Origin of the sequence: Sphingobium sp. SJ10-10 (assembly GCF_036038995.2) — a bacterium.
Classification (GTDB): domain Bacteria; phylum Pseudomonadota; class Alphaproteobacteria; order Sphingomonadales; family Sphingomonadaceae; genus Sphingobium.
Genome location: NZ_CP158133.1, coordinates 612,226 through 727,568 on the forward strand (window position 1 = coordinate 612,226; position 115,343 = coordinate 727,568).

The 115,343-nt window shown below is 63.5% G+C and carries 90 protein-coding genes and 2 pseudogenes (1 of these 92 running past the window's edge); 56 read left to right on the forward strand and 36 right to left on the reverse strand.

Going from position 1 to position 115,343, the window contains the following annotated elements; all coding sequences use genetic code 11:
* On the reverse strand, positions 1-492 hold the 5' portion of the coding sequence (locus tag VVT58_RS18395; RefSeq protein ID WP_327752379.1) for a 2OG-Fe(II) oxygenase. The gene continues 69 nt to the left of window position 1, outside the view; 492 of the gene's 561 nt are visible here — the first part of the coding sequence; it begins with the start codon at positions 490-492; its stop codon lies beyond the left edge, outside the window.
* Between the two features lie 48 nt (positions 493-540).
* Positions 541-2,208 carry a ShlB/FhaC/HecB family hemolysin secretion/activation protein gene (locus VVT58_RS18400; protein WP_405053755.1) on the reverse strand — a complete coding sequence of 556 codons (1,668 nt, stop codon included), beginning with the start codon at positions 2,206-2,208 and terminating at the stop codon, positions 541-543.
* Positions 2,209-2,681: 473 nt separating this feature from the next.
* Between VVT58_RS18400 and VVT58_RS18405 the strand changes: the two genes are divergently transcribed.
* From VVT58_RS18405 to VVT58_RS18415, 3 genes are all read left to right on the forward strand, one after another.
* Entirely contained in the window at positions 2,682-2,957 is a 276-nt protein-coding gene (locus VVT58_RS18405; protein WP_013849042.1) for an HU family DNA-binding protein, read from the forward strand.
* 764 nt (positions 2,958-3,721) lie between these two features.
* Positions 3,722-4,549, forward strand: a complete 828-nt coding sequence (locus VVT58_RS18410; RefSeq protein ID WP_327752384.1) for a MucR family transcriptional regulator — start codon at positions 3,722-3,724, stop codon at positions 4,547-4,549.
* A gap of 1,398 nt (positions 4,550-5,947) precedes the next feature.
* Positions 5,948-6,877, forward strand: coding sequence for a hypothetical protein (locus tag VVT58_RS18415; protein ID WP_327752385.1), 930 nt, complete (start codon positions 5,948-5,950; stop codon positions 6,875-6,877).
* Between the two features lie 636 nt (positions 6,878-7,513).
* On the opposite strand, the gene VVT58_RS18420 is transcribed toward VVT58_RS18415, so the two are convergent.
* From VVT58_RS18420 to VVT58_RS18430, 3 genes are all read right to left on the reverse strand, one after another.
* The gene (locus tag VVT58_RS18420; RefSeq protein ID WP_327752387.1) at positions 7,514-8,719 is read right to left on the reverse strand and encodes a replication initiator protein A; all 1,206 of its coding nucleotides are present in this window, start codon (positions 8,717-8,719) and stop codon (positions 7,514-7,516) included.
* Positions 8,720-9,086: 367 nt separating this feature from the next.
* Positions 9,087-10,178, reverse strand: coding sequence for a ParB/RepB/Spo0J family partition protein (locus tag VVT58_RS18425; RefSeq protein ID WP_327752389.1), 1,092 nt, complete (start codon positions 10,176-10,178; stop codon positions 9,087-9,089).
* A gap of 59 nt (positions 10,179-10,237) precedes the next feature.
* Entirely contained in the window at positions 10,238-11,434 is a 1,197-nt protein-coding gene (locus tag VVT58_RS18430) for an AAA family ATPase (protein WP_066563674.1), read from the reverse strand.
* Between the two features lie 201 nt (positions 11,435-11,635).
* Here VVT58_RS18430 and VVT58_RS18435 point away from each other — a divergent pair, with 201 nt between their 5' ends.
* A complete protein-coding gene (locus tag VVT58_RS18435) occupies positions 11,636-12,976 on the forward strand; it encodes an anti-phage deoxyguanosine triphosphatase (protein ID WP_087576096.1) in 1,341 nt (446 codons plus the stop codon).
* An 81-nt stretch (positions 12,977-13,057) separates the two neighbouring features.
* Here the strand turns inward: VVT58_RS18435 and VVT58_RS18440 are convergent, their stop codons facing one another.
* A complete protein-coding gene (locus VVT58_RS18440) occupies positions 13,058-13,531 on the reverse strand; it encodes an Lrp/AsnC family transcriptional regulator (protein ID WP_087576095.1) in 474 nt (157 codons plus the stop codon).
* Positions 13,532-13,657: 126 nt separating this feature from the next.
* Between VVT58_RS18440 and VVT58_RS18445 the strand changes: the two genes are divergently transcribed.
* Complete coding sequence (locus VVT58_RS18445; protein ID WP_327752390.1) at positions 13,658-16,000, forward strand: transketolase; 2,343 nt, start codon at positions 13,658-13,660, stop codon at positions 15,998-16,000.
* Between the two features lies 1 nt (position 16,001).
* Positions 16,002-17,297: a dihydrolipoamide acetyltransferase family protein gene (locus VVT58_RS18450; RefSeq protein WP_327752391.1), complete on the forward strand. Its 1,296-nt coding sequence runs from the start codon at positions 16,002-16,004 to the stop codon at positions 17,295-17,297.
* A gap of 114 nt (positions 17,298-17,411) precedes the next feature.
* Here VVT58_RS18450 and VVT58_RS18455 read toward each other — a convergent pair whose 3' ends face one another.
* From VVT58_RS18455 to VVT58_RS18475, 5 genes are all read right to left on the reverse strand, one after another.
* Complete coding sequence (locus VVT58_RS18455) at positions 17,412-18,623, reverse strand: hypothetical protein (RefSeq protein ID WP_327752392.1); 1,212 nt, start codon at positions 18,621-18,623, stop codon at positions 17,412-17,414.
* Positions 18,624-18,711: 88 nt separating this feature from the next.
* Entirely contained in the window at positions 18,712-19,395 is a 684-nt protein-coding gene (locus VVT58_RS18460; RefSeq protein ID WP_327752394.1) for a TorF family putative porin, read from the reverse strand.
* A 43-nt stretch (positions 19,396-19,438) separates the two neighbouring features.
* A complete protein-coding gene (locus tag VVT58_RS18465) occupies positions 19,439-20,668 on the reverse strand; it encodes a S8 family serine peptidase (protein WP_327752396.1) in 1,230 nt (409 codons plus the stop codon).
* Complete coding sequence (locus VVT58_RS18470; protein ID WP_327752398.1) at positions 20,665-21,282, reverse strand: zf-HC2 domain-containing protein; 618 nt, start codon at positions 21,280-21,282, stop codon at positions 20,665-20,667. Before VVT58_RS18470 ends, VVT58_RS18465 begins: the two co-directional genes overlap by 4 nt.
* A 6-nt stretch (positions 21,283-21,288) precedes the next feature.
* Positions 21,289-21,885 carry a sigma-70 family RNA polymerase sigma factor gene (locus VVT58_RS18475; protein ID WP_327752400.1) on the reverse strand — a complete coding sequence of 199 codons (597 nt, stop codon included), beginning with the start codon at positions 21,883-21,885 and terminating at the stop codon, positions 21,289-21,291.
* A gap of 125 nt (positions 21,886-22,010) precedes the next feature.
* On the opposite strand from VVT58_RS18475, the gene VVT58_RS18480 reads away from it, so the two are divergent.
* The 8 genes from VVT58_RS18480 (at position 22,011) to VVT58_RS18515 (ending at position 29,208) form a co-directional block, all read left to right on the forward strand.
* Positions 22,011-22,433: a cupredoxin domain-containing protein gene (locus tag VVT58_RS18480; RefSeq protein ID WP_327752402.1), complete on the forward strand. Its 423-nt coding sequence runs from the start codon at positions 22,011-22,013 to the stop codon at positions 22,431-22,433.
* A complete protein-coding gene (locus VVT58_RS18485) occupies positions 22,430-23,158 on the forward strand; it encodes a ferritin-like domain-containing protein (protein ID WP_327752403.1) in 729 nt (242 codons plus the stop codon). Before VVT58_RS18480 ends, VVT58_RS18485 begins: the two co-directional genes overlap by 4 nt.
* A complete protein-coding gene (locus tag VVT58_RS18490; RefSeq protein ID WP_327752415.1) occupies positions 23,158-24,927 on the forward strand; it encodes a carbamoyltransferase N-terminal domain-containing protein in 1,770 nt (589 codons plus the stop codon). Before VVT58_RS18485 ends, VVT58_RS18490 begins: the two co-directional genes overlap by 1 nt.
* Positions 24,924-25,136: a DUF5989 family protein gene (locus tag VVT58_RS18495; RefSeq protein ID WP_066563640.1), complete on the forward strand. Its 213-nt coding sequence runs from the start codon at positions 24,924-24,926 to the stop codon at positions 25,134-25,136. The genes VVT58_RS18490 and VVT58_RS18495 overlap by 4 nt, the downstream gene beginning before the upstream one ends.
* A 2-nt stretch (positions 25,137-25,138) precedes the next feature.
* Positions 25,139-26,101 carry a methyltransferase domain-containing protein gene (locus tag VVT58_RS18500; protein WP_327752406.1) on the forward strand — a complete coding sequence of 321 codons (963 nt, stop codon included), beginning with the start codon at positions 25,139-25,141 and terminating at the stop codon, positions 26,099-26,101.
* Positions 26,102-26,236: 135 nt separating this feature from the next.
* On the forward strand, positions 26,237-26,779 hold the full coding sequence (locus VVT58_RS18505; RefSeq protein ID WP_087575730.1) for a phosphatase PAP2 family protein: 543 nt from the start codon (positions 26,237-26,239) through the stop codon (positions 26,777-26,779).
* Positions 26,780-27,014: 235 nt separating this feature from the next.
* Positions 27,015-28,331 carry an NRAMP family divalent metal transporter gene (locus tag VVT58_RS18510; protein ID WP_082749175.1) on the forward strand — a complete coding sequence of 439 codons (1,317 nt, stop codon included), beginning with the start codon at positions 27,015-27,017 and terminating at the stop codon, positions 28,329-28,331.
* A 116-nt stretch (positions 28,332-28,447) separates the two neighbouring features.
* Positions 28,448-29,208, forward strand: a protein-coding gene (locus VVT58_RS18515; protein WP_351999964.1) for an IS5 family transposase whose coding sequence is annotated in 2 segments (ribosomal slippage) — positions 28,448-28,775 and positions 28,775-29,208 — 762 coding nt in all. Because the reading frame shifts where the segments join, the coding sequence is not laid out codon by codon here.
* Between the two features lie 156 nt (positions 29,209-29,364).
* Here VVT58_RS18515 and VVT58_RS18520 read toward each other — a convergent pair.
* Positions 29,365-30,045: an SDR family NAD(P)-dependent oxidoreductase gene (locus VVT58_RS18520; protein ID WP_327754531.1), complete on the reverse strand. Its 681-nt coding sequence runs from the start codon at positions 30,043-30,045 to the stop codon at positions 29,365-29,367.
* Between the two features lie 179 nt (positions 30,046-30,224).
* A complete protein-coding gene (locus VVT58_RS18525; RefSeq protein WP_327754530.1) occupies positions 30,225-31,061 on the reverse strand; it encodes a TIGR00266 family protein in 837 nt (278 codons plus the stop codon).
* Positions 31,062-31,234: 173 nt separating this feature from the next.
* Here VVT58_RS18525 and adh point away from each other — a divergent pair, with 173 nt between their 5' ends.
* The 4 genes from adh to VVT58_RS18545 all read left to right on the forward strand — a co-directional run bounded on the left by adh (position 31,235) and on the right by VVT58_RS18545 (position 36,807).
* Complete coding sequence (gene adh, locus VVT58_RS18530; RefSeq protein WP_066564003.1) at positions 31,235-32,755, forward strand: aldehyde dehydrogenase; 1,521 nt, start codon at positions 31,235-31,237, stop codon at positions 32,753-32,755.
* Positions 32,756-33,026: 271 nt separating this feature from the next.
* Positions 33,027-33,416 (forward strand): DUF779 domain-containing protein, encoded by a 390-nt coding sequence (locus tag VVT58_RS18535; protein WP_327754529.1) that lies wholly within the window; start codon positions 33,027-33,029, stop codon positions 33,414-33,416.
* Positions 33,417-33,457: 41 nt separating this feature from the next.
* Positions 33,458-34,615, forward strand: a complete 1,158-nt coding sequence (locus tag VVT58_RS18540) for an FIST N-terminal domain-containing protein (RefSeq protein ID WP_327754528.1) — start codon at positions 33,458-33,460, stop codon at positions 34,613-34,615.
* A complete protein-coding gene (locus tag VVT58_RS18545) occupies positions 34,612-36,807 on the forward strand; it encodes a NahK/ErcS family hybrid sensor histidine kinase/response regulator (RefSeq protein ID WP_327754527.1) in 2,196 nt (731 codons plus the stop codon). The genes VVT58_RS18540 and VVT58_RS18545 overlap by 4 nt, the downstream gene beginning before the upstream one ends.
* Before the next feature lie 54 nt (positions 36,808-36,861).
* Here the strand turns inward: VVT58_RS18545 and VVT58_RS18550 are convergent, their stop codons facing one another.
* The 11 genes from VVT58_RS18550 to pedF form a co-directional block, all read right to left on the reverse strand.
* Positions 36,862-37,017 (reverse strand): hypothetical protein, encoded by a 156-nt coding sequence (locus VVT58_RS18550; protein WP_169575627.1) that lies wholly within the window; start codon positions 37,015-37,017, stop codon positions 36,862-36,864.
* A gap of 121 nt (positions 37,018-37,138) precedes the next feature.
* A complete protein-coding gene (gene katG, locus VVT58_RS18555; protein ID WP_327754526.1) occupies positions 37,139-39,361 on the reverse strand; it encodes a catalase/peroxidase HPI in 2,223 nt (740 codons plus the stop codon).
* Between the two features lie 163 nt (positions 39,362-39,524).
* On the reverse strand, positions 39,525-39,989 hold the full coding sequence (locus VVT58_RS18560) for an aminoacyl-tRNA deacylase (protein WP_066564000.1): 465 nt from the start codon (positions 39,987-39,989) through the stop codon (positions 39,525-39,527).
* A gap of 439 nt (positions 39,990-40,428) precedes the next feature.
* A complete protein-coding gene (locus VVT58_RS18565; protein ID WP_327754525.1) occupies positions 40,429-46,596 on the reverse strand; it encodes an Ig-like domain-containing protein in 6,168 nt (2,055 codons plus the stop codon).
* Positions 46,597-46,635: 39 nt separating this feature from the next.
* Entirely contained in the window at positions 46,636-47,823 is a 1,188-nt protein-coding gene (locus VVT58_RS18570) for an HlyD family type I secretion periplasmic adaptor subunit (RefSeq protein ID WP_327754524.1), read from the reverse strand.
* Positions 47,820-49,898, reverse strand: coding sequence for a type I secretion system permease/ATPase (locus VVT58_RS18575; protein WP_327754523.1), 2,079 nt, complete (start codon positions 49,896-49,898; stop codon positions 47,820-47,822). The genes VVT58_RS18570 and VVT58_RS18575 overlap by 4 nt, the downstream gene beginning before the upstream one ends.
* Positions 49,895-51,187, reverse strand: a complete 1,293-nt coding sequence (locus tag VVT58_RS18580; protein ID WP_327754522.1) for a TolC family protein — start codon at positions 51,185-51,187, stop codon at positions 49,895-49,897. Before VVT58_RS18580 ends, VVT58_RS18575 begins: the two co-directional genes overlap by 4 nt.
* Positions 51,188-51,478: 291 nt before the next feature.
* Entirely contained in the window at positions 51,479-52,255 is a 777-nt protein-coding gene (locus VVT58_RS18585) for a response regulator transcription factor (RefSeq protein WP_066563608.1), read from the reverse strand.
* A gap of 11 nt (positions 52,256-52,266) precedes the next feature.
* Positions 52,267-54,006, reverse strand: coding sequence for a methanol/ethanol family PQQ-dependent dehydrogenase (locus VVT58_RS18590; protein ID WP_066563602.1), 1,740 nt, complete (start codon positions 54,004-54,006; stop codon positions 52,267-52,269).
* A 139-nt stretch (positions 54,007-54,145) separates the two neighbouring features.
* Positions 54,146-55,003 (reverse strand): transporter substrate-binding domain-containing protein, encoded by an 858-nt coding sequence (locus VVT58_RS18595; protein ID WP_327754521.1) that lies wholly within the window; start codon positions 55,001-55,003, stop codon positions 54,146-54,148.
* 4 nt (positions 55,004-55,007) lie between these two features.
* Positions 55,008-55,433, reverse strand: coding sequence for a cytochrome c-550 PedF (gene pedF / locus VVT58_RS18600; protein WP_327754520.1), 426 nt, complete (start codon positions 55,431-55,433; stop codon positions 55,008-55,010).
* A gap of 142 nt (positions 55,434-55,575) precedes the next feature.
* On the opposite strand from pedF, the gene VVT58_RS18605 reads away from it, so the two are divergent.
* The 6 genes from VVT58_RS18605 (at position 55,576) to VVT58_RS18630 (ending at position 65,224) form a co-directional block, all read left to right on the forward strand.
* Positions 55,576-56,532 (forward strand): PQQ-dependent catabolism-associated beta-propeller protein, encoded by a 957-nt coding sequence (locus tag VVT58_RS18605; RefSeq protein ID WP_327754519.1) that lies wholly within the window; start codon positions 55,576-55,578, stop codon positions 56,530-56,532.
* 264 nt (positions 56,533-56,796) lie between these two features.
* Positions 56,797-58,185, forward strand: coding sequence for a porin (locus VVT58_RS18610; RefSeq protein WP_327754518.1), 1,389 nt, complete (start codon positions 56,797-56,799; stop codon positions 58,183-58,185).
* A 229-nt stretch (positions 58,186-58,414) separates the two neighbouring features.
* Positions 58,415-60,703 carry a TonB-dependent receptor domain-containing protein gene (locus VVT58_RS18615; RefSeq protein ID WP_327754517.1) on the forward strand — a complete coding sequence of 763 codons (2,289 nt, stop codon included), beginning with the start codon at positions 58,415-58,417 and terminating at the stop codon, positions 60,701-60,703.
* Positions 60,704-60,923: 220 nt separating this feature from the next.
* Complete coding sequence (locus VVT58_RS18620) at positions 60,924-61,376, forward strand: pseudoazurin (RefSeq protein ID WP_066563589.1); 453 nt, start codon at positions 60,924-60,926, stop codon at positions 61,374-61,376.
* Positions 61,377-61,384: 8 nt separating this feature from the next.
* Positions 61,385-63,349, forward strand: coding sequence for an acetate--CoA ligase (acs, locus tag VVT58_RS18625; protein WP_327754516.1), 1,965 nt, complete (start codon positions 61,385-61,387; stop codon positions 63,347-63,349).
* Positions 63,350-63,514: 165 nt separating this feature from the next.
* A complete protein-coding gene (locus VVT58_RS18630) occupies positions 63,515-65,224 on the forward strand; it encodes an ATP-binding protein (protein ID WP_327754515.1) in 1,710 nt (569 codons plus the stop codon).
* Positions 65,225-65,309: 85 nt separating this feature from the next.
* On the opposite strand, the gene VVT58_RS18635 is transcribed toward VVT58_RS18630, so the two are convergent.
* Positions 65,310-65,963: a CoA transferase subunit B gene (locus tag VVT58_RS18635; protein ID WP_327754514.1), complete on the reverse strand. Its 654-nt coding sequence runs from the start codon at positions 65,961-65,963 to the stop codon at positions 65,310-65,312.
* A complete protein-coding gene (locus VVT58_RS18640) occupies positions 65,963-66,673 on the reverse strand; it encodes a CoA transferase subunit A (protein ID WP_066563577.1) in 711 nt (236 codons plus the stop codon). The genes VVT58_RS18635 and VVT58_RS18640 overlap by 1 nt, the downstream gene beginning before the upstream one ends.
* 84 nt (positions 66,674-66,757) lie before the next feature.
* Between VVT58_RS18640 and VVT58_RS18645 the strand changes: the two genes are divergently transcribed.
* A complete protein-coding gene (locus VVT58_RS18645) occupies positions 66,758-67,678 on the forward strand; it encodes a LysR family transcriptional regulator (RefSeq protein ID WP_066563575.1) in 921 nt (306 codons plus the stop codon).
* On the opposite strand, the gene VVT58_RS18650 is transcribed toward VVT58_RS18645, so the two are convergent.
* The 6 genes from VVT58_RS18650 to VVT58_RS18675 form a co-directional block, all read right to left on the reverse strand.
* Positions 67,660-68,277 carry a hypothetical protein gene (locus tag VVT58_RS18650; RefSeq protein ID WP_066563574.1) on the reverse strand — a complete coding sequence of 206 codons (618 nt, stop codon included), beginning with the start codon at positions 68,275-68,277 and terminating at the stop codon, positions 67,660-67,662. The genes VVT58_RS18645 and VVT58_RS18650 overlap by 19 nt on opposite strands.
* Before the next feature lie 126 nt (positions 68,278-68,403).
* A complete protein-coding gene (locus VVT58_RS18655; RefSeq protein WP_327754513.1) occupies positions 68,404-70,164 on the reverse strand; it encodes a fatty acyl-AMP ligase in 1,761 nt (586 codons plus the stop codon).
* Between the two features lie 25 nt (positions 70,165-70,189).
* Positions 70,190-71,056 (reverse strand): cyclopropane-fatty-acyl-phospholipid synthase family protein, encoded by an 867-nt coding sequence (locus tag VVT58_RS18660; protein ID WP_327754512.1) that lies wholly within the window; start codon positions 71,054-71,056, stop codon positions 70,190-70,192.
* Positions 71,053-71,361, reverse strand: coding sequence for an acyl carrier protein (locus VVT58_RS18665; RefSeq protein WP_327754511.1), 309 nt, complete (start codon positions 71,359-71,361; stop codon positions 71,053-71,055). The genes VVT58_RS18660 and VVT58_RS18665 overlap by 4 nt, the downstream gene beginning before the upstream one ends.
* On the reverse strand, positions 71,361-72,152 hold the full coding sequence (locus VVT58_RS18670; RefSeq protein ID WP_327754510.1) for an acyl-homoserine-lactone synthase: 792 nt from the start codon (positions 72,150-72,152) through the stop codon (positions 71,361-71,363). The genes VVT58_RS18665 and VVT58_RS18670 overlap by 1 nt, the downstream gene beginning before the upstream one ends.
* Positions 72,153-72,271: 119 nt before the next feature.
* Positions 72,272-72,820 carry a hypothetical protein gene (locus VVT58_RS18675; RefSeq protein WP_066563557.1) on the reverse strand — a complete coding sequence of 183 codons (549 nt, stop codon included), beginning with the start codon at positions 72,818-72,820 and terminating at the stop codon, positions 72,272-72,274.
* 192 nt (positions 72,821-73,012) lie between these two features.
* Between VVT58_RS18675 and VVT58_RS18680 the strand changes: the two genes are divergently transcribed.
* From VVT58_RS18680 to VVT58_RS18690, 3 genes are all read left to right on the forward strand, one after another.
* Positions 73,013-74,305 (forward strand): cytochrome P450, encoded by a 1,293-nt coding sequence (locus VVT58_RS18680; protein ID WP_066563554.1) that lies wholly within the window; start codon positions 73,013-73,015, stop codon positions 74,303-74,305.
* Between the two features lie 113 nt (positions 74,306-74,418).
* Positions 74,419-76,602 carry a TonB-dependent receptor gene (locus VVT58_RS18685; RefSeq protein WP_066563552.1) on the forward strand — a complete coding sequence of 728 codons (2,184 nt, stop codon included), beginning with the start codon at positions 74,419-74,421 and terminating at the stop codon, positions 76,600-76,602.
* A gap of 102 nt (positions 76,603-76,704) precedes the next feature.
* Entirely contained in the window at positions 76,705-78,879 is a 2,175-nt protein-coding gene (locus VVT58_RS18690) for a bifunctional diguanylate cyclase/phosphodiesterase (RefSeq protein WP_237230117.1), read from the forward strand.
* Positions 78,880-79,010: 131 nt separating this feature from the next.
* Here the strand turns inward: VVT58_RS18690 and VVT58_RS18695 are convergent.
* Positions 79,011-79,470 (reverse strand): annotated as a pseudogene (locus VVT58_RS18695) (SDR family NAD(P)-dependent oxidoreductase); the annotation flags it as partial.
* A 34-nt stretch (positions 79,471-79,504) separates the two neighbouring features.
* On the opposite strand from VVT58_RS18695, the gene VVT58_RS18700 reads away from it, so the two are divergent.
* Positions 79,505-79,642, forward strand: a complete 138-nt coding sequence (locus VVT58_RS18700) for a hypothetical protein (RefSeq protein ID WP_327754509.1) — start codon at positions 79,505-79,507, stop codon at positions 79,640-79,642.
* 14 nt (positions 79,643-79,656) lie between these two features.
* A pseudogene (locus VVT58_RS18705) lies at positions 79,657-79,800 on the forward strand (GlxA family transcriptional regulator); the annotation flags it as partial.
* Between the two features lie 54 nt (positions 79,801-79,854).
* On the opposite strand, the gene VVT58_RS18710 reads toward VVT58_RS18705, so the two are convergent.
* The gene (locus tag VVT58_RS18710; protein ID WP_158511786.1) at positions 79,855-80,661 is read right to left on the reverse strand and encodes an SDR family oxidoreductase; all 807 of its coding nucleotides are present in this window, start codon (positions 80,659-80,661) and stop codon (positions 79,855-79,857) included.
* A 385-nt stretch (positions 80,662-81,046) separates the two neighbouring features.
* Between VVT58_RS18710 and VVT58_RS18715 the strand changes: the two genes are divergently transcribed.
* The 7 genes from VVT58_RS18715 to VVT58_RS18745 all read left to right on the forward strand — a co-directional run bounded on the left by VVT58_RS18715 (position 81,047) and on the right by VVT58_RS18745 (position 88,524).
* A complete protein-coding gene (locus tag VVT58_RS18715; protein ID WP_327754508.1) occupies positions 81,047-82,840 on the forward strand; it encodes an acyl-CoA dehydrogenase in 1,794 nt (597 codons plus the stop codon).
* Between the two features lie 48 nt (positions 82,841-82,888).
* On the forward strand, positions 82,889-83,701 hold the full coding sequence (locus tag VVT58_RS18720; RefSeq protein ID WP_327754507.1) for an enoyl-CoA hydratase-related protein: 813 nt from the start codon (positions 82,889-82,891) through the stop codon (positions 83,699-83,701).
* Position 83,702: 1 nt separating this feature from the next.
* Positions 83,703-84,860 carry an alpha/beta hydrolase gene (locus tag VVT58_RS18725; protein ID WP_352000091.1) on the forward strand — a complete coding sequence of 386 codons (1,158 nt, stop codon included), beginning with the start codon at positions 83,703-83,705 and terminating at the stop codon, positions 84,858-84,860.
* Between the two features lie 98 nt (positions 84,861-84,958).
* A complete protein-coding gene (locus VVT58_RS18730; protein ID WP_352000093.1) occupies positions 84,959-86,122 on the forward strand; it encodes an alpha/beta hydrolase in 1,164 nt (387 codons plus the stop codon).
* A gap of 66 nt (positions 86,123-86,188) precedes the next feature.
* Positions 86,189-86,986 (forward strand): class II aldolase/adducin family protein, encoded by a 798-nt coding sequence (locus VVT58_RS18735; RefSeq protein ID WP_066563537.1) that lies wholly within the window; start codon positions 86,189-86,191, stop codon positions 86,984-86,986.
* A 66-nt stretch (positions 86,987-87,052) separates the two neighbouring features.
* Entirely contained in the window at positions 87,053-87,652 is a 600-nt protein-coding gene (locus VVT58_RS18740; protein WP_066563534.1) for an HD domain-containing protein, read from the forward strand.
* Positions 87,653-87,672: 20 nt separating this feature from the next.
* On the forward strand, positions 87,673-88,524 hold the full coding sequence (locus tag VVT58_RS18745; RefSeq protein ID WP_327754505.1) for an alpha/beta hydrolase: 852 nt from the start codon (positions 87,673-87,675) through the stop codon (positions 88,522-88,524).
* A 155-nt stretch (positions 88,525-88,679) separates the two neighbouring features.
* Here VVT58_RS18745 and VVT58_RS18750 read toward each other — a convergent pair whose 3' ends face one another.
* The gene (locus VVT58_RS18750; RefSeq protein WP_158511785.1) at positions 88,680-89,804 is read right to left on the reverse strand and encodes a helix-turn-helix domain-containing protein; all 1,125 of its coding nucleotides are present in this window, start codon (positions 89,802-89,804) and stop codon (positions 88,680-88,682) included.
* Positions 89,805-89,889: 85 nt separating this feature from the next.
* Between VVT58_RS18750 and VVT58_RS18755 the strand changes: the two genes are divergently transcribed.
* The 19 genes from VVT58_RS18755 to VVT58_RS18845 all read left to right on the forward strand — a co-directional run bounded on the left by VVT58_RS18755 (position 89,890) and on the right by VVT58_RS18845 (position 113,447).
* Complete coding sequence (locus VVT58_RS18755; protein WP_327754503.1) at positions 89,890-91,206, forward strand: TetR family transcriptional regulator; 1,317 nt, start codon at positions 89,890-89,892, stop codon at positions 91,204-91,206.
* A gap of 292 nt (positions 91,207-91,498) precedes the next feature.
* Positions 91,499-93,724: a TonB-dependent receptor gene (locus tag VVT58_RS18760; protein ID WP_066563522.1), complete on the forward strand. Its 2,226-nt coding sequence runs from the start codon at positions 91,499-91,501 to the stop codon at positions 93,722-93,724.
* Positions 93,725-93,825: 101 nt separating this feature from the next.
* Entirely contained in the window at positions 93,826-94,722 is an 897-nt protein-coding gene (locus tag VVT58_RS18765) for an alpha/beta hydrolase (RefSeq protein WP_158511783.1), read from the forward strand.
* The gene (locus tag VVT58_RS18770; RefSeq protein ID WP_327754502.1) at positions 94,715-96,430 is read left to right on the forward strand and encodes an AMP-binding protein; all 1,716 of its coding nucleotides are present in this window, start codon (positions 94,715-94,717) and stop codon (positions 96,428-96,430) included. The genes VVT58_RS18765 and VVT58_RS18770 overlap by 8 nt, the downstream gene beginning before the upstream one ends.
* Positions 96,431-96,468: 38 nt before the next feature.
* A complete protein-coding gene (locus tag VVT58_RS18775; RefSeq protein WP_327754501.1) occupies positions 96,469-97,752 on the forward strand; it encodes an acyl-CoA dehydrogenase family protein in 1,284 nt (427 codons plus the stop codon).
* A 51-nt stretch (positions 97,753-97,803) separates the two neighbouring features.
* The gene (locus VVT58_RS18780; protein ID WP_327754500.1) at positions 97,804-98,850 is read left to right on the forward strand and encodes a phosphotransferase family protein; all 1,047 of its coding nucleotides are present in this window, start codon (positions 97,804-97,806) and stop codon (positions 98,848-98,850) included.
* A gap of 15 nt (positions 98,851-98,865) precedes the next feature.
* Positions 98,866-99,648: an SDR family oxidoreductase gene (locus tag VVT58_RS18785; RefSeq protein WP_327754499.1), complete on the forward strand. Its 783-nt coding sequence runs from the start codon at positions 98,866-98,868 to the stop codon at positions 99,646-99,648.
* 67 nt (positions 99,649-99,715) lie between these two features.
* Entirely contained in the window at positions 99,716-100,495 is a 780-nt protein-coding gene (locus VVT58_RS18790; protein WP_327754498.1) for an SDR family oxidoreductase, read from the forward strand.
* A gap of 13 nt (positions 100,496-100,508) precedes the next feature.
* Positions 100,509-101,306 carry an SDR family NAD(P)-dependent oxidoreductase gene (locus VVT58_RS18795; RefSeq protein WP_352000146.1) on the forward strand — a complete coding sequence of 266 codons (798 nt, stop codon included), beginning with the start codon at positions 100,509-100,511 and terminating at the stop codon, positions 101,304-101,306.
* A gap of 10 nt (positions 101,307-101,316) precedes the next feature.
* The gene (locus tag VVT58_RS18800) at positions 101,317-103,359 is read left to right on the forward strand and encodes a 3-hydroxyacyl-CoA dehydrogenase NAD-binding domain-containing protein (RefSeq protein WP_327754496.1); all 2,043 of its coding nucleotides are present in this window, start codon (positions 101,317-101,319) and stop codon (positions 103,357-103,359) included.
* Complete coding sequence (locus VVT58_RS18805) at positions 103,356-103,808, forward strand: MaoC family dehydratase (protein ID WP_066563484.1); 453 nt, start codon at positions 103,356-103,358, stop codon at positions 103,806-103,808. The genes VVT58_RS18800 and VVT58_RS18805 overlap by 4 nt, the downstream gene beginning before the upstream one ends.
* A 28-nt stretch (positions 103,809-103,836) precedes the next feature.
* Positions 103,837-105,009: an acetyl-CoA C-acyltransferase gene (locus VVT58_RS18810; protein WP_327754495.1), complete on the forward strand. Its 1,173-nt coding sequence runs from the start codon at positions 103,837-103,839 to the stop codon at positions 105,007-105,009.
* Positions 105,009-106,016: an NADPH:quinone oxidoreductase family protein gene (locus VVT58_RS18815; protein ID WP_066563480.1), complete on the forward strand. Its 1,008-nt coding sequence runs from the start codon at positions 105,009-105,011 to the stop codon at positions 106,014-106,016. Before VVT58_RS18810 ends, VVT58_RS18815 begins: the two co-directional genes overlap by 1 nt.
* The gene (locus VVT58_RS18820; RefSeq protein ID WP_327754494.1) at positions 106,013-107,203 is read left to right on the forward strand and encodes an MFS transporter; all 1,191 of its coding nucleotides are present in this window, start codon (positions 106,013-106,015) and stop codon (positions 107,201-107,203) included. Before VVT58_RS18815 ends, VVT58_RS18820 begins: the two co-directional genes overlap by 4 nt.
* Positions 107,200-108,225: an NADP-dependent oxidoreductase gene (locus VVT58_RS18825; RefSeq protein ID WP_327754493.1), complete on the forward strand. Its 1,026-nt coding sequence runs from the start codon at positions 107,200-107,202 to the stop codon at positions 108,223-108,225. Before VVT58_RS18820 ends, VVT58_RS18825 begins: the two co-directional genes overlap by 4 nt.
* 59 nt (positions 108,226-108,284) lie before the next feature.
* Positions 108,285-109,175: an SDR family NAD(P)-dependent oxidoreductase gene (locus VVT58_RS18830; protein WP_327754492.1), complete on the forward strand. Its 891-nt coding sequence runs from the start codon at positions 108,285-108,287 to the stop codon at positions 109,173-109,175.
* Positions 109,176-109,213: 38 nt separating this feature from the next.
* Complete coding sequence (locus VVT58_RS18835; protein WP_327754491.1) at positions 109,214-111,670, forward strand: CoA transferase; 2,457 nt, start codon at positions 109,214-109,216, stop codon at positions 111,668-111,670.
* A 41-nt stretch (positions 111,671-111,711) separates the two neighbouring features.
* Positions 111,712-112,341: a glutathione S-transferase family protein gene (locus tag VVT58_RS18840; protein WP_327754490.1), complete on the forward strand. Its 630-nt coding sequence runs from the start codon at positions 111,712-111,714 to the stop codon at positions 112,339-112,341.
* A 134-nt stretch (positions 112,342-112,475) separates the two neighbouring features.
* The gene (locus VVT58_RS18845; RefSeq protein WP_066563473.1) at positions 112,476-113,447 is read left to right on the forward strand and encodes a nitronate monooxygenase family protein; all 972 of its coding nucleotides are present in this window, start codon (positions 112,476-112,478) and stop codon (positions 113,445-113,447) included.
* Positions 113,448-113,495: 48 nt separating this feature from the next.
* Here the strand turns inward: VVT58_RS18845 and VVT58_RS18850 are convergent, their stop codons facing one another.
* Positions 113,496-115,280 carry a CocE/NonD family hydrolase gene (locus tag VVT58_RS18850; protein WP_327754489.1) on the reverse strand — a complete coding sequence of 595 codons (1,785 nt, stop codon included), beginning with the start codon at positions 115,278-115,280 and terminating at the stop codon, positions 113,496-113,498.
* Positions 115,281-115,343: the final 63 nt, after the last annotated feature.

Below are 115,343 nucleotides of genomic sequence, written 5' to 3' on the forward strand. Positions count from 1 at the left end.
GCGATGCTGGAGGAAGGAGGGGAAGATCAACATGCTGCCCCGCGGCGCGAAATTCACGCCTGGCTGCTGAAGACCGAAAAATTCGAAGGCTCCACCCTCATAGTCCTCCGGATCGGACAATTGCACCACCACCGACAGCTTGCGGTCGAAGGGACGGGAGGATTCCAGCCAGACATCCTGATGCCAGTCATATTTGCCCTGCGCCCGGCCATGATATTCGGTATATTGCAGGTCATACGGCCCTGCGATATCGATCCCGAAATTGGTGCGGTTGGACGAATGAATGAACTGCATCAGGCGGTCGACGATATCCTTGTCGCGGTGAACATCCAGCCAGCTTATGGTGGAGGACCGATAGGCATGGTCGCTACGCGCGCCCTGCGCGAAGCCAACAGTCGCGCTTTCCGGCGTATAAAGCGCCGCTCGCTTGACGATCGCGTCGCATTCCGCTCCGGTCAGCGCTGACGGCCAAACCTCCCACACATTGTTCATCGTCTTACTTCCTGCGCATGTGTTTTTGCGTATTCGCAAAAAGGCGGATCAAAACGCCCGCCCTACCCCGAAGAAAAAACGTGCCTTGCGGCTATAGGCCGGATCGGGGCGCTTCACCGGCACGGCCACCTCCGCGCTGACGCGCCATTTCGGCCCGAGGCCCAGCCGTACCCCACCCCCGGCCGATGCGAGACTATAGTCCTGCGCCGCGAGACGATAGACGGGCCGCGCCGTGCTGCGCGCCAGCGCGCCGTCGACGGCAATGAACAGCGCGCTCGCCTTCAGCAACGGCGATCGGGCGGGCAGCGACCATGTGAGTTCCGCGCTGCCCGCGACCGCCTGTTCCGCCGTCAGCGTTCCGGTGCGGAAGGCCATGCCCGCGCCCCGGCCGCCAAGCGGGAAGCGTTCCGTTACTGGCAGATCGTCTTTCGAATATTGTCCTTTGATCGAAGTCCTGAGGCTGAGTTTCCGGCTGATCCCCTTCACTGCGATGGCCTGAACATTGATCTTGGTGAAGCCTGTTTCGGAAAAGCCGGCAAAGGGTCTGGCGCCCAGCGCATTCAGCCCTTGGCTGACCACCGCCGAAAGCGCATAACCGCTCGTCGCATCGGCGTGGGACCAGGATGCGCCCAGACGCAACGCCCTCGATCGGTAATCGCCAAAGCGGATGTCGAGAAAATAATTGTCGCTGTCGATGCCGTCGACTGACGCCGTGACCGATAGATTGGACTTGGCCGACCGCAAGATGGGATAGCTTAACGTCAGCCCGGCCAGTGTCGCTTCGCCCTTCGTCCTGCTGTTGCGTGATCGGGTCTGCACATGGGCGGCCTGCGCGCTCAACGTCAGGCCATTGCTGCCGATCGGCGTGCTGTGGCTGAGCGAATAATATTGATAACGGTCGGGATAGAAGGGCAGATAACCGGACATTCGTGTGCTGTCGCCTTCCCGCGCCATGCCGTTGACCGTGACGGACATCTGCGCCTGCACGCCATCCACGACATTGCTGACGCCGCTATTGTCGATCGTCAGCCCGACCTGCACTTGCTTGCGCTTGACGATCAGGTCGATCAGAAGGTCGCCCGACGCGCCCGACTGCCGAAGCCGGGCATCGACTGTCTGCCCCGGAATGTCGCGCAGCAGAGACAGCGTCCGTTCCAGCCTGCTCTTGCGCAGCGGCGCATCGCGCATCAGACGGCGCATATGCGCGGCGATCAGGCCGGCCGGCATGCTGGGCGACATGCCCGCCAGCCGATAATCCCTCACCTGACCCTCCACTAGCCGGATGGTCAGGACGCCGCCGATGGGCACCTGCGGGGGGATGGAGACGGAATAGAAGGCAATGTCGCTCTTTGCGTAAACGGCACTGATCGCATTGGCGATCGCCTGCAACGTCTCGCCGCTCAGGGGCTGGCCAATATAGGATGCCGTGACGGCATCCAGCCGCGCGGAGGGCAGCGTCGTCCCGCTATAATGGAGCCGGGTCAGCACGGCGAAGCTGGCGGACGCCCCTGCAGGCGCGCCCTCGATCGACGGCGCCGGACGGGGTGCAGCGGCAGGCGGGGGCGCGATTTGCGGCTCCAGCCGATCCGTGCGGTCACGCTCGATGATCGGCGCCGTGCCCGTTTGCCCCGGCCCATCCTGCGCCAGCGCCGGGGCCGCCAGCATCAGGCCCAGGCCAATCGCAATCCCCCGCGCAGCGCGCTTGCGCAGCGTCATCCCCGCCATGATCTGCTGCCACATCGTCCCATGCCACCTTGGACGCCAAAGCGGCCGCCCTGAAGGAAGGATGGGAGAAAATGGCGCGGCCTTCACCTGCAACCGGGACCGGATCGGTGATATTCGCAAGCTTTCGTAAAAGACGAAAACGGGCATTTGCCGGTCACCGGGCAACCGGACGGCGGCAGGCCGTCGCGACAATTGCGCCCATTTTGGCGAAACCGGAGCAACACCCCCCGGCCGGGGTTCTAAGAGGACGAAAACAGCCCTTTGCCTGGACCGCTCAAATCAGGCGACAGAGTCGCGATCCGGGAGGGAAAGCGCCCGAACGACGCCGACCGCGCCCGATTCAGGGCCAAAAAGCCGGAATGACGCGATTTTAACGCTGATTTTCGCTGATATCCGGTCGCAAAGGGACTAGTTGAGCGCGAAGAGACAGGTTAAGACCATCCGTCCACGAAAGGGAGATCATCATGAACAATACTGAACTCGCCGAAGCACTGGCCGCCGATCATGGCCTGACCAAGGCCGACGCGCGCAAATATGTCGACGGCGTTTTCGCCGCGATCGCCGGTGCCGCCGCGAAGGGCGACGAAGTTTCGCTGAACGGATTTGGCAAGTTCAAGGTCAAGGACCAGCCCGCTCGCGAAGGCCGCAATCCTTCGACGGGCGCCGTGATCCAGATCGCCGCTTCCAAGAAGCTGACCTTCACCCCGGCGAAGGCCGTGAAGGACCAGTTGAACGGCTAAGCCGGTCTTCGGCGGCGACGATCGGCCGCCGATGAAAAGATCGGAAGGATCGGCCAGGACGACCAGGCGAGATCCTTTCTTGATCGAATGGCGCGCCCCTGCCGCTTGGGCGGGGCGCGCGCCATCACGGCAGGATGGAGCCTGCCCCTCCCCTCCTCCAAAAGCCCCTGATCTTTGCCGCCGCGACAGACTGGGTGAAGCCCGGCGTCATGTGTGGAGCCATGCCAAGTCGCCGAGAAGGCTGCGCTCTCGCGGTGCCGCAATGGCGCACGATGCCGGCTGAATGCACCGGATTGCATCGGACGCAATCACATCACCGCGCTTCGTATTTGCCATAATGGGCTCGGACCGCCATTTGGCGGGTGCCTTTCAGGCATCCTCTCCTAAACTCAATAGGCCGGTCGAAAGATCGGCCTTTTTTTCGCCCGAACGGATGCGTTCGACAGGAATAGATCTCATGGCATCAAAATATCCGCATGTTCGTTTTCAGCATTGTCATGCTGAAAACGAATATAGTCCACAGCCCGCATTTCCCCGCGCAAACCATCGCGTCAGCGGGCCGGAACTGTCGAAATTCGGCCGGAAAGTCGACGACTGGTAGAGGCAAGTTTGGTGGCCAGCCTGTGTGCCATCTCGAAACAACAAGGTTGTTTGTTCCTTTACAAAAGCACTGAATAGCGCTGTTTCAATCGTTTCGGATTTACATTTCACGCAAAACCGCGCAAAAGGCCGTTTCTATTACTCAAAGATGGGAAGCGGGGCCAATGTCTGAAAACAACCAGCCTGACATCACGACGCTCACTGTTCAGCTGGTGAGCGCCTTTGTCTCCAACAATAATGTCGGGAGCGAAGGTCTTGCCGACCTCATTCGAACCACGCGCCTGGCCTTGACTGATGATCTGGCTGCGAAGCCCGCCGAGGCATCGGCGCCGACTTACACGCCGGCCGTTTCCGTGCGCAAAAGCTTGTCCTCGCCCGATCATATTCTGAGCATGATCGACGGCAAGCCGTACAAGACGTTGAAGCGCCATCTCGCCAGCCATGGCCTGACGCCCAATGATTATCGCGAACGCTATGGCCTGCCGAAATCCTATCCGCTGGTCGCGCCCAACTATTCGGAAGCGCGGCGCGCAGTCGCCACCAAGCTGGGTCTTGGCCGCAAGCCGGTGAACGCCAAGAAGGCGCCCGAGCCAGCTGCCGCGCCGGCAGCTCCGAAGACTGCCGTGACCAAGCCGGCGCCTGCTGGGAAACCCGCTGCAGCAAAAGCGCCTGCCAAGGCCGCCGACACGAAGGCCACAGCAGCAAAAGCAAAACAGGCCGAAGCGAAGGCTCCTGCCGCGAAGCCCGTAGAGGCCAAGGCTCCTGCTGCCAAAACCGTTCCTGCCAAGGCTCCGGCAGCAAAGGCAGCAGCGTCGCGCAAGCGCCTGTCGATCGCCACGCCGGCCACTCCTAAAAAGGATGCAGCTCCGGCAGGGGTTAAGCCTGCCGACAAGTCAGCGGCTGGTGACAAGCCAGCAACGCCTGCCAAGGCCGCCAAGAAAAAACCGGCTGCAAAGCCTGCCCCCAAAGCGGCTACGCCTCAAACGGCCTGATTATCGAGCCTCTTAAAGCGCCGATCAAGATCACGCCCCAACCAGCTATTGCTGGTTGGGGCGTTTTTCTGTCCCGGAGCATGGCTATCAACAGTGGCTTTAAACTTGGTTTGGATCACCGCCTTGTATGAGATTGCCCCCTGTTCAACTCCGCACTTTTAAACGGCAATAACGACACCTCTCCATGATCGAGGTCACTCTGGTTAAGCCTGTAAAGTAATGCCCTGCTTATATTGCCGGTGTCCAAGATTGTCGAAACCCTCCGATCCGAGATGCATAGAGACGATGCTTGGACCACAAGACAAGGTCGTTCCCTCAGAGCAGTTCTGCGGATGCGAAACACTGTGGTATAAAATACGAATATTGTATTCATCTCGTTCAAAAATTTAATTGCCTGTTATCCCCGGCATATTGATCCAGTCGCGGCTTGATCACTTCCAGCCAAAGAGGCGGATAAGCATCCGGTGAAATCACCTCATCTTGCTTGCTCGGCGTTAGCCCTGTTCCCGGAGAAGCTATAAGACCTCAATCCGGGGCCAATATATCTAACGAATACAAACCGACAAACTGGTGGATGGATAATTCTCACAGACCTACAAATACGACTTCGTCTAGAGGAGTGCTGACGCAGCGATCGCTCGCCGCCTGACACAATGGGACATTTGAAACTCGCGTTGCCGCATATTCCAGAAGCTGCCAGGAACCCCGCGAATTAAGCCCTTAAAGACATATGGCAGCATACGGGCGAATGGATCTTGGTGTGAATGTTTAACGCAGCCGCCGAAGTCGAACTGAGTGGAGAATCGACAGAGATATGCCATAGCCTTGCCATTTATCGGTTCATGAGTGGCTGTTTTCTGCGGACGGCGATGCTTGGCCTCGATCGAACATTCAACCCTTGGGTTCTGATGTCTGCGCCATAGCATAATATTCTAAATTCGAATCTGGTCTGCCTAAAAATTAGGCGGCGCCAGAGGCTTCCTGAGAAGGAAAAGGAAAGGTTTCCATAGCAGCATGCCAAAAGCGCCCTGTCGATGCCTGACGAGCCTCCTAGGAGCAAATTGGCAATTCCTCGTTTCTCCTTCCATGACCGGGCGCAGATAGTTCTTCTCGCCCTTCCCCGCCTTTGTTGCCAACAGAGGAGGCTCTTCACGGCGCGATCACTGGATCTCGACCGGTCCTTTTAGCAAAGAACCGCAGTCGCCCTGTCCGTGCGCCTGATCTAGCGTTAATTGAAAGGCTGGCGGTGACGGAGTTATTATGGCATGGAGATATCCGCTTGCCGGACGCCGCCAAGGCATAGTTCCCATGCTCCTCCCTTTCCCCTCCGATAGACTCATAGTCAATACAACCAACCATGCTCTTTAGTTGTAGGGCTTCTTGCACTATGCCTAGAAAATGCAGGATTTTTCTTCTTCACCGGATCACGCCCTGCTTCTCCTCGGTCGACTCGACGGACGGCTCTGCAACAGCCCGGCAGCGGACATTTGGCTAGCCAGGGCTAGATTGAAGGGGGCGGCGGCCCTGGCCAGTTTTGCGGGCGTTCCCATTGGGGTTACCGACCTTCAAAACTGGATTTGCGGACGAACGCCGCCGCCCCGGCATAGCGAGGGGCTGAACGATCCTTTATCGATCGCGGCTTTGTTCCATTTCGCCCTTTCCGCGACGGATGGGGATGATCCGATCGTTCGGGCGACGCTCAATATATCCCGAACCCTGCTCGACGACCGGAAGGAAGCCGATCTATGGGCGGCCGAGGACTTGGTGCGCTTCGGCCCTGCCTGGCGCATGGCCCAGATGCTGTTGGAGGCGCCCTACCCTACAGTTTCCTTTCACGCGATCGCTCAGCGCCTGATCGACGCTCGAGCGAGCCTCGACACGCCAGTCACCGAAGGCCAGCTGGTGACCACCGTGGACGGGCGACAATGGCGTATCGAGCCGCGGCGGTTCGACATGGGATGGATTCTCGCTTGCCATCTTCCTGGCGCGTTTGCGGCGACCGGGCTGAGCTTGCGCCGCTTGCCCTCGTTGGTCGCCTTGCCGCGGTTCCTGCCGGATGATGTTGATCTATTGACGGGGCAGATCGCTGCCATGGTCGCTCGCCAGGCGGGACAGGGGTTGACTGAACTGGACCGGCTGGAGGCGAAGCTGGCGCGTCTGCCAGCCGAATTGACGGTGACGCGGCGGAGCAAGGCGCCTTTACTTATGCGTCTGGAATTGGCCTATCCGGGCCTCCGCAAGACGGCGGTCGCCCGGTTGCTGGGGATCTCCCACCAGGGTGCGACGAAGCTGGTGGCGCAGGTCGAAAAGCTGACGAAGGCCGGTTAGAGTGAATGGGCCTTTGAGAGCCTATCCAACTCAATTCCAGAACATATATCTCCCTGTAGTTATAAGGTTTCTAGTTAAGTTAAAGAGTTAGAGGTCGCGCTATCCCGCGCGAATCGCAGCAATCGCACGAGTCGGGTTCCAGGGTGCGTTCCCATAAGGTCGATGGTTCGTTCCCGAAATGTCGGAGATGCCGTTCCCGAAATGTCGGGAAAACGTTCCTGATGGAGCGACCCTTGTTCCTGGAATGTCGAAGGACGCTGTTTTGCGCCGGCGGGGTTCTGGAGATTGAATCATATTCGCCAAGGGTGCCGGAAAGGAGGTTCAAAATCAGCGGCAGGCGGAGTGAGTGGAGAGCGGCTGGACCATGGGCTGGCTTTGCTATCGGTATAACCCGACACTTCGGGAACGCTTCTTGCCTACCGCTTCGTCGAGCGGGTTTGAAGGCGCGGATCGGCCATGGATTTGTAGGCGGAGCGCTGATGAATAGCCGAAACGGAGGTCTGTCTGAATCTCAAGCATGAGAACGCATATCGATCGTTCCAGCGATGCCGTAATGCCGTAATGCCGGAGTGTTTCAGGAAAACCCGACTTGATCTTTGGGAACCGCTATTCAGCGAAGAGCAAAGTGTTTACGGCCTAGAGGCGGTGCCGGTTCTTTTCGTGGAAGCGGCGAACGAAGCCGATGAACGCCTTTTGATAATTGACTGGCGTGCGGGTGGGATCGGCGTCCAGCCAGTCGCGGAATTCCTGATGGAGCGTCTGATAATCCCAGCCGGGATATTCGGCGCGCAGGGTTGCCAGCGTCGCATTTGTGAGTTCCCCGGCACTGGCTTTGGCGGAAAGCCCGGCCAAGGTCCGGCGGATCATGTCGCCGGCATCGACGAGGGGCTCTTTGCCGGCGGGAGCGGGGGAAGAGGCTGATATAGCCGTCGACCTGCGGTTGTTCACGGATCGCGTCTCTGCGGTTGTCCGCGGAGCCGATGTGGCGTTGGGCAGGGGATCGGCCAGCGGGCGACGGCGCATGCGCAGCGACGGCTCGCGCTTGCCGTCGGCCTGTTCCAGTTCGACCGTATAGCCCGGCAGGGGGTCGCGTTCGGCTATCTTGGCGATCTCGAACTTGAAGCGGCGATAGGCGCCTTCGGCCCCGGACTTTTCGAACAGGGTCGGCATCGAGATGGCGAAACCCCCCTCCCCTGCCCCGCCCGCATGTTTACGCGCCACCTTGTAGAGCCAGCGTTCGCGGCCGCCGGTCAGGTCGAAATAAGCGCGGTCGATGCTGAGCACGCCGCCCTGCATCAGCACGCCTTCGTAGAACCAGTTGCTGAGTTCGATGGTCATGCCCCGCGAGCGCTCTGTGCGTTCGTCGACCAACTGGGTCCAGCCGTCGAGCCAGCTAAAGGTGGCTTCGCGGCGGTTTTCGGCGCGGATATTGGTCTTGATCGTGGTGGAGACGAGGCGATCGAGCGACTGGCCGAGCAGTTCATAGGCGCGGCCTGTGGTCGGGCGATGGATAGCGCGCAGCAGGTCATAGGGCATGAGATGCAGCTTGCGCGGAATGTCGTTGAGCCCGCGGCGCGCCATGTCCGCCAGGACCGAGGCGCAATAAATCAATATGTCGGCATCCCAGATGGTCGCCATGCCATAGTCCGGATTGGCCGAGACATGGACCCAGGCCTTGCCGTCAGGGGAGGTATAGTCGATCGGCTTGACCCGCTTCGACTTGGCGAGGCTGAAGAAGGGGCGCTCCATCATCTCGCGCTGGTCGCGCAGCGGCATGTCCGCAATATAGGGGAGGAAGAGTTCGAACTGGTCGGTGACCTCGGTCTTGGCGGCGCGGGTCATGGGCGGATCCTGAAGATGAGCGGCAGCCCATGGAATGGGGTGGAGGCAAGCGGAGCGGTGTCGGCGGGGCGATACCGTGAACGAGTTGGTGGGGTGGAAAGGAAGTGGGAAGGGCAGGGGCTTTGCGCCGGGGCGGGCGGGTTCCGCCGCGCTGGTGGCGCGATGATCGGCCGCCGTGCCATTTTTGTGGAGGGGGCGGTTTTGTTTGGCAGAGCGATCGAGCGGGGGCGGGTGTTTCCCCGGGGAAACGGGGGAGAGGTTTCCTGGGGGGAGAGGCAGGCGTGGGGGAGCTGTTTCCCCGGGGAAACAAAGGGCAGGGGAAATGCAGCCAGCTCGACCGGCCCTCTATCCTTCCCCCCGCTTTCCATCAGCGCTGAAGTCCTATGCCCTGGCGTTCGAGATGTTCGAGCGTGTCGCGCAAGGCGGTCGCCAGCGTCTCCATATCCGCGCCCGACCCTGCATGAAGGCGGATGGTGATGCCCTGGCGGTTGACCGACTGCACCGTCAGCGCCGGGCGGCCATAGCGGGTGTTCCAGGTGAAGGGCTCGTCCTTGGGCGCGGATTGCGCGACGCGTGGGGCGTCGAGCAGACGCTTGAGCACTTCCGCCGCCGGGATCGTGGACGCGCCCGCAGCCCGCAAGGCGCGCTGCTCGGAGGCGAGGCGTCCTGCCTCGGCATTGATGGCAGGCGCCGCCTTCTGATCGTCCAGAGCCTGGGCCAGCGCATAGGCCGGCTTCAACTGCACGTCGGCTGGCGAGGCGAAGGCGTCGATGACCGCGTCCTCTATGCCCGCCACCTTGATCATCTTGCTGAGCCACCCCTTGGAAAGCTTCAACCGCTCGGCCATGCGGGTCAGGTGGCTGCCATAATGGGCCTTGAGCGCCTCGGCATAGTTGCGCGCGCGTTCCAGGTCCGACACGTCCTTGCGCGCGCGGTTTTCGAGGTCGGCAAGGCGGAAGGCCGCTTCATCGTCCAGTTGCGCGACCTGCGCCACGAACATCATGTCCGAATAGCTGTTGGCGCGCAGCCAACTGATCGACCAGTGGCGGCGGGTGCCAGCGATTACTTCATAATCATGATCCGGGTCATCCTCGATCCGGCGGACCACGGCGGGCACCTTCTGCCCGCCTTCCGCGATGATCGAATCGATCAGTTCGCGGCAATTTTCCTCATTGAGATGCGCGTAAAGACGGGCATTGCCGCGCCAGATGCGCACCCTCGCTGGGTCGAGCAGCAATTGCGTGACCTGGCGCACTTCGCCGGAGGCGAGGCGGGCGAGGGCGGATTCGCGGCCGAGCAAGGTCGTGCCACGAGCGCGGTCCTGGCGGGGTGCAGCCGGGGCAGGGGAGGGGGGCGGCACGGGCGTCTGCGCCGTTTCCGGTTCGGCGGGCGCGGGCGTGGCCGCCTCCGGCTCGTCCGACAGAAGCGCCGCCAGATAATCGGATTGTTTACGCGCCATGACATTCCCCTTTCCCGAATCGGGAACATATGGTGAACATATGCGTGTAGGACAGACTTTTATGCCGCATTGACAATGTCCTCCTCCCGCGCTGGGGCGACGCGGCCCCAACCCTGGCGCACCAGCGCCTCGATCTGGCCCATGGCTTCGTCCAGATTGGCGCGGCAGCGCTTGTGCGTGCGCGGCGTGCCGATCGGCTTTTCCAGCTCATAGACCGTCATCATGCGCAGCGCCGCATGGCTGATCTCCGCGCTGTCGAGGATCGGGATGGGAAGGAGGGCAGGGCCGAAGCTCTGTTCCATGATGGCGCGGACCATAGAATGGCTGGGATCGTTGCTGTCGAATTTCGAGCAGAGCAGGCGGACGAAATGATAGTCGACCTCGATCCCCGCCTGCTGGAGCTGGCCGATCACCTGATCCATCATCGAGAGGAACTGGACGGTCGAGCAGAAATCGGGCGTGGTCGCCGCCAGCGGCACCAGCAGGGCGTTCGCCGCCTGCATCACCGCCAGGCTGATCGTGCCGAGCGCTGGCGGCGGGTCGAGCAGCACCACGTCATAATGGCGGGCGAGGTCCATGAGCCCCTGTTTCAGCTTGCGGAAGCGCGCCGCCAGCACGGAGCCGCCGTCGCTGCCCGCCGCCGCCAGCTCATATTCCACGTCGAACAGTTCCAGGTTGGACGGGATCAGGTCGACATTGGGCCAGGCGGTATGCTTGACCGCATAGAGCAGGTCGACCTGCGTCGGGTCGATCGACAGATAGGGGTAGAGCGTCTCTTCCCGCTGGATGTTGAAATGCGGGTTGAAGCCGAACAGGGTGGTGGTCGTCGCCTGGCTGTCGCAGTCGACCACCAGCACGCGATAGCCCTGGACCGCGAAATAATGGGCGAGGTGGGTGGTGACGGTCGACTTGCCGACGCCGCCCTTGAAATTCTGGACCGCGATGATCGCGGGCACGTCCATCGGGGCGCGTTCGGGCGAAGCGCCCAGCACCTGCCGCATGTTCAGCAGCTCTTCCACCTTGTAGCCGGGGCGGCGTCCATTTTCGGTCGGCGGGGCAGGGGGCAGGCGGCCATCCTCCTCCGCCATGCGAATCCGATTCGTCGAGCAGCCAAGCAGTTGCGCCGCCTCGGCAATGCCGAAGCGGATATTGAGTTCCTTGCGGCTATCCGGCAGAAAAGCCTTGCGGCGCAGGCGTTCGACCATCTTTTCGCCGGCCTCCGCCAGATCCCCGATCTGGGTTACCACTGCGTTCATTTGTGCCCTCACGCGCGAAGTTGAAGCTTGTTCCGGATTGATGTGCCATAAATCCTTCAAATTGGCAAATGAGGGGGATTTGAGATGCGGATCGGGGCCGAGGGTGGATAATGAAGCCATTTTCTGCCAGCGAACCGGGACAAGGGGCCGCGTTCGGGCTATGCGTGACCGGCAGACGGATTCGTCGGAGAACGACACCATATGAGCTGGTACGATCGGCAGGAAAATTGGAAGGCGCAGAGCGAGGATGCCCGCAACGAAGCGGACATCGATTATGCGCGGGTCATTCATTCCGCATCCTTCCGCCGATTGCAGGGCAAGACCCAGATCCTCAACCTGGGGGACAGCGATTTCTACCGGACGCGGCTGACCCATTCGCTGGAGGTCGCCCAGATCGCGGGCGGGATCGCCCGGCAGTTCCGGCAGGATTTCGCGGACCATCCGGCCATTCCTCACCTGCCCGACCATAGTTTGATCCAGGTGATCGGCATCACCCATGATCTGGGCCATCCGCCCTTCGGCCATGGCGGCGAGGTCGCGCTCAATTACTGCATGCGGCAGGCGGGCGGGTTCGAGGGCAACGGCCAGACCCTGCGCATCCTTTCGCGCCTGGAGAAATTCTCCGCCGGGGCAGGGGCCAATCTCATGCGGCGGACGCTGCTGGGGGTTCTCAAATATCCCGTTCCCTTCTCGCAGGCCTATAATCCCGCCTGCGCGCCACGGCTCAACGACAAGCCCACCGCCATCCGCATCATCGACCGCGCCGCATCGAAGCCGCCCAAATGCTATCTCGATAGCGAGAGGCAAGTGGTGCAATGGATATTGGCGCCCCTGTCGAGCGCCGACCGGGAGGCGTTCACGGCGTTGCGGCCGCAGACCGGCCAGCATCACAAGGCCATCCATAAATCCTTCGATTGCAGCATCATGGATGTGGCCGACGATATCGGTTTCGGCGTCCATGACCTGGAGGATGCGCTGGCGCTGCGCCTGATCAGCGAAGAGGCCTTCCGCTCGCTGGTGCCGGAGGAGGAATGCGCCTCCTTCCTCGTCCATCTGAAGCAGAAATATCCCGGCGAGTCCGAGAATAATGTCTATGAGAAGCTGGTCGGGACGCTCTTTGGCGAGGGCGGCGAACGCAAGCGCTGCATCAGCCGGATGGTCCACCATCTGATCACCCATTGCCGCATCGAAACGCTGGAGGAATTTGAGGAACCGCTGATCCGCTATCGGGCCGGGATGCTGGAAGGGCCGGCGCGGTTCCTGGGCGCGCTCAAGAACGCGGTCTATCGGGCCGTGATCCAGAGCGCGGGGGTGCAGCAACTGGAGTTCAAGGGGCAGAAAATGGTCGTCTCGGTCTTCGAGGCCTTGGCGTCGGAGCCGGAGACGTTGCTGCCCGCCGAACAACTGGCGCTGGTCCGGGCGGGGGAGGATGTGCCCAGGGTCATTTGCGACTATATTGCGGGCATGACCGACGGCGCCTTGCTCAAAGCCTATGACCGGCTTTTCAGTCCGCGCATGGGGTCGATTTTCGACCAGTTCTGATGGCGCGACGGCTGCCGGAGCCGGGTATGCCATGTGCGAACAGGATCTTGTATCGGGTGATGTTCCGACCCAAAGAGACTGTTAAACCTGCGCCGGCAATTCCGTTCGATAAACCACCTGGCGCAAGCCAAAGCTTGTCTTGACTTCGGCCACACCCGCGATCTTGGTAAGCTTGGCCCTGAGGAATGTTTCGAACTCGCTCAAAGATCCTACCAATACGCGCAGATGATAATCGGCGTCTCCGGACATCAGGTAACATTCCATGACTTCCGGAAAACCCGAGACCATATTCTCGAAAATTTCGAGGTGCTTGTCATCTTGCCGGTCGAGGCGAACGCGGACGAACGCCGTGACCGACAAACCAACGGCAGCGGGATCCACCAGTGCAACATAGCGCGAAATGACACCCCGATCCTCCAGGTGCCGAAGCCGCCGCAAGCAAGGGGAGGGGGAAAGGCCCACCTTTTCCGACAGCTCCTGATTCGACATGCGACCGTTGGCCTGGAGTTCGGCGAGAATTCGGAAATCGAGCGCGTCCATTTCCACATAGGGCATATTCTGTCTCCAAAAATCTAAAAACAAGCATAATCAGCTAAAGTGAATTCGGATACAGCAATTCTTCGCAAGGACATGCCCCGTTTTCCTACGCTATGCCTTTTCTCTCACATCGGGGCACAGCATATGGATTCGACAATTTCCCATTCACGGCATGACACGGTCAGCGCTCTGGAGCATTTGGAGACGCGCCTTCTCTGGCTGTCGTCCTGGATGATCCACAATGCCAATCACATCCGCCCCAAGCGCGACGGATTGAAGGTAGGCGGCCATCAGGCGAGCTGTTCGTCGCTGACCGCGGTCATGACGGCGCTCTATTTTTATGCGCTGCGTCCGCAGGATAAGGTTGCAGTCAAGCCGCATGCCGGTCCGGTCCTGCACGCCATCCACTATCTGCTCGGCAATCAGACCCTTGAGCGCATGCAGAAATTTCGTGGGCTTAATGGTGTCCAAAGTTATCCTTCCCGCACCAAGGACAAGATCCCCGTCGATTTCTCGACCGGATCGGTTGGTCTCGGCGTTGCCGTGACCGCCTTCTCCAGCCTGGTTCAGGATTATCTGATCGCGCATGGGCAGGTGAAGGAGGAGAATGCCGGGCGGATGATCGCCCTCATGGGCGATGCTGAGCTTGACGAGGGCAATATCTATGAATGCCTGATCGAGGGGTATAAGCACGATCTTCGCAATTGCTGGTGGATCGTCGACTATAATCGCCAGTCGCTCGACGCCACGACGGCGGACCGCATGTTCCGCCGCTTCGATGATATTTTCGAGACCTGCGGCTGGCGGGTCGTCACGCTCAAATATGGCAAGATGCAGCAGGCGGCTTTTGCCCGTCCCGGTGGCAGGGCGCTCGAGGAATGGATCGACAATTGCCCCAATGCCGAGTTCGCGGCGCTGACCTATCAGGGCGGCGCGGCCTGGCGCGAGCGGTTGACCGCCGACATCGGCAAGAAGCCGAACGTCAGGAAGCTGCTCGACAGTTTCGACGATGAGGCGCTGGCCCGGCTGATGACGAACCTTGGCGGGCATTGCATCGAGACGCTGATCGATGCGTTCGACGGCGCCCAGGACGACAGGCCGACGCTTTTCATCGCCTATACGGTCAAGGGCCATGGGCTGCCGCTGGCGGGCCATAAGGACAATCATAGCGGGATGATGAACCCGTCGCAGATGGATCAATTCCGCGCCAGCCTGGGCATAAAGGAAGGCGAGGAATGGGCGCCGTGGGGCGGCCTTGGCGACAATGCGGCAGCCGAACTCAAGGCGTTCGTGGCCGGAAGTCCGGTCGCGAAGGTGAAGCCGGAGCCGGTCGCGCCTGCCGTTCCTGTTCCCGCGCGCCTGCCGACGCCCGAGGGCGCCGACCAGTCGACGCAGGCGGCGTTTGGCCGCATCCTCCTCGATCTCGCCAAGTCCGGCGAGGAACTGGCGGACCGCATCGTGACCACTGCGCCTGACGTCACCCAGACGACCAATCTGGGCGCCTTCGTCAATCAACGGGGATTGTTCCGCCGCCAGGAACTGGCCGATGTATTTCACAAGGCGAAGATTCCCTCCGCGCAGAAATGGACGCAGCATGCCGCCGGCCAGCACATCGAACTGGGCATAGCGGAGAATAATTTCTTCATCATGCTCGCCTCGCTGGGGCTGGCCGCGCCACATTTTGGCACACGGCTGCTGCCGGTCGGCACCGTCTATGATCCGTTCATCGCGCGCGGCCTCGATGCGCTCAACTATGGTTGTTATTCGGACTCGCGCTTTCTGCTGGTCGGCACGCCGTCCGGGCTCTCGCTGGCGGCCGAGGGGGGCGCGCACCAGTCGATCAACACGCCGCTCATCGGCATGGGCCAGCCCAATCTGACCTATTTCGAACCGGCTTTCGCGGACGAACTGGCGGCGATGATGCGCTGGGCCTTCGATCATATGCAGCGGCCCGACGGCAGTTCCGTCTATCTGCGCCTTTCGACCCGGTCGATCCCGCAGATCGCGCGTCACGATGATGGCTGGGAAGTCGATGCGCTGAAGGGCGGCTACTGGCTGCGACGGCCCGCCGAGGGCGCGGAGGCCGCTGTCGTCTTCACCGGGGTGGTCGCGCCAGAGGCGATGGCGGCGTGGGAGCAACTCGCCGAGGACATCCCCGGCATAGGCCTGCTCAACGTCACCTCGCCCGACCTGCTGCATCGTGGTTGGTCGGCACGCCGTGCGGCGCGCTGGTCGGGAGGGGCGGTAACGCCTTGCCATGCCGAAATGCTCCTTTCCGCGCTCGCGCCGGGGGCTGGGCTTGTGACGGTCCTGGACGGATCGCCCGGCGCCCTTTCTTGGCTAGGCGGCGTCAAGGGGATGCGGGTCAGCCCGCTCGGCACGGATAGCTTTGGCCAGACCGGCGACTTGCCGGACCTCTATCATGCCTATCGGTTGGACAGCGACGCCATCGTCGAAGCTGCTGCCGAACTCTTTCTGGGGAACTGACATGCCGATCGAACTCAAGATGCCGGCGCTGTCGCCGACGATGGAAAAAGGCACGCTCGCAAGATGGCTGGTGGCCGAAGGCGACATGGTGAAGCCCGGCGATCCTGTCGCCGAAGTCGAAACCGACAAGGCGACGATGGAGATTGAGGCAGCCGATGGAGGTTGCATCGCAAGTCTCGTCATCGCCGAAGGCACAGACGACGTCGCGGTCGGGACGGTCATAGCCTTGATCGCCGAATCCGGCGACGCCGTTCCGGAGCCCGTGCTCAAGCAGGCGGTTCCGGTTCCTGCCGCTGCCGGGCCCGTCGAGGCCACCCCGGTGGCGTCCATGCCCGCTCAAGCCCCTGTCCAGCCCAGGCATGCGCCGGAAGTGGCCGCGCCGCGTGCCCGCCTGTCGCCTGCCGAACGGGTCAAGGTCAGCCCGCTTGCCCTTCGCATCGCCGGGGCCAAGGGAATCAACCTTGACGGCATTAGCGGGACGGGGCCCAATGGCCGCATTGTTCGAGCGGACCTTGGCATCGGGTCACTCGTTACGTCACGACCCGACGCCGTTCCCCAGGCGATCGCCGTTCAACCGGCGCCCGCGATCGCGAGCCCCCCTGCAGGCGTCCCGGCGCAATCGGTCAAGCTCAGCTCGATGCGCAAGACGATCGCGCGGCGGCTCACCGAAGCCAAGCAGACCGTTCCGCATTTTTACCTGACGGCGCGTTGCAATCTCGATCCGTTGCTGAAATTGCGGGGTGAACTGAACGCCGGCCTTGCCTCACGCGGCGTCAAGCTCAGCGTCAACGACATGCTGATAAAGGCCATGGCGCTCGCGCTCGTCGAGGTGCCGGATGCGAACGTGCAGTTCGGTGGCGACGAACTGCATCGCTTCGGTCGCGTCGACATTTCGATGGCTGTGGCGATCGATGGCGGTCTCGTCACGCCGGTGATCCAAGGTGCGGACACGCTCTCGCTTTCCGCCATCGCAACGGCCAGCAAGATGCTCGCCATCAAGGCGCGCGACGGGAAGTTGCTGCCCGAGGAATATCAGGGCGGCACCGCGTCCATCTCCAATCTCGGCATGTTCGGGATCGATGAGATATTTCCCGTCATCAATCCGCCACAGGCGTTAATTCTCGGCGTTGGCGCGGGCGTCGAGCAGCCATGGAAGGTCGATGGGAAGATCGGCCTTGCAACCATAGTCGCCGCGACTGCCAGCTTCGATCATCGCGCCATCGATGGCGCGGTCGCGGCTCGGTTCATGCAGGCACTACGCGCCCTGGTGGAAGAGCCGGTGCGCATCTTGGCCTGAAGGACGAAAGCCCGGGAGGAGGACAGCGCTCTTATGCCGAACCGGAGGGGCGACGCGGTTCCAAACGCGGATCACCCGGCGGCTTAGGGATAATGCCAAATGGTCGAGTGGCGCTCACGGACTTATCCGTCGCGCTCCAGTGAGAGGATCGGATCCGCGCCCGAGGGTGGTTTGAGATTGCCGGTGAACGGCCGGGGCAGTCAGGGATTCCGGCCCTTCAAACTCGTGAAGAATCGCACGGGCCATCGCGGCGTGACCCCTGGCGTCAGGATGGGAATCGCGCGGCAGCCGCCAGTCCGGGGCGAGCGGCACCATAAGATGCGGAATGGCGCCGTTGCCGAAAATCGCCCTCCCAAGGGCGAGTTCGCGCGCGCCTTCGGGCTGGAACACGGGCACCAGGATCAGCGGCCGGGCGCCGCGCGCCCGCACCATCGCGACCGCGGCCTTCAACAGGCGGCGGTCGCTGGCGATGGCTTCATTGATGGCGGCCGCGCCATGATAGGGAAAGAGCACCCGTCCCAGATGGCCGAGCGCCCAGCTCGGCTCTGCCGCGTGCCAACGCCCCGCGCTGTCGATCCAGGGCCGGTTATGGTCGAGGTCGCGCACCATCAGGCTGGGCGAGAACAGGAAGACCACCGCCCTGGGATTCCGGAAGCGCGGGAGTTCGCGCTGGAGATGCAGAAAGCTCTGGCTGACGGAATAGGCGTTGACCGCCAGATCGGCGCTCTGGATGCCGCTCGACCCTTGCACTTTTCCCGCCAGCGTATCCCGCCAGTTCAGTCCCTTGCCGAACATGATCGATTCCCCGACAAACAGGATCGAGGGCGCTGTCAGGTCGAGCGGCGGCGCGCCGGGAGCGACCCGATAGCCATGGCTGTCGATCTGATAGTGCGGCCGCCACGCATATTCCGGGTCGGCCACGCGGCGCGACGGGACATAGACCCAGCCGAGCAGCGGATCGACTCGGCGCAGCGGCTCATCGCCCGGAGTCCATGGCCGGCCTTTCCGCCCGGAGTTCCATTGCAGGATCACCTCGCTCGCGGGCAAGGCCAGCAGTACGGCCATGCCTATGACGATCCCGCGCCACAATCTGTCGCCGCGTCCGGCCCTGATCCAGCGCAGCGTGAACATCAGGACAAGGGCGAGCGCCATCAGGATGAGCCGCTCGATCTGAACGATCGTCATCAGCCAGTCGCTGGGCACGAGAATGTCGGGGAGCAGATGGCGGTCGACCCAGGCACGGGTCATGCCGATCGCCAGCCCGCCCAGCAGCAGCGCGGCGGCGCCGACGCACAGCATGGCGCCTGAGCGCGGCGCCTGGCTCATGCGGATACGCCGGAAAAGCGGAACCATTGTCGGACGGGCGGCATGGACGGGCATGGCAAGCCTTTGTGCCGCTGCCGCCGCCGGTGGTTCAAAGGGCGAAGGCCAGCGCGATCACCAGCGCGCCTTCTGCGCCATGCTGCCCATCCTGACCGGTCCAGGCGACGTCAAGATCGACCCGGCCAAGGCGGCGGCGCAGGCCCAAACGCCAGTCGGTGGCGTCCCCCGCATAGCTGTCCGGCCGATCCTTCAAAAAGGTCAGCCGCCCGGCATGGCCGACCAGCGTCCAATTGCGGGCAAGGCCCAGATGGCCGTTCAGTTCCATGTAGAGCGTCGGCGCGTCCCTGCGGAAATAGGCGGGTGACAGGTAAAGGCGGCCGGAAACATGCCGACCGGCGATGCCGACATAGGCTTCGGTATAACTGCCGCCGCCGTTGATGGCGGAATAGCTGCTGTAGCGGTTTTGGACGATGCCGACATCGATCGTCGCCGCATCCGACAGGCGCTTTGCCAACCCGGCATAGGGCCGGAAGGACAATGGCTTCAGCCCTTCGTCGCGCGTCGCGACCAGCGCCGCCGCGGCGCCGAGATAGAAGCCTCCGTCACCGTCATGCACCATTTCCAGCTCCGCGACGGGCCGATGATCGCTGATCGGCTGCCCGCGCAGCCGGGTCTGGCTGGAAAGGGTCAGGCTGCCACCCAGTTGCGCGGCGGCGGGGGTGGCGAAAAGATGGGCGGTCAGCAGCAGGGCGCAACCCTTAGGCCGTAAACTCATGAATGTCTCGAACGCGCCATTCATGAGTTTACGGCCTAGTTGTTTAGTCGCGGCCCGCCGATGCCACGGCCACCGCGCAGGCGCCGTCGCACCCTGCGGCCCTGCCTTGCACCGTGGCGAGCGCATCGATCACCCCTCCTGCCGACATCACGAACATGAAGCGTCCCTGCCTATGCCCCCGCGCCTGATCGATCAAGGCGATGAGGCCGCTGACATGCGCCGCCGCATAGGATGTGCCGTCCACCAGGCTCCACTTGCCGCCGGGCTCGGTCGCGGGGATGCCCGTCGCCGGCGCGATCTGGACGGGTGCGCGCCTGCCTGATACCGGACTGCCGGAGACGGCGATGACCCCCGGCCAGGAGGCGGGGAAACCGCCGTCCGGCCGATGCGGGTCATAGGCGGCCACGACGGCCGTGTTGCGCGCCATGGCCGCGTCCAGCAGCGTGGAAAGCAATCGGTCCGGCGGCCCGCCCAGGCTCATGTTGATGACCGCTGCCTTATGATCGATGGCATAATGGATCGCCCGGGCCAGGCTGAGGCTGTCGCACAATGCGATCGACCCGGGACTGCCCGCCTGCCAGCAGGCGCGCAAGCCCAGCAGTTGCGCGTCCGGCGCCACCCCCACCATGCCGATCCGGTTGTGGGCCCGCGCCGCGATGATGCCGGCGATCGCCGTGCCATGCGCTTCGGCCGCGAAAGCCCTGCCCGTGACGAGATTGACATTGGCCCGCACCTGCCCCGCCAGATCGGGGTGGCGCGCGTCGATGCCGCTGTCGATCACCGCCACCGTGACGCCGCGCCCCGTCGCCAGCCGGTGGACCGCGTCCAGATGCCAGAGGGTTCGTGCGGGTTGGGCGGGGTAGAGCGGGTCATCATGACCTTGAGCGCCGCCGAGGGTCTGATAGTCATGCATTGGCTGCGACCAGGCGATATGGCTGTCCTTCGCCAGCTCCTGCATCATCGCTTCCGCGGAAGCGCCGTCCGGCACGCGCATCACGAAACAGTCGAGGCCGATGACCGGCATCATCCAGTCCGTCACCAGCGTCAGATGATGATCGCGGGCGATGCGCTGCGCCGCGCGCAGCATCTGGGCGCGGCGAATGCCGTCGCCATAGTCGCCGTCATAGTCGCCGCCCGCCCGGAAATGAGCCGGCGGAAGATGGAGCATCACCAATATCTGCTCCCCCTTGGCCGGGTGCGTGGCGGCGGGCGCGGCGAGTGCCGCGATCAGCAATGCGATCGTCGCGCGCAGGCGGAACAGCGCCGGGATCATGGCGCGGGCTCGATCGGCTGGGCGAGCATGATGCTGCGCCGCGTGCGCAGATCGGCCAGCGCCGCATCCCGCCGGGCCGGCGCGACATCCAGCACATAGGCGCCGGCGGCGGTCGGACCGTCGACCAGCCTCGCTCCGGCGCGTTCGATCGTGAAGCGCAATTCCCGTTCAGGCGTATCGGGCCGGAAGATGACGAGTATGTTGCCGTCGCCCCGCGCCGCCGGTGCGCCCAGCGTGCGATAATCGGCCTGCTGCGCCGCCGGGCGGAAAAGGAGAACGGCCCCGCAGAGCAGCATGGCCGGCATCGCGGCGAAGGCCGCCAGCACCGGCCATGCGAAGGTTCGCCGGGGCGGGGTCACGCGTTCGGCCCTTTGGGTCGGCGCCAGGTGGCGTTGCAACTTTTCCCAGCCCAGATCTGTTCCGATCGGCAGCCCTGCTATGGTCGCCTTTAACCGCTTTTCCCGGTCCAGGGCCGTCCGGCATTCGCCGCAGTCATGCAGATGCGCTTCCACCAGCGCCTGGTCATCGGCGTCCAACTGCGCCGTGACATACCAGGGCAGCAGCATTTCCGTCGCCCGGTGCGGATCGCCGCGAAAGGAGAGAATGTCGGCCATGACCTGTCAGATCCAGTCGCCATAATCGCCCGGCAGGGCGCGCCGCAAGTGCCGCCGGGCATGGAACATCCGCGTCTTCACCGTGTCGACCGGGCAATCCATGATCTCCGCGATATCGCGATAGCCGATCTCGTGAAAATAGCTGAGGTCGACGACTGCCCGCTGCTCCGGCGAAAGGTCCGCCAGCGCCTGGAGCAGCGCGGCGCGTATCCTGTTGTCGCCGGCGCATTGTTCGGGCGAGCGATCGGGGTTGATCCGTTCTTCGATGAACCTGTCCTCCACCGGATCGTCCTGTTTGCGCAGCGCCTTCATCGCCTTGCGCCAGCCGATGGTGAACAGCCAGGTCGACAGTTTCGACCTGCCGGAAAAACTGTCGGGCCGGTCCCATAGCACCAGCAACGTATCGTCCAGCACCTCCTCGACCAGATGCGGGCGGCGCAGGATGTTCGTCAGGAACCGCGCGAGGCGCGGCTGATAATGGCGATAGAGCGCCTCGAACGCCTTGAGATCGCGCCGCTTGACCCGCGCGAGCAGATACAGATCCTCCTCGGCGCGCGCATGCGCGCTCGCTTCCGTTCGGCCTGCCTTCCCGACTGTCTCCAAGAGCGACTCCTTCGCTGCATGAGTGTGCGCCCGCTGGCGCGGCGGTTCAAAAATATTTTGCAGGGGGCGATGAACCGGCTGCTTCGGCCAGCGCCACTCAGGGCTATTGAGGAAGGAGGCATGACATGTCTCATGCGCGATGGCCTGCGGTTCTGGGGTCTGCGGTTCTGGCCGCTCTCATGCTGGCATCGACCGCCGGGGCGCAGCCCGTGGCCGACAGTTGGAGCGGCGCCCGGCTCGTGACCATCCAACTGTCGAGCTTCCGGTTCGAGCCGGCGGACATCGTGCTGGAACATGGTCAGCCGTACCGGCTGCATTTCGTCAACAATGCGTCGGGAGGGCATGATTTTGCCGGGAAGGAATTTTTCGCCCAGGCGCGGATCAGGCCCGAGGATGCGGCCAGGATCAGCGGAGGCCGGGTCGAACTTAGCGGCGGGGAAAGCGTCGACATCCATTTGATCGCGCCGTCGCCGGGCCGCTACAAGATACGCTGCACCCATTTCATGCACAGCATGTTGGGGATGACCGGGCGGATCGTGGTGCAATGATGGGCTGGCGCGCGCCGATCGACCGGATGGTGTGGGGCGACCCGCGCCGTCGGGCGCGCAAGCTGCTGCAATTTGCGGAGGTCGAGGCGCAGGGCGCGCGCGACCTTTTCCGCACGGCGGAAATCACGCGCGATCCTTTGCTGCGCCGCCGCCTCTTCGCCCATGGAAGGGACGAGGTGCGCCACGCCGCTTTATTCCGCGAGCGGGGACTCGCGCTGCGGCGGACGCTGGCCGATCCCGGTCCCGATCGCGCATGGGGCGACGGGCTGATTCCCGGCGAGCGCGGCTTCGACCGGCTGGAGGTCGAGAGAGAAAGCATGGTCGCGCTGCTGGCCTTTATCCATCTGTCGGAACGGGCCGCGGCGCACGCCTTTGCCGCCTATGGCGCGGCGCTGGACCACGATCCGGAGACGCAGGCGGTGATCGCGCGGATCGCCCGCGACGAGGAGGGGCATATGCGCTATTCGCACGACGAACTCGCTCGCCTAGCGCCGGATCGCGGCCGCCGGGCGGTGTGGGTCGCACGCCTGCGCCGGCTCTGGCGGGCCTATTTACGGCTGGCGCTGATCCTGGCCGACATGATCTCGCGGGTCATGCTGACCCTGCTCTATTTCCTGCTGCTGGCGCCTTTCGCCTGGATGGCGAAGCGGGCGGCCCGGCGGGAGGCGTCCGGCTGGCACATGTGCACGGATCAGCCGCGCGACGATGGCGGAGGGCAATATTGATGAAGATCCTCGGCATTTCAGCCTTCTACCATGATGCGGCCGCCGCGCTGACGATCGACGGGCTGCCCGTTGCCGCCGTGCAGGAGGAGCGCCTGTCGCGATCCAAGAACGACCCGGCCTTTCCCCTGCGCGCCATCCAATGGTGCCTCGACCAGGCAGCGGTGGAGCCGGACGATCTGGACGCGGTGATCTTCTACGAACGGCCCGCGCTCAAGTTCGACCGGGTGCTGACGACGTTGCTGCGCGGCTTTCCGCATAGCTGGCGCATCTTCCCCAGGGCGATGAAGAATATGGTGGGGGAAAAATTATGGGTGCGCGGCATCATCAGCGCGCAGTTGGGAATCCCGGTAAAGCGCGTTCATTTTACCGACCACCATCTCTCGCACGCAGCCGCCGCCTTCCTGACCGCCCCGACCGAACGGGCCGCGATCCTGAGCGCCGATGGCGTGGGCGAATGGGCGACGCTGACGGTGGGAGAGGCGCGCAAGCAGGTGGGCGGGCCGACGGAAATCAGCCTGCGGCGGGAAGTGCGCTTTCCCCATTCGCTCGGCCTTTTCTATTCCGCCTTCACCGCCTGGCTGGGATTTCAGGTCAATGAGGGGGAATATAAGGTCATGGGGCTTGCCGCTTATGGCACGCCGCGCTTCGCCGGGGAGGTGCGGCGCATCCTGCAACGGACGCCCGATGGAGCCTTTGCGCTGGACCTTCGCTATTTCGATTATCATCAGGCGGTCGACGCCGCCTATTCCCGCCGTTTTGTCGAGCTGTTCGGCCCGCCCCGCGACCCGTTCGAGCCGATCGACCTTGCGACGCCGCTGGGGCAGCATCAAGCCGATGTCGCGGCGAGCGCGCAACTTGTGCTGGAGGAGGTGATCGTCGAGATCGCCGCCGCGCTTCAGAAGGAAACCGGCCTGCCCGATCTCTGCCTGGGCGGCGGCGTGGCGCTGAACGGGGTCGCCAATGCCCGCATCCTGCGCGAAGCGGGCTATGAGCGGCTGTTCGTGCCCTCCGCGCCGGGCGATGCGGGCTGCGCCTTGGGGGCGGCGCTCTGGGCCGACCGCATCCTGTTCGGCCAGCCGCATCGCGATTGCCCCGATCATCCCTTCTGGGGCCCCGCGGTCGAGGCCGACGATCTGGCGCGGCTGGCCGCTGAGGACGGGTTGCCCTTCGAACGAGTGGGGGATGCGGCACTGATCGACCGGCTGGTCGATGCGATCGGGCACGGCGCGATCGTCGGATGGATGGAGGGCGCGGCGGAATTCGGGCCGCGCGCGCTCGGCCACCGCAGCATCCTTGCCGATCCGGGCGATGCGGCGATGCGCGACCGGATCAACCGCGACATCAAATTTCGCGAATCCTTCCGCCCCTTTGCGCCGGTGGTGCCCGCCGAACATGCGGCGACCTATTTCGAGTTGCCCGCGGGCGGCGCACGTCTGGGCCGGTTCATGTCGGGCGTTTTCCCGGTCCGGCCTGAATGGCGGAATCGACTGCGCGCCGTCACCCATGTCGACGGCACCGCACGCGTGCAGATCGTGGAGCCGGCCATGGCGCCTCGCCTGCACGCGCTGCTCATGGCCTATGGGCAGCGTCACGGCTCTCCCGTCCTGCTCAACACATCCTTCAACCTGGCTGGCGATCCGATCGTGACCAGCGCCGCGGAAGGCTATTCGACATTCCGCCGCGCCGGCATGGACGTGCTGATCGCGGATAATCTGATGGTCCGCCGCGATCATGCGCGGCAGGACCATGAACTGGAGGCAGTGGCATGATCCCGCGCAAGGGGCGCTTGCGGCGCCAGCTCATCATCGTCGGCAGTGCATCCGGGACCATCGCGGATTTGGTGCGGGGTCTGTGGCGGGCGCCCGGCGGGCGGCGCTGGATGATCCCGCCGGTGATCTTCTTCTGCTCCGTGGGGGTGATATTGACGCTGGCGGCCGGCGTTGAGGCGCTGGCGCCCTTCATCTACTCGATCTTCTAGGGATGGATGCGCGCGCCCTGTCGCTGCTCGCCTGTCCCCGGTGCGGCGGGCGGCTGGATGAGGCGCTATGCTGTCGCGAATGCGCGGCAGACTACCGGCAGGCCGACGGCATAGCCGAGCTGCGCCTGCCCGGCGCTGCGCGAACCGAGTTGGTCAGGAATTTCTATGAGGCGGCGCCATTCCCCGGCTATCCGCCCCGCGACAGCATCGACTGGCTGCGCGCCCGGGCGGAGCGCAGCCCGTTCGCCCGGCTGCTCGATGCAGCGATCCCCTATGATGCGCGGATCGTGGAGATGGGTTGCGGCACCGGCCAGATGAGCCTCTATCTCGCGCGCGGCGAGCGGATGGTGATTGCCGCGGATCTCTGCCGCGCGTCGCTGGCGCTTGGCCGGGCGGCGGCCCGCCGGCTCGGCATCGGCCAGGTCGAATTCGTCGAAACCGACCTGCATCATCCGGGGCTGCGTGAGGGTGCCTTCGATATCGTCTATTGCTCGGGCGTGCTGCATCACACGCCCGATCCCCGCGCCGCGTTCGGGCATGTGGCCCGGCTGGTTCGCCCTGGCGGCCTGATCGTCATCGGTCTCTACAACCGCTATGCGCGGCTGCCGCACAGGTTGAGGCGGGGGGTCGCAATGCTGAGCGGCGGGCGCTGGGTTCCGGGCGATCCGGTGCTCGCCAGCCGTCGGCTGCAGCCAGGCCGGTATCGGGCCTGGCTGCGCGATCAATATCATCATCCCGAAGAACATAGCCACACATTGGCGCAGCTCCGCCGCTGGTTCGCGGACAACGGCATCGCCTATGTCCGGACCTTCCCCAGCGCGTTGCTCGGCCAGATGGAGGATATGCGGTTGACCGACGCCGAGGAAGATCAATGGTGGCTGGAAGACCTGTTGGCGCAGATCGGCTGGATCGGCCGGATCGGCTGGGAAGGTGGTCTTTTCGCGGCGGTCGGTCGCGCGGGGTAGCCAGCCTGGATCGGCGCGACCGCGCGCCACTTCGCTTCGATTGCATCCTTCGACAATAAGCGGCAGAATTCCATTTCCCCCAAATCAATTGGCCAGCGAGATTTCGCTCGAAAACGCACAGTCGGGAGAGAGGACATGAAAAGGGCGGCGGCATGCTTGGCGTCTGGATCCATTCTCCTATTCTGTTCCACGCAAGCGATCGCAGGCGCGAGGGATTGGTCCAGGGCGAGCAACATCGCCAGAGCGGCAATCGTCGCAACCGCCTTGGGCGTCCCCAGCGTACAGGAAGACTGGGATGGAGCTTTACAGGCAGGAGCAAGCGTCGGCTCCGCCTTTCTGCTATCCAAAGGATTGAAAGAGCTCATTCCGGAGATGAGGCCGGACGGAACCGACCGGCGATCCTTCCCGTCGACACATGCCGCGACCTCCTTCGCCGCTGCCGCTTCCCTGCAAAATCGCTATGGCTGGAAGATTGGGCTTCCAGCACAACTCGTCGCGGCGTTTGTCGGCGTTGCGCGGGTGAAAGCCAGGAAGCACCATTGGGGGGATGCCGCAGCAGGCATGGTTATCGGTGAGGCTTCAGGGTTTCTCATGACTTCGCGAAGAGACAACGGCGTACGGATCGTCCCCTGGGCAGAGACAGCGGGCGGTGGAATTGCCCTTGACCTGCGGTTTTGAGCTCAGAGTCTGTTTGGAAATGCGCGGAAGAGCGCATTTTAGCGCCGCACCAGCCCTCTCCCCCACCCGGCCACCCAACGGCAGTATTCTATGGGTGGCCGGGTGGGGGAGAGGGCTGGTGCGGCTATGCCCCCAAAGGCGCATTTCCAAACAGACTCTCAGGCGATTATCTTGTTTCTCTCGTCACGTACTAATACGGATCGTTTCATCCTTCGGTCACTGAAATATCGGGGAGATGGACGAGGTGATGGAAGATACGGCAGCCGCTCCGGGAAGGGGAGAAAGATCCGGGACGCCCGGCTTGAGAGCCATGTTGCGCCGTCTTGGGCCGGGGCTCATCACCGGCGCGGCGGACGATGACCCAAGCGGGATTGGCACGCACAGCCAGGTCGGAGCGCAGTTCGGATATGGTCTTGCATGGACCTTCGTCCTCAGCTTTCCCCTCATGGTCGCAATCCAGCAGGTGGCGGCCGAAATTGGAAGGGTGACCGGTGCCGGGATCGCGCGCAATCTGCGCCGTCACTATCCGCGTCCCTTGCTCTGGACGGTCGTGGCCCTTCTGCTGATTGCCAATATTGTCAATCTGGGCGCCGATCTGAGCGCCATGGGCGCAGCGCTGTCTCTTTTGGCGGGGGGAAATTCCACCTTTTACACCCTGTCATTTGGAATCGTCTGCATCCTGGCTGAGGTGGGCCTGAGCTACCCCCGTTATGCATCCATATTGAAATGGACGACACTCTCGCTCTTCACCTATTTCGCCGTAGTCATGGTTGCGCAGGTTCCGTGGGCGCATGCGCTCCGATCCCTCGTCGTGCCGGAAATTCAGTGGAATGCCGCCTACGCAACGGCCCTCGTGGCGATCTTGGGCACGACGATCAGCCCCTATCTCTTTTTTTGGCAGGCCGGGCAGGAGATTGAGGAGCAGCATCGCCATCACGCCAAGCCGCTTTGCATCGCCCCGCAGACGGCCGGCCGCGAGCTGGCGCGCATTCGCTTCGATACATTGACGGGGATGGCGTTCAGCACCTTGGTCTCGCTCGCAATTGTCTTCGCTACGGCCGCCACGCTCCACGCTCACGGTATTTACGACATTGCGACCTCATCACAGGCCGCCGAAGCGCTGCGCCCCATCGCCGGAAAATTCGCTTTCGCCATGTTTGCCCTGGGCATTATCGGGACGGGCCTGCTTGCTGTTCCTGTGCTGGCAGGATCGGCAGCCTATGCTGTCACCGAGATGGCGGGGTTAAGCGGCAGCCTCGACGCCAAGCCGCTGTCGGCGCGTCTGTTCTACGGAACTATCGCTGCCACGACGCTCGGGGGGGCATCTCTAAACGGAATTGGCATCGATCCGGTCCGCGCACTTTATTGGGCCGCTGTCGTCAACGGCATTCTGGCTGCGCCCCTCATGGTGGTCATGATGCTCATAGCCCGTAATCGTCGCGCCATGGGACGATTGTGCCTCCCCTTCGGTCCGACCGTCATGGGTTGGGGCGCCACTATCGTCATGTTCGCCGCAACCGGCATATTCCTTGTCTTTACCGTCCTCAGTTGACTGGATTGCTCAAAGGCGCAGGCGAATTGTCCAAACCGCGCTCTAGGGCGTAGTGACATTTTAGGGATTCACGTCGTCGCCGATTTGTGATTCACCACTGGCTTTTGGAGGCTGGTGTGGAAGGCGAAGTGCTTCGGGACGATCAATGGGAGCGGCTGCGTGAGTTCGTTCCGGGGGGACGCAAGGGCAAGCGCGGCCCGCGCAGTAACGGGCGTTTGTTTCTCGATGCGTTGCTTTGGCTGGCCCGGTCAGGCGGACGCTGGCGTGATCTGCCGGAGAAGTTCGGCCCCTATCAGACGGCCAAGCGGCGTTATTATCGCTGGGTCCAGCAGGGCGTGATCGACCGGATCTTCGAGGCCGTGTCGGATGATCCCGACATTGAGTGGCTGGCGATCGATGCGACTGTGATCCGCGCTCAGGCCCAGGCGGCTGGGGCACGGGTTAAAAGGGGGGCGCTCAAGCCCAGGCTCTCGGCCGCTCGCGAGGAGGGTTCGGCACCAAAGTACACGCCGTAGTCGATGCACTTGGCTTGCCGATCCGCTTCATCCTCGGCCCCGGTCAGCAGAACGACATGGCACCCGCCCATGATCTGATCCGCGGCATCCCGGCCGGCAAGGTTCTGGCTGACCGCGCCTACGATGCCGACAGCCTGCACGACCTCATCTACGAGCAAGGCGGCGAACCGGTCATCCCGCCTCGCCGCCATCGCAAATATCAGCATCCCTACGACCGCATCGCCTACAAACACCGCTGGGGCATTGAGGGCTTCTTCGCCAAGCTCAAACAATGGCGACGCATCGCCACCCGCTATGACAAGCTCGCCGCAAACTTTCTCGGCTTCGTCAAACTCGCCAGCATCATGCTATGGCTCAAATGATTAAATCGTCACTACAACCTAGAGCAAAATCCGACCCGATTGCATCGGATCGGCTGCTCTAGACCTTTGTTTTGCCGCGTTTTCCGAGTCAGCAGATGTCTTTCGCAACGCTTTCCATCACCGCCTGGAGTGGAGCCGGTGCCAACCGCGGGCGATTCACCCGTTTCTTGTGACCGGGATGAGCGCACCTGATATGCCGCGAGAGGCCTTGGAGGCCAGGAATAGGATCACGTCGGCGATCGTCGAAGGTTGAACCCACTGCGCGAAGTCCGCATCCGGCATGTCGGCGCGGTTGGTCGGCGTGTCGATAATGCTGGGCAGGATCGCATTCACCGTCACGCTGGTGCCAATAAGCTCCTCCGCCAACGCCTCCGTCAAGCGATGCACCCCCGATTTTGCCGCCGCATAGGCGCCCATTCCGGCACCCGCCTTGATCGCGGCGCCGGCCCCGATATTGACGATCCGCCCCTCTCGGGCCGCGGTCAGGTGCGGCAAGGCCAATTGCGTGATCGTCGCGGCCGTCGTCAGGTTCATCGCCTGCATCCGGGACCAGTTGCCCAGATCGCCACCCGCCAGCTTATCCCAGACGAAACCCCCTGCGACATTGACCAGGACATCAATGCCACCATGGGCGGCGACAATCTGCGCCAGAGCGTTTTTCGTCTTCTCGCCGTCCGTCAGGTCAATCCCGCCAATGTCCAGCGCGCCCGGCAAGGCAGACTTGGCCGCCGGAGCATAGTCGATGCAGGCGACCGCATAACCCTGTTCGATGAAGGCGTCAGCGGCAACGCGGCCCAGCGCGCCAAATCCTCCGGTGACGATAACCGATCTTGTCATGACTTTCCCCTTTATCGTGACTGTCCCCATGGAATGGGCGTTGTCGCGACGATCGTTCCCCGATCGCGAGACACTCCAGAATTGCATGCGTTCAGCCTAGCGCAGACACCGGAACCAACCAAGGGGACCGCAAGTCCCGCCCAGCTTCACCGAGACCATGCCATCAGCCGCGAACCCCGTTAATTATTGCCGCCGATCAGATCCCCCAAGCCGCCGAGCACGGAGCCTTCGCCGCGATTCTGTCCTCCCCGGCTTCCCGCCGCCGCGAGCATGCGGCCGGCCAGGCGGGAGAAGGGCAGGGACTGTATCCACACCTTGCCCGGCCCGGTCAGCCGCGCGAAGAACAGGCCTTCGCCGCCGAACAGGATGCTGCGCACGCCGCCCGCCCGCTCCAGATCGAAATCCACCGTGTCGGTATAGGCCGCGACGCAGCCGGTATCGACGTGAAGCTGCTCGCCGGGCGCCAGTTCGCGCTCCACGATCGTGCCGCCCATCTGGACGAACACCCAGCCGTCGCCTTCCAGCTTCTGCATGATGAAGCCTTCGCCGCCGAACAGGCCGGTCATGATCCGCTGCTGGAAATGGACGCCGATCGACACGCCCTTCGCCGCGGCCAGGAAACTGTCCTTCTGACAGATCAGCCGGCCGCCATATTGGTCGAGCCGGATGGGGAGGATCGCGCCCGGCGTGGGGGAGGCGAAGGCGACCCGCGCCTTGCCATGGCCGTTATGCGTGAAGACCGTGGTGAACAGGCTCTCTCCGGTGACGAGCCGCTTTCCCGCGCCCAGCAGCTTGCCCATGAAACTGCCGTCGCTGCCGCCGCTGCCGTCACCGAAGACGGTGGTCATGCCGATCGCCGCATCCTTCCAGACCAGGGCGCCGGCCTCCGCCACGGCGCTTTCGCCCGGATCGAGTTCGATCTCCAGAAATTGCAATTCCTGGCCCTTGATCTCGAAATCGATGTCGTCGGCCAGGCCGGGTTGACGATGATGTTGCCAGGGACTGGGGTTCGGCATGTTCGCGCTCCTGATGCTTCGGGGCTCGTCATAGCCGCTTCCGGGCAGCTTGCGCCACCCTTTGGAGGCTTGTCCGGCGGCGGCGTGTTCTGACCCGACCCAAGGTCTAATTGCCCATTCTCCCGAAAGGTTCATCCTGTCCTTCAAGTTTCAGACGAGTCCGGGAGAGGATGATGTTACAGCAGGCAATGGCGCGGTTCGCGGGCAAGACGCTGATCCGCGATAAATACGACAATTTCATCGGTGGCCAGTGGGTGGCGCCGACCCGTGGCGACTATTTCGACAATATCTCGCCAGTGACGGGACAGAGCGTGTGCAAGATCGCGCGGTCGACCGCCGAGGATATCGAGCTGGCGCTCGACGCCGCGCATCTCGCCAAGGAAAGCTGGGGGCAGCGTTCCGCCACCGAGCGGGCCAATGTGCTCAACCGCATCGCGCAGCGGATGGAGGAGAATCTCGACCTGCTCGCCATGGCCGAGACGATCGACAACGGCAAGCCGATCCGCGAGACGACTGCCGCCGACATTCCGCTCGCCATCGACCATTTCCGCTATTTCGCGGCCTGCGTTCGCTCGCAGGAGGGGTCGATTGCCGAGATCGACCATGACACGGTCGCCTATCATTTCCATGAGCCGTTGGGCGTGGTCGGGCAGATCATTCCGTGGAACTTCCCGATCCTGATGGCGGCGTGGAAGCTCGCCCCCGCGCTCGCGGCAGGCAATTGCGTGGTGCTCAAGCCCGCCGAGCAGACGCCCATGTCGATCATGGTGCTGATGGATCTGGTGGGCGACCTGATCCCCGAAGGCGTGCTGAACGTCGTCAACGGCTTTGGCGTCGAGGCGGGCAAGCCGCTTGCCACCAACAAGCGGATCAGCAAGATCGCCTTTACCGGCGAGACCACCACCGGGCGGCTGATCATGCAATATGCGTCGGAGAACCTCATTCCGGTGACGCTGGAGCTGGGCGGCAAATCGCCCAACATCTTCTTTGCCGACGTGATGGACGCGGACGACGATTATTTCGACAAATGCCTTGAGGGGTTTGCGATGTTCGCGCTCAACCAGGGCGAGGTTTGCACCTGTCCGAGCCGCGCGCTGGTGCAGGAGAGCATCTACGAGAAGTTCATCGAACGCGCCGTCGCCCGCGTGCAGAAGATCGTGCAGGGCAGCCCGCTCGACCCTGCGACGATGATCGGGGCGCAGGCTTCGAACGATCAGTTGGAGAAGATCCTTTCCTATATCGACATCGGCAGGGATGAAGGCGCCAAGGTGCTGACCGGCGGCACACGGGCGCATCTGGGTGGCGAACTGGAGCAGGGCTATTATGTGACGCCGACCGTGCTGGAAGGGCATAACAAGATGCGCATCTTCCAGGAGGAAATTTTCGGGCCGGTGCTGTCGGTCACGACCTTCAAGGATGAGGCGGACGCGCTCCACATCGCCAACGACACGCTTTACGGTCTGGGCGCGGGCGTGTGGAGCCGCAACGGCAACACCGCCTATCGCATGGGCCGCAATATCCAGGCCGGGCGCGTGTGGACCAATTGCTACCATGCCTATCCGGCCCATGCGGCCTTTGGCGGTTACAAGCAGTCGGGCATCGGGCGTGAGACGCACAAAATGATGCTCGATCATTATCAGCAGACCAAGAATTTGCTGGTGAGCTATTCCACCAAGGCTCTGGGATTCTTCTGAGGCGGCGGGTCGCACCATGCCGAAGGCGGGCCTCTCCTCTTTCACGCCTTCGGCTTTCGGCGGGCGCCTGGGAACGGGCGCCCGCTTTTTTGTTTTTTCCTTCTCCCTTGAGGGAGAAGGATATGGAGCCTTGCTGAGCGGAGCGAAGCTAGGCGGAGTTGGATGAGGGGGTGGCACCTGCGCTATCCCCCTCACCCAGCTTCGACTAGGCAGCAAGCTGCCAAGTCTGCGCAGCCCTCTCCCTCAAGGGAGAGGGGTAGGAGTGAACCCTATGAACCTTCCACCCCGCATCCTCGCCACGTTAGAAGCCGAAGCCTTGATCGCCCGGCTGACCGCGCGCCACGGCCCCTTGATGTTCCATCAGTCCGGCGGTTGTTGCGACGGGTCGGCGCCGATGTGCTTCCCCCGTGGCGAGTTCAAGGTCGGAGGGCAGGACGTGCTGCTGGGCCATGTCGCGGGCGATGTCCCGGTGTGGATTGGCGCGGCGCAGTTCGAATATTGGCGCCATACCCAGATCACCATCGACGTCGTGCCGGGGCGCGGCGCGGGCATGTCGCTGGAAAGTCCGGAGGGGATGCGCTTCATCGTCCGCTCGCGGGTGTTCACCGACGAGGAGGTGGAAGCGCTCGCCGCAGCGGGCGAACCTTTGCGCGGCGGCTGATTATGCATAGATAAGAACAGGAGAATCTGCGGGAGAGGAACATGACGGTGCTGGCATCGGAAATCGCCTTTGCGTCGAGCCATGCGGGCGATCCGGCCAAGGCCATGGCGGACGTGGCCGGGCAATTGGGCGACGAGCCGCTGGCCGGGATGCTGCTTTTCTGCTCGCATCGCTTCGACCGAGAGGCGTTGGCCTGCGCGGTCAACCGGCAGAAGGAGAATATGGGGGGCGATGGCGTGGTGGCGATCGGCTGTACCAGTTCGGGCGAGCTCACCGAAAATGGCTATGATGAGGACAGTTTGAGCGTCATCGGCTTTCCTGCTTCCGCATTTCACATGAGCTCGCTTTGCTTCGACGATATCGAGAATTTCGACCCCGCTGCCGCGCGCCAGGCGGTGCGCAGCCTTGCCGCCCGCGCCGAGCGGGAAAGCCGCCATCTGGGCGACAGGGTCAATCACGTCGCCTTGTTCCTGGTCGATGGCCTGTCGCACCGGGAGGAATTGCTGACCATGACGATCCAGGATGCGCTGGGCGACATCGCGCTGATCGGCGGATCGTCGGGCGACGGCATGGCGTTCCGCGAAACGGCGATTTTCGACGGAGGCCGCTTTCAGCCGCGAGCGGCGGTGGTGGCGATCCTGTCGACGCCGCGCCTCATTCATGTGTTCAAGGCCCAGCATTACCGGCCGAGCGAGGCGAAGATGGTCGTCACCGGCGCCATTCCGCAGGACCGGATCGTGACCGAGATCAATGCGGAACCCGCCGCGCAGGAATATCTGAGGCTCGCGGGCCATGCGGGCGAGGCGCTGGGCGTTGCCTTCTATGCCGCGCATCCGCTGATGGTGCGGGCGGGAGGCGATTATCATGTGCGGTCGATCCAGAGTGCGAACCCCGACGGCAGCCTCACCTTCTACTGCGCCATCGATGAGGGGATCGTGATGACCGTGGGCGAGCCGGTGGACCGGATTGCGCGTATGGACGCCCTGTTTGCGGAAATTGCCGCCGAGGTCGGGCAGGTCGACCGGATCATCGCCTTCGATTGCGTGCTCAACCGCATCGATGCCGAACAGCGGCAGATCAGCCGGGACGTGTCGGCGCTTTATGGTCGGCACCGGGTGATCGGCTTCAACACCTATGGCGAGCAATATCATGCCCTTCACGTCAACCAGACCTTCAGCGGATTAGCCATCGGGCGATGAGTGAAGCGGACCTCTCTTCCGCCGAAATCGAGGCGCTCAGGCATGAGAACCGCAAGCTGCGCAAGATCAATGCGGCGCTGATCGATCGCGTCGAACGATCGAGCGACATGGCAGGCAACGCCTTTTCGATGTTCGAGACGGCGATTTCTCTTGAAGCCATGGTGCGCGAGCGGACGGTGCAGCTCGAAGACGCGCTGGCGAAGCTCGCGGAGGCCAATGCCGACCTCGCTTCCGCTCATGCGCTGGCGGACGCGGCGCGGATGCGGCTGCGCGATGCGATCGATTCCATCAATGAGGGCTTCGTCCTGTTCGACGCGGAGGACCGGCTGGTCCTCTATAACGAGGCCTATCTGGGCTTCTGGTCCGAAATTGCGGATCATATCCGCGAGGGCATGAGCTTCGACGAGATCGCCAAGCTTGCCGCTGCCCATCATCGCCCGGTCGGGCAGGACCGCTGGGTGTCGGACCGGCTGGCGCGCCATAGCGTGGCGGAGGGCGGGCATGTGCAGGCGCTGTCCGACGGGCGCTGGGTGCAGATCAACGAATTGCGCACCAGCGAGGGCGGCATCGTCGGCATCTATACCGACATAACCGAGGTGAAGGCGGAGGATGCCCGCGACCGGGCGCGGGAACTGGCCGAGCGCAACATCGTGTTGCAGGCGACGCTCGATAACCTCTCCGAAGGCGTGTGCCTGTTCGATGCGGAGGGGCGGCTGGCGGCGTGGAACGAGGCGCTGCAACGTCTGCTGGGATTGCCGGAGGATTGGGCGCAGGGACGGGGCACCCATGAGGCGCTGCTGGATTGGTGCCGGGGCACGCTGGGCATGGACGACAAAGGCTGCCTCGACCGGGGCGGGGCGCGCTATCGCAGCGAACTGGTCCAGGCGGGCGAACGGCGCTTCGAGATACGCAGCAACGCCATGGAACGCGGCGGTCAGGTGATCGGCTTTACCGACGTCACCGACATGCTGCGCGCCCAGGCGGCGCTGCGCGAGACGGCGGAGACGCTGGAGCGGCGCGTGGCGGAGCGCACGTCCGAACTGGAGGCGGAGGTGGCCGAGCGGCGCCAGATCGAGGCGCAGTTGATGGACGCGAAAACGGCGGCGGAAAAGGCCAATCTGTCCAAGACCAGCTTCCTGGCCGCCGCCAGTCATGACCTGTTGCAGCCCTTGAACGCGGCGCGGCTGTTCGTCGCGGCGCTGGGCGACCGGCGGCTGGCGCTGCCTACGCGGGCGCTGGTCAACCAGACCTCCACCGCGCTGGATTCGGTGGAGGATCTGCTGGAGGCGCTGCTGGAGATCAGCCGCCTCGATGCGGGCGCGATCCAGCCGGAGATCAGCGATTTCCGCATCGACCGGCTGCTCGGCACGCTGCGGACGGAATTCGCGCCGATGGCCCGCTCATCGGGCCTGACGCTGACGGTGGAGACGGAGCAGGTCTGGGTCCGATCCGACATCCGCCTGCTGCGCCGCATCCTCCAGAATTTCCTGTCCAACGCGCTGCGTTATACCCAGCGCGGATCGGTGCGCGTCATCTGCGCGCCTGGGCCTGAGGGCATTCGTCTGAGCGTCACCGACAGCGGCCCCGGCATCCCCTTCGACAAGCAGCAACTGATTTTCGAGGAGTTCCGTCGGCTCGATAGCCGGACGGCGGGCAAGGGGCTGGGCCTCGCCATCGTCCGCCGGGCGAGCGACATGCTGCGCCATGAAGTGACACTGGAATCAGTGCCGGGGCAGGGCGCGACCTTTTCCATCCGCGTGCCGCCGGGCGAGGCGGTGGTGGAAGAGGGGGAGGGCGGCAGCCTGCCGCGCAGCGATCGGTCGATGCGCGGGCTCAAGGTGCTGGTGATCGACAATGAGCGGGCGATCCAGACCGGCATGTCGACGCTGCTGGGCGGCTGGGGCTGCACGGTGACGACGGCGGCGGGTTTCGATGAGGCGGTGGCCGCCTTTGCCGGGGACGAGGCGCCCGACATCATCCTGGTCGACTATCATCTGAACGACGGCGAGACGGGCGATACCGTGATCGAGCGGCTGCACGGCCATTTCGGGCGGGTGGTGCCGTCGGTGATGATCTCCGCCGACCGGGGCGAGGAATTGAAGGCGAAGCTGGACGGTTGGGGCATTCCCCTGCTGGGCAAGCCGGTCAAGCCTGCCCAATTGCGCGCGCTGCTGCGGACGATGTTGAAATAGGATGTGCGGGGGTTGGCAACAGTTGAATCCTCCCCACGCTTAGCGCAGGAAGGATTAGGAAGGGGCCAGATGCCGCCTTTCCATTTCGTCCAGAACAGCCTGTTCGAACCCGGTCGGATGTTTCGGATCACCGATCTTGCGGCGGATCGCGACGAGCTGTTCGTCCGTCAGATTGGCCGCTTCGGCAGCGTCTTTCAGATGATCATGCACAGCGAATCTCCCGCATCACTGCGGGCGGCAGTGTCGCATGAAAGTTACGCAAGCTCAATTAAGCGAAAAGTTCTAGTCCGATTGGCAAAGGCCGCCCCCGAAGGAGCGGCCTTCCCAACCATCAAGCCGCCAGGTCGAAGCGGTCGGCGTCCATCACCTTGGTCCAGGCCGCGACGAAGTCCTTCACGAACTTGTCGCCCGCATCGGCGGAGGCGTAAACCTCCGACAAGGCGCGGAGCTGCGAATTGGATCCGAAGACCAGATCGACCCGCGTGCCGGTCCATTTCTGCTGGTTGGTATCGCGGCAGGTGCCGGTGAACAGATCCTTCTGCCCCTCCACTTCCTTCCACGCCGTGCCCATGTCGAGCAGGTTGACGAAGAAGTCGTTGCTGAGCGTCCCCGGCCTGTCCGTGAACACGCCATGCTGCGACCCGCCATGGTTGGCGCCCAGTACGCGCAGGCCGCCGACCAGCACCGTCATCTCCGGCGCGCTCAGCGTCAGCAATTGGGCGCGGTCGAGCAGCAGTTCCTCGACCGGAACGTTGAACGGTACGGGCAGATAGTTGCGGAAGCCGTCGACTTTCGGCTCCAGCGGCTCGAAATTCTGCACGTCGGTCTGTTCCTGCGTCGCGTCGGTGCGGCCCGGAGTGAAGGGCACCTCAATGCTGCGCCCGCCGTCCTTCGCCGCCTTTTCGATCGCCGCCGATCCGGCCAGCACGATGAGGTCGGCCAACGAGATCTTTTTCACGCCCGCGCCGTCGAACTCGGCCTTGATCTTCTCCAGCGCGGTCAGAACGCGGGAGAGCTGTTCGGGCTGGTTCACGTCCCAGTCCTTTTGCGGGGCGAGGCGAATGCGCGCGCCATTGGCGCCACCGCGATGGTCCGAACCGCGATAGGTCGAGGCCGACGCCCAGGCCGTCTGCACCAGTTCCCTCACGCCAAGGCCGGATGCCAATATCTTTTGCTTGAGCGAGGCGATGTCCGCCGCATTGACCAGCACATGGTCGACGGGCGGGATAGGATCCTGCCAGATCAGGTCTTCGGCCGGAACTTCGGGGCCGAGATAGCGCGCCTTCGGCCCCATGTCGCGATGGCACAGCTTGAACCAGGCGCGGGCGAAGGCATCCTCGAACGCCGCCGGATCGTTGCGGAACCGCTCGGAGATTTTCCGATATTCCGGGTCCATCTTGAACGCCATGTCGGCCGTGGTCATCATCGTCGGCACGCGCCTGTCGGGGCTGTGCGCGCCCGGCGCCATGTCCTCCGGCTTCTGGTTCACCGGCTGCCACTGCTGGGCGCCCGCCGGGCTCCTGACGAGTTCATATTCATAGTCGAGCAGCATGTGGAAGAAGCTGTGGTCCCAGGTCCGGGGCGTGGGCGTCCACGCGCCTTCGATGCCGCTGGTGATGGTGTGATCGCCCACGCCGCTTTCATAGCCGCTCTGCCAGCCCAGCCCCTGCTGCGCGATGTCGGCGCCCTCCGGTTCTCTGCCGATCTTCGATGCGTCGCCCGCGCCATGGGCCTTGCCGAACGTATGGCCACCCGCCGTCAGCGCGACGGTCTCCTCATCGTTCATGCCCATGCGCAGGAAGGTTTCGCGAATGTCCCGCGCCGATTGCAGCGGGTCGGGATTGCCGCCCGGCCCTTCGGGATTGACGTAGATGAGGCCCATCTGGATCGCGGCCAGCGGGCTTTCCAGCACCATGTTCCTGTCGGGCTGAATGCGGGTCTGGTTGCCGGGCTGGTTGACCCAAAGCTCCTCCGTGCCCCAATACACGTCCTTTTCCGGCTCGAACACGTCGGCGCGGCCGCCGCCGAAGCCGAAGACCGGCCCGCCCATCGACTCGATGGCGACATTGCCCGCCAGGATCATCAAATCCGCCCAGCTCAGCGCCTGGCCATATTTCTGCTTCACCGGCCAGAGCAGGCGGCGCGCCTTGTCCAGATTGGCATTGTCCGGCCAGCTATTGAGCGGCGCGAAGCGCTGCGAGCCGGAAGAGGCGCCGCCGCGCCCGTCGCCGGTGCGGTAGGTGCCCGCCGAATGCCAGGCCATGCGGATGAAGAAGGGGCCATAATGGCCATAATCCGCCGGCCACCAGGGCTGGCTGTCGGTCATCAGCGCCGTCAGATCCTTCTTCACCGCGTCGTAATCGAGCGATTTGAACGCCGCCGCATAGTCGAAATCGTCGCCCAGCGGATTGCCCGACAGGCCGTTCTGCTGAAGGATGTCGAGCGAGAGCTGATTGGGCCACCAGTCGCGATTGGTGCGTCCCAGCAGGGATCGCAGCGCGGCCGGTTCCTTCATCGGGCAGGCCAGCGGATCATTGCTCGTCTTTGCGTCCATTGCACGATTCCTTTCAGCTTCTCCGGGACCGGGATTCTAGGCCATGCCCGGCGAGGGGGGAACATGGCGGGCCATGTTATTTTTCCGATAACAGTGTGAAATTTATTGCATGAGAGGAATGCCTGATCCTCCCCGTGTTCGATGGGGAGGATCAGGAAGCAAACTATATACTGAATGCGAAATGCCCGGCCCCTTTTTGCAGGCGCCGCCAGTTTTCCGCATTCATATGCACCAGCGTATGATGATCGCCGCCCTCGAACCAGACATCCTGATCCATCAGCATGTCGTCGTCGATGATCGTCTTCAATCCGAAGGCCGCGCCCACCGGCGGGATCGCGCCCAGTTCGCAGTCCGGGAACAGAGCCGCCGCCGTATGCTCCTCCGCCAGCGCCACGTCGCGCGCCAGCCATTGCTGCAGGAAGTTGAAGCTCACATGCTTGGAGGAAGGCAGCACCGCCAGCATATATTCGTCGCCCGCCTGCACCAGCACGGCTTTGGCGACCTGTCTTCCGGGGACATGCGCCGCCTGCGCCGCCCGGGCCATTTCGGTGGCGGGCTCATGCGGCCATTCGTCGAATCGCGTGCCGCAGCGGTCCAGATAGCCGCGCAATCTTTGGGAAATCGCCATGACATCCTCCATCGGCCTACGCCTGAAGACATGGTCAGCCGGGCGTCAGGCGCGGTGCCGGAAAAGGATGCCGGCACTGGGGCGGGCGGCGGGTCTGGCCAATGCCATCCAATGGACAAGGAATAGCAGATTTAGCGCCGATAACCAATCATCATGGGGCCATGCCGATGCGCGGGCGAAGGCGTTCGTCAATGCCTCCAAAGGGACATCGGCCCTTGCCCTGAATCGCTGGCGGATCAGCATGTTGCGCAGATGCCGGGCGCGGGCCGCCGGGTTAGGATGGCGCCGCCGCTGACCGTTCGGGGAGGCGGCGGCATCGCGCCATCCCCCCATGGCGCGATTTCCGGGTCCGGCTGCCCCGACCATTTGCCCATGACGGTTACAGCCGGACCCAATATGCGCCAGCCCGCAGCGCCGGGGCGCTGCGGGCCGGTCCCGGTCAGGCGAAGGATGCCTGGGTGATCGCCGCCGCATCCACATTGGCCAACCGCGCCAATATGTCGCCGCTGCCGCCGTCGATGATCAGGCTTTCGCTGCTGCCGCCGCCATTGGCCGTGGGGTCACCCTGCACGATCTGGAGGCTGGCGAAGGTCATGCTGTCGGGCAGCCGCAGATGATCGACCCCGGCCTGGAAATCGGTGATCAGGTCGGCCACCGACAGCGTCTGGCCATGGGGCGCTTCCAGGATGAACAGGTCGGCTCCGGCCCCGCCGGTCAGCGTGTCGGTGCCCGCGCCGCCGTCCAGCAGGTCATTGCCGTCCAGCCCGTTCAGCACGTCATTGCCGACATCGCCCAGCAACAGGTCGTTCCCCGCCGTGCCGGTCAGGTGCAGGTCGGCGCTGATCGCCACGCCATTGGCGTCGAAGGTCTGGACGAACACGCCTTCGGGCACGTCCACCGGCTCCCGCACGCTGATCGTGCCGGTGATGGTGGACCCGGCGGTGAGGCCGCCGACGATCAGGATCGCCTGATAGTCATGCCCCGCCAACTGGTCGAGCAGCGCCTGCGGCACATGATAGAGGCCGCTGGCGTCCGCCGTCAGCCCGCTGATATTGATCGCGCCCGTGGGCAGGGTGGTCGCATTGGCGATGCCGCTCAGGTCGATCGATGTCGCGCCGTTGGGCGTCACCTGCAGCAACAGCGTGGTCGGCGTACCGGCGATGGAGTCGATGTGGAACGTCTCGGCATGACCGGCGCCGGTCGCGATGACCCCGAAGCCGCCCGGCCCGACCTGAAGGCTGCTCGCCACATCATGCAGCCCTGCCGTGGGGTCATAGCGCTGATCCTCCAGCGCATAGGCATGGACGGTCGCATTCTGCCCGGTGGTGAGGCCGCTGACCGTCAGCGTCAGGCGGTTGTCCAGCGCGAACTGGTCGAGGATCGCCTGATCGATCTGGACGGTGCCGTCCACAACGGTCAGGGCGATCGTCTTCGACAATCCGTCATTGCCCTGGCCCACCAGCGCGAAGCTGGCATTGGCGGGGGCCGACCCGACATAGAGATCGACCGGCTGCCCGACGATCGCGGTGCTGGTGAGCTGGGGCGTGAAGACGATCTGGCGTCCGACCTCCTCGGGTTCCAGCACATAGCTGAGCGCATAGCCGCCATTGTCGAGCGCCTGAAGGTCGAAGGAAACGGCATCGCCGTCGGCGTCGCTGAGCTGCGAGGCGATGCCTTGCAGATGCACGACGCCGCCCGACTTGCTGCCGTCTGCGGCGAAGCGCTGCACCGCAAGCCCGTCGGCCTGATCGTCGCCGTCCACATCGACCACCCAACTGACGGCAAAGCCCCCGCCGGTCAGCGGCGTGACGCGCAGCGGATTATCCTCGTCATCGCCCGAAATCCGGCTGTCCGGGCCGTCCAGCCGCTGGCCGGTATCGACCCCCGCCACGCCATTGGCGTCGAAGGTCTGGACGAACAGCCCCTCGGGCAACAGATGCGGCGTGCGCGCGCTGACCGTGCCGGTGATGGTGGAACCGGCGGTCAGGCCCGCGACATTCAGCGACGCCTGATAATCATGCCCCGCCAACTGATCGAGCAATGCCTGCGGCACGGCATAATTGCCGCCTGCATCCGCCGTCATATTGGTGATGACGATGATGCCGCTGGCCAGCCGGGTCGCGTTGGCGATGCCCGTCAGGTCGATGAAGGCGCCGCCGCTGGGCGTCAGCAGCAAGGTGACGCCGCTCGCCGGGCCGGAGCTGCTGTCGATATGGAAGGCTTCGGCATTGCTGCCCGGCAGCACGATCGTGCCCACGCCGTTTCCTGCGACCTGCCGGCTGACGCTGACCTGTTGCAGCACCGCCGCCGGATCATATTGCTGCACTTCCTCGGCATAGATGCTGGCGCTGACGGTCTGCCCGCTCGTCAGGCCAGAGACCGTCAGCGACAGGCGATGGTCGATGGAAAATTGATCGAGGATCGCCTGCGTGATCGCGATCTCTCCGTCGACGACAGTCACCGCCACCGACTTGGCCAGCCCGTCCATGCCAAGGCCGGTCAGGGCGAAGCTGGCGTTGGCGGGCGCGTTGCTCAGATAGATGTTCGTGGGCTCACCGATGATCGGCACGCCGGTCAGCGACGGGCTGAAGGTCACGGACTGCCCCACCTCCGGCCGGGCCAGCGAATAGGCCAGCACATAGCCGCCATCGTCCAGCGCCTGCAGGTCGAAGGCGACATCCTCATCCGCGGCATAGTCGATCAATTGCTGCGCGATGCCTTGCAACAGCACGACGCCGCCGACCTTGCTGCCGTCGGCGGCGAAGCGCTGCACCGCAAAGCCGTCGCCCTGATCGTCATGATCGGCGTCGACCACCCAGTTGACGACGAAGCCGCCGCCCGAAACCGGCGTGACGCGCACGCCATTATCCTCATCATCGCTGTAGAAGCGCGATTCCGCGCCATCCAGCCGCGCGCTTTCGTTGACCGACTGGCCCTGCGCGTCGAAGGTCTGGACGAACACGCCTTCGGGCACGGCAACCGGCTCGCGCACGTCGATCGTGCCGGTGATGGTGGACCCGTTGGTCAGCCCGCCGACGATCAATATCGCCTGATAATCATGGCCGGCGAGCTGATCGAGCAGCGCCTGCGGCATATGATAGATGCCGTTCGCATCGGCGGTGAGGTTGTTGATCTGGATCGCGCCATTGGGCAATTGGGTGACGCTGGTCACGCCGCTCAGGTCGATCAGCGATCCGCCATTGGGGGTGATCTGCATGTTGACGAAGGTTGGCGTGCCGACGACGGCGTCGATATGGAAGCCTTCAGGATGGCCCGTGGGCGTGGCGAGCACGCCGACGCCGTTGGTCACCGCGCGGCTGACGCTGATCTGCTCCAGCGCCGCCGCCGGATCATAATGCCAATCCTCCAGCGCATTGATGACGACATTGGCGGTCTGCCCGGTGGTGAGGCCGCCGACCGTCAGGGTCAGGCGGTTGTCGATCGCGAACTGGTCGAGCATCGCCTGCGTGACCTCTACGCGTCCATTGACCGGGGTCAGCGTGACCGTCCTGGCCTGTCCGTCCGTGCCCAGCCCGGCCAGCGCGAAAACCGCGTTGGCGGGGGCCGCCTGGATGAAGATATCGGTCGGCACGCCGACAAGGATGGTCCCGGTCGATTGCGGGTTGAAAGCCGCCGGCCGGCCCACATCCTCCAGTGCCAGCGAATAGGTCAGCGCATAGCCGCCATTGGCCAGCGCCTGCACGTCGAAGGCCTGCTCGTCACTTTCGCTGTCGATCAGTTGCTGGGAAATCCCCCGCAACAGGATGATGCCGCCATCCTTGCTGCCGTCGGCGGCGAAGCGCTGGATGGCGAGGCCATCGACATCGCCGTCGCCATTGGTATCGACCGTCCAGTTGACCGCAAAGCCGCCGCCCGGCAGCGCGGTCAGGCGCAGCGCATTTTCCTCGTCATCGGCTTCGATGCGGGCGCCGACGCCGTCGATGCGCGTGCTCGGGTCGACGATGGTTTCCGTCGTGTAGAAATAATGGCCGGTCGGGGAGGGCGCGCTGCTGTTGCCCGCCGCATCGGTCGCCACCGCCGAATAGCGCACCGTGCCTTCGCCCAGTTGCGCGATCTCCGCAGCGGACAGCGCCACGGAAAAGGCCGTGCCCGTCACCACCGCCTGCTTGACCAGCGTCTGCGCGCCGTTGGTGAGGGTCAGCGTCACATTGCTCCCCGCCTCGACCGTGCCGGTGATGCTGGTGCCGTTTGCCGCTTCGCCGCCGGTCAGCAGCGGTCCTTCCGTTGCCGCCAGCGTAGTTGGCGCTGCGGGGGGCGTGGTGTCGAGCGTCACCGCGGCAGGCAGAGACACAGCGCCCGCGAGGCCAGCCGCCGATACGAAGCCCACCGTGATCGACTTGGCGCCGTCCGCGCCCAGATCGCTCGCCGCCAATGCAATGCTGACGGTGCCGCTGGCAATATCTCCGGCACTGAGGGTAACCGCCTTGACCTCCGTGCCGCCGATCATCAGGCGCAGCGTATCGCCCGCCGCCACGCCGCTGCCGGAGCCGAGGCCTACCGACACGACTACGCCGTCCGCCGCTTCCGCCGCCGAAATGCGCGCGCCGTCGTCCACCATCGGCCGGTCGGGCGCACCCAGGGCGCCTGCCGTCGGCGTGGTGGGCACGATCACCTGCACCTGGGTCGAGGCGTCATCGATCTTCTCCGCCAGCGCTGCGCCCTGATAGGCGGTGCTGTTGAGAGCAGCGCCGCCGCCGACCGCCGTGCTCACTTCGCCCGCCAAAGTTTCCTGCGCCACGATCTGGGAGGTGGCGACCGCCGTCAGCGTGTCGACCGCACTGCTGCCGCTGGCCTGCGCGATGCTGAGATTGACGCTCGCGAGCGAACTGCTGATCGCGGCGGCCTGCGCTGTGATGCCGGTCCCGCTTGCCGCCGCGACGGCCTGCACGATCTGGCCGATGGCCGCGCTGCTCGTCAGGTCGACGCTGCCGCCCGCGACCTGGCTTGCAATGGCGGTGACGGCGGCGTCCAGCCCCGTCTGCGCGCCGCTGCCCGCCGCCTCGCTGGCGCTGGCCATGACCGACAGGATGTTGGCGACCTGGATCGCCGCCTTCTGCACCGCCACCGCATTGGCGAGCGCGGCGATGTCGGTCGATGCCGCCACGACGGCGATCGGATCATAGCTGCCAAGGTTCAGCGCGGCGTCCAGGCCCAGCGCCGCCTTTACCTGCGCTTCGGCATTGGCGATCTGCGTGGCATTCGCACCCGCGCCCGCCAGCGCGGCAACGATGGTGGTCAGCGGCGTGACGACGCTCGACCCGTCCGGCGCGCTCAATTGGCCGGTAAAGGCGATGCCGGTCGAAATATCGCGCGACAAATTGGTGCCGTCACCCGCGATCAGCGGCGTCAGCACGATCTGGCCGGTGCCGAACAGGCCGCTGAAATTGCCCTGTGCGTCGGTCGTGGTGTGATATTCAGCGGTGAACTGGCCGTCGCCATTGGCGTCGACAAAGGCCTCGCCCGCGTCGCGCACGCCATTATTGTTGCCGTCGGTGAAGCTCTCATGGTCCCAGACGCCGTCGCCATCGGCATCGCGGAACACCAGCGCGTTTGCGATATAGCCGTCAATGGCCGCACCGCTCGCGCCCGGATCGAAAGCGACGTTCAACGAAGCGGCCCCGCTCGCATTGCCCGCCACATCGGTAAAGGCACCGCCCGCGACCGAGATGGCGACCGCGCCCGTCGGCGTCAGCGTCGCCGTATAGACATTGGCGTTGCTGGGGGAAACGGCGAGATTGCTCAAAGTCCCGCCCGAAACGCTGATGTCGCTCGCGTCGAACCCGGCGGGCGTTTCGCTGAAGCTGAAGGTCACCGTCGCCGTCTGCCCCGCCACCAAGGCGGCAGGTACGGCACTGATCGCCACCGCCGGCGCGGTCGTATCGACCGTGATCGCCAGAGCGGAGGACGCCGTCCCCACATTCCCGGCCGCATCGGTCGCCGTCGCGGTTATGCTGTGCGCTCCTTCGCCCAGCGACACATCGATGCTGAATGCGCCGCCGCTGCCCGCAGTCGCCGTGCCGAGCACTGTGCTGCCGTCCCGCAGCGTCACCGTGGCCCCGGCCTCCGCCGTGCCGGTGATGGTGAGCGCGCTGGTCTGTTTGGTGATCCGGTCGCTGCTGGAGCTGCCGCTATCGTCCGCCGCCGCCAGCGCCAGGCCGGTGGGCGCGACAGGCGCGGTCGTGTCCTTGGCCTTGCCGCCGCCGCCGCCCGCCGCAGCGGCAATGCCGCCGACCGCCGCCAGACCGCCCAGCACGCCGAAGATCAGCCCGTTGCCGCCGCCTGCGCCTTCACTGGCCGCAGGAGCGGAAGGCGCTGCCTCCGCCGGAGCCGCCGCAGCATCCTGCGCCGCGCCCGCCGCCTCGCTGATCCCGTTCCCGGCCTCGGCAAAGGCGGCATCGGGCACCTGCACCGTCACTTCGCCGCCGTGCCGCACATAATGGGCGCCGTTGACCGCCTTGCCGGTGGCTTCATCGATGATGGCAACAAGGGCGTCCTTGTCCGCGGTCAGCACATTCGCGCCCTTGCCCAGGGCGATCGTGCGGACCAGCTTTCCGCCCTTGGTCGAAATCTTCGCTACGATCTTCATTGCGGAACTCCCCTGTTACATATTGTCCGTGAATGGTTTTCAGCGTTCCCGGAACGCTTCCTCGATCTTCAGCACCGGCCGCAGGAAATAGTCCCACACCGTCCGCTGCCCGGTCAGTATCTCGACCGTGCCGGTCATGCCCGGAATGATGGGCAGCGGCCTGCCGTCATGGACCAGCGAGGATTGCCCGGTGCTGATCAGCACGCGGTAAAAGGCTTCCTCATTGGGCTTGCGGTCCTCGCGCAGCGTGTCGGGGCTGATCGTCTCGACCCTGCCCTTCAGCGACCCGTAGACCAGGTAATTATAGGCGGCGAGCTTCACCGTCGCGTCCTGCCCCGGCCGGATGAACGCGACGTCGGACGGTCTGATCTTCGCCTCCACCAGCAGCACGTCGCGGAACGGCACGATCTCCAGCATCGCCGCGCCCGGCTGCACCACGCCGCCGATCGTCGTCACCTGCACATTCTTGACCGTGCCCCGCACCGGCGCGCGCAGCACCGTGCGGTTCAGCGCGTCGCGCCGCCCGGTCACGACCTCCGAAACCTGTGACAGCTCGCTCTCCACCTTGGACAGTTCCGTCCCCGCGTCGGCGCGGTAACGGTTGGTGCGATCGCTGATCTGCATCTGCGCATCGTTGATCTGGCGGCGCAGGCGCAGCACGTCGACCTCCGGCACCAGCCCCCGCGCGGCCATGGGCGCGGTAATCCCCAATTCCCGCCGCATCAGCGCGATCGATCCGGACAGCGCCGCCGTCGACTGATCCACCGCCGCCCGGCGGACCCGGTACGTCTCCGTCTCATAGCGGATCAGGTCGGCATCCCCGGATATCTCCTGCGGGAAGGAGAGCGACAACCCGCTCGCCTCCGCCCGCAACCGGGCCGCCGAAGCCAGCAGGGACCGCCGCCGCCGTTCCATCTCGTTGAAGGAGGATTCCGCCCGCGTCGGATCGATCACGATCAGCGGCTGGCCCGCTTCCACCAGATCGCCCTCATGCACCTTGAGCGCGGAGACGATGCCGCCCTCCAGGCTCTGGATCGTCTGCACCTTGCCCGACGGCACGATCTGCGCCGCGCCGGTGGTCACTTCCTCCAGCACGGCGAAGCGCGCCCAGACCAGCAGCGCCGCCAGCAAAGCCAGCAGCAACAGGGAAAAGACCAGCCAGCCCGGATGCCGGTCCCGCACCTCAGCCACGGCCAGCGGCGAACGCAGGGCAGAGAGCATCGTCATGCCGCCGACCTCACCTTGCCCTCGGACAGCGCTTGCAGCACCGCGTCGCGGGGTCCGTCGGCAATGACCCGTCCGGCATCCATGATGATCACCCGGTCGACCAGCGGCAGGATAGAATTTTTGTGCGTCACGATCACATAGCCTGCCCCGCGCTCGCCCAAGGCGGCGATGCTGCGCAGCACCTCCGCCTCCGATTGCTGATCCATGGCGGAGGTCGGCTCGTCGAACAGAAAGACAGCCGCCTCCGCCATGAGCGAGCGCGCGACCGCCACGGTCTGGCGTTGGCCGCCCGACAGCGTATCGCCGCGCTCACCGACCCCCCGGTCGAACCCCAGTGGATGCGCGCCCGCCAGCGCCATCACCCCGGTCGCCTCCGCCACCTGCAACAGCCGCTGGTCGCTCGCCTGCGGCGCCCCCACCAGCAGATTGTCGCGCAACGTCCCGTGGAACAGCCGCGCATCCTGCCCGACCAGCAGCAGGGTAGAGCGAATATCGGCAGGCTCGATGGCGGTCATGTCGACGCCGTCGAGAAAGACCTGCCCCTCCTGCGGCCGGTAGAGCGCCGCCAGCATCCGCAGCAGGGTCGACTTACCGCTGCCGATCCGCCCGAGGATCGCGACTTTCTCGCCGCGCTTGATGCTCAACGACACGTCGTTCAACGCCGGTTGCGCGCCCTGCTCATAGGAAAAGCTAACATGGCGCAGCTCCACATCGCCGCGCCACGCATCGCTGGACAGCAAATGGCGGCTGGGATCGCGGTCCAGCGGCAGGGCCATGATCTGGTTCAGGCTCGCCAAGGCCGACCGCACCTGTTGAAACCGCACCGCCAGCGAGGAAAGCGTCACCAGCGGCGCCAGCGACCGGCTGGAAAGCTGCACGCAGGCCACCAGCGCGCCCGCCGTGGTCTGGCCGATGCTCGCCAGATAGACGCCCCAGGCGAGCAGGACCGCCGAGCCGATCTGCTGCACGGCAATGGTGATGTTGAGCGCCAGATTGGACCAGCGCTGGCTGGCCAGCGCCCGGTCCGCGATGAAGCCGCTGGAAATCTCATGCCGCCGCCGCATCCGCCCTTCGGCGCGCAGGGCTTTCAGCGTCTCCAGCCCTTCCAGGCTCTCGATCACCGTGCCGTGCCGCACCGCCGCCTCGCGCAGATTCTCGCGCGCCAGCTTCGCCATCGGAATCTGCACCAGCAGCGACAGGGCGAGCACGATGAGGAAGGCCAGCAACGGCACCGCGACCAAAGCCCCGCCGATCATCGCGCAAACGGTCAGGAACAGCAGCGCGAAAGGCAAATCGGCAATGGTCGTCAACGTCGCGCTGGTCACGAAGCCGCGAACGGATTCGAACTCCTTCAGCACATTGGCGAAGGCGCCGGAGGATTGCGCCCGCGCCTCCAGCCGCGTCGCCAGCACCCGCGAAAACACGGCGTCGCCCAATATCAGGTCGATCTTCTTGCCCGCCGCGTCCAGCGCGTGGCTGCGGATGGTACGCGACACGAACTCGAACAGGCAGGCGATCGCGACCCCCGCCAGCAACGACCATAGCGTCACGAAGGCGAGGTTTGGCAGGATGCGGTCATAGACCGTCATCATGAAGATGATCCCGGCGAGCGAGAGCAGGTTGATCACCGCCGACAGCGCCGCCGCCTCGTAAAAATAGCGGCGATGCCGCCACAGCACCGGCCAGAACCAGCCGCTGCCCTGCGCCGCCACCAGATCGTCGGCGCGTCCGTCCACAGCGGTCGGCGGCGCAAAGGCGATGCACCGCTTCACCTCATCCACGCCGATGCCGACCCCCGCCGCGTCGATCAGCACATCGCCGTCCCGCCGGACCGCCACCAGCACCAGCCCATCGGCCAGCAAGGCGACCACCGGCAGCAGATCGTCGGTCACCGCCCGCGCCCCGATGGCGCTGGCGCGGATGCCCAGTTCGGCAAGGCTGCGCAGCATGTCCTCGGGATCGCCGCTGGTCCCGATCGCGGCGCGCAGCACCGCCGCGCTCACCCCATGCCCGCGCAAGTCCAGGCAGCGGGCCAGCGCATCGGCCAGGGAAGTCACGGCCACCAACTCCGTCATGGCCTTGCCCCCGGCCCGATCATTGGCCCCCCGACGACCGCCGGATAGATGCGCCCCAGCACGCCCATCAGTTGATATTGCGTCTGCGCAATATCGAAGCGTTCGTTCACCAATTGGGCGCGCACATTGAACCGCTCCAGCTCATAACCCAGCAGGTCGAGAATGGTCCGCCGCCCCAGCCGAAACTGTTCGAACACGATATTACGCGCATCATCCGCCCGCGCGATCAGCCCCGCGAGCGAAGGTAGCCGCGCCCGCCGCTGCGCCTGGAATGTCCAGAGCCGCCGCACCTGCGCGCCCAGAGAAGTCCGGGCCAGCGTCGCGCTGGACTCCGCCGACTCCAGTTCCGCCCTGGCCGCTTCATGCCGCGCCCGCCCGCCGCCGCTGTCGAAGGGCAGGGCGCTGGCGCGTAACCGCACCGCAAAGCCGTTGAACAGCCGCGTGTCGCCTTCCACCGTCCGCTCGGACGTGCGCGCGCCCTCCAGCGCCAATTGCGGCAACCACCAGTTGCGCGTGCCCTTTACCGCCTCGGCATTTTCCGCGACCTCGATATCGGCGCTGCGCACGGCGGGACTGCCTGCCGCCATCGCCTCGCCATTTTCCGCCGTTTCAGGCAGGGCTCCGGCGATGTCCGGCACGCTTCCCTGCGGTTCGACCGGCAAAGCGGACACTTCGCGAATGCGCCCCCGCGCCTCGGCCAGCGTGATCTCCCGCGTCTGGAGCGCGGTGCGTGCTTGCTCCAGCCGCGATTCCACCATCACCACATCGGAAGCACGGCCCCGGTCGAAGCTCGCAATCTCCACCACCAGCCGGTCCAGCGCCTCCAGCGCCGCCACTTGCTGCGTGCCGATGTCGATCAGTTCCGCTGCCCGCGCATGGTCGATCCAGGCGGCGGCGAGCTGTTGCGACAGATCCGCCAGCGCCGCCTGCTCCTGCACTCCCAGCAGGTCGACCCGCAACCGCCGCCGCCGGATTTCCGCCGGAGTGCGTCCGCCGTCATAGACAAGCTGGCTGACCTTTGCTTCCGGCAACAGGGCGAAACCGGACGACCGGCTGCTATTGCCGTCATCCCATCCCAGATCGGTTTCCACCCCGAATTGCGGGCGGTAGCTGGATTTCGCCGCGCGCACATCGGCGCGCCCGGCGCGGGTCAATTGCTGCGCGGCGACGATCCTGGGATGCGCGGCGGCGACACGCTCAAGCACCTGTTCGAACGTTTCGGCCCTTGCCGGAGCCGACAAGATCGACGCGCCCAGCAACAGACCCCGCCACCAACGACCGGAAACCAACAGCGAAATTCCCCCAACAGACTCGCCGCTGGACTAAAGAGCCTTGGCTTTTCGCACATCACCCATATGCGGTATGGCCCGGTAAAAGCGGGGGGTATCGGACTTTCCTGTCCTGCTCCGGGACTTTCCGTCGAGGCGAGACTGGCGCTTAATATTGTAGGGCGCATGTCGGCCCGGACATTTCCGTGCTCCTGCGCAGGCAGGAGCCCAGGCCTGCCGTCTGAACTGGGCTCCTGCCTGCGCAGGAGCACGTATTGCTTAACGGCTACACGATCTAGTCGGGAATCCGCCCTAATCCGCCCGGAAATGCACCTGATTGGCCTTGATCACCGCCTGTGTCCGGCTGAGCACGCCCAGTTTCTGGAGGATGGCGGACACATGCGCCTTGATGGTCGTCATCGACACGCCCAGATCATGCGCGATCTGCTTGTTGAGCCGCCCGCGCACCAGATGCGCCAGCACCGTCTTCTGCTGCGGCGTCAGGCTGTCGATCCGGCGGCTGATCTCATCCTCCTCCGCCGTTGGCGCGACGCTCTCGCCCATGGCTTCGGGCAGGTAGATTTCGCCCGACACCACGCGATGCAGCGCATCCACGATGGCGCTGCGCTTCAACGACTTGGGAATGAAGCCCGCCGCGCCCGCGGCCAGCGCCTCCTGTACGATAGCGCGGTCGAAGGCGCCTGAAACCATCACCACGGGAAGGATCGGGAAACGATCCCGCAGCAGTTTCAGGCCATCAAGGCGGCGGACATCGGGAATGTTGAGGTCGAGGAGGATCAGGTCGAAATTGTCCTGCTTTTCCAGTGTGGCGACGGCTTCGTCGAGCGTCGCCGCCTCGAAAATCTCGATATTGTCGAAGCTGATCGCGATGACGCTGCGCAGCCCGTCGCGCACAAGGGGGTGATCGTCGACGATCAGCACGCGTTCCATGATCGGCTCATCGCTCATTATGTGGCCCACCCCTCGGCCCGGATAATCGGACAAGTCATGGGATGAGGCAAGCCGCATCGCGCCGGGCGGAAGTGCCGCAACATTCTGCACATGATTGCCGCGTCCCATGACGATCATCTTACTATCCTTTACTTAGGCAGCTTGAACACCCAGAGCGAACCGCCCTGATTGATGTCCTTGAAGCTCTTGGCGACCTCGCCGCCCCACAGCGGCACCGCGCCGCCCCAGCCGGACATGACGGCGACATATTGCTCGCCATCCTGTTCCCAGGTCACGGGGCTGCCCACCACGCCGGAGCCGGTCTGGAACTTCCACAATTCCTGCCCGGTCTTGGCGTCGAAGGCCTTCAGATAGCCCTCCGGCGTGCCGGTGAAGACGAGATTGCCCGCCGTCGACAGCACACCGCCCCAGAGCGGCGCCTTGTTCTTATATTCCCAGACGATCTTGCCGGTCTTGGGGTCCATGGCGCGCAGCGCGCCGATATGATCCTGCGCAATCGGCTTGATGGTGAAGCCCGCGCCCAGATAGGCCGCGCCCTTCTTGTAGGCGATCGGCTCGTTCCAGATGTCCATGCCCCAGTCGTTGCTGGGCACGTAGAACAGGCCGGTGTCCTGGCTGTAGGCCATGGGCATCCAGTTCTTGCCGCCAAGGAAACTTGGGGAAGCGAAGACCGGCTTTCCCTTTTCCGTGGTCGGCGCGCCGGGGCGGCCAGCCTCGATCGTGTTGGGCTTGCCGCCCTTGTCGTAACCATTGGCCCAGGTCGTCTGCATGACGAACTTGTTGGCGCTGATGAACTTGCCGTTGGTGCGGTCGAGCACGAAGAAATAGCCGTTGCGGTCGGCCTTTGCGCCGAGTTTCATCGGCTTGCCGTTGATCGTCGCGTCGAAGGGAATGAACTCGTTCACGCCATCGAAGTCCCAGCCGTCATGCGGCGTGGTCTGATAATGCCATTTGATGACGCCGGTGTCGGGATCGATGGCAAGGGTCGAACTGGTGTAGAGATTGTTGCCGGGGCGCAAATGGCTGTTCCAGGGCGCCGGGTTGCCGGTCCCGAAGAAGAGCAGGTTGGTTTCCGGGTCGTATGTGCCGCCCAGCCAGGTCGCGCCGCCGCCGGTCTTCCACAGGTCGCCGGTCCAGCTTGCGTTGGTCTTGCCGGTGATGCCGTTATCCTTGCCGCCGAGCGTGCCCATATGACCCTCGATCGTCGGGCGGCGCCAGACCAGTTCGCCGGTGTTGACGTCGCGCGCTTCCACCGCGCCGACAATGCCGAACTCGCCGCCGGAGTTGCCGTAGATCACCTTGCCCTTCACCACCATCGGCGCGGCGGTGGCGGAATAGCCGGCCTGATAGTCAGCGGTCTGCTTGTTCCAGATGACCTTGCCGGTGTGGCGGTTCAATGCCACCATATGCGCGTCGAGCGTGGCGAAGATGATCTTGTCGCCATAGATCGCCGCGCCGCGGTTCACCACGTCGCAGCAGGGCATGATCGCTTCGGGCAGGCGGGCGTCATATTGCCACTTTTCCTCGCCGGTGCGCGCGTCGAAGGCGAAGACGCGCGAATAGCTGCCGGTGACGTAGATGGTGCCGTCATAGACGATGGGCTGCGCTTCCTGCCCGCGCTGCTTTTCGCCGCCCAGCGAGGAAGCGAAGGCGGGGACGAGTTTCGACACGTTGGAGGCGTTGATGGCCTTCAAGGGGCTGAAGCGCTGCGCCTGCGGACCCATGCCATAGGTCAGGACATCGCCGGGCGTGGCCGCGTCGTTCATCAGGTCCGCATCGGTCGGCCCTTCGGCCAGAAGCGGCGCGGCGGCGATCGCCAGCGTCAATATTGCGGCGCCGGACAGGCCACGCATCATATGTCCTCTCATTCCATCCTCCCTCTGTTGTGGAGCGTTGGACACGCCCCCGACATCATCAGATTATTGCACCCATTGTGCGCAGCAATTGGACCTTGGGTCGGTCTTTTTTCTTGGCTCCCTCCCCTGAATGGGAGGGGAAGAGCAGGTTTCATCCCGCCGCCAGCGCGGGCGTCCACTCGACCCCATAAGGCGCGAACAGCGCCTTCATCTCGCCGCTCGCGGCCATGGTGGAGACGATCTCCTCCACCGCGTCGCCCAAAGTGCGGCTATTCTCCTTGACCGCCATGCCGATGTCCCAGCCGGGCGAGGTGAAGGCGGGCAGCGGCCCCTTGCGTACCGTCAGCTTTGTCGCCTCCCGGTGCAGTCCTTCCTCGATCTGCGCCCGGCTGGCGAGCACTGCATCGGCCTTGCCCGCCGCCACCGCCGTCACCGCGTCGGAGCCGCTGGGATAGTGCGCCACATCCTTCGCCAATATCCCGCCGAAGGAGCCGATCAGGTAGAAATCGGGAATGGAGTCCAGCTCCGCCGCGAGGCGATGGCCGCGCCATCCGGTCGGCGGCGCTTCCAGGTCGATGGCATTTTGCGTACCCGCAAAACGAAAGCTTTCGCGATAATAAGGCGCGACGATCGCCACCTGATCGTTGCGCGCGGCGAAGGTCCGGTCGAAGGGAATGTGCAGCATCAGGTCGCCGGGCGCGAAGCCGAGCAATCCGCCTTTCCACACGCCATGGCGCAGATCGTCGTCCACGCTCTCGTCGGCTACGAGTTCGGCCACATCGGCGCGCACGCCCAGCTTCGCGGCGAGGGCGTGGGCCAGATCGACGTCGAGGCCGACGAGCTTGCCGCCTTCCTCCCACGACCATGGGCGGTTGTCCTTATAGACCACCACCCGCAGCACACCGAGTTCCTTGACCTTGCCCAGCGGCGCAGCATGGGTCATCCCCGGCAGCAGCCCGAGCGCCACCGCCGCGCCCGCTCCGCCCAAAAGGCTTCGCCGGCTGATCATGCCGTCAGCCCTGGAACTTGGTTTCGAGCCAGGCGCGGATCGCCCAGCCGGCCTTCTGGCCCAGAACATCCCCGAACGGCGGCATATAGACTTTCCCATCGTGGCTGGAGCCGTGGCGGAAACGCTCCACAAACCACTGATCGCCGGACTCGCCTTGCTCAAGATAGCGCAGATCGGGGGCGATGCCGCCGCTTTCCGCGTCCAGCCCATGGCAGCGGGCGCAATTCTGGCCATAGGCCGACTGGCCGATCTCGATCGCCTTGGCATTGCCGCTATAGGGGTTTTTCGCAAGCCATTCCTCGCCGATTTCCGGCAGGGCGGATGTGTCGACGGCCTGCGGCGTCACATTGCCGTGCGCCATCAGGCCGGTTGCTGTGGTCGCGCCTAAGATAGCCATGGCGCCCAGCAGCGAAATGCGTCCCAGATTCATCTTCGAAATCCTCACCCGTAATTCCCCTGATTGGCTGCGAGTGTAGGCCGACGGGCTTTGCTCCCCTATTGGCCGTTGGTACAATCCCGCAGCCGCCGCTCGCCCGATAGAGGCTTGGGAGGAGAGCAGGATGGAGAGGAACATGAAGCGCATCCTATGGGCGGGGCTGATGCTGGTCCCGATGAACGCGCAGGCTGAGACGCTTTATGTCTCCAATGAGCGCGGCAACAGCGTCTCGGTGATCGACGCGGCGAGCGCGAAGCTGGTGGCGACCTGGCCGGTGGGCGGGCGGCCGCGCGGGATCACCGTGTCAAAGGACGGCAAATATATCTATCTCTGCGCGTCGACCGATCATGCGGTGCAGGTGATTGAGCGGGCGACGGGCAAGGTGGTGGCGGAACTGCCGTCCGGCGAAGATCCCGAGCAATTCTTCCTCTCGCGTGACGGCAAGACCCTGTTCGTCGCCAATGAGGATAATGCCGCGCTGACCGCGATCGATCTGGCGAGCCGGAGCGTCGCCTTTCAGGTCGATGTCGGCGGCGAGCCGGAGGGCGTGGCGCAAAGCCCGGACAGCCGATGGGTGGCCGTGACGTCGGAGGAAGACAATGTCGTCAACTGGATCGACGTGGCGAAAAGGGAGATGGTCGACGCGACGCCCCTCGACCTGCGCCCCCGCCATGTCGAATTCACCGCGGACGGTAAACAGCTTTGGGTCGCGGCGGAGGTGGGCGGCACGGTGCAGATCATCGACACCGCCTCGCGCAAGGTGGCGGAGACGTTGCACTTCGCCATTCCGGGCGTGGCGGAGCATCGCATCCTGCCCTGCGGCATCCGCTTCACGCCCGATGGCAGGACGGCGGTGATCGCGCTGGGACGGGCGGATCATGTCGCGCTGGTCGACGTGGCGAGCCGAAAGGTGCGGGCCTATGTGCCGGTGGGCAAGCGGGTGTGGCACGTCGCGGTGAGCGGCGACGGCGCGCATGCCTATGCCGCCAATGGTCTTTCGGACAATGTGAGCGTGATCGACCTGGCCAATGCCAGGGTGACGGGAACGATCCCGGTCGGCGCCGCGCCCTGGGGGATCGTGGTAGTTCCTTGATATTCCCCTCCCGCAAGCGGGAGGAGTTAGGGGAGGGCGTGAGCGCAGCGAGCTTCTGAGCCATCCGTGAGGCCGGAACGCCGCTGGCGCGGCGGCCCACCCCCGACCCCTCCCGTAAACGGGAGGGGAGAACAAACGCCTCGCTTCCTTCCAACTCCCTCCTCCCAAGGGAGGAAGCCCTAAGTCCAATTTCCAGTATGAGGCTGTCCGCCCCACTCTTCCCTTCGCCGGGGGCTTTGACCGGCACATAAGAGGGAGGATGTTATGAAAAGGACGCTGCTCCTCGCGAGCGCGGCCATGGGGCTGCTTTGCGCGACTGCTACGCCAGCCATGGCGGGAACGACGGCCGATCTGCTGAAGCGGCTGCATGAAAAGGGTATTCTCTCCGACGATGAATATCAGGAACTGCTGAAGAATGAGAGCGCAGAGGCGGCGGCAGCCCCTGCGGCGCCTCCGGTAACGCCCGATGCGTCAGGCGGCGGGCGGACCGTTCGCATGACCGATAGTGGCGTGGGCTTCGAAATGGGCGGCGTGACGCTGAAATTTTCCGGCTCGGTCAACGGCTTCTACGTCCATGACAATGGCGAGGCGCCCAGCGCCACCAACAGCGTCGTGGGCGGCGTGGCGACCGTGGGCAGCAACAGTTCGGCCATACGCAACGGCTTGCTCCCCGGCTTCCTGAAGGTGGAGGTCACGACCAACCAGGGCGGCTGGGACGTGGGCGCGCATTTCGGCATGTATCCGGGCATCAACTCCGTCAGCTATTCGGGCGGCGGCGCGAACAGCCCCGGCAATCCGCGCGGGCTTCAGACGGCGGGCATCGATTTCCGCCAGACCTATCTGACCTTTGGCCGCCCCGGCTTTGGCGAAGTGAAGATCGGCCGCGATATCGGCCTGTTCGCTTCGGAGCAGATATTGAACGACATCACCCTGTTGTCGTCGGGCACGCCGGCGGGCAATGTCGCGCCGTCGAACACCACGCTGGGGCGGATCGGCGTCGGTTATATCTATACCGACTTCCAGCCTCAGATCACCTATACCACGCCCAATTTCAGCGGCTTCACCGCCAGCATCGGCATCTTCGAGCCGCTCTCCTCGCTGACCGGGCCGGATGAGTCCAACAAGGAGCCGGGCTTCCAGGGCAAGCTGGTCTATGACGGCAAGTTCGGCGGCGTGGCGACGCGCCTCTGGGCCGCGGGCATCCGGCAGAAGCATAATGTGATCGCTGGCCCCGATTATACCGGCTGGGGCTGGGACGCGGGCGCGAAGGTGACGGTGGGGCCGCTGACGCTGGTCGGCACCTATTATGATGCCTCGGGCCTTGGCACGACGGCGCTCAACCTGTTCGATACCGATGGCCTGGGCAATAAGCGCGACAGCCATGGCTTCTATCTTCAAGGGCTGGCGAGCTTCGGAAAATTCTCTGTGGGCGGCAGCTATGGCGAGAGCAATCTCGACTATGCCAATGCCGCCGACGCGCTCGCCAATCCGACGCTGGTGGACAAGAATTCGAGCTGGGTCGGGCAGGTCCGCTATGGCCTGACGAGCTGGGTCACGCTGCTCAGCGAATATGTCCACACCAAGTCGGAAGCGCATAACGGCAATCAGGCGAGTTCCGACGCGATCGCGGCGGGGGCGATCCTGTTCTTCTAGGGTATGTGGGGATTCAGCCCAGGGTGAGGCGAAAATGGTGGATTTCGAGAACCGGCGCGCAGCGTACTTCAGTACGTGAGCACCGGAAGCGCAGAAATTCGGCATTTGCAGCCCGCCATGGGCTGAATCCTCACGCACCCTAAGCCGACCCAAGGACCAATGTCACGGGACGGGGCCGCATCCTACCAAGGGTGCGGCCCTTTTCATGGGCAGATAAAAAGGATCGGGGATGAGGAAAGGCCTGTGGCTGGCGGGCATGGCATGGGCGCTTCTGGCTGGACGGGCAGAGGCCGACACCGCCAATGCCGATGCGGAGCGGCAGGCGATCATCGTCACCGCGCCGGGCGGCGCGGTCGATGCCGATGATGCGCTGCGCCTGACCAGTGCCGACATCAACCGCGCCGGAACACCGGATCTGCTGGGCGCGCTCACCCGGTCCATCGCCGGCGTCACCTTGCAGGATGCGCAGGGCAATCCGTGGCAGCCCAATCTGGTCTATCGCGGCTTCACCGCCTCGCCGCTGCAGGGGCAGGCGCAGGGGCTGGCGGTCTATCTTGACGGTGCGCGCTTCAACCAGCCCTTTGGCGATACGGTCGCCTTCGACCTGCTGCCCGAGGCCGCCATCGGCAGCTTCACACTGTTCGACAGCAGCGCCGTCTATGGTCTCAACGCGCTGGGCGGTGCGATGGTGATCGACACCAAGACGGGGCTCAGCGATCCGGGGCTGGAGGCAAGCCTGACCGGCGGCCGCTTCGGCGCGCGGGAGGCAAGCGTGGCGGGCGGTTTCGGCAAGGGCGACTTTAGCGCGTTCGGCGCGTTCCAGTACCGTCATGAGAATGGCTGGCGCGACCATTCGCCGTCGACGCTGTATAATGGCTATGCCGATCTGGGCTTCGATACAGCGACGGGCGGGCTGCATCTGAAATGGGTCGGCGCGGATACCGACCTGACCGGCAATGGCGTTGCGCCGGTGGAACTGCTGGCGGCGGACCGAAGCGCGGTCTTCACCTGGCCGGACAATGCGAAGGCGCGCTATGGCCGGGTCAGCCTGCATCCCTGGGTAGCGTTGAGCGAGCGGACGCGGATCGAGGGCACGCTTTATGCCCAGCGGTTGAAGCTGCGCACGGTGAACGGCGATGCCGCCGATATCCAGGGGTGCGGGGATGGACTGCTTTGCCTGGAAACCGTCGATGGCGGGGAAGAGGCGCTGCTGACGGACGCGGGCGGCCACGCGATTGCCGATGTGCTGGGCGGCGAAGGCTATGGCGTGCTCAACCGTGGTCGGCTCGACAGCCGGGCGATGGGTGCCCTGGCGCAGATCATCGACGAGCGGCCTGTGCTTGGGGGCAGCAATCAGCTCGCCATCGGCATGAGCTATGACACGAGCCGCAGCCGCTTCGGCGCCTCGACCCTATTGGGCGCGCTGACCGAAGATCGCAGCGTTGAGGAGTGGGGGCCGGCCATCGTGCAGGAGGATGGCGCTATCGGGCCGGTCGGGCTGGTGGCTCGTGCCAGCTATTGGGGGGTGTTCGCGCAGGACCGGCTGCCCTTGACGGAGCGGCTCTCGGCGGAGATCGGGCTGCGCTATAATCACGCCGCGATCGTCATGCGCGACCGGATTGGCACGGCACTCAATGGCGACCATCGGTTCGAGCGGCTGAATCCCGGCGTGGAATTCGACTATACGCTGTCGGGAGGCCTGAGCCTTCGGGCGGGCTATGCGGAAAGCAATCGCGCGCCGACGCCCGCTGAACTCTCCTGCGCGGATGAGAATGCGCCGTGCAGCCTCGCCAATTTCTTCATCGCCGATCCGCCGCTGAGACAGGTCGTCGCCAAAAGCTGGGAGGCGGGCGCGAGCGGGCAGGGGCGGCTGGGTGGATTTCAGCTCGAATGGCTGCTGTCGGCCTATCGCGCGCGCAACCGCGACGACATTCAATATGTGGCGTCGGACATTCGTGGGCGGGCCTGGTTCCGCAACATCGGCGCGACCCGGCGGCAGGGCGTGGAGTTCAATCTGAAGGCGAAGCGGGGCGGCTTTTCCGGCGGCTTCAGCTATGCCTTCACCGATGCGACTTACCGGCATGAGCTGGCGCTTTCCAGTCCCGCCAATCCGGCGGCGGATGAAGCGGGGGTGATCTTCGTGCGGCCCGGCGACCGGCTGCCCGGCGTCCCGCGTCATAGCGCGGCGCTGTCGCTGGACTTTGTTGCGCGGGGATGGTCGATCGGCGGCGATGTGATTGCGCGGTCTGGGCAATATCTGGTGGGTGACGAGGGGAATGATCAGGCGCGGCTGAGGGGCTATGCGGTGGTCAATCTGCGCGCCGGGATCGACCTTGTGCCGGGGGTGACGCTGTTCGGGGAACTGCGCAATGCGTTGGACCGGAAATATGCGACCTTCGGGACGTTCAGCGACGTGGGGGAGGTGGTGATGGAAGAGGCGCCGGATGCGTCCGATCCACGCGCTTATGGGCCGGGTGCGCCGCGTCGCTGGTATGCGGGGGTGAAGGCGAAGTTTTGAGGGGAATGGTCTTTGGCCATTAGCTGCCATTGAGCGCATCCGTGTTCCTGCCTTCGCAGGAGCACGATGCGCTTCAAGGGAAACAGCGCGAAGCAGACCGTCCCCTATCCACCCATGCCTGCCTTCATCCAGCCGATCAGCCCTAGGACCAAAGGCCCATTGCGGCGATCCGCCGCGCTGCGTCATCTTGCGCCAAAGCCAATTTTCCTGGGAGAGAGCCTTGACCGACATTCGCATCACCCTGGGCGGCATCGCCGCCGCTACGCTTCTGACGCTGGCGCCGCTGTCGGCGCAGGCCAAGGATATCGTCGTCCATATGAAGAACCAGGGCGCGGACGGCGCCATGGTGTTCGAACCGTCCTTCGTGAAGGCGGCGGTGGGCGACACCATCCGGTTCCAGCCGACCAACCCCAGCCATAATGCCGAAACCATGCCCAACATGCTGCCCGTTGGCGCCACGCCGATGAAGGGCATGATGAACAAGGAAGCGGTGCTGACCGTGACCAAGCCGGGCCTCTACGGCATCAAGTGTATGCCGCATTATTCGATGGGCATGGTGGCGCTGGTGCAGGTGGGCAAGGTGGCTCCGGCCGATCTTGCCGCCGCCAAGGCGGTCAAGCTGCCGCCTTTCGCCGCCAAGCGGATGACCGCCGCGCTCGCCAAAGTGAAGTGAACGGGCCGATGCTGAACATCCCTGCGCAAAGAAGCGATGACATCTACCCCGTGCCGCCCCACTGGGCGGCAAAGGCGAAGGTCGATGCGGCGGGCTATGCCGCCGGCTATCGCCGCTCGATCGAGGATGCCGACGCCTATTGGCTGGAGCAGGCGAAGCGGCTGAATTGGCTGCGCGAGCCGACCCGCGCCGATGAAAGCAGCTTTGCGCAAAGCGATTTCGGCATCAAATGGTTCAGCGACGGCATGCTGAACGTGTCCGCCAATTGCCTCGACCGGCATCTGGCCGAGCGCGGGGACCAGACGGCGATCATCTGGGAGCCGGACGACCCGAGCGAACCGGCGCGGCGCTTTACCTATCGGCAGGTGCATGAGGAAGTCTGCCGCTTCGCCAATGTGTTGAAGGGCGCGGGCGTGGGACGCGGCGATAGGGTGACGCTCTATCTGCCGATGATAGCGGAGGCGGCCTTCGCGATGCTCGCCTGCGCGCGGATCGGCGCGATCCATTCGGTGGTGTTCGGCGGTTTTTCGCCTGAAGCGCTGGCGGGCCGGATCACCGATTGCGACAGCAGGATCGTCATCACCGCCGATGAAGGCCGGCGCGGCGGCAAGACGGTGCCGCTCAAGCACAATGTCGATGCGGCGGCGGCGCTGGCGCCGATGCTGGAACGCGTGATCGTCGTCCGGGCGACCGGCGGCGACGTGGCGATGGAGCCGGGCCGCGACGCTTATTATGACGAACTGGCGTCAAGCGTTTCCGCCGACTGCCCGGCGGAGGCGATGTCCGCGGAAGACCCGCTGTTCCTGCTCTACACCTCCGGATCGACGGGCAAGCCCAAGGGCGTGCTGCATTCGACCGGCGGTTATCTGCTCTGGGCGGCGATGACCTTCGATCTCGCCTTCGACCATCGGCCCGGCGAGGTGTTCTGGTCCTCCGCCGATGTCGGCTGGGTCACGGGGCACAGCTATATCGTCTATGGGCCGCTCGCCAATGGGGGCACGACCCTGATGTTCGAGGGCGTGCCCAACTGGCCCACGCCGTCCCGCATCTGGGAAGTGGTCGACCGGCATCAGGTGACGACGCTCTATACGGCGCCGACCGCGCTGCGTTCGCTGATGCAGGAGGGGGACGCGTTCGTAACCCGCACCAGCCGCGCTTCGCTGCGGCTGATGGGCACGGTTGGCGAGCCGATCAATCCCGAAGCCTGGCGCTGGTATCATGAGGTGGTGGGCGAAGGGCGCTGTCCGATCGTCGATACCTGGTGGCAGACGGAGACGGGCGGGCACATGATCACCCCGCTGCCGGGCGCGACCGACCTCAAGCCGGGGGCCGCGACCAAGCCCTTCTTCGGCGTTGCGCCTTTGCTGGTGGACGGCAACGGCGTGGCCGTGGAGGGCGCGGGCGAGGGCAATCTCTGCATTGCGCGGAGCTGGCCGGGTCAGGCGCGGACGGTGTGGGGCGATCATGAACGGTTCTTCCAGACCTATTTCACCACCTATCCGGGGCTGTATTTCACAGGCGACGGCTGTCGGCGCGATGCGGATGGGGATTATTGGATCACCGGGCGCGTTGATGACGTGATCAACGTGTCGGGCCATCGCATGGGCACGGCGGAGGTCGAAAGCGCGCTGGTGCTGCATGAGGCGGTGGCCGAGGCGGCGGTGGTCGGCTTCCCGCACGACATCAAGGGGCAGGGCATCTACGCTTATGTCACGCTCAACAGCGGCGAGGTTGCCGATGAGGCGCTGCGCAAGTCGTTGGTGACATGGGTGCGGCAGGAAATCGGGCCGATCGCCACGCCCGACGTCATCCAGTTCGCGCCGGGACTGCCCAAGACCCGTTCCGGCAAGATCATGCGCCGTATCCTGCGCAAGATCGCGGAGGGCGAGATGTCCGCTCAGGCGTTGGGGGACATATCGACGCTGGCCGACCCGGCAATCGTGGAGGAATTGATCCGGAGCCGGGCGGGATAAGTCGACCTTCTTTCCCACCCGGCGTTGCTTGCCGAAAGCGCAGGGTTAAGGAAAAATTGACGGCCACTGGCCAAGCCCTGCTCCTAAACCATTGATCATAATCGCTTTGTGATCGGCCGCGTCCAATGATAGGAAGAGGCGCGGTTCCGAGGCAAAAGGTTGTCGATGGATAGGAAATTGGCAAGCGAACGGGGTGCCGAACAAAAGGCGTTGGCGGCGCGGTGGGGCATCGCCACCGAGGCCATGGAGGCTTTGGCCGGGGCGCGGTCCATGGAGGCGGTGACCTATGTGTTGCGGGCCTTCGCGCGCCGTGCCGTCGGGGCGGACGGCATTGCGGTGGTCCTCCGCGATGAGGACCAGTGCCATTATATCGCGGAAGATTCGATGGAGCCGCTCTGGGCGGGGCAGCGCTTTCCCGCCTCAAGCTGCGTGTCTGGGTGGGCCATGGAGCATCATCAGACAGTGGTGATCCCGGACGTTTTCGATGATGATCGCGTGCCGGTCGAGGCCTATCGCACCACTTTCGTGCGGTCCATGGTGATGGTGCCGATCGGCCGCATCGAACCCATCGCCGCGCTCGGCGCCTATTGGTCCGAATTCGCCCAGCCCACCGACAATGAGATCGCGCTGCTGGAAGGCCTGGCCCGCGCCGCATCCACCGCGCTGGAAAATGGGCGCCTCTTTGCGTCGCTCGAAGCGCTGAACGACCAGCTCGAACATCGCGTCCGGGAACGCACCAGCGAACTGGAACGGTCGCAGGACAGTCTGCGCCAAGTCCAGAAGCTGGACATGCTCGGCCAGTTGACCGGCCATGTCGCCCATGATTTCAACAATCTGCTGATGCCGATCGTCGCGGGGCTGGACCTGATCCTGTCGGGGAAGAGGACGCCGGAGTCCATCGAGCGGCATGCCACCATCGCCATGCAGGCGGCGGAAAGCGCCCAGACTTTGGTCCAGCGGCTCTTGACCTTCGCCCGTCGTCAGCCGCTTGCCGCCAAGGCGGTCGAGCTGCCAGCTCTGCTCGGCGGCATGCAGGATTTGCTTGCCAGCACGCTAGGGCCACGGATCGCGCTGTCGATCGATCTGCAGGCGATGCTGCCGCCGGTTCGCGCGGACGCCCATCAGCTTGAAGTCGCGCTGCTCAATCTGGCCGTCAACAGCCGGGACGCCATGCCCGATGGCGGCATGCTCAGCATCAAGGGGGAAGCCAGGCGCAACCGGCTACCCGCCGCGCTTGCGCCCGGCCAATATGTCTGCCTCACCGTCACGGACAACGGCACCGGCATGCCTCCGGCGGTCAAGGCGGCGGCGATGGAGCCCTTTTTCACGACCAAGCCGTCCGGGCATGGCACGGGGCTCGGCCTGTCCATGGTCCATGGCCTTGCCGGTCAATTGGGGGGCATGGTGGAAATCGACAGCGCCGTCGGCAAGGGCACCAGCATCCGGCTCTGGCTTCCCATCGAGCGCGCGCCCAGCCCGAAGGTCGATCTCCCGGTCGTGGAAGAGGGATCCAAAGAGCGTTCGGGGAAGGTTCTGCTGGTGGACGATAATGACCTTGTCCGGAACAGCACGCGCGAAATGCTGATCGACATGGGCTATGAGGTGATCGACACCGACCGCGCCGAACGCGCCCTTGGCATGATCGAGTCCGGCGATCGGCCCGACATCCTCATCACCGACCATATCATGCCGGGGATGACGGGGGTGGAGCTGGCGCTGCGCCTGCGTGTCGATCACCCGCACATCGCCTTGCTCATCATATCAGGCTATGAGGGGGTCGACCTGATCGCGCCGGACATCACCCGCCTGTCAAAGCCGTTCCGGCACCAGCATTTGCAGGCCTGTATAGCCGCGGCCCGCGCGCAGGCGATCTGACCGGGGGCATTTTCAAGTCGGAGGATCAGGCCGGAATAACCCGTCATGCCGAACGAGGCCGGCATGACGGGTTATCCCTTATTTTTCAAGCGGGTTGAACAGCGTCGACCGTATAATGCGCGCTGGTCTTGGCGGCGACTTCCTCCGCCGTCACGCCCGGAGCGAGTTCGACGAGGCGGAACGGGCTGTCATGGTCGGGCCGCTGAAAGACGCAAAGGTCGGTGACGATCATGTCGACCACATTCCTGCCGGTCAGCGGCAGGGTGCAGGCCGGGATGAACTTGGGGCTGCCGTCCTTGGACGTGTGTTCCATCACCACGATGATCTTCTTGACGCCCGCGACCAGGTCCATCGCGCCGCCCATGCCCTTGATCATCTTGCCGGGGATCATCCAGTTGGCGATGTCGCCATTTTCCGCGACCTCCATCGCGCCCAGCACGGTCAGGTCGATATGCCCGCCCCGGATCATGGCAAAACTGTCGGCGCTGGAGAAATAGACCGACTGTGGCAGTTCGCTGATCGTCTGCTTGCCCGCGTTGATGAGGTCGGCATCCTCCTCGCCCTCATAGGGGAAGGGACCGATGCCCAGCATCCCATTCTCCGACTGGAGCGTCACTTCCACGCCCGCCGGGATATGGTTCGCCACCAGCGTCGGAATGCCTATCCCCAAGTTCACATAGAAACCGTCCTGCAGTTCCTTCGCCGCGCGGGCGGCCATTTCATCTCTCGTCCAGGGCATCAGACAGCCTCCCTCTGGCGAACGGTGCGGAATTCGATCTTCTTGTCATAGGGTGCGCCGACGATCATGCGCTTCACATAAATGCCCGGCAGATGGATGGCATCGGGATCGAGGCTGCCCGTCGGCACCACTTCCTCGACCTCAGCCACGCAGATCTTCGCCGCCGTCGCCATGGGCTGGTTGAAGTTGCGCGCCGTCTTGCGGAAGATCAGATTGCCGCTCTCATCGGCCTTCCAGCCCTTGATGATCGCCACATCCGCGAAGATGCCGCGCTCCAGGATATAGTCCTGCCCGTCGAAGCTCTTGACCTCCTTGCCCTCGGCCACGGCGGTTCCCACGCCCGTCTTGGTGTAGAAGCCCGGAATGCCCGCGCCGCCGGCCCGGCAGCGCTCGGCCAGCGTTCCCTGGGGGCAGAACTCCACCTCCAGCTCGCCGGCCAGATATTGCCGCTCGAACTCCTTATTCTCACCGACATAGGAGGAGATCATCTTCTTGACCTGCCGCGTGCGCAGCAGCTTGCCTAGCCCTTCGCCGTCGATCCCGGCATTGTTGGAGGCGATGGTCAGATCCTTGACGCCCGAATCCCGGATCGCGTCGATCAGCCGCTCAGGGATGCCGCACAGGCCGAAACCCCCCGCGCATAGCTGCATCCCGTCGAAGAGCAGACCCTCCAACGCGCTCGCAGCATCCGAATAAAGCTTTTTGACCATAAGCATGCATCTCCTTCGAATGGCCATTCTGGCGGGAAGGATTTATCATTTCTAATGATTTGTTTTTTGCTCTAACCAAAAATAATGTCTATCAATCGCATCGGCCTCTTCCATCTCGAAACCCTGCTCTGGATCGACCGGCTCGGTACGTTCGCCGCCGCCGCCGAACGGCTGAACACGACGCAGCCCACCATTTCGGCGCGCGTGCGGGAATTGGAGGGCCATCTGGGCGTCCGCCTGTTTCGGCGCGAAGGCCGGACCATGTCTTTCACCCCGGCCGGACGCCAGTTGGTGCGCGATTGCGGACCGCTCTGGAGCGATCTGCAGAGCATGCTCCTGCGCTGTGGAGGGTTGGAGGAAGCGACCGGCGTGATCCGAATCGGGGCAGGGGAGATCGCCGCCGCAAGCTGCCTGCCTCCCTTCGTGTCCCAATTGAAGGCGGATATGCCGCATGTCAGCCTGGAACTGGAAATCGACCTCACCGCCAACCTGATCCAGCAATTGCTGACCGGGCGCACCGACATCGCGTTCGCAGCCGGGCCTGTGGCGCATCCGTCGCTCCAGTCCCATCCGATCGGGGCGGTTCGCCTGGCCTGGCTCGCCAGTCCTGCCGTCGCTGCGTCATTTCACGGCGATGCGGGGGATCGCACGATCCCGATATGGTCGCTGGCCAGCCATTCACCCATTTACGGGCGCATGCGCGATGCGATCGCCGCGTCGCGGATCGCGCATAAATCGCTCAACCTGTGCAACAATGCGCGGATGATGATCGACATCGCCAAGGACGGGGGCGGGATCGGCATTTTCCCCGAGCCCATGGCCCGCGACGACCTGATGAGCGGCGCTCTGGTCGAGCTGGAGGGGATGCCGGCGCTGGCGCCCATCGACTTCCATGTCGCGAAGCGCATTTCCGACAATGATCCGGTGACTCATGCGATATTCGATCGCGCCAGCGCGCTTCGTCTGGGACCAGAGGGCGATGGCGATCAGGAACCCAATGCCTGATTGGGATCGATGGTCTTGATGCTGGTGGGCGCCTCCCGGCCTTCATAAGGGGCCGTTACACCGGGCGCGGCAGGGGCGGCGTTCGATCCGATGTTAACCTCCCTGTCGACATAGACCTCGAACAGCGTGCCGGAGGGTAATTTGACGTCCTTGCCCCGGATGATCACCGCCAGCGGCAGGAAGAGGATGCCCGCGCCCACCGCGCCTAGCGTGCCGGATTTGCCCTTTGCATTGCGCTCACCGCGCACCGGCACGTCGATTCCGCCCGCCTTGACCGTGCTGACCTTGATGTCCAGCTTGCCGGACCGGCCCAACAGGCCATTGTCCCTGGCCCGGCTGACCTCTCCGACCGCCGGGCTGCCCGCAGGGATCAACGTCACGCCCCCGATCGTGACCGGCTTGGCGACCGCCAGCTCCACCGGGTCGCCAACGCGCGCTGATTTGGAGGAAAGCTCCTGACGCGTCTCCAACTGGATGGTCATGCCTTCGGGAAGGATCATCGACTGGGCGAGGGCCGGACCAGCGGTCGCCGCCAGCAGCAGGGAGGCCAGGGCCGCCCATCTCCTGGTCCGGCGCATCGGCAATGACGCGTGAATCATCGGGCCATCCTCTCCACCTGATGCAGTTGGTCGGGCCTCCAAAGTCGAACGCAAGTTTACGCTTCTGAAGGCCGGGCATCAAGAAACGAGTCCGGCATCCCCAAATGGTTTTTCGCTCGGCCGATCTCAGCCCGCGGCCGAAGCCTTTTGCCGGGACGGCTGAAAGGCCTGCGCCAGTGGTCCTGTCATGCCGATGATGGTGAGATCCCCGTCCATCAGCATCCTGCCTGCCTGTTTCCGCTGCACCTTGCCGCTCGTTGTGCGGGGAATCGCGCTGGCGGGCACCATCACCAGATCGGTGATGCTCAGTTCCAGCCGCTCCATGGCGATGGCGCGCAATTTGCCGGCGGTTTCCTGCAACATTTCGTCGGACAGCGACCGGGCCTTGTCCCGCTTCATCTCCGCGATCAGGACGATGTGCTGCACGTCACCGATCTCGATCTCGACGGCGGCGGCGCTGGCCTGGCCGACCGTTCCGGACAGTTCCGACCAGATATGTTCGACATCGCTGGGCGCATAGTTGCGGCCGCGCACGATGATCGTGTCCTTGAGACGGCTGACGATGAAAAAACCCTCGGGCGTGGAAAAGCCCAGGTCGCCCGTTCGGAGGAACGGCCCGCCTTCATCCAGCCGCCCGCCGAAGGTCGCCTCCGTCGCCGCTTCATTATCGATATAGCCCACCGCGATATGCGGACCCCGCAGCCAGATTTCGCCCACTGAGCCATCGGGCAGCGGTTCGCCCGTCTTGGGATCGACGATACGTGCCTCCGCCCCTGCCATGGCTGGGCCGCAGCAAGCGAGGTCGAGTCCCTCGGCGCTTTCCTCCGCCCGACCGGCGGCCAAAGCGCGGCTGTCATAGGTTCTGACGACCGGCTCGCTTTGCGGCGGCACCGCGATCGTCACCAGCGTCGATTCCGCGAGCCCATAGCAGGGCAGGAAGGCGCGCTTGTCGAAACCGGCATCGGCAAAGCATTCGGCAAAACGGTCGAGCGTGCTGGGCCGGACCCGCTCCGCGCCGTTGAAGGCGACCCGCCAGCTCGACAGGTCCAGTTCCGGGATACCCCGGCGCGTGGCATAGTCGACGCACAGGTCATAGCCGAAATTCGGGCCGCCGCTGGTATGGGCGCGATAGCGGGAAATCAGGTGCAGCCACGACATCGGCTTGTTGATGAACGCGGCTGGCGAGGTGATCACGCAGGTCGAGCCCAGGAACAGCGGCTGCAATATATTACCGAACAGCCCCTGGTCGTGATAATGCGGTACCCAGCCGACGAAATGGGAATCTTGGCTGTGGCCGAAGGCGGCCTGGATCATCGTCTCATTGGCGATGATGTTGCCATGGGTGATCATCACCCCCTTGGGGTTCGACGTGGTGCCGGAGGTGAACTGGAGCACGGCAAGCTGATCCGGCTTCAGCGTGAGGGGCGTGAAGGGATGCGTCCCCTGCCCTAGGGCGGAAAATTCGAGATAATGTATGGCGCCGGGAAGCGCGGCGGACAGTTCCTGCCCGAATTGGCCTGCCATGCTGTCGTCCAGCATGATGCAATCGGGCCGGATGTCGCCCAGCATGCTCAGGATATTCTGCAACCTTGCCCGCCGCCGCCCGACCGGCGCGACCGGAATGGCGACGCCGCCCACCGCAAGGCAGGCCAGCAGCGCGAGCGCGAAATCGGTGCCCGCCGAAAAGAGCAGGGCGATCCGGCGACCGGCCAGTCCCCGCGCCGACAGGGCGCCGGCAAGCTGCCTGACCCGAGCCGCAGTTTGCGCATAGGTCAGGCTGTCCTGCGGCCCTTCGCCCAGGTCGAATATCAGCGCGGGCCGATCCGGAACGGTATTTTCATGGCCAAGGACGATGTCGATTATCGATCGACTAAAGTCTATCTGCATCTTTTTTGCGAACCCGATGATCTTGTTATTCCGCCGCGAAGGCTATCCGAAGCAATCCGATCTTGCGCATGCGGAAACCGGCGGCCGACATGCGCAGATAGCGGGAATATTTCTCGACCGGATGGATGTCCGGATCGACCACGCCGCTTCTCACCGCGCCGCGCAGCTTGTTGCTCCACATTTCGCAGGTGCGCGCATAGTCCAACCCATCGTCGCGCAGCCTTTCGATGCGGAACAGCCCCTTGGACGCGACGACGATATCCTCCAGCGTGGGCAGCTCCGCCGCTGGGAAAATCTCGTTCGAGATGAAGGGATTGGCATCCTCCGGCGACATCTTGCCATAGGCGATGGTCTGGAGCGAGAGCCGTCCCTTGCCCGCCGTCCAGTCGCGGCAGGCCTGGAAGAACTCGCGGTACACCCCACGGCGCTCGTCCACGCTCTGCTGCGGATGGGCGAAATGTTCGAACGCGCCGACGGAAATGATCGCGTCGAACGGCTTGTCGGGGCGATAGTCATGCCAGTTGGACAGGACCGCGCTGATGCCCGGATCGCCCAGCCCTTCTATATAGGCGAGCTGCTCCTCGCTGAGCGTCAGTCCGACGCATTCGGCAACGCCATAGCTGCGCCGCAGATTGCGCATCATGCCGCCCCAGCCGCAGCCCACGTCCAATATCCGCATGCCGCCAGCCGCGCCGACCGACTCCGCATGATAGGCGAGCTTGCGCTGCTGCGCCTCTTCCAGCGGCGCGTCCTTGGGCAATCCGTCCCACATCGCGCTGGAATAGGTCATGGTGGGGTCCAGCCAGGCCGAATAAAAGTCGTTGCCGACATCATAATGGTGGCGGATGGCGGCAGCCGAGCCGCCATATTCGATCTGTTCGTCCTGGATCATTGCGCGGCGGAGCCTTGTGCCTGTTGCGCCGCCATGTCGTTGACTGCCGCGGCGATGCCCGCCGCCGCGTCGCGGATCGCCTCCGCCTCGAACAGCAGTTCCAGCGGCAGTTCGTCGGGCAGGTTCAGCCAGTTTTCCAGTTCCACCATCAGCGAAATCGCCTTGGCGGAATCGATGCCGAAACTGTCGAACGGCGCGTCCGGCGACACGGCGGCGGGCGCCACATTCACTATTTCAGCGATGCGCGCCACGATCCACGCTTCGATCTCCTCTGCTGTCGCTTGTCGAATAAGGTCGAAATTCATCAATGCCCCCCTGCAGACAATCGGGTTGTCCCGAAACTGCCATAATAACCATCCGCCTGCGTCGTGGCGGATGGGTGTGTGACGGAACCGATCTCCGGCTGGGCCGCGATCTTTTGCAGTTCCGGATTCTCGCGCGCCAGCCGGGCTGCCGCGACATGCACGCTCTTCTCCCCTGGAAGGAGGTCGTCGATGGTGATGTGCGACGGCTTGGGCAGACCCCACATCTGACGCATCTCGTTCAGCGCGGCCTGAGATACTTCCACCTCATAGGCGACCGCTTCCCCCTGGCCATAGTCCATGGCCGATCCGAGCAGGGTCAGTTTCCAGCCCACGCCATAACAAAAGCTGAGCATGCGGACATCGGTGAAGCCGACGCAGCGGTCGATCCCGGCCTCATAGGCCAGTTCCAGCGGCGCGATCATGCACGCGGCCTTCCGTCGCAGATTGTGGCGGCGCATGCCCCGTTCAATGCAGAATCCCCGGCTCAGTTCCCAGGTGCGCCCGTCGTCGATCGGGCGGATGCCGGCCGGCAGGACGTGCGAAAAATGGTCGAGCAGCATGGAACAGTCGTCCGTGGGGCGGAAACGCAGCCCCATGACGACCCGGTTCTCGGTCGAAAACCCTATGATGTTGCTCGCGCGCGCATCATCATATTCATCATATTCCAACCCGTCCTTGACCTTGAGATCCCAGCCAAGCTGGTTGACGAACACCTCCGCGCGGGCCTGGTGCAAATCTCTGATCTCGTCCTGGTAAAGTGCGGAATTGTTCTTCGAAATCAGATGAATCAAATCCGTTCGTCTCCCGCATGCAGCGGCTGCGCCTCTAGCATATTATGCTGGGGAGGTCATCGGAAAGTTGCAGGCCGCAATTCATCGGCCCGGCAAAAAATCCAATCGGCAAAGGGGGCTTAGGCGGCCTGCTTGCGCTGGGCGCGCTGAACATGGACTTTGACCGCCTGCACGGAACGGTCCAGAGCCTCCGCAATATCGAGATCGCACCATCCCGCCTGCCGCTGGTGGAGGCAGAAAAGCTCGGTTTCGGTGAGCGACGGGGCGGCCAGATCGTCCTGCGCGTCCAGCAGGGCGATGCCCCGGCACAGGTACAGCGTGGCCATGGCGTGCAGGTTCGCCCGCTCTTGCCCGCTTTCCAGCGTGCTGAGCAGCCGGATTTCGACCTCATATCGCTTCTCGTCCCATCCGGTGATGGGAAAGCAGAGCCGCGGCAGCTTCTCCGGCTGTGCGATCGGCCCGCACCAGCCGGTTTCACCGAACAGGAAGCGCCGGGTTTCGCCGTCGACCTCATAACAGGCATGGCTGGCGGCCTGCAGGCCCAGCGCCTGGCTGAAGCGCGTCACCAGGCTGTCGATAGTGAGGGTGGTGTCGACGCCCGCGATGAAATCGGCCGCGGTGGTCGAACTTCCGGCGCGAAGCTGGAGGCTGGGGATATATTCGCTCATGGTTCCTCACGCGACAACTGCCTGCCACCATGCCGCGCAGGTCTTAAAAGCGGGTTAAGCGGACCCTCCGACGGTCCGCTTCCTCTTTGCGGCAGAGCGAGCCCTGAGCGCGTTGTCGAGCGACAGGTGCTTGACATGGCAGAGGAAAGGCAAAAGGTCGGTTAGCGAAGAGACATTAACGATGGGGACAACATGCGGCCGACCTACCGAACCGAACCTTCTGCCGATCATGCGGTCGATGAATGGCTGGCCTCCCATGGTGAGGATCAGGCCGCGCCCGTCATAGCGGGCGATACGAGCCGCCCGGAACTCTATTCGCGGGCGAGCTGGGAACCGCTGTTCAGGCAGATGCGCGAATCCGCGCCGCTGAACCGGGTGGAGGGAACCGCCTATGGCGACTATTGGAATGTCTGCAGCCATGCGCTGGTGAGCGAGGTGGAGGGGAAGCCCGATCTTTTTTCCTCCTCCTGGAAATATGGCGGCATCACCATCGCCGACCCCGCGCCGGGCGAGGAATTTCAGCTACCCATGTTCATCGCCATGGACGAACCCGAACATAGTGCGCAGCGCAAGACCGTGGCGCCGGCCTTCACCCCGGCGCATATCGCGGAACTCGCGGTAAAGCTGCGCGCGCATACGGGGGCGGTGCTGGACAGCCTGCCCGTGGGCAGCCGTTTCGACTGGGTCGAAAAGGTGTCGATCGAACTCGCCACCAGCATGCTGGCGACGATATTGGGTTTCCCCTGGGAGGACCGGCATCTGCTGACCTTCTGGTCCGACTGGGCCGGACATATGGAGGCGGCGCGTATCCCGGAACTGTTTCAGGTCCGGCGGGAGGTGCTCACCGAAATGGCGACCTATTTCCACCTTCTCTGGGAAGAGCGGCGCGCCAGTCCGGAGGGGGTCGACCTGTTGGGGATGATGATCCGCAGCGACAGCATGTCGGAAATGGGGCCGATGGAATTCATCGGCAATCTCGCTTTGCTGATCGTCGGCGGCAACGACACCACCCGCACCAGCATGTCCGCCGCGATATTGGGGCTGGACCGCTTTCCCGATGAGCGGGCGAAGCTGATCGCGGACGAGAGCCTGTTGCCCAATGCGGTCCAGGAAATCATCCGCTGGCATACGCCGATCGCCCATATGCGACGTACGGCGACCGCCGATTGCGAACTGGCCGGACACAGGATCGCGGCCGGTGACAAGCTGGCGCTCTGGTATATTTCCGCCAATCGCGACGAAGCCGTCTTTCCCGATGCCGACCGGCTGGACCTGTCGCGCGCCAATGCCAGGCGTCATCTGTCCTTCGGCCATGGCATCCATCGCTGCGTCGGCGCCCGCCTGGCGGAATTGCAGCTTCGCATCCTGCTCGAAGAATTGATGAAGCGGCGGCTGCAGGTGAATGTGGTGGGCGATGTGCGCCGCGTCCATGCGAATTTCGTAAACGGCTTCCGGCATATCGAGGTCGAACTGACCCCTTATTGATGGTCCGCCAGGCCCGTCCGATCCGGAGAAGCACGTAGAGAGAGTTTAACCACCAGTTTACCAAGGCTGTCTAAAGGGAGAGGCATTCGAAAATATAACGGAAAACATGGGTCATGCATAATAGGGGTTATAACCGGCGTTGGAAGTGGAGGCTTCTGGCCTCGGCGGTGGTGGGAATGGCGTCGTCCGGCGCTGCATGGGGGCAGGTCCGGAATGATGCGGACATCATGGTGACGGCGCGCAAGGTGTCGGAGCCGCTGCTCAAGGCGCCGGTGTCCGTGACCAGCATTTCTGGCGACACGATTGTCGCGGCGGGCCTGCAGGGCATCACCGATTTGACTCGCGTCGCGCCCAACGTCGATATCAGCGGCGGCATTGCCGGGCAGTTGCAGGGCCAGATCTCCATTCGCGGCATTTCCACGCTGGTCCGCAATATCGGGCTGGAAACCGGCGTCGGCATCTATGTGGACGGCGTCTATGTGGGGCGGCCGGAAAATTTTGTTCAGCATCTGCTGGACATCGACCGGGTCGAGATCGCGCGCGGTCCGCAGGGAACCGAATATGGCAAGAACACCATTGCCGGCGTGATCAATGTTCAGACCAAGCAGCCTGACGCCGATCCCGGCCTGTCTGTCCGGTTCGATGCAGGCAATTATGATTATCGCCGCGGCGAGGCGGTGCTGGGCGCGCGCCTCAACGACCGTTTTTCGGTACGCGGCGCGATAGCCTATGCCCGGCAGGACGGTTTCTACAAGCATCTCTCAGGCGGGCAGGACGCCGGATCGACCGATCTGCTCACCTGGCGTCTGTCCGCCAAATTCGCGCCGACCGACCAATTGTCCTTCGTCGCGCGCTGGGACGGCCTGCGGGACCGTGGCGTTCCGGCCTTCTTCCAGGCCGATGCGCTGGCCGGCTATCCGGCGGATTTTCCGTCGAGGGAGCCGCTGCATATCAACAACAACCTCCCCAATCGGCTCCACCGCGACAGCCAGGGAATTTCGCTGACCGGCGAATGGACGTCCGATGCGATCTCGCTGACCTCCATCACCGCCTACCGGGATTCCTCCTATGATGCGTCGCTGGACGACGATCAGGAACAGGTGGACTTCGTTTCGGCGGATAATTTCAGCGACGATTCGCATTTCTTCAGCCAAGAACTGCGGCTGGCGGGCGAGGCCGGCAAGCTCCGCTATTTGCTGGGCGCCTATTATTTCGACCAGATGGTGCATACCGACCGGGGATTGGGGCTGGGCGCCAGTTTACAGCCGGCGCTGCCGTTTCTTTTGCCCAGCGATAATCTCCTGACCACCAGAGGTAGCGTTAAAACGGAAAGCCGCGCGATTTTTGGACGGCTCGACTATCAGCTGACCAACCGCCTCTCGCTTTCGGGGGGCTTGCGCTATACGCGGGAAAAGAAGCGCGCCCATTTCGAGCAGAACGATATTACCGGCACTTTTCCCAAATTGGGTTTTCTGGACCTGACCTTCGATGACGGATCGACCGACGACGACCTGTCGCCGAGCGCGAGCCTTTCCTATGAGGTTGCGCAGAACACCAATCTTTACGCCCGCTTTTCGCGCGGTTTCAAGAGTGCCGCCTATAATGTCGATCTGGTATCCTTACGTAGCGCCAGCCTGACCGCCAGCCCGGAAAAAGCGACCAGTTACGAGATTGGCTTCAAGACATTGACCCTCGACAAGCGGCTTCGGCTCAATGTTTCGGCCTTCCACACCGATTATGACCGGTTGCAGGTGTCGCAGGTTCTGGGTAGCGCGCTGGCGCTGTCCAATGCCGGCCGCGCGCAGATAGAGGGTGTAGAGGGAGAGCTGGCGCTGCAACTGTCCTCACGGCTTCGGCTGGAGGGGAATGCCGCCGTGCTCGACGCCCATTACAAGACGTTCGACAATTGCGGCGTCCCGGACTCGGTCGGCGGGGGCAGCACGGACTGTGCCGGCAAGGATCTGGTGCTGGCGCCTCATTTTTCGGGCTATGGCGCCGTCAGCTACGAGGTTCCGGTAACCTTCGGAACGATCTTCGCCCGGGCGGACGTGGACCATCGCTCGACCGTCTTTTTCGAGCCGACCAATTCCGACAGCTTCAAATCCGGTCCGCGCACTCTGGTTAATCTTCGCCTCGGCCTGCGCCACGGCAAATGGGATATCGCCGCTTGGGTCAGGAATCTGACCGACAAGATCTACAAGACCTATGCGGACGATCGATCCGGATTGGGTGTATTTAGAACGGCGGCTTATAGCGCGCCCCGCACCTATGGCGTCAGCCTTTCCTCGACATTTTGAACATGCTGCGCGGCGGCCCATGGGACGGGCCATTAATCAAATCTTAGCCAGCAGATGGTGAATAATTCGTGGCGCGATTGGCGCCGGGACAGCGGGAGTGGGATGGCGGACCAGATTTCATCGCGGTCACCTGATGAATGGGAAGACAGGCAGGACCCGATGGATGGCGACCAGCAGATCCTGGCGTCAGCTGGCGTTTTGCGATGCGTGGTGGACGGCAATGGCCTGCTTCACGCGGATCCCGCTGCGGCGCACCGTTTCGGCCTTATGGATTCGCAGCCGCTGTTTCACTGGCTTCGCGGCGTTCGCGGCATATTGCGCAGGCCGGTTTTCCAGTTCATCCGTGCGGTCCGGAAGGGGCAGGAGGCCGAGGCGGCCCTGACGCTGAACGGGGATGATGGCGGCCTGAAAAATGTTCGGGTCATTGCGCGGACACGGTGCACCCCCCTGGGTTGGACGGCCGTCGATCTGGTAGTGGTCGACGTTACGATCGAGCATGCGGAAATCGAACTGCTTCGGCGTAGCATGGAAAATCTGCGTCTGATCGTCGAATATAATCCGCAGCTTCCCTGGATTGCCGATGCGGAAGGCCGGATCATCGACTTCACCGATCGCTGGCTGGAAAATACCGGCCTTGAGCGGGACGAAGCGGAAGGGTCCGGCTGGCTTTCGGCTACTCATCCCGACGATATCGAGCCGGTGACCCAGCGCGTCGCTCATTCCCACGCCACCGGCGAACCCTTCGACGTGCGCGTGCGCCTGATGGTCAACGACCAATATCGCTGGATGCGGGCGCAGGCTTATCCCCGGCGCGACGATTCAGGCCAGATCATCCGCTGGTATGGCTATACCGAGGATATCCATGAAAGCGTGCTGATCGAGGAGCAGATACGCTGGAATGCCGAGCATGATTCGCTGACTGAACTGCCCAATCGGGCGATGTTCAACGCCTGTCTGGACAAGGCGCTTGCCAAGGCGCTGACCGACTTCAAGAAGGTCGGCGTGTTCCTACTGGACATCGACAATTTCAAGGACGTCAACGACCTGATGGGTCATCATGCCGGTGACGAGCTGTTGAAGAGTTTCGCTGCCCGGCTAAGGGAGATCTTCGCCGGCGATGCGGTGGTGGCGCGGCTGGGCGGCGACGAATTCGCTATATTGATCGAGAATGTCGAAAGCCGGCAGCAGCTTGCCGACCTTGCCAACCGCGTCCTTACCATTCGCGAGACCTTTTTCGCCGCGGGCCGGTCGCTCGAATGCCGGGTCAGCATCGGCGTCGCGACCTTTCCCGACGATGGGCGTGTCGCGACGGAGCTTCTTCGCCATGCGGACCTGGCGCTTTATCGCGCCAAGTCGCTGGGACGCGGGCGCATGCAGATGTTCGAGCAGTCGCTGCTGGAGGACATGCAGGAACGCGTGGCCATGATCAACCGGGCCAGGACCGCCGTGCGCGACGGCACGATCATCAGCTATTATCAGCCCAAAGTGTCGTTGCAGACCGGCGAGCTGGTCGGGTTCGAAGCGCTGCTGCGGTGGCGCGACAGTTGCGGCACCATTCGCTCGCCCGCCGAAATCTATGCGGCGTTCGACGATCATGACGTGGCCGACATGATCGGCCAGACGATGACCAGCCAGGTATTTGCCGACATGGCCGCCTGGCGCGCGCGCGGCCTGCCGGTGGGGCATGTCGCGATCAACGTGTCTTCGGCCGAACTGCGGCGGGAACGCTTTGCCGGACGCCTGATCGAGACGATGGACCGGTTTTCCATCGAGCCGCATGCGATCGAGATCGAGATCACGGAAGGCGTTTTTCTGGGCGCGGGATCGGACACCGTGCGCCGGTCGATCGATGAGCTGCATCGGTGCCACATCCCCCTGGCGCTGGACGATTTCGGAACCGGCTTTGCGTCGCTTTCCCACCTGCGGTCCTTGCCGATCAGCACGTTGAAGATCGACCGCTCCTTCGTCAGCGGGGTGACGGCGCGCGAAAGCGACGCCGCCATCGTGTCGGCGCTGATCACGCTGGGACGTGCGTTGAACATGAAGGTCGTGGCCGAAGGCGTCGAGGAAGCGGACCAGTCGATCAAGCTCAAGGCGCTGGGCTGCGACTATGCCCAGGGCTTCTATTTCAGCAGGCCGGCGCCGTCGGAGAATATCCCCGCGCTGATCCAGTCCTGGAACGAGAACAGCGCCATCGTCACCCTGAACCGGCGCGCCGCGTCCTGGCCCTTGCGCGGGACGCGGGGCGAAGGCCGGACGGACTCTCTGACCGCCTGAGGGAGTCATCGCCGCTGGCTTCTTGCCGTCCAGCATGACGCAGGCCTGGCCGGGTTTGGATTTCGTCCCGCCCCCATACGCATCGTGTTCCTGCCTGCGCAGGAACACGGCGCGCTTCAAGTCAATCAGCCCTATCCATTGACAATCGTCCCGCCATTGGGATGCAGCACCTGCCCCGACATGTAGCTGGCGTCGTCGCACGCCAGATTTTCGGACAGCGACCGGGTGAAGGCGGTGATCGCGCCCTTGGTGCTGGAATAGTCGAGCAGTTCCTTCGACCCCTGATACATGGTGATGGAGGTGCAGTTGACGATCGCCGCCCCGCGCTTCAGATGCGGGCGGACCGCTTGCGTCAGGAAGAACATGGCGAAGATGTTGGTCTGGAAGGTGCGGCGTAGCTGTTCCTCGCTGATGTCGCTGTCGGGATGTTGCTCGCCCGCCGTCCTTCCGCCCGGACGATCCCGGCGGTCTTTTCGCGTCGTCATGTTCGCAGAGGTAGAAGATCGCGACATCGGCCCCTTCGCGGGCATCGCAAATCTCCTTTCCCGAAGAACTCGTCGCTCGCCGGGGAGTTCTTCGGGACGAGCCCGGTTCGACGCACCGCCGGAGCGGATGGAGACATGCGATGGTTTTGAAAGCCCTGGCCCTCAATTGCAGCCTCAAGGCGAAGGACGGCGAATCCAGCTCGACCGACGCGATGATCGCGGTGCTGCAAAGAGCCCTTGCAGCCGATGGCGTCGATTCGCGCGCAAGCGCGGCCTGAGCAGTTGGTGGCACGAGCAACGCTATTACAGCAATTTCTCGCCCAGGCTCGACCATGGCGACATGGCCGTGCTGAAGGTCCAGCACTGGCTACAGGCGACCGGAGCGACCGATGCCCGGCTGGCGCGGCTGGCCGAGATAAGCGGACCGGAGGACCGTCCGATCGCGCAAGACATCGACCAACCTGTGATGCCTTGCACGTGGAAGGCGGCCTTACTTCTTCAAGCCGTAGCGCGCGGCAGGCTCGGCATTGAACATGGATTGCAGGAGCGTTCCACTCGCGCTGTCATAGGCTTCGAGGAGAGACAGGTCCGCCAGCGACGGCGCGATGACAGGCTCGCCCTGCTCCAGACCCGACATCACCGAGTCAACGCAATCTTCGGTCGTCATGACGATAGCGTCCGGCAGCGGGTCCAGCTCGGCGCCGCCCGCCACGTCCCATCCTTCGGAAACCACGGCGCCAGGCAGGATCAGCCGCACATTCACACCAGTGCCTTCGACCTCGTTCTGAAGATATTTCGTCAGGAGATACACATAGGCCTTGGTCGACGCATAAACAGGAATGCCGATGCCAGGGAAGGGCGCGAAACCCGCGCCGGAACCGATGTTGATGAGCGTGCCCGCACCCCGCTCGGTAAAGCGCACGAGAGCGGCCTTCGACAAGGTCGTCAAAGCCGTGACGTTGAGGGCGATCATGTTGGCGATGACATCATCCGGCGTTTCGACCAGCGTTTTGATCGTGGAATAGCCGGCATTGTTCACCAGGAACGAAACCGAAGGATCGGCCGAAATGCGCTTCGAGACGGAGCTAACGCCCGCAGGATCGGAGAGGTCGGCGACCAGAACTTCAGCGCGAACCGAAAAACGGCTTTCCAGATCAGCCGCGATAGCGCGAAGCCGGTCTTCCCGCCGCGCGACGAGTACGAGATCATAGCCGCGCGAGGCAAGACGATCGGCGAAAAGCTTGCCGATACCCGAAGAAGCCCCGGTTACGATCGCTGTACCAAGATTCCCAGACAAATCGATTTCCTTTAGCACATGGAGGAATGATGAACGGGCAAGCGCCCAATTCTTAACCGCCGCAATATGCGTCCCGTCCAACCGGGACCATGACCAATACCCTCATGGACAAGGTGACATATATATTCACCCGCCCACGTAGCACCAGGTTCACCTTGCCAGATGTGGTCGGTCTAACTCTGTGTGAATAGTAGAATTCCCATTCCGCTCTCCTGCAATCAGCCTGTTCAATCTGCGCTCACGCGGGCCCCGCGGCTTGAGCGAGATTGCGATGTTTCGGCTGCATCAAACCGTCCTAGCCGCCACGCCCAAAAGTCCCCAAGGTACAACCGCGCGCATGCCAATCGCGCCTCTTTCGCGCACCGCTTGGCTTCCAGGAGTTACCGTGAGCTACATCGTCGACCGTCATAATCTCGACTTTCTGCTGTTTGACATGTTCGATTTGGAGAAGGCGCATGCGTCCGGCCCCTTCGAAGGGCAGGACAGGGAGTTGATTTCACAGCTTCTGGATACGGCGCAGCGCATTGCTGAAGCCGAATATCTGCCTACGGCCGCCACGCTTGACGCCGTTCCACCGACCTTCGAGAATGGCGAAGCGGTCATGCCGGCCTATGTCGCTCGTGCGCTGAATGCCTATAGCGAGGCAGGTCTTTCGGCGCAGAGCTTTCCCGAGGAAGTCGGAGGGCTGGGCATGTCGCATACGGTCAGCATGACCGTCAACGGCATGTTCAGTGCCGCCAATGTCGCGATCGCCAATTACTTCCTGCTGACCGCGGCGGCGGCACGTCTCTTGCTGGCATTCGGCACGGAGGAGCAGAAGTCCCGCTACGCGTCACATATGATCGCGGGGCGCTGGATGGGCACGATGTGCCTGTCCGAACCGCAGGCGGGCTCGTCGCTGTCCGACATCACGACGCGGGCCGATCCCGTGGGCGAAGGCTCCTATCATCTGCGCGGCACCAAGATATGGATCTCCGGCGGCGGCCACCGCATGAGCGAGAATATCGTTCATCTCGTTCTTGCCCGGCTTCCCGACGCGCCCGCCGGCGTCAAGGGCATCTCCTTGTTCCTCGTCCCGCAAAAGCGCCTCGACGAAGCAGGCCGGCCGGGGGAAGACAATAATGTGACGCTGGTCGGTCTGGCGCACAAGATGGGGCAGCGCGGAACGACCAACTGCCAGCTCAATTTCGGTGAGGACGGTGCTTCGGTCGGCTATCTGATCGGCAAGCCCAACCAGGGGCTGCACGCGATGTTCCACATGATGAACGAAGCGCGCATCGGCGTCGGGCATATCGCGACAATGTCGGGACTGATGGGCTATCTCTACTCGCTCGAATATGCGAACGAGCGCCTTCAGGGCCGCCGCATCGGCCAGAAGAATCCCGGCTCGCCCCAGATTCCGCTGATCGAGCATGTCGATATCCGGCGCATGCTGCTGGCGCAAAAGGCGGCGGTCGAAGGCGCGCTGGCGCTGTGCATCTATTGCGCGCTGCTGGTCGATGAGCAAAATGGCGGGGGCGAGTCGGATCACGCTGACGTCGCCCTGCTGCTTGAAGTGTTGACGCCGATCGTCAAGTCATGGCCGTCTGAACATTGCCTTGAGGCAAATAAATGGGCGATGCAAATATTGGGTGGCGCGGGATATACCAGCGATCATCCGGTAGAGCGCCTCTATCGCGACAACCGGCTCAACCATATCTACGAAGGCACGTTCGGCATTCAGGGCATCGACCTTCTGGGACGGAAAGTCCGTCTGGGGGAGGGGCGCGGCCTTGCCCTCCTGATCCAGCGCATCAAGGCCACGATCGGCGAAGCAGCGCACATCCCCGCGCTGTCCGGCCATGCGGCCAAGCTGACAGACGCTCTCGCCTGGGTCACCGACGCCACCGCCGCGGCCCTGGCGGAGCCGGAAATGGAGCGCAGCCTTGCCAACGCGACGCTCTATCTCGATGCGACCGGGACGGTCGTCATCGGCTGGCTGTGGCTGTGGCAGGCAATGGTCGCCGTTCGCATGGAAGAGGGCGGTGCCACCAACAGGGCTTTTTATGAGGCCAAGCGCGCCACCTGCGACTATTTCTTCCGCTACCAACTGCCGCACGCGCAGATCGACCTGGGGCTGGTGAATGCATTGGACGTCACCTGCCTCACCACGACGCCGGAGCAGATCCGCGCGGCCTAGGGATACAAGGCTCGGTTAGGCATGCGAGATAATCAAGAGGAGGATGGCTTGGGAAGCCGGAATACAGGAACGCCCGATCTGCTGTCGACGCTGGACCAAGGCATTTTGACGCTGACGCTCAACCGGCCGGAAGCGCGCAATGCCATGAGCGATCCGATGCTGGAAGCTATGGACCGCGAACTCGCATTTGCCGAAGGCAGTAACGAAGTGCGGTGCGTGGTTCTTCAGGGAAGTGGCCGTGCCTTCTGCGCCGGTGGCGACGTCAAGGCTATGGGAGAGAACCCCATAACGCCGTCCAAACTAGACGATCGCGTCGAGTATCAATGCGCCATTCAGCGCGCGACGTCGGGCAGGCTGGTCGCGATGGCCAAGCCCACCATGGCCATCATCCACGGCCCGGCTGCGGGTGCGGGTTTCGCGCTGGCGCTGGCTTGCGACCTCAGGGTCATGGCCCGCCCGGCTTTCCTGCTCACGGCATTCGCGAGCGTCGCTTTGTCGGGGGATTTCGGCATCGGATATCTGCTCACCCGGCTCGTCGGGACGGCGCGGGCCAGAGAGATGATGTTCCTGCCCGAACGTATATCGAGCGACCGGGCGCTGGACATGGGGCTGACGAACTGGGTGTATGAAGTCGAAGACCTGCCCAAGCAGGCGGCCGTAATCGCCCAGCGCCTAGCGGCCGCTCCGCCCCAGGCGCTCGGCTATATGAAGGAGCATCTGAACAGGGCGCTGTCCTCCGAATTTGGCCCCTATATGGATCGTGAAGTGCGCTGCCATATCGATTGTTCGCAAACGGCGGACCATCTTGAGGGAGTCAGGGCTTTCGCAGAGAAACGAGCGCCCCTTTTCAGCGGGCATTAGAGTGGCCGGGCATTCCACCAGTCATCCCGGCCCGCTGCCCCGGTCCCTTTTGCCCGATGGCATCCGGTCCCGTATCGTCGACGGGGTCGGCGATCTTGACATGCATATTCTCGAAGCCGGTTTTGAAGAGGAGTATCGGCCCGCCATTCTTCTTCTGCATGGCTTTCCCGAACTGGCGTGGTGCTGGCGCAGGCTGATGCCGCTTCTGGCGGCGGCTGGTTATCATGTGATCGCACCCGACCAGCGGGGTGTTGGCCGCACCACTCCTCAGCCAGACGCTTATCACACGGATCTGGAGCCTTATGCCACAGGCAATCTGGCGAAGGATGTCTTCAACCTCGTCGAAGCACTTGGTCTTTCTTCGATCGAGATGCTGATCGGCCATGATGCGGGTTCGATTGTCGCGGGCTTCTGCGCGCTCGCGCGGCCGGACATGATCCGCCGCCTCGTGATTTCAGCATCGCCTTTCGGGGGCGCGCCCCCGAAAGGCGCCGCGCCGGCCGCGCCTTTCCTCGACCATCCGGTCCATGAGGAACTTGCGCGACTGCCGCAGCCGCGCAAACATTATCAAGCCTATTATTCAGGCCCAGACGCGAACAACGACATGTGGCATCCGCCACAGGGGATTCACCAGTTTCTGCGCGGCTACTATCATCAGAAAAGCGCCGACTGGGACGGGAACAGGCCGTTCCCGCTCAAGAGCTGGACCGGCGCAGACCTTGCGCGACTGCCGCATTATTATTGCATGCCGGCACAAAGCGGAATGGCGGAGGTCGCCGCTGCCGTCATGCCCGACGCCAGACAGGTGGCGGCGTGCACATGGCTGAGCGATGCTGATCTGGCGGTCGCCGCCGCCGAATTTGCCCGCACCGGGTTCCAGCCCGCGCTCAACTGGTATCGCAGCGCTCTGGCAGAAGGCATGACCAGCCGGGATATGTCGCCGTTTCACGGCCAGCGCCTCACCATGCCGGTGGCCTTCGTTGCCGGTAAGGTTGACTGGGGTCCATATCAGGCGCCGGGGTTGATGGAAATCATGCGGGACGGGCTGGCGGCGGACTCGGTTTCCATTCACTTTATCGACGGGGCCGGTCACTGGGTGCAGCAGGAACAACCGGAACGCTTTGCGGAGATCGTGCTTGCTCTCGCCAAGCTGTCATGATCCCGCCGAATTTCACGCGGTTGAAGGCGCTGTGCCGTAAATCGCGACCAGAGGGTTGCGAAGGCTGGTCATTGCCCCATGGCGTGCGGATGGCATGATTGGGGCAGCAGTTCGCGCTGATAATCGGCCCGGTTCCAGGCGAGTCCATCGGTTCCTGTCCTGCTACACATGGATGGAACCGTGCGCGCGATCGGACGGAATGCGCAAAAAAAGCGGAGAGGCACAGAATGACAAAGCTCTTGAATGACCACCGGATCGATCCACGGATCAAAGCTATTTTTGGTGAGTATGGGGCGCCGACTGCGCCCGACTTGCTCACACGTGAAGAGGTGATCGCGTTCATGCACACTCCGGAGGCGCAGGAAGCTGTGGCAGCAGATGCCGACTTCTTCGCGGCGGCCGTGTGCGAAGAGTCCGCTCCATCCGCCGGCCTTGTCTACGAAACCAAGACGTTCATTTCGCAACCGGACGGGAATGAAATCAAAATCCAGTATATCCGCCCCGAAGGCACGGACGTCCTGCCCTGTGTCTATTATATGCATGGCGGCGGTATGGCGTATCTGTCGGCCTTCGATCCCAACTACCGCGGATGGGGCAGCATCATCGCGGCGCAGGGCGTGGCGGTCGCGATGGTCGATTTCCGCAACAGCCTGCTTCCCTCGTCCGCTCCGGAAGTGGCTCCCTTTCCCGCCGGCCTGAACGACTGCGTCGCGGGCGTGAAATGGGTCCATGCGCATGCCGAGGAACTGAAAATAGATCCTGCCAGGATCACTCTCGCCGGCGAAAGCGGCGGCGGCAATCTCTCCCTGGCGACCGCGCTGAAGCTCAATCGCGATGGCGACATCGGCCTTATAAACGGCGTTTATTCGCTTTGCCCGTTTATCGCCGGTCAGTGGCCGCATCCCGACCATCCCTCATCCCACAATAATGAGGGCATCTTCATCAGCATCGGGAACAACCGTCTTACCTTGGCCTATGGTATCGAGGCGTTCGAGCGTCAGGATCCGCTGGCATGGCCCATCTTCGCGTCCGAAGCCGATCTCAAGGGCTTGCCGCAAACGGTCATCAGCGTGAACGAATGCGATCCCCTTCATGACGAAGGCGTCGCATTTTATCGCAAGCTGCTGGCGGCCGGGGTGCCCGCGCGCTGTCGTTCCCTGATCGGGACGGTGCATGCGGTCGAGATTTTGCCGAGATGCGCGCCGGACATTAGCGCCAACACCGCCAACGACATCGCCTATCTTGCAAGGACGGGAAGGTGACAGGAAATCTGCTCGCCGCCGATGTCGATGGCCCGCTTCTCGATGGAATAGCTAAAGGAGATTGAAATGGCTGACGGTTCTTGGTCGCCGACACCTTCATTAAGGAGCCAGGTAAGCGAGGCGGAGTGGCAGATGCGCGTCGATCTCGCCGCGCTCTACCGGCTTGTGGCGCTGCATGGCTGGGACGATATGGTCTATACCCATATATCGGCACGGCTGCCGGGGCCGGACCATCATTTCCTCATCAATCCCTACGGCATCTTCTTCGAGGAAATGACGGCGTCGTCGCTCGTGAAGGTCGATATGGACGGCCAAGTCGTCCAGGATACGCCCTACAAGGTCAATGCGGCGGGCTTCACCATTCACTCCGCGATCCATGGCGCGCGCGAAGATGTGAAGTTCGTGATGCACCTGCATACCGACCAGGGCATTGCCGTGTCGGCACAGAAGGAAGGGTTGCTGCCGCTCAGCCAGACTGCGCTGGCCGTCCTCCCCGAACTTGCCTATCACGACTATGAAGGCATCGCGCTCGATTGGGACGAGCGCGAGCGGCTGGTCGCCGACCTTGGCAACAATGCGGCGATGCTGCTGCGCAATCACGGCACTTTGGCCGTTGGCCTGGACGCTGGCGATTGCTGGCGCACCATGTTCATCCTGGAACGGGCCTGCAAGATTCAGGTCATGGCGCTGACAGCGGGGCGCGACAAGGTGCTGATCGCACCCGAAGAGGCGCAGGAGACGGTGGCCGCCCAGATGGCTGCGCGCGGCCCGCTTCGACTGGAGGGCGGTCAATCCGCTTACGAGTTGATCTGGCCCGGTTGCCTGCGTCGCCTCCATCGCGAACTGCCGGGTTTCGATGCCTAACAGAATACATGCGCGATGGCGTTATCGCGCCATTGCGCATCCCGTCTGATACAAGAAAGTCTGATAATGTCCGACCCCAAGGAAATCGAAGGCGCCACCACCCATTTCACGCAAATGGTCGATTCCACCAAAGAGGACTGGGCGATCATCGATAGCCATTACAAGCCCTTTCACGCGGGACTGTCCAACCGGATCCTGACGCATCTGAAGCTGCTGGACGGTGATTTCGGCGGCTATCCCGTGGATCGGCTGGAACATAGCGTCCAAACCGCCACGCGCGCCTATCGGGCGGGAATGGACGAGGAATATGTCGTGTGCGCTCTGCTGCACGACATTGGCGACACGCTGGGTTCAGGCAATCATGCGGATCTCGCCGCGGCGATCCTAAAGCCCTATGTCTCGGAAAAGAACCACTGGATGGTGGAAAAGCACGCCATCTTCCAGGGCTATTATTTCTTCCATCATATCGGTGAAGACCAGCATATGCGGGACAAGTTCAGGGGACACCCGCACTTTGAGTATACGGCGGATTTCTGTCACCTTTACGATCAGTCCGCCTTCGACGCCAATTACGACACCATGCCGCTCGAAGCGTTCGAACCGATGGTCCACCGGCTTTTCTCGACGATGCGATATTCGTTCTACAAAAGCCCGACCGCAGAATAATCGGCCGATAGCAGACAGACATGATCGAAACGCGTTGCGTCAGCCTGAATGGCCTTGAATTCACCGTCGACATTGCGGGTCACGGCAATGAGCAGACCGTTCTGCTGCTACATGGCTTCCCGGAATCGCGCTATATGTGGCATCCTCAGGTAGAGGCTCTGTCGGCCGCGGGATTTCGCGTCATAGCGCCCGACCAGCGTGGCTATTCCACGGGCGCGCGCCCCGCCGAGCAGGATTCCTATCGCGTGGAACTCATCGTCCAGGATGCGGCGGACCTCATGCAGGCGCTGGGCATTGCTGACTTCCATCTGGTCGGACATGATTGGGGCGGGCAGATCGCGTGGTTGCTCGCGTCGGCTCATCCGGACAGGATCCGCACCCTGAGCATATTGTCGCGGCCCCATCCGGCTGCTTTCGCGCGGGCGATGGCGGAAGACCCGGAGCAGCCGGAGCGATCCCGCCATCATCGATTCCTGAAGGATCCGGACGCCTATGCCCGGATGCGCATTGACGGGCTTCGCCCCTTGCGGGAGGCTTTGGAAACCCAGCATGTGCCGCCAGAAATCGCGGCGGTGCATATCGCCAAGCTTGCCGAGCCGGGCGGCGTGGAAGGCGCCATCAACTGGTATCGCGCCAGCGGCTTCACGGGCGCGGAGACGCCTCCCATCGACCTGCCGACCCTCTACATCTGGGGCACCGAAGACGCGACGGTTGGGCGATATGCGGCTGAACTGACGTCCGACTATGTCACCGGACCGTTCCGGTTCGTGACCGTTGCAGGGGCGGGACATTTCATCGTCGATCAATGCCCCGACATCGTGTCGAATCTGCTGTTCGAACATATAAGGCAGGGCGCGGATAGTCCTGCCTAGAGCAGAATCCGACCCGATTGCATCGGATCGGCTGCTCTAGACCTTTGTTTTGCCGCGTTTTCCGAGTCAACAGATGATTGGCTTCGCCGAACTGCCGTTTCTATCTGCTTAGAAAACGCTCTAGCAGGTCTGTCCGCACCAGCGCGCGCTCCGGTCTAGTTGTCACACAGGCGTCGTTGCAGCCGATAGGCTGTCGGCGACATGCCGAGCCAGTCGAAGCAGGCGCGCCAGAGACTGCGGCGATCCGAAAAACCGAGATCGAACGCGATGTCGTCCAGATTGGCGTCGGTCGCCAGCAGGGTGCAGAGCTTCCGCATCCGGACTTCCCGGGAAAGTTCACGGAAACTCGTTCCTTCCTGCGTGAGCCGGCGCTGCAAGGTCGCTGCGCTCATCCCGAGCTTGCGGGCCGCGACACGCTGATTGGGAATTTCCTCCTGCATCAGCACGCGCAATTCATCGACGATCGAACTGGACGCATCCGAACTCACCGAGCGCGGCGATCTCTGCGCGATTTCCATGAAGACGGACGATTCGTGGAAGGAGAAGCTCTTGTAGCGACGCACGCCGAGCGGCAGGTTGAGAATTTCCTTGGGATAGACCATGGAGACGCCGGTTCCGTGCCTCCAGCAACTGGTTGCAAGTCCGGTCAGAAGCGACTCGTTGCGATCGCCCAACAGGCTCGACAGCCTCGTGCGGACGGGTTCGATCCATTGGCCCGTGCCCCAGACCAGGACGCAATGAAACACCATCGCGATCAGCTCGACATAGATTTCGCCCCGTTCGGACAGATCATTCATCGCGTAGGTAATGCTAAGGCCGTCGGAGCCATAGCCGACCGATACCGTCATGCCGGAGGGAATGACCTGAACGAACTCGCAGAAGCGCTTCAGTCCTTCGCTCACCGAATCCATGTGGTTCACCGCGGTGAAGATCACGGTCCAACTGCCCTTCGGTAGTGGCCGGGGGGTGCACCCGTGTCCCTCATCGTCATATTTGTAAATTCCATCGACACACAGATTCCAGAAATCCACACGGGAAATGCTCGCGGGCAGTTGGCCCAGCGCATCGCACAGCCCAGCTCCCGCCATCAGCGCGCGCGCCCGTTCCACGCCGAAAAATGTTTCGACATAATGTCTGGAAAGTTGTTCGGCGCCGAAATTACGGGCCGCGGTTGAAAACAGGACCGATCGGCTATCCTGCATCGCGCTGGGCCATGTCTGAGAGCCGAACATCGACGGATAGCCGCTTGAATCCTGAACTCGGCAGAGGTTCGCTTTCATATCCAGCCTCTCTGTTGGCGGCTCGTCGTTGCGAAGCCAGTCCTTGAAATAATTTGTACTATAGGGCAAAAACTGGTTCAAGGCAATGCCTGCCACCCATGTCTTAGTAGAGGATAGTCCTGAATTGCCTGTGACCCGACGCCTTTCCGCCATCCCCGGCACGCGCGTGAGGACACGTGGGCCAAAGCGAGCGCCTGCTCAGGCGAGGTCAGTCGAAACCCGCAAACGGATCATCGAAGGGGCGATCCTCGTTTTGGCGGATCGCGGGATTGCGGGCATGACGCACCGGGAGATCGCTCGCACCGCAGGCGTTTCCCTGGCGTCGACAACTTACCATTTCGCCAGCAAGTTCGACATCCTGGCCGCTGCTTCACAGGAAATGCTGGATGAAGACACGCTGCTGCTTCCCCGCGATGACGCTGCCGGGCCGAGCGGGAAGGGAGGGGCGGGGTGCCCCCGATCCTGGCTTGTGGAATTCCTAATCAAGGTGGGTAGAGAGCAACGTGTGCGCAGCGCCTGCTGGACCGAAATCATGCTGGATGCGCCACGCCACCCAGAATCTCTTGCGCTGGCCCGCCGTTGGTTCGCTGCCGCAGCAAAAGTCTGGAGCGAATGGGCCTTTTCATCAGGCGGTGACGACAACGAACTGGCTGCGCGATCCTATGGTGACATAACTGTCGGACTTCTTCTTTTTGTGCTGGTTCTTCGTCCTACCGAGGACGATCTGAGGGCGGTGTTCGATGGCGGCGAAGACCCCCTCGACAGGTGGGGACATGGCGAGAAGGCTCCCGCCGCCAAGCCTGCGCGGCTGACCGGCAAGTCGGCGGTGACGCGGGAGGCGATCCTGACGGCAACCCTGGATGAACTGGTTTCGAAGGGGCAGACGGCGATCGGCCTCAAGGCCATGGCCAGCAAGGCGGGGCTTTCGCCGTCAGGGGCCTTTTACCACTTTCCCACAACCGCCAGCCTGATCGAAGCCGCCCAGCATCGCCTGTTCGAAAATGCGAAGGATCGCTATCGTATCGTTGCCTCGCTGGAACGCGGGGAAGAAAGCCTTGAAAGGCTGATCGATCGAACGACCGTCATCTTCTTCCGCGAAGCGACGGAATATGCGCTGGAAAGTCTCGCAATCTACCGGGTTTGGCTTGAAGCCAGCCGCCAGCCGTCGCTGCAATCTGCGATCTGGGCCGACATTGCGGACCAGCACAGCGCCTGGCGGCGTCTTTTGACACCGATCTCCTCGTCGCTGCGGCCCCTCGATCCGCTACTGTCTCAGGCGTTGTTCACCGGAAAACTGATCCGGCTGGTGGCCAGCGGTTCGCGGACGGAGGATCTGGCCCATGTGCGCCGGGAGTTTGCCCATGATCTGACCATGATCTCCTCCGGCCGTTTCTGGGTGTAAGAGTCCGTTTGAGAAATCGCGGAAGAGCGATTTCCGAGGCGGCACCAGCCCTCTCCCCCACCCGGCCACCCATAAAATACTGCCGTTGGGTGGCCGGGTGGGGGAGAGGGCTGGTGCCGCAATGCGCCAATAGGCGCATTCTCAAACAGGCTCTAAGCCGATTGATCGAAACGCGATTTCCTCCTTGCGGCAAATTGCGACATCGCGGGTGCGATCAACCATCATTCTCCATCGAGCCGAAATCAATACAACACGAATCAGCACAAAAAGACAAAACTGATGGAGGGGTATCATGACGAAAGGCTATTGCGTGCTTGCGTTGCTCTGCGGGGCTGCCGTTGTTCCGGCTGCTCATGCGCAGACGCCCGACGCGCCTGCGCAGGGGCGAAGCGGTCAGGAGCAGTTAGAGGACATCGTGGTTACCGCATCCCGCCGAAGCGAGACTATCCTGAAAACGCCTATCGCGGTTTCGGCTTATTCTGGCGACAAGCTGCGTGCCGCCCAGACGGTGGCGCTGACGGATCTTGTCGGTCCCAATCCGAACATCCAGATCGGCAATAGCTACAACTCAGCGAACGTCGCGATCAGAGGCATCGGCAACGGGTCGTCCATCAACGCCGGGTCCGATGCGGGCGTCTCCATCCAGGTAGACGGCGTATACATGGCCCAGCCCGCGCTCACATTGTCGACGTTCCTGGACGTGGCGCGTGTGGAGGTTCTTCGCGGTCCCCAGGGCACGCTCTTTGGCCGTAACGCCACGGGCGGGGCCGTGAATATCATCCCGAACGAGCCGACCCGGGAATTGCATTACGGCTTCGATGTCACGGCGGGCATCGATCCCGGCAGGATCAACACGTCAGGCTATGTCAGCGGTGCCCTCGATGCATCGGGTAAATGGACCGCCCGCCTGTCCGCCCAGCAGACCTATAACCGCGGCTACACGAAGAACCTGTCGACGCCGGAGACCTACAGCCCCGGCTATTCGAACAATCTTGTCACGTCCAACGCGCCGGGCCGACTGGACGACGCGAACAACCAGTCGGTTCGCGGCCAGATCAAATGGGAACCTTCCGACAGCTTCAATGCCCGGCTGCTTGTCGAATATCAGCGCGATCATTCCAACGGCCCGGCAACCTTCCTCGAAGGCACGCCCGACCCCGACCAGCCTCTTCCCGCAATTCTCGTCGGGCAACCGCTTGGAAGTGTCAGCAAGCGCGAAGTGTACAACAATGAAGCGATGAGGCGGGTCGAAGGCAAGAATGTCAACCTGACGCTGAACTGGGCGCTGGGGAGCGGCGATCTCAAGGCGCTTGGCTCCTATGCGGACACCAAGATCCACAATATTCAGGACGGCGACGGAACCGACGCGCTCCACACCTATTCCGACTTCAACAACAAGACCCATCAATATTATGGCGAACTGCTTTACACGTCCGACGCGTCCAAGCCGTTCACCTATATCATCGGCACCAACTATTTTCATGAAAAGCTGAAGCAGGATATTTCGGTTCCGATCAGCCTGCTGCCCATGCCAGTCGATCTGGGTGCGAAGATCAACACCACTTCCTACGCCTTCTTCGGGCATGCCCAATATGCGCTGACGCCCGAGGCAAAGGTTTTTGCCGGCCTGCGATACACGCACGACAAGAAGGTCGATCTCGACGATTATAATAGCTACGTCGGTATCCTGCCGAGGCAGAGCACCTCGTCCAGTCAGGTCACCTATGAAGTGGGTGCATCCTATGCCTTCAGCACGAGGCTCGACGCCTATGTGAAATATGCCACTGGCTACAAGGGCGGCGGCTTTTCGGCCGGCGGTCTTGCTCCCGCCTTCGATCCGGAAAAGAACACCAACCTTGAAGCTGGCCTGAAAGGCTGGTTCTTCGATCACGGATTGCAGGCCAACATCGCTGCGTTCCACATGAAGTATGATAATCTTCAGGTGAACCAGATCAATGGCGCGTCGACACAGGTCGTCAACGCCGCGAAGGCAACCATCTACGGCATCGAGGCCGAAACCGTCATCCGGCCCGTCGAGGCGCTGCGGTTCGAGGTGTCGGGCGCCTATCTCCATGCGACCTTCGATCGCTTCCGCACCGGCGATCCGGCTCGCCCCGATCTGGGAACGATTGATCCCGATGGCACGCGCAGGTTCGATCTTGATGGCAACAGCTTGCCCCAGGCGCCTCGTTACAGCTTTAGCGCCGGCGGCTATTACGACGTGCCGCTCTCATCGGGCAAGGTCACGCTGGGTGCCCGTTACGACTGGAAGTCACGGCTGTATTTCAGCGAGTTCAACATCCCGGTCTCGTCGCAGTCAGCGGTGGGCAAGCTCAACCTGTCCCTGAACTATGAAAGCGAAGACCGGCGAATCACGGCGAGCCTGTTTGCGAAGAACATCACCAACAAACAGGTCAAATCGAATGTGATCGTGGTGTCGGCGCTGATCGGATCGCTCGCGCTCAGCCAGTATCAGCCGCCGCGGCAGATCGGCGCGTCGTTCGGATACCACTTCTAGAGAGAAACGACAGCAAACCGATGCCGACCGAACATCCGAGCGTGGCGCAGGCCCGAATAGTCAAAGACCATATAGCAGGCTTGATCGCGCGCTCGGATGACATGGATGATCTTGCGGTCGCGATGCGCTATGTGATGGACAATTACTGTCTGACAGGTGCCGAGCGCGACTTCGGATGCTCCACGACGCTCGTCGATCTCGGCACCTGTTCGGGCGAATGGTTCGTCCCGCCGCAGGCGAAGTCCGGCCACCATATCGTCTACATCCATGGTGGTGGCTGGTTCGCCGGGTCGATAGACACGCACCGCCATCTGATCGATCTTATCGCGCGAAAGACCGGGTGCGCGGTGTTTGCGGTCAACTATCGCCTTGCGCCCGAACATCCGTTTCCGGCGGGTCTTCAGGATGCCGGGCGGGCTTACGCCCATGCGTGCTCCAACGGGCCGGCGGGCCCGCTGGAGGCCGCCACCGTCGCCCTGATGGGCGATAGCGCGGGCGGCAATCTCTCCGCCGCGCTCGTGATCGACCTTTTGTCCCGCAACGCCCGGCTGCCCGATGCGCTGGCCCTCCTGTCGGGCGTCGTCGATTTCCGTCCGCCTGACCGGATGCCGCCGGGTTCCGACGATCCGACATGCGAGCCAACGACGCAGACCAGGATCGCTGAGCTGTATCTTCAGGGCGTTACGACAGTGGACGATCCACTGGTTTCGCCTGCCGCAGCCCCTTTGGATGTCCTTGAGAGATTCCCGCCGACCATCATTCAGGCGTCATCCGACGAATATCTGCGGGATCAGGATGTCGCCTTTGCCGCCGCGCTCTGGCGGCTGGCGGTGACGGTTCATCTCAGCATCTGGCCGCACCTGCCGCATGCCTTCCACCTCTTTCCGCAGGAACTGTCGGCAGCGGGTCGCGCAGTGGATGAAATCGCCGCGTTTCTGGGAGATGTCGAGGCGGCTCCGGTCGATAAACTTGCAAGCGTAGGAGCGCAGAATGACTAAATCCTGGCCGGCTATGTCGCTGAAGGAGGCAGAAGCGCAACTCTGCGTTCCGGGTTCGCGCTTCGAAATCCGCACGGCCATCATCAACGGCCGCGAATTGCGGACATGGGCGAGCCTGCCTGCCAACGTCGCTGAACTGGCAAAGCAGGTGCGGGCCAGGCATGGCGAGCGGGAATTCCTGGTCCTCAACGATGAGCGCGTCACTTATGATGGCTGGTTCCGCGCCGTTGCGACGCTGGCGGATCATCTCGTCCGCGAGGGCGTCAAGCCGGGGGATCGCGTCGCCATCGCGATGCGCAACCTTCCCGAATGGCCGGTGGTGCTGTTCGCGGCGACGGTTTGCGGTGCGATCGCCGTGCCGCTCAACGCGTGGTGGACGGGAGAGGAACTGGGCTATGCGCTCGAACAGTCCGGCTCCACCCTCCTCATCTGCGATGACGAACGCTTTGAGCGCGTGACAAGCGGCGGTTCGGCGCTTGCGGATCGCCTGAAAATGATCGTCTCTCGTTCGTCCCGTCCCGGCATCGTCTCGCTTGAATCCATCATCGGCGCGGTCGCGGACTATGCTCTGCTGCCCGAACTGCCGCTGCCGGACGTGAAGATGAACTCCGACGACCCGCTGACGATCTTCTACACCAGCGGGACGACGGGTCGGCCGAAAGGCGCACTGGGCACGCACCGCAACATGCTTTCGGGCCTGGTGGCGATCGATTTCATCGCCCAGCGCGGCGCGTTGCGCCGGGGCGAGCCGGCCAGCGAGCCTACGCCATCGGTCACATTGATGACCATCCCGTTGTTCCACGTGACCGGCTGTGCCGCGCTGTTGATGTCAGCCTTCGCATGCGGCGGCAAGGTCGTGCTCATGCACAAATGGAATGCGGTCGAAGCGATGGCGCTCATCGAGCGTGAGCGGATCACATCGGCGGGCGGCGTTCCGACCATCGCGTGGCAGTTGATCGATTCTCCTGAGAGGAGCCGGTTCGATCTCAGTTCGCTCAATTATGTCCCCTATGGCGGTGCACCGGCAGCGCCGGATCTGCCTTTCCTGATCGAACGGGAACTGTCGGCCGTGCCCTATAATGGCTGGGGCATGACGGAAACGTCCGGCACGATTACCGGGCATAGTGCGGAAGACTATCTGAACCGGCCCGACAGTTGCGGGCCGCCACTTCCAATTGACGACCTGCGCGTCGTCAACGAGGCGGGCGAGGCACTGCCCGTTGGCGAGATCGGGGAATTATGCGTCCGCGGACCGCAGATCGTGATGGGATATTGGCAGAATCCCGAGGCCACCGAAGCGACCTTCGGCGATGGCTGGCTGCATACGGGCGATCTGGCCCGGCTGGACGAGGAAGGCTTTTGCACGATCGTCGGCCGCAGCAAGGACGTCATCATCCGCGGTGGCGAGAATATCTACGCGGTCGAGGTCGAAAACGCCCTGTTCAGCCATCCCGCCGTCACGGATGCGGCGGTGGTCGCTCTGCCGCATGACCGGCTGGGCGAAGAACCCGGCGCGATGTGCCTGATCGCGGAAGGCCATGAAGTCAGCGAGGATGAGCTGAAGCTCTGGCTGCGCGAACGGCTGGCCGCGTTCAAAATCCCGGTGGTGATCCGCTTTCACCATGAGCCGTTGCCGCGCAACGCCAATGGCAAGGTCATGAAAAATGAAGTGCGCACGCTGCTTCTCTCCCATGCGATGCAGGACTGAAATCCTGGCGCGACACGATTTTATCTGAGGAATAAACGATGGATTTCGCACTTACCGCCCGCCAGACTTCCTTTCGCGATCGCGTGCGCGCGTTCATCCAGACCAACGTCAAGCCTCGCCTTGCCGACTATGAAGCCGAAGTCGCGGCCGAACCCCGCTGGAAGGTGATGCAGGTCATCGAGGAGCTGAAGCCGCTGGCCCGCGAGGCGGGCTTGTGGAACCTCTTCATGCCGCCGCATTCGGGCCAGGAACATGTCGACAACAGCTTTGTGTTCGAGGGTGAGCAACTGACCAACCTCGAATATGCGCTGTGTGCCGAAGAGATGGGTCGGGTATTCTGGGGTTCGGAGATATTTAACTGCTCTGCGCCCGATACCGGCAACATGGAAGTGCTCCACCGATACGGCACGCTGGAGCAGAAGGAACAGTGGCTGCGCCCGCTGATGAACGGGGAAATCCGTTCCGCCTTCCTGATGACCGAACCCAATGTCGCCAGCTCGGACGCCACCAACATCCAGACGTCGATCCGGCGTGACGGCGATCATTATGTCATCAACGGCCGCAAATGGTGGTCGACCGGCACCGGCGATCCGCGCTGCAAGATCGCGGTGGTGATGGGCAAGACCGATCCCAATGCCGACAAATATCACCAGCAAAGCATGATCCTGGTGCCGATGGATGCGCCGGGCGTGCAGATCAGGCGCATGCTCAACGTCTATGGCTATGACCATGCGCCGCACGGGCATGGCGAAGTCGTGCTGGACAATGTGCGGGTTCCGGTGAGCAACATGCTGCTGGGCGAGGGGCGCGGTTTCGAAATCGCGCAGGGACGGCTCGGGCCGGGCCGCATCCATCACTGCATGCGGACCATCGGCGTGGCTGAGAACGCGCTTGAAGCGATGGCGAGCCGCCTGCTCTCGCGTCAGGCGTTCGGCAAGCCGATCGCGAGCCAGTCGGTATGGGAGCAACGGATTGCACGCGCGCGCATCGACATCGAAATGACGCGGCTGCTCTGCCTCAAGGCGGCGGACATGATGGACCAGGCCGGCAACAAGAGCGCGCAGGTCGAGATCGCGATGCTGAAGGTCCAGGCTCCGATGATGGCGTGCCAGATCCTCGATGACGCCATTCAGGCGCATGGCGGCGCGGGGGTGTGCGACGATTTCGATCTCGCCTTCGACTGGGCCAACACCCGCACGCTGCGGCTGGCGGACGGTCCCGATGAAGTGCATGCGCGCGCCATCGCGCGGGCGGAGTTCAAAAAATACAAGGATGTGACGGGTGACAGCCTGTCGAGCGGCGATGTCGGGGCTGCGCGCTGATGCCGGGAGTGCTCGCCTCTCCTCGCCTCAGGGCAAGTCGGGATGACCGCAATGTCTGAACCGGCAATCGTCGACAATGCCATCGACATTGGCAAGCTGACAAGGTGGATGCAGGACCACGTCCCGGAGTTCGAGGGGCCGATCAAGCTCGACAAGTTCTCGGGCGGTCAATCGAACCCGACCTTCGCGCTCGACACGGCGACGCAGCATTATGTGCTGCGTCGCAAGCCTGCGGGCGCGTTGCTGGCCTCCGCCCATGCCGTCGACCGCGAATATCGGCTGCTGAGCGCGCTGTATCCCGAAGGCTTTCCCGTGCCTCGTCCCATCGCCCTGTGCGAGGACGACGCGGTGATCGGATCGGCATTTTACGTCATGGAGCGGATCAAGGGGCGGACGCTGTGGGACGGTGCGCTGCCCGATGAAACTCCAGCGGTGCGCCGGGCGATCTATGAGCAGATGGTGGAAACGCTGGCGCGGCTGCATCGGTTCGATCCGGCGCAGGTCGGCCTGACGGATTACGGCCGGCCCGGCAATTATTTCGAGCGGCAGGTGGCGCGCTGGAGCCGCCAATATCGCGCCTCGCAAACCGAGGATGTGCCGGAAGTCGAAAAGCTGATGGAATGGCTTGCCCGGACCGTGCCCGAGCAGACGGCGTCGACGATCATTCATGGCGACTATCGGCTGGACAACCTGATTTTCGAGCCGTCAGGGTCGAAGGTGCTGGCGGTCATCGACTGGGAATTGAGCACGATCGGTGATCCGTTGGCGGATTTCAGCTATTTCGCGGCGCACTGGTTGATGCCTGCCGATGGTCTTGCGGCTCTTGGCAATGTCGATCTGGAGGCGGCGGGCATTCCCTCGCTCGAAGAGATTACCGACCTTTATTGCGCGATAAGCGGGCGGCCGCGCATCGCGAATCCCCACTGGTATTTCGCATTCAACCTCTTCCGGATCGTCGGGATCGTCCAGGGGATCCGCAAACGCATTATCGACGGCACAGCCTCAAGCCTCGAGGCGGAAACGGCCGCAGCGAAGCTCGTGCCGATGGCGCGGCTTGGCTGGGAACAGGCCCGGCTGGCTGGTGCCCTCGAACCGTAAAGACTGGAGAGTGATATGAAAAATCTGTTCGACCTCAGCGGCAAGGTCGCCATCGTGACAGGGTCGTCGCGCGGTATCGGGCGTGCGATCGCGGAAGCCCTGGCCAATGCGGGTGCACAAGTCGTCATATCCAGCCGCAATCTGGATGCGTGCGAGGAGGCTGCCGCGGCGATCAACGCGGATCTGGGTGAAACACGCGCGGTGGCGATCGCGGCGGACATTGCGGTGAAGGACGATCTGCGGGCGCTGGTCGCGGAGACGGAAAAGCGGCTGGGGCCGGTGGACGTTCTGGTCTGCAATGCGGCGGTCAGTTCGCATTATGGACCGACGCTCGAAATTCCGGACGATGAATTTCACAAGATCATCAACGGCAACATTCTCTCCAACCAGTGGCTCGTTCAGCTTGTCGCGCCTGGAATGATCGAGCGGCAGGCCGGTTCGATCATCATTGTCGCTTCGCTCGGCGCCTATCTCGGGTCCGGCATGATCGGCACCTACCATGTGTCAAAGGCCGCCGACCTCCAGATGGTTCGCAACCTCGCGGTCGAACTCGGCAAGCACAGCATTCGGGTGAACGCGATCTCGCCCGGCATCACGAAGACGGATTTCGCGAAGCGGCTTTGGGAAGACCCGGCTGGCGTCGAGCAGGTAACCAGGCGCACGCCCCTGTGCCGCATTGGCGTGCCGGGCGAAATGGCAGGTGCGGCTGTCTATCTGGCGGCCGAAGCCAGCGCCTTCATGACGGGTCAGTCGCTGCTCATCGACGGCGGCATGGCGATAGGCCCGGCGAGGCTTTGATGCCGGTCGACGCGGATCGGCGGCAGATGGAATGCGGCACGCCGCAACAGGAAGTCAGGAATGAAATATGAGCAAATTGTTTGACCTGAGCGGCAAGGTCGCAATCGTGACGGGATCGTCGCGCGGCATTGGCCGCGCCATCGCTGAGGCACTGGCCGACGCGGGCGCTCGCGTTGTCATTTCCAGCCGCAAACAGGCTTCCTGCGACGAGGTTGCGGCTGCCATCAACGCGCGTTCCGGCGAAGGCCGCGCAATCGCCATCGAAGCCAGCATTTCGAACAAGGCGGCGCTTGAGGCGCTGGTCAAGAACGCCCAGGAGAGTCTCGGCCCGATCGATATTCTGATCTGCAACGCGGCGTCCAACCCCTATTACGGCTCCACTCTGGGTATCAACGACGACCAGTTCCGCAAAATTCTGGAAAACAACATCCTGTCGAACCACTGGCTGGCGCAGATGGTCGCGCCGTCCATGATCGAGCGCAAATCGGGATCGATCGTCATCGTTTCGTCGATCGGCGCCTATATCGGTTCGGACACCATCGGCACCTATCATCTGTCGAAAGCGGCGGATCTGGCAATGGTCCGCAATCTGGCCGTCGAATTTGGACCCCATAAGGTGCGGGTCAACGCCATCTCGCCTGGCGTGACACGGACCGATTTCGCCAAGGCGCTATGGGAAGATCCCGCAAAGGAGAAGGCGTTCAGCCAGCAAATCCCGCTGCGCCGTATCGGGGAGCCGGGAGAAATGGCGGGAGCCGCCCTTTTCCTTGCATCCGACGCCTCTTCCTATGTGACAGGTCAGGCCATCGTCGTGGACGGCGGCATGACCATCGCCCCGGTGGCGTGAATACAGGATCAAAATCATGGCGCGCTTCACGAATAAAGTTGTGGCGGTTACTGGCGCGGCCTCAGGCATCGGCGCCGCGACAACGCGTCTGTTTGCAAATGAAGGCGCGCAGGTGATCGCGTTCGATACAAGCCCGGCATTGGCGGACAGCTTTGCTGGGGATGACGCCATCATCACGATGCAGGGCGACGCTGGACGCGAGGAGGATGTGCTGGCGATGTATTCGCTGGCGACAAGCCGCTTCGGCGGCGTCGACATCGTCTGCGCGAACGCGGGCGTGACGGGCGGCGAAGCCGGATTGTTAGACCAGAGTGTCGAAAGCTGGGAACAGGTGTTGCGCATCAACCTGATCGGTCCGTTTCTGGCCGTCCGACTTGGCGCCAGGACCATGTTGGATACCGGCAGGATCGGCTCCATAGTCTGCACCGCTTCGGTCGCGGCGCTGCGCGCGGGGGCGGGCGGTCCGGCCTATTCGGCGTCGAAGGCGGGCGTCATGAACCTCGTGCAGATCGCGGCGCAGCAGCTTGCCGGATCGGGCATTCGCGTCAACGCGGTCTGCCCCGGCCTCATCGAAAGCGGCATGACCAAAGACCTGTATGACAAAGCGCGCGCCAAGGGCCGGGAGGGGTCGATCGGCAAGCTCAACCCGCTCCGGCGCGGCGGACATCCGGCCGAAATCGCTCAGGCTATCGCCTTTCTCGCATCGGACGATGCCAGCTACGTCAACGGGCACGCCCTGGTCGTGGATGCAGGGCTTTCGACTTCTCACCCCTTCGCCCGACCCAGCGCTCTGGGCGAGACCATTTTTTGAGAGAGATATTATGATCGAGACTCATCGCCACGGCACTGTTCTGGAAATCAAGATCGGCAATCCGCCTGTCAATGCGCTGTCCGAGGATGTCCGGCGCGGAGTCTATCAGGCGGTGCAGGCCGCCCAGACCGACGATGGCGTTTCCGCCGTGGTGATCCACGGGGCAGGGCGGATGTTCAGCGCGGGCGCCGACATCACCGAGTTCGGCAAGCCGCTCGCTGAGCCGGGACTTGCGGTGGTGATCGACGCGATCGAAGCCAGTGCCAAGCCTGTCGTCGCAGCCATCCATGGTTCCGCGCTGGGCGGCGGGCTGGAGGTCGCGCTGGGCGCGCACTATCGCGTGGCGACCGCGAGCGCGAAGCTGGGGCTGCCCGAAGTCGCGCTGGGTCTGTTGCCCGGTGCCGGCGGCACCCAGCGCCTTCCCCGCCTCGTCGGCATCTCTGCGGCGCTTGACATGATCGTTTCGGGCAGCCCCATTTCAGGGACCAAGGCGCTGGAAATCGGTCTGCTGGACAAGATCGCGCCGGAGGCAAGCCTGGTGGAAGACGCCATCGCTTACGCCGCGACGCTCGACCGGCCGCGTCCCACCGGCGAGCGTGCCGTCTCCTTCGAGGGGGGCGAGTTCGACCGGTTCGCGGAACAGAATGCGCGCAAGATCAAGGGTCTCGACGCGCCTCAGGCCTGTATCGAGGCCGTCCGGGCGGCGACCACCTTGTCGCTTGCCGAGGGGCAGGAGAAGGAGCGGAGCCTTTTTCATCGGTTGATGGACGGCGCGCAATCGAAGGCGTTGCGCCATGCGTTCTTTGCCGAGCGCGCCGCCGCCAAGATCGACGGCCAGCCCAAGGATGTGCCGTTGCGGTCCATCGCAAAGGTCGGTGTGATCGGCGCAGGTACGATGGGCGGCGGAATTTCCATGAATTTCCTGTCCGCCGGCATGCCGGTCACGATCGTAGAGATGGCCCAGGAAGCGCTCGACCGCGGCACAAGCCTGATGCGCAAAAATTATGAGGCCACCGCAGCCAAGGGGCGCATGACCAGCGCGCAGGTCGAGGGCGCGCTGGCGCTGCTTACGCCCACGCTGGATTTCAACGCCCTTTCGGACTGCGATCTCATTATCGAGGCCGTTTACGAGAATATGGACGTGAAGAAGGAGATTTTCGCACGGCTCGACGGCATCGCAAAGCCGGGCGCGATCCTCGCCTCCAACACATCCTATCTCTCGGTCGACGAGATCGCGCAGGCGACGAAACGGCCGCAGGACGTTGTCGGCCTGCATTTCTTCTCGCCTGCCAATATCATGAAGCTGGTCGAGGTGGTGCGCGGCGACAAGACTGCGCCGGACGTGCTGGCCACGGGCATGGCGATCGCGCGCAAGATCGGGAAGGTGCCGGTGGTATCGGGCGTGTGCTTCGGCTTCATCGGCAACCGGATGCTGGACCCTCGGCTGGAGGGTGCGATGGAGATGCTCCTGGAAGGCGCGACGCCCGATCAGATCGACCGTGTCTCGGTCGCCTTCGGCATGCCGATGGGGCCGTTACAGATGATCGACCTCGCCGGCGTCGACATCGGCTGGCATCGCGACCCCACCCGTATCGAAAGCTTGCGCGACGCGCTCAATGCCGTGGGCCGCTGGGGGCAGAAGGCCGGTGGCGGCTTCTACGACTATGACGAGAAGCGCCGTCATCTTCCCTCCCCGGTCGCGAGCGGGATCATCGACGCGTTCCGGGCGAAGGCCGGCGTGACGCCGCGCGCCATTTCCGACGAGGAAATCATGGTTCGCACCATGCACGTCATGGTCAATGAAGGAGCCAAGATTCTGAGCGAGGGCATCGCCCAGCGTGCATCGGACATCGATGTCGTCTGGATCTACGGTTATGGCTGGCCGCGACATACCGGCGGACCGATGTTCTGGGCGGAGCAGGTCGGCCTCGCCACCGTCGTTGCCGACCTTGAGCGCTATGCGGATCGGCTGGGCGACGACTTCTCGCTGTCACCGCTTCTGGTCGATGCTGCGCGCAGTGGCCGGTCGCTCGACGAAGCGAACGCCGGATGAGCGACATGCTGGTGCGCTTGCAGGCCGATACCGGGGTCACGCACCATTCGGATTGGCTGACGGTTGATCAGGCGATGATCGACCGCTTCGCCGATGCGACGATGGACTGGCAGCATATCCATGTCGATCCGGAGCGGGCGCGCGAGACCCGTTTCGGGGGCACCATTGCGCACGGCTTTCTGGTCCTGTCGTTGCTTTCCTATCTTGAGGAAAAGACCACGGCGGCGCGATTGCCGGACATCAAGGTCGGCGTGAATTACGGCTTTGACCGCGTGCGGTTCGTGTCGCCGGTAAAGGCCGGCAGCCGCATCCGTTCGGCTTCGACGCTCAGGAGCGTGAAAGAGAAGAACCCCGGCCACTTCGAGCAGACGCAGCACATCTGCGTGGAAGTCGAGGGGCAGGAAAAGCCCGCTGTCGTGGCGACGTGGGTAACCCAGTTTTTTGTGTGACCATAAGGGTCTGCCTAGGAGATTTATAATGCAGGACGCCGTTATCGTGTCAGCCGCGCGGACTCCCATCGGGCGCGCCTATCGCGGTGCGTTCAACGCGACACCGTCGCCGACCCTTGCCGCTCATGCGATCCGGGCGGCGGTGTCCCGCGCCGGCATAGATCCGGCCGAAATCGACGATGTGCTGCTGGGCGCATCGTTGCAGCAGGGTTATCAGTCCACCATCGGCCGAACCGCCGCGATGCGTGCCGGACTGCCCGTCACCGTCGCGGGCATGTCGCTCGACCGGCAATGCGCTTCCGGTCTCATGACAATCGCCACAGCGGCCAAGCAGATCATGGTCGACCGGATGAAGGTGATCGTGGCGGGCGGCGTCGAATCCATTTCGCTGGTTCAGACCGAGGCGCTCAGGATCGATGAGGATCCCGAACTGGTGGCGATGGTGCCCGATATGTTCATGCCCATGTTGCAAACCGCCGAAACCGTCGCGCGGCGTTATGGCATCGGGCGCGAGCGGCAGGACGCCTATGCGCTGCGGTCGCAGCAGCGCACGGCGGCCGCGCAGCAGAATGGCGCGTTCGATGACGAGATCGTGCCCGTCGAAGCGACCATGACGGTGCGCGACAAGGCCACCGGCGCGGTGTCGTCCCAGCTCGTCTCGCTGACCAAGGATGAGGGCGCACGGCCCGAAACCACCGCCGAAGGACTGGCCGCGCTCAAGACCGTGGTCGAAGGCGGCACGATAACGGCGGGCAATGCGAGCCAGTTGTCCGACGGTGCGGCGGCTGTCGTCATCATGGATGCCGGTCTGGCCGCCGAACGCGGGCTGCGTCCTCTGGGCCGTTATGTCGGCATGGCGGTTGCGGGCACGGAACCTGACGAAATGGGCATCGGCCCGGTGTTCGCCATTCCCAAGCTGCTCCAGCGCTTCGGCCTCACCATGGACGACATCGGCCTTTGGGAACTCAACGAAGCCTTTGCCGTCCAGGTGATCTATTGCCAGGACAGGCTGGGCATCCCGGAAGACCGGCTGAACGTGAACGGGGGGGCGATTTCCATCGGCCATCCCTATGGCATGTCGGGCGCGCGTCTGGTTGCGCACGCTCTGATCGAAGGGCGTCGGCGCGGGGCGCGCTATGTCGTGGTGACGATGTGCGTCGGGGGCGGCATGGGCGCTGCCGGCCTGTTCGAGGTTCTGTGATGAAAGCCTTGCTTTCCATCGAACCGGGCGGCCCGGAATCCCTGAGGCTGTCCGATATTCCGGTGCCGGACCCCGGTCCTGGCCAGTTGCGCGTGCGCGTGCTGGCTTGCGGCATCAACTACCCCGACGTTCTGGTCATCGAGGACAAATATCAGTTCAAGCCGCCACGGCCTTTCGCGCCGGGTGTCGAGGTTTCGGGCATCGTGGATGCGGTGGGCGAGGGCGTGACGGGCTGGCGACAGGGCGACAGTCTGATCGCGACCCTGGCTCAATCGAGCGGCGGCCTCGCCGAATATGCCGTGTTCGATGCGGCTGACGCGTTCAAGATTCCCGAAGGGCAAGATCCCGTCGCGGCTGCCGGGCTTTTGCTCACCTATGCCACCACGATCCATGCGCTCACCGATCGGGGAAATCTGACGGCGGGTGAGACGCTTCTGGTGCTGGGGGCAGCGGGCGGCGTGGGGCTGGCGGCCATCGAAATTGGCAAGGTCATGGGCGCGCGCGTCGTCGCTGCCGTATCCAGCGAGGAAAAGGCGAAGGTGGTCCTTGCCGCCGGGGCCGACGACGTTATGGTCTATGGCCGCGCGCCGTTCGACAAGGAGCAGGCGCGCGCTCTGGGGCTGGCGTTCAAGGAACGGGTGGGACCGGAGGGCGCGCATGTCATCTACGATCCCGTGGGTGGCGACTATGCCGAGCCGGCCCTCCGCTGCATTGCCTGGGAAGGCCGCTATCTGGTCGTCGGTTTTCCGGCCGGGATACCGAAGATACCGCTCAACCTGCCGCTCCTCAAATCCTGCGATATTCGCGGCATCTTCTGGGGCGGCTTCGCCAAGCGCGCGCCAGACCATAACCGGCGCAATATCCTGCAATTGATCGACTGGTGGACGGCGGGCCGCATCGCGCCCAAGATCGATCAGATTTTTCCTCTCGCCCGAGGCGGCGAGGCCATTGCCCGGCTCGCAAGCCGGTCGGCGGTCGGGAAAGTCATCGTCACGATGGACGCATGATGGACGGCGGAACCGCCCTGGGCATGTCCGCGCCCCGAGCGATCGGGGTTCTGCCGGTGATGTCCATCGTCCTGACAGGGCTGGCAAGCGCCGCCATCATCGTTGCGATGCCGGGGCTGCTCGCCGGCATGTCCTCGAATATCGGCCTGACCGACAGCGAGATCGCGCTCATCACCTCTTCGGAGATGGGCGGGACGACGGTAACGACCCTTTTCGTGGCAGCATGGCTGAGCAGGCTCGACCGGCGCAAGGCGGCCCTTGTCGGGCTGGTTCTGATCATATGGGCAAATCTGCTTTCCGCTTATGCCACGACCTTCCTGACGCTCATCGTCGCCCGCTTCATCGCGGGTCTGGCGGCTGGCGCGCTTCAGGGATTATTGTCCGCCAGCATCGCGGTCACTCCGATACCAGATCGTATCTTTGCGATCTATCTCACCGCAAATCTGGCCGCGACGACCGTCATGCTGGCCCTACTGAGCCGGCTTAGTGCCATAGGGCATCCGCAATGGCTTTTCATGTCGGTCGTCACTCTGGCGACGCTCGCCATTCTGTTGCTTCGCTGGCTGCCCACAGGCGTCGCGGATCTTCAACCCAAGGCGGAGAAGATTACGAAGCCCGGCCATGGATATGGCCTGTCCGCGCTGCTCGGGACTTTCATTCTGCTGGTCGGCGTCGGTCTTACATGGCCGCTGGTGGGCGTGCTGGGGCTGGATCGCGACATGTCGGGCGAAGCGGTTGCCAGCGCCCTGTCCCTAGCAACCATAGGTGGCATCGCTGCGAGCCTTCTGGTGTCCGCCGTAGGGGACAGGGCGGGGCGGCGGCTGCCCATATCGGCTGGCGCGGCGGGCCTGTGCATCGCCGTGTTGATCTTTGTGTTCGACAGCGGCCGGACGAGTTTCGCGGCGGCGGCCTTTGTCTTCATGTTCTGCTGGGTGCTGATCCTGCCCTATTGCGCCGGGCTGGTCGCCACGCTCGATCCCAGCGGACGCCTCTCGGTCCTGTGGGTCACGATGCAGTTTGCCGGCCTCGCCACTGGGCCGATCATCGCCGCCGGCCTGTTGCTGTCATCCGCCGATCTGCCCTTCTACGGCTCGTTCATATGCTTTGGCATTGCCGCTGCCTTGACCCTCTATGCCGAGCGCGGATCGCGGTCGGCCCCTGAAATTCTGGAGAATCCCGTTTCATGACAACCAAATCCCGTGCATGGACGCTCGTGAGGAGGGCCGAAGGCCTCCCCAGCAGCGATCTGTTCGAATTGCGCGACTTTGACGATGCGCCGCTTGCCGAAGGCGAGCTTCGGGTGCGGAACGACTGGCTCACGGTCGGGCCGGCCATGCGGGTGCGGATGTCGGCAGAGACGCGCGGCTATCTTGCGCCCTATGTTCTGGGCGATCCCATTCCGGGCTGGGCCGTGGGCGAAGTGATCGCGTCACGCTCCGCCGGTTTCAAACCCGGCGACCGGGTTCTTCACCAGTTCGGCATGCGCGATTACGGGCAGGGGCCAGCATCGAGCTTCGAAAAGCTGCCCTCGTCCGGCGCGCTCGAACATTATCTGAACGCTATGGGCTCTACCGGCTTTGTCGCCTATTTCGGCCTGTTCGAAATTGCGAAGGCCAAAGCCGGGGAGACGCTGTTCGTGTCGGCCGCGGCGGGTGCGGTCGGCAGCACTGCGGTGCAGATCGGCAAGGCCATCGGCCTGAAGGTCGTCGGCTCCGCTGGAGGTAGCGCCAAGGGTGAGCGGTTGAAAGAGATCGGCGCCGACGCGGTGATCGATTACAAATCCCCCGGTTCGCTGGAGGAAAAGCTGGCGGCGGCGGCTCCGCAGGGCATCGACATCTACCTCGACAATGTGGGGGGCGAGCATCTCGACGCCGCGCTCGCCAGCGCGAACCCGAATGCGCGGTTTGCGATCAGCGGAATGATCGGCAGCTATAATCAGGAGCGCGCCTCCGAAACGATGCACAACCTCAACCGCATCGTGACGCAGCGTATCCATATCCAGGGCTATCTGCCCTATTCCGACCGCGCCGACCTGCTGGATGCTTTTCGCGAGCAGATGTCCGCATGGATCGCGGACGGAACCGTTGGTCCATGGCAGGAAATCCGTGACGGGCTGGAGAGTGTTCCGCAAGCCATTCAGGATCTTTTCGCCGGTGGTTTCGCGGGCAAGCCCCTCATTCGCCTCAACATCGAGGACGCGCGCCCTTGACCGGCGCGGTTCATTCGCCCTCCGCAGGCAGCGGAGGCAGCCATCGAAAGGACGACTTCATGATAGCTCCCCTTATCTCGCTTTCCGGGCGCGTTGCTCTTGTGACCGGCGCCGGCCAGGGTCTGGGTCGTGCACACGCCCTCGCGCTGGCCCGGCATGGCGCCATGGTCGCGGTGAATGACCTGTCCCAAAAGGATGCCGAGGCGGTCGCGCAGGAAATCGTCGCCGCGGGCGGACAGGCCATCGCCTGTTCGGCCAACGTCGCCGATCCCGGCAGCGTAACCGGGATGGTCGATGAGATTGTGGCGCGATGGGGACAAGTCGACATCCTCGTCAACAATGCCGGCATCTTGCGCGATCGCACCTTCGCAAAGTCGACCATCGAAGATTTCCGGGCCGTGATCGACGTGAACCTGATGGGATCGGTCCATTGCACGCACGCCGTCTGGAACCTGATGCGCGAACAGGGATATGGCCGGGTGGTCTTCACCACCTCATCGTCGGGACTATACGGGAATTTCGGCCAGGCGAATTACAGCGCGGCCAAGATGGCGCTGGTCGGCCTGATGCAGACGCTCGCGATCGAGGGGGAGCGCTACGGCATCCACGTCAATTGCCTTGCGCCCAGCGCGGCGACGGGCATGACCAGCGGCCTCTACGACAGCGGCGACCTTGCGCGTCTGGGCAGCGATATGGTCGCTCCCGCCATCGTCGCCCTATGCGCCGAAGAAGCGCCGACCCGTGCCATCATGCTCGCTGGCGCGGGCCGGTTCGCACGGGCGCATGTGACGATGACCAGAGGCGCCTATCTGATCGAGGAAGAAGATATGGCGGCGGCTATCCTGTCGCAGATGGACAGGATCGGCGACCGTGCGGGCGAGCATGTGCCGGCGTCCGGCCCGGAACAGCACCGCATGGAAGTTGCCGGGCTGCAAGAGATCGTCCGGTAACGCCGCTACCGAATATGAGGGGATATGGCGAAGGCTTTTTGAGACCCTACAGGGTTCTCGATCTGTGCGATCACCGCGGGCTGCTGGCCGGCCATATGCTGGCGCAGATGGGCGCGGACGTCGTGCAGGTGGAACCCGAACGGGGGAATCCTGCCCGGCAGCTTGCGCCGTTCGCACCGGATTGGCCCGACGGGGATCAATCCCTGTTCTGGGCCACTTACGCCGCAGGCAAGCGGTCCATCGTCGTGGATCCCGGTCGGGAAGAGGCGCTATGGGAGCGTTTGCTGCAATCGGCCGATCTGCTGATCGAATCCCGCACGCCCGCGCAAGGGCGGCCGTCCTGGCTTGATCCGCGCATGTTGGCCGAACGCCATCCGCACCTTATCCATGTTTCGATCACGCCGTTCGGACTGGAAGGCTCCAAACACGACTGGCCGGACAGTGAGATCACCTTGTGGGCAGCGGGCGGCCACCTCTGGCTGACGCGCGGCCATGACGACCGCCCATTGCGGATCAGCGTGCCGCAAGCCTATCTGCATGCCGGAGCGACGGCCGCCAGCGCGGCACTGATCGCGCTGGCCGACCGCACGCGCACGGGCCTGGGCCAGCATGTCGATCTGGCGGTCGTGCAGACCCTGCCCCAGTGCACGCTCGGAGCCGTCCTTGCCGAAGGAGTAGCGCATGCGGATTTCGTCCCGCGCAGGAAGGCGGGGGACGACCATGTGGTGGACCTGAGCGGGAGCGGGTCCATCACGCGCAAGTCCAAATGGACAGTGTCGGACGGTCTGGCGGAGATGCATCTGGGCATCGGGCTAGCCGCCGGTCCCGCATCCAACAAGCTCATGACATGGATGCGCGATGAGGGCTGGTTCCACCCGACATTCAGCAACTGGGACTGGAGCACGCTTCACGAGAAGATCCTTGCCGGGGACGTCAGCGAGGCCGATCTCGACACGGTTCGGGCCTGGGTGCAATCCTTTCTCGCCACGCGGCACAAGGACGAACTGGTCGGGGTCGCGATCCGGCGCGGCGTCCGCATAGCGCCGATCCTGACGGTTGCCGATCTGGCCGAAAGCCCCCAGTTAGCAGCGCGTGACTTCATCGACACCATAAATGGTCCCTTCGGACCCTACAGGATGCCTGGGGCTTTCGCCCGCGGCTGCCCTGACGGATTTGTGCGGCCCCGTCCTGCTCCCCGGCTGGGCGAACATGACGCCGAAGTCCGGGACGAGTGGTTGGCCGTAAGGCGGTCGCTGCCCGCTCCTGCCGTCGCCCACAACATGAGTGACAGGCCGCTGGAGGGACTGAAAGTGCTCGACCTTGCCTGGGTGGTCGCGGGTCCGTTGATGGGACGCGCCCTGGCGGACTTCGGCGCGGCGGTCGTGCGCGTTGAATCCTCGCGTCGGGTCGAGACCGCGCGCGTCATGGGGCCGTTCCCGCACGGCCAATATGACGTGCAGCAATCCGCGCTGTTCGAGACCTGCAACGCCGGCAAGTTGGGACTGTCGCTCGACCTGTCCAAGGAACCGGCGCGCGACGTCGTTCGCGATCTCGTCCGGTGGGCCGATGTCCTTGTCGAATCCTTCACGCCCGGCCAGATGGCCAAATGGAATCTTTCCTATGAAGAACTGCGTGCCATCAATCCCGAACTGGTGATGGTGAGCACGTCCCTGTCCGGGCAGGATGGTCCCAACGCACGCTATTCGGGATATGGGAACCACGGCGCGGCCCTTTCCGGGTTTCAATATATCGTTGGTGGACCGGATGGGCGTCTAGTCGGTCCTTATGGACCCTATACAGACTTTGTGGCGCCGCGCTTTGGCCTGGCGGCGCTGCTCGCCGCGCTGGATTACCGGCGGCGGAAAGGCAAGGGGTGCCATCTCGACATATCCCAGGTCGAGGCGGGCGTGCAGTTTCTGGCGCCGCAAATCGCGGCCTGTTTGGTGACAGGCGAGATACAGGGGGCGGTGGGCAATCGCGACGCGCTGATGGCGCCCCATGGCGTATTCCGGGCGGCTGGCGAGGATCAATGGATCGCCATCGCTGTCGAGAATGACGGGCAGTGGCGCGATCTGGCCCTGCTGATGGGCGGCGCAAGTCTGGAACGGGACGAGCGCTTCGCCACCGCGCAAATGCGCCGGGCGCATGCCGACGAACTGGAGGCAATCGTCGAGGACTGGACGGCAGCGCGGGATGTGCAATGGCTGGAGCAAAGCTTGCGCCGGTGCGGCATTCCTGCTCATCGCGTCCAGTCCATCTACGGCATGGGCGCCGATCCACAAATGCGCGAGCGGGAACATCTGGTTCGGGTCGACCATCCCCTTTCCGGCACGGCGATGATCGAGGCAGCGCCATTCCGCCTGTCGCGCACGCCTGCGCGCTATGAGCTTTGTGCGCCGCCCTATGGCCGGGACAATGATCGCGTGCTGCGTGGGATTCTGGGTTACGGCCAGGACCGTCTCGACGCCTTGGCGACGGCGGACGCCTTGGCCTGATCGACGGTTAAAGCGCCATTCTGCAGCATGAGGGAAGGGCTGTGATCGAACTATATCATTGCGATGGCGCACGATCGTTTCGCGCGCTCTGGATGCTGGAAGAATTGGGCGCGGAATACAGGTTGCACATGCTGCCGTTTCCGCCCCGTTTTCGCGCGCCCGACTATCTGGAAATCAATCCGCTGGGCACGATTCCTTTTATGATCGTGGATGGAGCAGCAATGAGCGAATCCTCTGCCATCGTGCAATATCTGGCGGACACTCATCCCGGCGCGGGGCTGTCCGTTGCCCCGTCCGATCGCGCCTATCCCGATTATCTCAACTTTCTGCACATGGGGGAAGCGACGCTCACTTTCCCGCAGACGCTGTATTTTCGCTACGCCATGCTGGAACCGCAGGAGCGCCGCAACCCGCAAGTGGCGGAGGATTATCGACGCTGGTTCCTCAAGCGTCTGGACGTGGCGATGGGCATGATGAGCGGGCGGGATTATGCGTGCGGCGATCATTTCACGGCAGCCGACATATCGGTCGGCTATGCCATCAAATTCGCAGAGGCATTGGGTCTGGGCGATGATCTCGCTCCGGCGGCGACCGAATATTTCCGCAGGCTCGAAGCACGCCCGGCCTATCGGCGGGCCATGGCGGTCGAGCGAGACAATGCCATTGAATAACCGGAGGATGGGCCTCGTGCGCCCTCGCGCTCATGCGATTCTGCCCAAATTGCGACCAGGCCGTTGCGCGATAGGGTCATGGCGGTGGGGTGCACGCCCTATTATCACACGTCACGAGGTTTCAGGAAATCCCCATGCAGACACGCATTACTCAATTATTCGGAATTCGGTATCCCATCGTTCAGGGCGGCATGCATTTTGTCGGCAAGGCCGAATTGGCGGCGGCTGTTTCGCAAGCTGGCGGCCTTGGCATATTGACAGCGCTGACGCAGCGGACGCCTGCCGATCTGGCGGCGGAAATCGACCGATGCCGCGCGATGACCGACAAGCCGTTCGGGGTCAATCTGACTTTCTTGCCGGTGGTGAACGCGCCCGACTATCCGGGCTATGTAAAGGTCATCTGCGAGAAGGGCATCCCCGTCGTGGAAACCGCGGGGAATAATCCCGTGGAGCATCTGCCGACGCTCAAGGCGGCGGGCGTCAAGGTCATCCATAAATGCACCTCGATCCGCCATGCGCTGAAGGCGCAGGACATCGGATGCGACGCCGTCAGCGTCGATGGTTTCGAATGCGGCGGCCATCCCGGCGAGGATGACGTTCCGGGCCTGATCTTGCTGCCGCTGGCGGCAAAAGCGCTTTCTGTGCCCTTCATCGCGTCAGGCGGAATGGCGGACGGCAAGTCCCTCGTCGCCGCGCTCGCGCTGGGCGCGGATGGCATGAATTTGGGCACACGCTTCGTGGCGACGCAGGAGGCGCCGGTGCATGATCGCGTCAAGCAGGCGATCGTGCAGGCTGGCGAGCGGGACACGCGCCTTATCATGCGCCCGCTCAGGAACACTGAACGCGTGCTGCGCAACCCGGCCGTGGATCAGATCGTCGACAAGGAACGGGCGCTGGGCGACCGCATCCGGTTCGAGGACATTGCCGAGCAAGTGGCGGGTGTCTACTACCGGATCATGGTCGATGGCGATGTCGATGCCGGAGCCTGGAGTTGCGGCATGGTCGCCGGACTGATCGACGACATCCCGACCGTCAAGCAACTTATCGACCGCATCGTCGCGGAAGCGAAGTCCATCACCAAAGAGCGGCTGGCGGCGGTCTTCTGATCGGCATCATGAGCGCCCCCGGCAGGGGCGCTCAAACAGGCGCGCGGTTCAGCTTGCCGCCGGGATGATGGGCAGCAAGACGCGGGAGGGATGCGCTTCATCATGAAGCACCTGCTGATGCGCAACCTTGGCGTCGGCCAACGTGCCGCCCCATTCATCCCAGATGTTGAGATTTCTCGCCCAGCGCGGGAAGCAACTGCTGGTGACATCAAGCTGCAATCGATGGCCCGCCTTGAACAGGTTGCTCGTCGGCAAAAGTTCGATGCGCAGCAAATAGGGCTTGCCGGGTTCCAGCGGCGCTGCCTGATGGGTTAGGTCGTCGGGATTGTCGCGGTAGCGGGCGCGAATGATGCCATCAGTGATGAGGCGTGCCGTGCCATCCGGATGAACATCGACCAGCCGGGCCACGAAATCGGTGTCGACCATATCGGTCGTCACCCACAGTTCGACAATCGGCGTCCCCGTAACTTCGAGATCCTGTTCTAGAATGTCGGATTTATAGACCAATATGTCATCGCGTTTCTCGATCACATTCTGGTCGCTGCCGCCTGGGACGCAGCTTACGCCGAACACGGCGCCACCGCGCGTGGGCACAGGATTAGCGGGATCGTAGACGAAGGCGTCGGGCGGGCCGCCGCCGTCCTGCCGCAGCGACAGGACGCCGTCCCCCTGACCGCTATTGGCCTTGCCGCCGCTCGATAAATAACAGGGCGTTACAATGGTCCGCGCGATCGGCCATTCCTGTTCGTCACGCCACCTGTTCGCGCCCATGACCCAGATCTTGATGGGCGCTTCTGCGTTATCCGCGTCGTCCAGCTCGGAAAAATAGCGGGCGGCAAGGCCCATATGGCCAAAGGGGTTGAGCGCCTGGATAGCGGCGGAACCGGGCGAAATCTGTTCGCCCGTCATCTTGCTCTGCGGATGATGCGCCCAGGGGCCGACGATCAACCGGCTTTTCTGTCGCGCGGCTTCGCTGCCGCCTCTCGCACGCATGCCGACGAACTGGTCGATCGAGCCTCGGATGAATATGTCATACCAGCCCGCGACGATCAGCGCGGGCACGGTGATGTTCTCATACTCGTTCGCCCGCGTGCTGGCCTTCATGGAAGGATCATCGGCGCGTTTCTCCAGCAGATCAAAAAGCTGAGCGCCCTGCACACTGCTCGCTGCCGGTTCGAAGCGACCGAGGGGGAGATGGTCGTAACCGCCGTCGCGCGCCAGTGTTTCGAGGGCGCCCCCTGCGCGTCCGACCGCCGCGCCCTTGGCTTCGGGGGAATCCCAGTCGCGGCGCATGAGCGCTTCCACGCCGATCATGGTCCACCAATAGCCATTGAGTTCAAGTTCGAAGACGCCGCCGCAATAGATGAACGAGCGGTTGAACCAGCCCACCGGAACGATGGGATTGATAGCCTGGAGGGAGAATGGCTGCTCCGCCGCTGCCGCCCATTGCACGAACCCCAAATAGGAAGGGCCGCTCATATAGACCTTGCCGTTGGAATAGGGGAGGGCGGCGGCCCATTCGACCGCCTCCGCGCCGTCCTGTCCTTCGTCTACCCATGGCTGGAAATCGGCCTTGCCGTCCGACGTTCCGCGTCCCCGCACATCCTGGATGATGGTGACATATCCATGCCGGGCACCGTGCGTCAGGTCGGTCGTGAACCCCGGCGCTACCGCTTTGCCATAGGGCGTGCGTGCGAGAATGACCGGCCATCGCCCTTCTCCCGCCGGCCGCGCCACATCGGCCCGGAGCACCGTCCCGTCGCTCAGGGCGCACGGAACGTCATAGTGGATCACCACGTCCTTCGGAGCGGCATCTTGATCAAAGGACGACATAGTCACGCAAACTCCAGAAACTGCTTGGTCACACCAGCGCCTCCAAAAAGAGGCATTCTGGCC

Excerpts from the sequence above, each read along its gene's own strand:
- VVT58_RS18400 (WP_405053755.1), bottom strand. The coding sequence starts at position 2,208 with ATGACGCTGCGCAAGCGCGCTGCGCGGGGGATTGCGATTGGCCTGGGC.
- VVT58_RS18405 (WP_013849042.1), top strand. The coding sequence starts at position 2,682 with ATGAACAATACTGAACTCGCCGAAGCACTGGCCGCCGATCATGGCCTG.
- VVT58_RS18410 (WP_327752384.1), top strand. The coding sequence starts at position 3,722 with ATGTCTGAAAACAACCAGCCTGACATCACGACGCTCACTGTTCAGCTG.
- VVT58_RS18415 (WP_327752385.1), top strand. The coding sequence starts at position 5,948 with ATGCAGGATTTTTCTTCTTCACCGGATCACGCCCTGCTTCTCCTCGGT.
- VVT58_RS18420 (WP_327752387.1), bottom strand. The coding sequence starts at position 8,719 with ATGACCCGCGCCGCCAAGACCGAGGTCACCGACCAGTTCGAACTCTTC.
- VVT58_RS18425 (WP_327752389.1), bottom strand. The coding sequence starts at position 10,178 with ATGGCGCGTAAACAATCCGATTATCTGGCGGCGCTTCTGTCGGACGAG.
- VVT58_RS18430 (WP_066563674.1), bottom strand. The coding sequence starts at position 11,434 with ATGAACGCAGTGGTAACCCAGATCGGGGATCTGGCGGAGGCCGGCGAA.
- VVT58_RS18435 (WP_087576096.1), top strand. The coding sequence starts at position 11,636 with ATGAGCTGGTACGATCGGCAGGAAAATTGGAAGGCGCAGAGCGAGGAT.
- VVT58_RS18440 (WP_087576095.1), bottom strand. The coding sequence starts at position 13,531 with ATGCCCTATGTGGAAATGGACGCGCTCGATTTCCGAATTCTCGCCGAA.
- VVT58_RS18445 (WP_327752390.1), top strand. The coding sequence starts at position 13,658 with ATGGATTCGACAATTTCCCATTCACGGCATGACACGGTCAGCGCTCTG.
- VVT58_RS18450 (WP_327752391.1), top strand. The coding sequence starts at position 16,002 with ATGCCGATCGAACTCAAGATGCCGGCGCTGTCGCCGACGATGGAAAAA.
- VVT58_RS18455 (WP_327752392.1), bottom strand. The coding sequence starts at position 18,623 with ATGAGCCAGGCGCCGCGCTCAGGCGCCATGCTGTGCGTCGGCGCCGCC.
- VVT58_RS18460 (WP_327752394.1), bottom strand. The coding sequence starts at position 19,395 with ATGAGTTTACGGCCTAAGGGTTGCGCCCTGCTGCTGACCGCCCATCTT.
- VVT58_RS18465 (WP_327752396.1), bottom strand. The coding sequence starts at position 20,668 with ATGATCCCGGCGCTGTTCCGCCTGCGCGCGACGATCGCATTGCTGATC.
- VVT58_RS18470 (WP_327752398.1), bottom strand. The coding sequence starts at position 21,282 with ATGGCCGACATTCTCTCCTTTCGCGGCGATCCGCACCGGGCGACGGAA.
- VVT58_RS18480 (WP_327752402.1), top strand. The coding sequence starts at position 22,011 with ATGTCTCATGCGCGATGGCCTGCGGTTCTGGGGTCTGCGGTTCTGGCC.
- VVT58_RS18485 (WP_327752403.1), top strand. The coding sequence starts at position 22,430 with ATGATGGGCTGGCGCGCGCCGATCGACCGGATGGTGTGGGGCGACCCG.
- VVT58_RS18490 (WP_327752415.1), top strand. The coding sequence starts at position 23,158 with ATGAAGATCCTCGGCATTTCAGCCTTCTACCATGATGCGGCCGCCGCG.
- VVT58_RS18495 (WP_066563640.1), top strand. The coding sequence starts at position 24,924 with ATGATCCCGCGCAAGGGGCGCTTGCGGCGCCAGCTCATCATCGTCGGC.
- VVT58_RS18500 (WP_327752406.1), top strand. The coding sequence starts at position 25,139 with ATGGATGCGCGCGCCCTGTCGCTGCTCGCCTGTCCCCGGTGCGGCGGG.
- VVT58_RS18505 (WP_087575730.1), top strand. The coding sequence starts at position 26,237 with ATGAAAAGGGCGGCGGCATGCTTGGCGTCTGGATCCATTCTCCTATTC.
- VVT58_RS18510 (WP_082749175.1), top strand. The coding sequence starts at position 27,015 with ATGGACGAGGTGATGGAAGATACGGCAGCCGCTCCGGGAAGGGGAGAA.
- VVT58_RS18520 (WP_327754531.1), bottom strand. The coding sequence starts at position 30,045 with ATGACAAGATCGGTTATCGTCACCGGAGGATTTGGCGCGCTGGGCCGC.
- VVT58_RS18525 (WP_327754530.1), bottom strand. The coding sequence starts at position 31,061 with ATGCCGAACCCCAGTCCCTGGCAACATCATCGTCAACCCGGCCTGGCC.
- adh (WP_066564003.1), top strand. The coding sequence starts at position 31,235 with ATGTTACAGCAGGCAATGGCGCGGTTCGCGGGCAAGACGCTGATCCGC.
- VVT58_RS18535 (WP_327754529.1), top strand. The coding sequence starts at position 33,027 with ATGAACCTTCCACCCCGCATCCTCGCCACGTTAGAAGCCGAAGCCTTG.
- VVT58_RS18540 (WP_327754528.1), top strand. The coding sequence starts at position 33,458 with ATGACGGTGCTGGCATCGGAAATCGCCTTTGCGTCGAGCCATGCGGGC.
- VVT58_RS18545 (WP_327754527.1), top strand. The coding sequence starts at position 34,612 with ATGAGTGAAGCGGACCTCTCTTCCGCCGAAATCGAGGCGCTCAGGCAT.
- katG (WP_327754526.1), bottom strand. The coding sequence starts at position 39,361 with ATGGACGCAAAGACGAGCAATGATCCGCTGGCCTGCCCGATGAAGGAA.
- VVT58_RS18560 (WP_066564000.1), bottom strand. The coding sequence starts at position 39,989 with ATGGCGATTTCCCAAAGATTGCGCGGCTATCTGGACCGCTGCGGCACG.
- VVT58_RS18565 (WP_327754525.1), bottom strand. The coding sequence starts at position 46,596 with ATGAAGATCGTAGCGAAGATTTCGACCAAGGGCGGAAAGCTGGTCCGC.
- VVT58_RS18570 (WP_327754524.1), bottom strand. The coding sequence starts at position 47,823 with ATGACGATGCTCTCTGCCCTGCGTTCGCCGCTGGCCGTGGCTGAGGTG.
- VVT58_RS18575 (WP_327754523.1), bottom strand. The coding sequence starts at position 49,898 with ATGACGGAGTTGGTGGCCGTGACTTCCCTGGCCGATGCGCTGGCCCGC.
- VVT58_RS18585 (WP_066563608.1), bottom strand. The coding sequence starts at position 52,255 with ATGATCGTCATGGGACGCGGCAATCATGTGCAGAATGTTGCGGCACTT.
- VVT58_RS18590 (WP_066563602.1), bottom strand. The coding sequence starts at position 54,006 with ATGAGAGGACATATGATGCGTGGCCTGTCCGGCGCCGCAATATTGACG.
- VVT58_RS18595 (WP_327754521.1), bottom strand. The coding sequence starts at position 55,003 with ATGATCAGCCGGCGAAGCCTTTTGGGCGGAGCGGGCGCGGCGGTGGCG.
- pedF (WP_327754520.1), bottom strand. The coding sequence starts at position 55,433 with ATGAATCTGGGACGCATTTCGCTGCTGGGCGCCATGGCTATCTTAGGC.
- VVT58_RS18605 (WP_327754519.1), top strand. The coding sequence starts at position 55,576 with ATGAAGCGCATCCTATGGGCGGGGCTGATGCTGGTCCCGATGAACGCG.
- VVT58_RS18610 (WP_327754518.1), top strand. The coding sequence starts at position 56,797 with ATGAAAAGGACGCTGCTCCTCGCGAGCGCGGCCATGGGGCTGCTTTGC.
- VVT58_RS18615 (WP_327754517.1), top strand. The coding sequence starts at position 58,415 with ATGAGGAAAGGCCTGTGGCTGGCGGGCATGGCATGGGCGCTTCTGGCT.
- acs (WP_327754516.1), top strand. The coding sequence starts at position 61,385 with ATGCTGAACATCCCTGCGCAAAGAAGCGATGACATCTACCCCGTGCCG.
- VVT58_RS18630 (WP_327754515.1), top strand. The coding sequence starts at position 63,515 with ATGGATAGGAAATTGGCAAGCGAACGGGGTGCCGAACAAAAGGCGTTG.
- VVT58_RS18635 (WP_327754514.1), bottom strand. The coding sequence starts at position 65,963 with ATGCCCTGGACGAGAGATGAAATGGCCGCCCGCGCGGCGAAGGAACTG.
- VVT58_RS18640 (WP_066563577.1), bottom strand. The coding sequence starts at position 66,673 with ATGGTCAAAAAGCTTTATTCGGATGCTGCGAGCGCGTTGGAGGGTCTG.
- VVT58_RS18645 (WP_066563575.1), top strand. The coding sequence starts at position 66,758 with ATGTCTATCAATCGCATCGGCCTCTTCCATCTCGAAACCCTGCTCTGG.
- VVT58_RS18650 (WP_066563574.1), bottom strand. The coding sequence starts at position 68,277 with ATGATTCACGCGTCATTGCCGATGCGCCGGACCAGGAGATGGGCGGCC.
- VVT58_RS18655 (WP_327754513.1), bottom strand. The coding sequence starts at position 70,164 with ATGCAGATAGACTTTAGTCGATCGATAATCGACATCGTCCTTGGCCAT.
- VVT58_RS18660 (WP_327754512.1), bottom strand. The coding sequence starts at position 71,056 with ATGATCCAGGACGAACAGATCGAATATGGCGGCTCGGCTGCCGCCATC.
- VVT58_RS18665 (WP_327754511.1), bottom strand. The coding sequence starts at position 71,361 with ATGAATTTCGACCTTATTCGACAAGCGACAGCAGAGGAGATCGAAGCG.
- VVT58_RS18675 (WP_066563557.1), bottom strand. The coding sequence starts at position 72,820 with ATGAGCGAATATATCCCCAGCCTCCAGCTTCGCGCCGGAAGTTCGACC.
- VVT58_RS18680 (WP_066563554.1), top strand. The coding sequence starts at position 73,013 with ATGCGGCCGACCTACCGAACCGAACCTTCTGCCGATCATGCGGTCGAT.
- VVT58_RS18685 (WP_066563552.1), top strand. The coding sequence starts at position 74,419 with ATGCATAATAGGGGTTATAACCGGCGTTGGAAGTGGAGGCTTCTGGCC.
- VVT58_RS18690 (WP_237230117.1), top strand. The coding sequence starts at position 76,705 with ATGGCGGACCAGATTTCATCGCGGTCACCTGATGAATGGGAAGACAGG.
- VVT58_RS18700 (WP_327754509.1), top strand. The coding sequence starts at position 79,505 with ATGGTTTTGAAAGCCCTGGCCCTCAATTGCAGCCTCAAGGCGAAGGAC.
- VVT58_RS18735 (WP_066563537.1), top strand. The coding sequence starts at position 86,189 with ATGGCTGACGGTTCTTGGTCGCCGACACCTTCATTAAGGAGCCAGGTA.
- VVT58_RS18740 (WP_066563534.1), top strand. The coding sequence starts at position 87,053 with ATGTCCGACCCCAAGGAAATCGAAGGCGCCACCACCCATTTCACGCAA.
- VVT58_RS18745 (WP_327754505.1), top strand. The coding sequence starts at position 87,673 with ATGATCGAAACGCGTTGCGTCAGCCTGAATGGCCTTGAATTCACCGTC.
- VVT58_RS18750 (WP_158511785.1), bottom strand. The coding sequence starts at position 89,804 with ATGAAAGCGAACCTCTGCCGAGTTCAGGATTCAAGCGGCTATCCGTCG.
- VVT58_RS18755 (WP_327754503.1), top strand. The coding sequence starts at position 89,890 with ATGCCTGCCACCCATGTCTTAGTAGAGGATAGTCCTGAATTGCCTGTG.
- VVT58_RS18760 (WP_066563522.1), top strand. The coding sequence starts at position 91,499 with ATGACGAAAGGCTATTGCGTGCTTGCGTTGCTCTGCGGGGCTGCCGTT.
- VVT58_RS18765 (WP_158511783.1), top strand. The coding sequence starts at position 93,826 with ATGGATGATCTTGCGGTCGCGATGCGCTATGTGATGGACAATTACTGT.
- VVT58_RS18770 (WP_327754502.1), top strand. The coding sequence starts at position 94,715 with ATGACTAAATCCTGGCCGGCTATGTCGCTGAAGGAGGCAGAAGCGCAA.
- VVT58_RS18775 (WP_327754501.1), top strand. The coding sequence starts at position 96,469 with ATGGATTTCGCACTTACCGCCCGCCAGACTTCCTTTCGCGATCGCGTG.
- VVT58_RS18780 (WP_327754500.1), top strand. The coding sequence starts at position 97,804 with ATGTCTGAACCGGCAATCGTCGACAATGCCATCGACATTGGCAAGCTG.
- VVT58_RS18785 (WP_327754499.1), top strand. The coding sequence starts at position 98,866 with ATGAAAAATCTGTTCGACCTCAGCGGCAAGGTCGCCATCGTGACAGGG.
- VVT58_RS18790 (WP_327754498.1), top strand. The coding sequence starts at position 99,716 with ATGAGCAAATTGTTTGACCTGAGCGGCAAGGTCGCAATCGTGACGGGA.
- VVT58_RS18800 (WP_327754496.1), top strand. The coding sequence starts at position 101,317 with ATGATCGAGACTCATCGCCACGGCACTGTTCTGGAAATCAAGATCGGC.
- VVT58_RS18805 (WP_066563484.1), top strand. The coding sequence starts at position 103,356 with ATGAGCGACATGCTGGTGCGCTTGCAGGCCGATACCGGGGTCACGCAC.
- VVT58_RS18810 (WP_327754495.1), top strand. The coding sequence starts at position 103,837 with ATGCAGGACGCCGTTATCGTGTCAGCCGCGCGGACTCCCATCGGGCGC.
- VVT58_RS18815 (WP_066563480.1), top strand. The coding sequence starts at position 105,009 with ATGAAAGCCTTGCTTTCCATCGAACCGGGCGGCCCGGAATCCCTGAGG.
- VVT58_RS18820 (WP_327754494.1), top strand. The coding sequence starts at position 106,013 with ATGATGGACGGCGGAACCGCCCTGGGCATGTCCGCGCCCCGAGCGATC.
- VVT58_RS18825 (WP_327754493.1), top strand. The coding sequence starts at position 107,200 with ATGACAACCAAATCCCGTGCATGGACGCTCGTGAGGAGGGCCGAAGGC.
- VVT58_RS18830 (WP_327754492.1), top strand. The coding sequence starts at position 108,285 with ATGATAGCTCCCCTTATCTCGCTTTCCGGGCGCGTTGCTCTTGTGACC.
- VVT58_RS18845 (WP_066563473.1), top strand. The coding sequence starts at position 112,476 with ATGCAGACACGCATTACTCAATTATTCGGAATTCGGTATCCCATCGTT.
- VVT58_RS18850 (WP_327754489.1), bottom strand. The coding sequence starts at position 115,280 with ATGTCGTCCTTTGATCAAGATGCCGCTCCGAAGGACGTGGTGATCCAC.